The sequence below is a fragment of the Kitasatospora sp. NPDC003701 genome, from assembly GCF_053587085.1.
Map to the genome: position 1 here is coordinate 1 of NZ_JBSFNM010000014.1, position 115,343 is coordinate 115,343.

At 73.0% G+C, this 115,343-nt stretch carries 91 protein-coding genes and 1 pseudogene (1 of these 92 running past the window's edge); 53 read left to right on the top strand and 39 right to left on the bottom strand.

Annotated elements, in window-relative coordinates:
• The 3 genes from ACWDRR_RS15570 to ACWDRR_RS15580 form a co-directional block, all read left to right on the top strand.
• A partial coding sequence (locus ACWDRR_RS15570) for a PhoH family protein (protein ID WP_449772705.1) occupies nucleotides 1-210 on the top strand: 210 nt, incomplete at its 5' end.
• 169 nt (nucleotides 211-379) lie between these two features.
• On the top strand, nucleotides 380-793 hold the full coding sequence (locus ACWDRR_RS15575) for a hypothetical protein (RefSeq protein WP_449772706.1): 414 nt from the start codon (nucleotides 380-382) through the stop codon (nucleotides 791-793).
• A 192-nt stretch (nucleotides 794-985) separates the two neighbouring features.
• Nucleotides 986-1,591, top strand: a complete 606-nt coding sequence (locus tag ACWDRR_RS15580; protein WP_449772707.1) for a transglutaminase-like domain-containing protein — start codon at nucleotides 986-988, stop codon at nucleotides 1,589-1,591.
• Between the two features lie 101 nt (nucleotides 1,592-1,692).
• Here ACWDRR_RS15580 and ACWDRR_RS15585 read toward each other — a convergent pair whose 3' ends face one another.
• On the bottom strand, nucleotides 1,693-3,690 hold the full coding sequence (locus ACWDRR_RS15585; RefSeq protein ID WP_449772708.1) for a family 20 glycosylhydrolase: 1,998 nt from the start codon (nucleotides 3,688-3,690) through the stop codon (nucleotides 1,693-1,695).
• Nucleotides 3,691-4,146: 456 nt separating this feature from the next.
• Nucleotides 4,147-5,214, bottom strand: a complete 1,068-nt coding sequence (locus tag ACWDRR_RS15590; RefSeq protein ID WP_449772709.1) for an LPXTG cell wall anchor domain-containing protein — start codon at nucleotides 5,212-5,214, stop codon at nucleotides 4,147-4,149.
• A 297-nt stretch (nucleotides 5,215-5,511) separates the two neighbouring features.
• Between ACWDRR_RS15590 and ACWDRR_RS15595 the strand changes: the two genes are divergently transcribed.
• The 5 genes from ACWDRR_RS15595 to ACWDRR_RS15615 all read left to right on the top strand — a co-directional run bounded on the left by ACWDRR_RS15595 (nucleotide 5,512) and on the right by ACWDRR_RS15615 (nucleotide 9,461).
• Complete coding sequence (locus ACWDRR_RS15595) at nucleotides 5,512-6,030, top strand: hypothetical protein (RefSeq protein WP_449772710.1); 519 nt, start codon at nucleotides 5,512-5,514, stop codon at nucleotides 6,028-6,030.
• A gap of 33 nt (nucleotides 6,031-6,063) precedes the next feature.
• Nucleotides 6,064-7,377 carry a NucA/NucB deoxyribonuclease domain-containing protein gene (locus ACWDRR_RS15600; protein WP_449772711.1) on the top strand — a complete coding sequence of 438 codons (1,314 nt, stop codon included), beginning with the start codon at nucleotides 6,064-6,066 and terminating at the stop codon, nucleotides 7,375-7,377.
• 17 nt (nucleotides 7,378-7,394) lie between these two features.
• Nucleotides 7,395-7,868 carry a hypothetical protein gene (locus ACWDRR_RS15605; RefSeq protein WP_449772712.1) on the top strand — a complete coding sequence of 158 codons (474 nt, stop codon included), beginning with the start codon at nucleotides 7,395-7,397 and terminating at the stop codon, nucleotides 7,866-7,868.
• A 168-nt stretch (nucleotides 7,869-8,036) separates the two neighbouring features.
• Nucleotides 8,037-8,738, top strand: a complete 702-nt coding sequence (locus tag ACWDRR_RS15610) for a 2-phosphosulfolactate phosphatase (RefSeq protein ID WP_449772713.1) — start codon at nucleotides 8,037-8,039, stop codon at nucleotides 8,736-8,738.
• Between the two features lie 201 nt (nucleotides 8,739-8,939).
• Nucleotides 8,940-9,461: an ATP-binding protein gene (locus ACWDRR_RS15615; RefSeq protein ID WP_449772714.1), complete on the top strand. Its 522-nt coding sequence runs from the start codon at nucleotides 8,940-8,942 to the stop codon at nucleotides 9,459-9,461.
• Nucleotides 9,462-9,532: 71 nt separating this feature from the next.
• On the opposite strand, the gene ACWDRR_RS15620 is transcribed toward ACWDRR_RS15615, so the two are convergent.
• Together ACWDRR_RS15620 and ACWDRR_RS15625 are read right to left on the bottom strand one after the other, a co-directional pair.
• Entirely contained in the window at nucleotides 9,533-10,045 is a 513-nt protein-coding gene (locus tag ACWDRR_RS15620) for a GNAT family N-acetyltransferase (protein ID WP_449772715.1), read from the bottom strand.
• 216 nt (nucleotides 10,046-10,261) lie between these two features.
• On the bottom strand, nucleotides 10,262-10,663 hold the full coding sequence (locus ACWDRR_RS15625; RefSeq protein WP_449772716.1) for a RidA family protein: 402 nt from the start codon (nucleotides 10,661-10,663) through the stop codon (nucleotides 10,262-10,264).
• Nucleotides 10,664-10,761: 98 nt separating this feature from the next.
• Here ACWDRR_RS15625 and ACWDRR_RS15630 point away from each other — a divergent pair, with 98 nt between their 5' ends.
• From ACWDRR_RS15630 to ACWDRR_RS15640, 3 genes are all read left to right on the top strand, one after another.
• On the top strand, nucleotides 10,762-11,733 hold the full coding sequence (locus ACWDRR_RS15630; protein ID WP_449772717.1) for a helix-turn-helix transcriptional regulator: 972 nt from the start codon (nucleotides 10,762-10,764) through the stop codon (nucleotides 11,731-11,733).
• 208 nt (nucleotides 11,734-11,941) lie between these two features.
• Nucleotides 11,942-12,103, top strand: a complete 162-nt coding sequence (locus ACWDRR_RS15635; protein ID WP_449772718.1) for a hypothetical protein — start codon at nucleotides 11,942-11,944, stop codon at nucleotides 12,101-12,103.
• A gap of 165 nt (nucleotides 12,104-12,268) precedes the next feature.
• Complete coding sequence (locus tag ACWDRR_RS15640) at nucleotides 12,269-12,700, top strand: helix-turn-helix domain-containing protein (protein WP_449772719.1); 432 nt, start codon at nucleotides 12,269-12,271, stop codon at nucleotides 12,698-12,700.
• A 96-nt stretch (nucleotides 12,701-12,796) separates the two neighbouring features.
• Here ACWDRR_RS15640 and ACWDRR_RS15645 read toward each other — a convergent pair whose 3' ends face one another.
• From ACWDRR_RS15645 to ACWDRR_RS15665, 5 genes and pseudogenes are all read right to left on the bottom strand, one after another.
• On the bottom strand, nucleotides 12,797-13,399 hold the full coding sequence (locus ACWDRR_RS15645) for a ClpP family protease (protein ID WP_449772720.1): 603 nt from the start codon (nucleotides 13,397-13,399) through the stop codon (nucleotides 12,797-12,799).
• 1 nt (nucleotide 13,400) lies between these two features.
• A complete protein-coding gene (locus ACWDRR_RS15650; protein WP_449772721.1) occupies nucleotides 13,401-14,039 on the bottom strand; it encodes an ATP-dependent Clp protease proteolytic subunit in 639 nt (212 codons plus the stop codon).
• A gap of 173 nt (nucleotides 14,040-14,212) precedes the next feature.
• On the bottom strand, nucleotides 14,213-15,160 hold the full coding sequence (locus tag ACWDRR_RS15655) for a hypothetical protein (protein ID WP_449772722.1): 948 nt from the start codon (nucleotides 15,158-15,160) through the stop codon (nucleotides 14,213-14,215).
• Between the two features lie 124 nt (nucleotides 15,161-15,284).
• The gene (locus tag ACWDRR_RS15660) at nucleotides 15,285-16,127 is read right to left on the bottom strand and encodes a hypothetical protein (RefSeq protein ID WP_449772723.1); all 843 of its coding nucleotides are present in this window, start codon (nucleotides 16,125-16,127) and stop codon (nucleotides 15,285-15,287) included.
• Between the two features lie 230 nt (nucleotides 16,128-16,357).
• Nucleotides 16,358-16,705, bottom strand: a pseudogene (locus ACWDRR_RS15665) (LysR substrate-binding domain-containing protein); the annotation flags it as partial.
• Nucleotides 16,706-16,981: 276 nt separating this feature from the next.
• On the opposite strand from ACWDRR_RS15665, the gene ACWDRR_RS15670 reads away from it, so the two are divergent.
• The 3 genes from ACWDRR_RS15670 (at nucleotide 16,982) to ACWDRR_RS15680 (ending at nucleotide 20,843) form a co-directional block, all read left to right on the top strand.
• Nucleotides 16,982-18,499, top strand: coding sequence for an alkaline phosphatase family protein (locus ACWDRR_RS15670; protein WP_449772724.1), 1,518 nt, complete (start codon nucleotides 16,982-16,984; stop codon nucleotides 18,497-18,499).
• A gap of 167 nt (nucleotides 18,500-18,666) precedes the next feature.
• Nucleotides 18,667-19,287, top strand: coding sequence for an L-threonylcarbamoyladenylate synthase (locus tag ACWDRR_RS15675; RefSeq protein WP_449772725.1), 621 nt, complete (start codon nucleotides 18,667-18,669; stop codon nucleotides 19,285-19,287).
• Nucleotides 19,288-19,673: 386 nt separating this feature from the next.
• The gene (locus ACWDRR_RS15680) at nucleotides 19,674-20,843 is read left to right on the top strand and encodes an outer membrane protein assembly factor BamB family protein (protein ID WP_449772726.1); all 1,170 of its coding nucleotides are present in this window, start codon (nucleotides 19,674-19,676) and stop codon (nucleotides 20,841-20,843) included.
• Nucleotides 20,844-21,115: 272 nt separating this feature from the next.
• Here the strand turns inward: ACWDRR_RS15680 and ACWDRR_RS15685 are convergent, their stop codons facing one another.
• From ACWDRR_RS15685 to ACWDRR_RS15695, 3 genes are all read right to left on the bottom strand, one after another.
• The gene (locus tag ACWDRR_RS15685; protein ID WP_449772727.1) at nucleotides 21,116-22,462 is read right to left on the bottom strand and encodes a HAMP domain-containing sensor histidine kinase; all 1,347 of its coding nucleotides are present in this window, start codon (nucleotides 22,460-22,462) and stop codon (nucleotides 21,116-21,118) included.
• The gene (locus ACWDRR_RS15690; RefSeq protein ID WP_449772728.1) at nucleotides 22,462-23,166 is read right to left on the bottom strand and encodes a response regulator transcription factor; all 705 of its coding nucleotides are present in this window, start codon (nucleotides 23,164-23,166) and stop codon (nucleotides 22,462-22,464) included. The genes ACWDRR_RS15685 and ACWDRR_RS15690 overlap by 1 nt, the downstream gene beginning before the upstream one ends.
• A 106-nt stretch (nucleotides 23,167-23,272) precedes the next feature.
• Nucleotides 23,273-24,841 (bottom strand): alpha/beta fold hydrolase, encoded by a 1,569-nt coding sequence (locus ACWDRR_RS15695; protein WP_449772729.1) that lies wholly within the window; start codon nucleotides 24,839-24,841, stop codon nucleotides 23,273-23,275.
• 292 nt (nucleotides 24,842-25,133) lie between these two features.
• Between ACWDRR_RS15695 and ACWDRR_RS15700 the strand changes: the two genes are divergently transcribed.
• Nucleotides 25,134-26,237: an NADH:flavin oxidoreductase/NADH oxidase gene (locus ACWDRR_RS15700; protein ID WP_449772730.1), complete on the top strand. Its 1,104-nt coding sequence runs from the start codon at nucleotides 25,134-25,136 to the stop codon at nucleotides 26,235-26,237.
• Between the two features lie 109 nt (nucleotides 26,238-26,346).
• Here ACWDRR_RS15700 and ACWDRR_RS15705 read toward each other — a convergent pair whose 3' ends face one another.
• From ACWDRR_RS15705 to ACWDRR_RS15725, 5 genes are all read right to left on the bottom strand, one after another.
• Nucleotides 26,347-27,132 (bottom strand): IclR family transcriptional regulator, encoded by a 786-nt coding sequence (locus tag ACWDRR_RS15705; protein WP_449772731.1) that lies wholly within the window; start codon nucleotides 27,130-27,132, stop codon nucleotides 26,347-26,349.
• 144 nt (nucleotides 27,133-27,276) lie between these two features.
• On the bottom strand, nucleotides 27,277-29,595 hold the full coding sequence (locus ACWDRR_RS15710; RefSeq protein WP_449772855.1) for an FAD-dependent oxidoreductase: 2,319 nt from the start codon (nucleotides 29,593-29,595) through the stop codon (nucleotides 27,277-27,279).
• Nucleotides 29,592-30,881, bottom strand: a complete 1,290-nt coding sequence (locus tag ACWDRR_RS15715; RefSeq protein WP_449772732.1) for an ABC transporter substrate-binding protein — start codon at nucleotides 30,879-30,881, stop codon at nucleotides 29,592-29,594. The genes ACWDRR_RS15710 and ACWDRR_RS15715 overlap by 4 nt, the downstream gene beginning before the upstream one ends.
• 39 nt (nucleotides 30,882-30,920) lie before the next feature.
• The gene (locus ACWDRR_RS15720; protein ID WP_449772733.1) at nucleotides 30,921-31,727 is read right to left on the bottom strand and encodes a carbohydrate ABC transporter permease; all 807 of its coding nucleotides are present in this window, start codon (nucleotides 31,725-31,727) and stop codon (nucleotides 30,921-30,923) included.
• 119 nt (nucleotides 31,728-31,846) lie between these two features.
• A complete protein-coding gene (locus tag ACWDRR_RS15725; RefSeq protein ID WP_449772734.1) occupies nucleotides 31,847-32,755 on the bottom strand; it encodes a carbohydrate ABC transporter permease in 909 nt (302 codons plus the stop codon).
• A 757-nt stretch (nucleotides 32,756-33,512) separates the two neighbouring features.
• Between ACWDRR_RS15725 and ACWDRR_RS15730 the strand changes: the two genes are divergently transcribed.
• The 3 genes from ACWDRR_RS15730 (at nucleotide 33,513) to ACWDRR_RS15740 (ending at nucleotide 36,304) form a co-directional block, all read left to right on the top strand.
• A complete protein-coding gene (locus ACWDRR_RS15730) occupies nucleotides 33,513-34,697 on the top strand; it encodes a family 16 glycosylhydrolase (protein ID WP_449772735.1) in 1,185 nt (394 codons plus the stop codon).
• 172 nt (nucleotides 34,698-34,869) lie between these two features.
• Nucleotides 34,870-35,259 (top strand): hypothetical protein, encoded by a 390-nt coding sequence (locus tag ACWDRR_RS15735; RefSeq protein WP_449772736.1) that lies wholly within the window; start codon nucleotides 34,870-34,872, stop codon nucleotides 35,257-35,259.
• Nucleotides 35,260-35,407: 148 nt separating this feature from the next.
• Entirely contained in the window at nucleotides 35,408-36,304 is an 897-nt protein-coding gene (locus ACWDRR_RS15740) for an alpha/beta fold hydrolase (protein ID WP_449772737.1), read from the top strand.
• Nucleotides 36,305-36,404: 100 nt separating this feature from the next.
• On the opposite strand, the gene ACWDRR_RS15745 is transcribed toward ACWDRR_RS15740, so the two are convergent.
• The 3 genes from ACWDRR_RS15745 to ACWDRR_RS15755 form a co-directional block, all read right to left on the bottom strand.
• On the bottom strand, nucleotides 36,405-37,880 hold the full coding sequence (locus ACWDRR_RS15745; protein ID WP_449772738.1) for a hypothetical protein: 1,476 nt from the start codon (nucleotides 37,878-37,880) through the stop codon (nucleotides 36,405-36,407).
• 293 nt (nucleotides 37,881-38,173) lie between these two features.
• The gene (locus ACWDRR_RS15750; RefSeq protein ID WP_449772739.1) at nucleotides 38,174-38,986 is read right to left on the bottom strand and encodes a DUF4253 domain-containing protein; all 813 of its coding nucleotides are present in this window, start codon (nucleotides 38,984-38,986) and stop codon (nucleotides 38,174-38,176) included.
• A gap of 113 nt (nucleotides 38,987-39,099) precedes the next feature.
• Entirely contained in the window at nucleotides 39,100-39,537 is a 438-nt protein-coding gene (locus ACWDRR_RS15755) for a PPOX class F420-dependent oxidoreductase (RefSeq protein ID WP_449772740.1), read from the bottom strand.
• A 241-nt stretch (nucleotides 39,538-39,778) separates the two neighbouring features.
• Here ACWDRR_RS15755 and ACWDRR_RS15760 point away from each other — a divergent pair, with 241 nt between their 5' ends.
• Nucleotides 39,779-40,093 carry a hypothetical protein gene (locus ACWDRR_RS15760; RefSeq protein ID WP_449772741.1) on the top strand — a complete coding sequence of 105 codons (315 nt, stop codon included), beginning with the start codon at nucleotides 39,779-39,781 and terminating at the stop codon, nucleotides 40,091-40,093.
• A gap of 74 nt (nucleotides 40,094-40,167) precedes the next feature.
• Here ACWDRR_RS15760 and ACWDRR_RS15765 read toward each other — a convergent pair whose 3' ends face one another.
• From ACWDRR_RS15765 to sigJ, 4 genes are all read right to left on the bottom strand, one after another.
• Nucleotides 40,168-40,833 carry a maleylpyruvate isomerase N-terminal domain-containing protein gene (locus ACWDRR_RS15765; protein WP_449772742.1) on the bottom strand — a complete coding sequence of 222 codons (666 nt, stop codon included), beginning with the start codon at nucleotides 40,831-40,833 and terminating at the stop codon, nucleotides 40,168-40,170.
• A 60-nt stretch (nucleotides 40,834-40,893) separates the two neighbouring features.
• A complete protein-coding gene (locus tag ACWDRR_RS15770; RefSeq protein WP_449772743.1) occupies nucleotides 40,894-42,723 on the bottom strand; it encodes a methyltransferase in 1,830 nt (609 codons plus the stop codon).
• Nucleotides 42,724-42,894: 171 nt separating this feature from the next.
• Nucleotides 42,895-44,106 carry a 4-hydroxybenzoate 3-monooxygenase gene (locus tag ACWDRR_RS15775; RefSeq protein ID WP_449772744.1) on the bottom strand — a complete coding sequence of 404 codons (1,212 nt, stop codon included), beginning with the start codon at nucleotides 44,104-44,106 and terminating at the stop codon, nucleotides 42,895-42,897.
• A 172-nt stretch (nucleotides 44,107-44,278) separates the two neighbouring features.
• Nucleotides 44,279-45,205: an RNA polymerase sigma factor SigJ gene (sigJ, locus tag ACWDRR_RS15780; protein WP_449772745.1), complete on the bottom strand. Its 927-nt coding sequence runs from the start codon at nucleotides 45,203-45,205 to the stop codon at nucleotides 44,279-44,281.
• Between the two features lie 97 nt (nucleotides 45,206-45,302).
• Between sigJ and ACWDRR_RS15785 the strand changes: the two genes are divergently transcribed.
• Nucleotides 45,303-45,677 carry a hypothetical protein gene (locus ACWDRR_RS15785; RefSeq protein ID WP_449772746.1) on the top strand — a complete coding sequence of 125 codons (375 nt, stop codon included), beginning with the start codon at nucleotides 45,303-45,305 and terminating at the stop codon, nucleotides 45,675-45,677.
• 207 nt (nucleotides 45,678-45,884) lie between these two features.
• Here the strand turns inward: ACWDRR_RS15785 and ACWDRR_RS15790 are convergent, their stop codons facing one another.
• Both ACWDRR_RS15790 and ACWDRR_RS15795 read right to left on the bottom strand, forming a co-directional pair.
• Nucleotides 45,885-46,304: a hypothetical protein gene (locus ACWDRR_RS15790; protein ID WP_449772747.1), complete on the bottom strand. Its 420-nt coding sequence runs from the start codon at nucleotides 46,302-46,304 to the stop codon at nucleotides 45,885-45,887.
• A 449-nt stretch (nucleotides 46,305-46,753) separates the two neighbouring features.
• Nucleotides 46,754-47,548, bottom strand: a complete 795-nt coding sequence (locus ACWDRR_RS15795; RefSeq protein WP_449772748.1) for a helix-turn-helix transcriptional regulator — start codon at nucleotides 47,546-47,548, stop codon at nucleotides 46,754-46,756.
• A 152-nt stretch (nucleotides 47,549-47,700) separates the two neighbouring features.
• Between ACWDRR_RS15795 and ACWDRR_RS15800 the strand changes: the two genes are divergently transcribed.
• A complete protein-coding gene (locus ACWDRR_RS15800) occupies nucleotides 47,701-48,438 on the top strand; it encodes an SDR family oxidoreductase (protein ID WP_449772749.1) in 738 nt (245 codons plus the stop codon).
• A gap of 149 nt (nucleotides 48,439-48,587) precedes the next feature.
• Here the strand turns inward: ACWDRR_RS15800 and ACWDRR_RS15805 are convergent, their stop codons facing one another.
• Both ACWDRR_RS15805 and ACWDRR_RS15810 read right to left on the bottom strand, forming a co-directional pair.
• A complete protein-coding gene (locus tag ACWDRR_RS15805; RefSeq protein WP_449772750.1) occupies nucleotides 48,588-48,911 on the bottom strand; it encodes a hypothetical protein in 324 nt (107 codons plus the stop codon).
• A 206-nt stretch (nucleotides 48,912-49,117) separates the two neighbouring features.
• On the bottom strand, nucleotides 49,118-49,813 hold the full coding sequence (locus tag ACWDRR_RS15810; protein ID WP_449772751.1) for an alpha/beta hydrolase: 696 nt from the start codon (nucleotides 49,811-49,813) through the stop codon (nucleotides 49,118-49,120).
• Between the two features lie 218 nt (nucleotides 49,814-50,031).
• On the opposite strand from ACWDRR_RS15810, the gene ACWDRR_RS15815 reads away from it, so the two are divergent.
• On the top strand, nucleotides 50,032-51,300 hold the full coding sequence (locus tag ACWDRR_RS15815) for a hypothetical protein (RefSeq protein ID WP_449772752.1): 1,269 nt from the start codon (nucleotides 50,032-50,034) through the stop codon (nucleotides 51,298-51,300).
• A gap of 25 nt (nucleotides 51,301-51,325) precedes the next feature.
• Here ACWDRR_RS15815 and ACWDRR_RS15820 read toward each other — a convergent pair whose 3' ends face one another.
• The 6 genes from ACWDRR_RS15820 to ACWDRR_RS15845 all read right to left on the bottom strand — a co-directional run bounded on the left by ACWDRR_RS15820 (nucleotide 51,326) and on the right by ACWDRR_RS15845 (nucleotide 56,003).
• The gene (locus ACWDRR_RS15820; protein WP_449772753.1) at nucleotides 51,326-52,300 is read right to left on the bottom strand and encodes an ArsR/SmtB family transcription factor; all 975 of its coding nucleotides are present in this window, start codon (nucleotides 52,298-52,300) and stop codon (nucleotides 51,326-51,328) included.
• Between the two features lie 62 nt (nucleotides 52,301-52,362).
• Entirely contained in the window at nucleotides 52,363-52,578 is a 216-nt protein-coding gene (locus ACWDRR_RS15825; protein ID WP_449772754.1) for an MbtH family protein, read from the bottom strand.
• Entirely contained in the window at nucleotides 52,575-53,495 is a 921-nt protein-coding gene (locus ACWDRR_RS15830; RefSeq protein WP_449772755.1) for a chlorinating enzyme, read from the bottom strand. The genes ACWDRR_RS15825 and ACWDRR_RS15830 overlap by 4 nt, the downstream gene beginning before the upstream one ends.
• An 18-nt stretch (nucleotides 53,496-53,513) precedes the next feature.
• Complete coding sequence (locus tag ACWDRR_RS15835; RefSeq protein WP_449772756.1) at nucleotides 53,514-53,783, bottom strand: hypothetical protein; 270 nt, start codon at nucleotides 53,781-53,783, stop codon at nucleotides 53,514-53,516.
• A 28-nt stretch (nucleotides 53,784-53,811) separates the two neighbouring features.
• Nucleotides 53,812-55,737: a B12-binding domain-containing radical SAM protein gene (locus ACWDRR_RS15840; RefSeq protein WP_449772757.1), complete on the bottom strand. Its 1,926-nt coding sequence runs from the start codon at nucleotides 55,735-55,737 to the stop codon at nucleotides 53,812-53,814.
• A complete protein-coding gene (locus ACWDRR_RS15845; protein ID WP_449772758.1) occupies nucleotides 55,734-56,003 on the bottom strand; it encodes a phosphopantetheine-binding protein in 270 nt (89 codons plus the stop codon). The genes ACWDRR_RS15840 and ACWDRR_RS15845 overlap by 4 nt, the downstream gene beginning before the upstream one ends.
• A gap of 177 nt (nucleotides 56,004-56,180) precedes the next feature.
• Between ACWDRR_RS15845 and ACWDRR_RS15850 the strand changes: the two genes are divergently transcribed.
• Nucleotides 56,181-57,401, top strand: a complete 1,221-nt coding sequence (locus tag ACWDRR_RS15850; RefSeq protein ID WP_449772759.1) for an MFS transporter — start codon at nucleotides 56,181-56,183, stop codon at nucleotides 57,399-57,401.
• Between the two features lie 112 nt (nucleotides 57,402-57,513).
• On the opposite strand, the gene ACWDRR_RS15855 is transcribed toward ACWDRR_RS15850, so the two are convergent.
• Nucleotides 57,514-58,413, bottom strand: coding sequence for a phytanoyl-CoA dioxygenase family protein (locus ACWDRR_RS15855; protein WP_449772856.1), 900 nt, complete (start codon nucleotides 58,411-58,413; stop codon nucleotides 57,514-57,516).
• Nucleotides 58,414-59,012: 599 nt separating this feature from the next.
• Between ACWDRR_RS15855 and ACWDRR_RS15860 the strand changes: the two genes are divergently transcribed.
• From ACWDRR_RS15860 to ACWDRR_RS15915, 12 genes are all read left to right on the top strand, one after another.
• Nucleotides 59,013-62,174, top strand: a complete 3,162-nt coding sequence (locus ACWDRR_RS15860) for a non-ribosomal peptide synthetase (protein ID WP_449772760.1) — start codon at nucleotides 59,013-59,015, stop codon at nucleotides 62,172-62,174.
• A 281-nt stretch (nucleotides 62,175-62,455) separates the two neighbouring features.
• Nucleotides 62,456-63,619, top strand: coding sequence for a cytochrome P450 (locus tag ACWDRR_RS15865; RefSeq protein WP_449772761.1), 1,164 nt, complete (start codon nucleotides 62,456-62,458; stop codon nucleotides 63,617-63,619).
• A gap of 67 nt (nucleotides 63,620-63,686) precedes the next feature.
• Nucleotides 63,687-64,919 carry a hypothetical protein gene (locus ACWDRR_RS15870; RefSeq protein ID WP_449772762.1) on the top strand — a complete coding sequence of 411 codons (1,233 nt, stop codon included), beginning with the start codon at nucleotides 63,687-63,689 and terminating at the stop codon, nucleotides 64,917-64,919.
• A gap of 37 nt (nucleotides 64,920-64,956) precedes the next feature.
• Entirely contained in the window at nucleotides 64,957-66,228 is a 1,272-nt protein-coding gene (locus tag ACWDRR_RS15875) for an LLM class flavin-dependent oxidoreductase (protein WP_449772763.1), read from the top strand.
• Nucleotides 66,221-67,948: an alpha/beta fold hydrolase gene (locus tag ACWDRR_RS15880; protein ID WP_449772764.1), complete on the top strand. Its 1,728-nt coding sequence runs from the start codon at nucleotides 66,221-66,223 to the stop codon at nucleotides 67,946-67,948. Before ACWDRR_RS15875 ends, ACWDRR_RS15880 begins: the two co-directional genes overlap by 8 nt.
• A 29-nt stretch (nucleotides 67,949-67,977) precedes the next feature.
• Nucleotides 67,978-69,297, top strand: coding sequence for an amino acid adenylation domain-containing protein (locus ACWDRR_RS15885; protein ID WP_449772765.1), 1,320 nt, complete (start codon nucleotides 67,978-67,980; stop codon nucleotides 69,295-69,297).
• A gap of 522 nt (nucleotides 69,298-69,819) precedes the next feature.
• Nucleotides 69,820-81,906, top strand: coding sequence for an amino acid adenylation domain-containing protein (locus tag ACWDRR_RS15890; protein WP_449772766.1), 12,087 nt, complete (start codon nucleotides 69,820-69,822; stop codon nucleotides 81,904-81,906).
• A gap of 122 nt (nucleotides 81,907-82,028) precedes the next feature.
• Entirely contained in the window at nucleotides 82,029-83,339 is a 1,311-nt protein-coding gene (locus ACWDRR_RS15895; RefSeq protein WP_449772767.1) for a hypothetical protein, read from the top strand.
• Nucleotides 83,340-83,350: 11 nt separating this feature from the next.
• Nucleotides 83,351-84,775 (top strand): MFS transporter, encoded by a 1,425-nt coding sequence (locus ACWDRR_RS15900; protein ID WP_449772768.1) that lies wholly within the window; start codon nucleotides 83,351-83,353, stop codon nucleotides 84,773-84,775.
• A 52-nt stretch (nucleotides 84,776-84,827) separates the two neighbouring features.
• Nucleotides 84,828-86,036 carry an acetyl-CoA C-acetyltransferase gene (locus ACWDRR_RS15905; RefSeq protein ID WP_449772769.1) on the top strand — a complete coding sequence of 403 codons (1,209 nt, stop codon included), beginning with the start codon at nucleotides 84,828-84,830 and terminating at the stop codon, nucleotides 86,034-86,036.
• Nucleotides 86,033-86,884 (top strand): SCO6745 family protein, encoded by an 852-nt coding sequence (locus ACWDRR_RS15910; RefSeq protein ID WP_449772770.1) that lies wholly within the window; start codon nucleotides 86,033-86,035, stop codon nucleotides 86,882-86,884. The genes ACWDRR_RS15905 and ACWDRR_RS15910 overlap by 4 nt, the downstream gene beginning before the upstream one ends.
• A 604-nt stretch (nucleotides 86,885-87,488) precedes the next feature.
• Nucleotides 87,489-89,213, top strand: a complete 1,725-nt coding sequence (locus ACWDRR_RS15915) for an eCIS core domain-containing protein (RefSeq protein ID WP_449772771.1) — start codon at nucleotides 87,489-87,491, stop codon at nucleotides 89,211-89,213.
• Between the two features lie 343 nt (nucleotides 89,214-89,556).
• Here ACWDRR_RS15915 and ACWDRR_RS15920 read toward each other — a convergent pair whose 3' ends face one another.
• On the bottom strand, nucleotides 89,557-90,927 hold the full coding sequence (locus ACWDRR_RS15920) for a COG1470 family protein (protein WP_449772772.1): 1,371 nt from the start codon (nucleotides 90,925-90,927) through the stop codon (nucleotides 89,557-89,559).
• A 168-nt stretch (nucleotides 90,928-91,095) separates the two neighbouring features.
• On the opposite strand from ACWDRR_RS15920, the gene ACWDRR_RS15925 reads away from it, so the two are divergent.
• From ACWDRR_RS15925 to ACWDRR_RS16005, 17 genes are all read left to right on the top strand, one after another.
• Nucleotides 91,096-91,863 (top strand): LuxR C-terminal-related transcriptional regulator, encoded by a 768-nt coding sequence (locus ACWDRR_RS15925; protein ID WP_449772773.1) that lies wholly within the window; start codon nucleotides 91,096-91,098, stop codon nucleotides 91,861-91,863.
• Between the two features lie 140 nt (nucleotides 91,864-92,003).
• Entirely contained in the window at nucleotides 92,004-95,279 is a 3,276-nt protein-coding gene (locus ACWDRR_RS15930; protein ID WP_449772774.1) for a hypothetical protein, read from the top strand.
• On the top strand, nucleotides 95,276-95,980 hold the full coding sequence (locus tag ACWDRR_RS15935; RefSeq protein WP_449772775.1) for a DUF4255 domain-containing protein: 705 nt from the start codon (nucleotides 95,276-95,278) through the stop codon (nucleotides 95,978-95,980). The genes ACWDRR_RS15930 and ACWDRR_RS15935 overlap by 4 nt, the downstream gene beginning before the upstream one ends.
• On the top strand, nucleotides 95,977-98,091 hold the full coding sequence (locus tag ACWDRR_RS15940; RefSeq protein WP_449772776.1) for an AAA family ATPase: 2,115 nt from the start codon (nucleotides 95,977-95,979) through the stop codon (nucleotides 98,089-98,091). The genes ACWDRR_RS15935 and ACWDRR_RS15940 overlap by 4 nt, the downstream gene beginning before the upstream one ends.
• Nucleotides 98,092-98,364: 273 nt before the next feature.
• The gene (locus ACWDRR_RS15945) at nucleotides 98,365-99,924 is read left to right on the top strand and encodes a phage tail sheath family protein (RefSeq protein WP_449772777.1); all 1,560 of its coding nucleotides are present in this window, start codon (nucleotides 98,365-98,367) and stop codon (nucleotides 99,922-99,924) included.
• A gap of 62 nt (nucleotides 99,925-99,986) precedes the next feature.
• The gene (locus ACWDRR_RS15950) at nucleotides 99,987-100,427 is read left to right on the top strand and encodes a phage tail protein (RefSeq protein WP_449772778.1); all 441 of its coding nucleotides are present in this window, start codon (nucleotides 99,987-99,989) and stop codon (nucleotides 100,425-100,427) included.
• The gene (locus ACWDRR_RS15955; RefSeq protein ID WP_045943038.1) at nucleotides 100,424-100,918 is read left to right on the top strand and encodes a zinc-ribbon domain-containing protein; all 495 of its coding nucleotides are present in this window, start codon (nucleotides 100,424-100,426) and stop codon (nucleotides 100,916-100,918) included. The genes ACWDRR_RS15950 and ACWDRR_RS15955 overlap by 4 nt, the downstream gene beginning before the upstream one ends.
• Nucleotides 100,915-101,073, top strand: a complete 159-nt coding sequence (locus ACWDRR_RS15960; RefSeq protein WP_449772779.1) for a DUF6760 family protein — start codon at nucleotides 100,915-100,917, stop codon at nucleotides 101,071-101,073. Before ACWDRR_RS15955 ends, ACWDRR_RS15960 begins: the two co-directional genes overlap by 4 nt.
• A 2,320-nt stretch (nucleotides 101,074-103,393) precedes the next feature.
• Nucleotides 103,394-104,242 carry a hypothetical protein gene (locus tag ACWDRR_RS15965; RefSeq protein WP_449772780.1) on the top strand — a complete coding sequence of 283 codons (849 nt, stop codon included), beginning with the start codon at nucleotides 103,394-103,396 and terminating at the stop codon, nucleotides 104,240-104,242.
• Nucleotides 104,243-104,276: 34 nt separating this feature from the next.
• The gene (locus ACWDRR_RS15970) at nucleotides 104,277-104,702 is read left to right on the top strand and encodes a phage tail protein (protein WP_449772781.1); all 426 of its coding nucleotides are present in this window, start codon (nucleotides 104,277-104,279) and stop codon (nucleotides 104,700-104,702) included.
• 77 nt (nucleotides 104,703-104,779) lie between these two features.
• The gene (locus tag ACWDRR_RS15975) at nucleotides 104,780-105,601 is read left to right on the top strand and encodes a CIS tube protein (RefSeq protein ID WP_449772782.1); all 822 of its coding nucleotides are present in this window, start codon (nucleotides 104,780-104,782) and stop codon (nucleotides 105,599-105,601) included.
• Entirely contained in the window at nucleotides 105,598-107,415 is a 1,818-nt protein-coding gene (locus ACWDRR_RS15980; RefSeq protein ID WP_449772783.1) for a VgrG-related protein, read from the top strand. The genes ACWDRR_RS15975 and ACWDRR_RS15980 overlap by 4 nt, the downstream gene beginning before the upstream one ends.
• A 51-nt stretch (nucleotides 107,416-107,466) precedes the next feature.
• Nucleotides 107,467-107,784 (top strand): PAAR domain-containing protein, encoded by a 318-nt coding sequence (locus ACWDRR_RS15985; protein ID WP_449772784.1) that lies wholly within the window; start codon nucleotides 107,467-107,469, stop codon nucleotides 107,782-107,784.
• On the top strand, nucleotides 107,784-108,206 hold the full coding sequence (locus tag ACWDRR_RS15990) for a GPW/gp25 family protein (RefSeq protein WP_030307173.1): 423 nt from the start codon (nucleotides 107,784-107,786) through the stop codon (nucleotides 108,204-108,206). Before ACWDRR_RS15985 ends, ACWDRR_RS15990 begins: the two co-directional genes overlap by 1 nt.
• A complete protein-coding gene (locus ACWDRR_RS15995; protein WP_449772785.1) occupies nucleotides 108,206-110,167 on the top strand; it encodes a putative baseplate assembly protein in 1,962 nt (653 codons plus the stop codon). Before ACWDRR_RS15990 ends, ACWDRR_RS15995 begins: the two co-directional genes overlap by 1 nt.
• Nucleotides 110,164-110,745, top strand: coding sequence for a phage tail protein (locus ACWDRR_RS16000; RefSeq protein ID WP_449772786.1), 582 nt, complete (start codon nucleotides 110,164-110,166; stop codon nucleotides 110,743-110,745). The genes ACWDRR_RS15995 and ACWDRR_RS16000 overlap by 4 nt, the downstream gene beginning before the upstream one ends.
• 284 nt (nucleotides 110,746-111,029) lie before the next feature.
• Entirely contained in the window at nucleotides 111,030-111,794 is a 765-nt protein-coding gene (locus ACWDRR_RS16005; protein ID WP_449772787.1) for a zinc ribbon domain-containing protein, read from the top strand.
• Nucleotides 111,795-111,906: 112 nt separating this feature from the next.
• Here the strand turns inward: ACWDRR_RS16005 and ACWDRR_RS16010 are convergent, their stop codons facing one another.
• From ACWDRR_RS16010 to ACWDRR_RS16020, 3 genes are all read right to left on the bottom strand, one after another.
• The gene (locus tag ACWDRR_RS16010) at nucleotides 111,907-112,233 is read right to left on the bottom strand and encodes an excalibur calcium-binding domain-containing protein (RefSeq protein WP_449772788.1); all 327 of its coding nucleotides are present in this window, start codon (nucleotides 112,231-112,233) and stop codon (nucleotides 111,907-111,909) included.
• A 79-nt stretch (nucleotides 112,234-112,312) separates the two neighbouring features.
• Nucleotides 112,313-113,914 carry a prepilin-type N-terminal cleavage/methylation domain-containing protein gene (locus tag ACWDRR_RS16015; RefSeq protein ID WP_449772789.1) on the bottom strand — a complete coding sequence of 534 codons (1,602 nt, stop codon included), beginning with the start codon at nucleotides 113,912-113,914 and terminating at the stop codon, nucleotides 112,313-112,315.
• 68 nt (nucleotides 113,915-113,982) lie between these two features.
• On the bottom strand, nucleotides 113,983-114,615 hold the full coding sequence (locus ACWDRR_RS16020; protein ID WP_449772790.1) for a hypothetical protein: 633 nt from the start codon (nucleotides 114,613-114,615) through the stop codon (nucleotides 113,983-113,985).
• A gap of 298 nt (nucleotides 114,616-114,913) precedes the next feature.
• On the opposite strand from ACWDRR_RS16020, the gene ACWDRR_RS16025 reads away from it, so the two are divergent.
• Nucleotides 114,914-115,343 carry the 5' portion of a molybdate ABC transporter substrate-binding protein gene (locus tag ACWDRR_RS16025; RefSeq protein ID WP_449772791.1) on the top strand. It continues 800 nt past the right edge of the window, so only the first 430 of its 1,230 coding nucleotides appear in the window; it begins with the start codon at nucleotides 114,914-114,916; its stop codon lies off the right edge, out of view.

The window sequence follows — 115,343 nt, forward strand, 5'->3', positions numbered from 1 at the left end:
CTCTCCCGGATCGGCCAGGGCTCGCGGGTGGTGCTGACCCACGACGTCGCGCAGCGGGACAACCTGCGGGTCGGCCGCTACGACGGCGTGGTCGCCGTAGTGGAGAAGCTGAAGGGGCATCCGCTGTTCGCCCACATCACCCTCACCCGCTCCGAGCGCTCCCCGATCGCCGCGCTCGTCACGGAGCTGCTGGAGGGCCTGGAGATCTGACGGCAGGGCCCCCGCCGCCCCGGCCGGGGTCCCTGCCCTCGGCCGAGCGTCCGGCCAGCCGGCACCAACCCGTCCTCTCCTCCGTCTCCAACCCTTCGAGCACCTCACTCAGCCGCACTGCTCGGCTCCTCCCCGGTACCGGGCACCTCCTCGAACGTGGAGCCAGTCCATGCGCGCACCCGACATCTCCCCCGTGCCGAGGCCCGCCGCCTATCTGTGCAGTCCCCCGCAGAACCCGACAGCTGCCAGGGACCGCGAGGCACTGACACGCTTCGCCGCCCGCCTGGGCCTGCCCGCCCCGGTGTTCTACCTCGACCGCGCCCGCCCGTCCTCCTGGGGCCACCGGGCCCGCCCCCGGTTCGAGGAACTCGTCCTCGCCGTGATCGACGGCACGCACCGGCTCCTGCTGATACCGGGCCCCTGGGTCCTCTCCAGCGACGAATACCGCGTCCGCCTGTCGATCCGAGTCCTCACCGCCGCCGGATGCACCCGGATCCTGATGCCACCACGACACGCCACCCCCACGGGGTGGGACCAGCCGCCGGCATCCGGCGACCGTCCCCCGCCCGTACCGTCCCGGTAACACCCGCTCCCCCGACCGGCCCCCGTTCGCGAAGCGACCCAGGGCCCCACCTCATGGTGAGCCGTCACGGGCCGCCAGGAGTGGCGGATGTCGGCGGACAGGCGGCACCGGCGGAACGGGTTCGGGCCTGCCGAGTCGCCCACATGCTGGAATTCCCCGCCCGCCGCCGACCCGCCCGGCGACCATGGCGCCATGACAGCCTTGAACGTCTCCCCGCTCGGCCCGCTGACGCCCGACACCGACGACCTCTCCGCCTATCTCGCCGCCGACGAGGTGATCGACCACGGCCACCCCGAGATCCGGGCCCTCGCAGCCCGGCTGCGCGGCCCCGACCCCGTGGCCACCGCGCGGGCCGCGTTCGCGTACGTGCTCGACGAGATCGACCACTCGGCCGACGTGGGTGTGTGGAGCGCCGCGTACCGGGCCTCGGAGGTGCTGGCGACCCGCAACGGCATCTGCCACGCCAAGTCGCACCTGCTGGCGGCGCTGCTGCGGGCCGAAGGCATCCCGACCGGGCTGTGCTACCAGAAGCTCGAGGTGCTGCACGGCCTGAACGCCGTGTACTGGGCGCAGACCGGGCAGTGGGTCCGGCTCGACGCACGGGGCAACAGGAACGGCGCCGACGCGCGGTTCACCACCGAGCCGGCCGAGGAGCGGACCGCCTGGACCAACGACCCCGCTCGGGGCGACCTGCACTACCCGACGGTCTACGCCGCCCCGCCCGCCGCGCTGCTCGCCGGACTCGCCGAGGCCCGCCAGGACGTGGCCGGCTTCGGGTACCTGCCCCCGGCACTCTGACCGTACGGTCCCGCCGACACCCGCAGCGCGGCCCGGGCTTGCCGGGCGGCGGGCGGGCGGCACAGGCCGTCCCGACCGCCCGCCGCCGATGGCCGGTGTGATCAGCCGCGCGCCGGGGCGGTGCCGGCGGCCGGGCGAGCCTCCGCCCCGCCGCTCGCGGTGGGCGTGCGGGCGCCACCCGGCTGGTCCCCGTACACCTCGAACTCGTACAGCGAGTAACCCCAGGCCGTCCCGCGCGCGGTGCCGTAGATCCGGATGTAGCGGCCGGAGCCGCTCAAACCGGTGAGGTCCTGGACTCCGCCGGTGCCGGCGGTGGCGGAGTGGACGGTGCGCCAGGTGACGCCGTCGTCGGAGAGCTGGATCCGGAAGGCCTTGCCGTACGCCGCCTCCCAGCGCAGCACGACGCGGTTGACCGTCCGCGTCGAGCCGAGGTCGACCTGCAGCCACTGCGGGTCGGCGTAGGCGCTCGACCAGCGGGTGGTGCCGTCGCCGTCGGTGGCGAGGGCGACGGGGAAGTCGGCGGTCTCGGTGCTGGAGGCGGTGGTCGGCCGGTTGCGGGCCAGGTTGCCGGGCTGGGCGGCGCCGGGCCAGGCGGGGTTGTGGCCGACGGCGGTGGCGATCGGGGTGAAGGACGCGTAGGAGGCCGTCAACCTGGGCGATCCCCAGGTCTGTTGGGCGAGTCCGCGGAGCGGGTACATGATGCCGGCGGCGATCTGGTCCTCGGTCTCGGCGTTGGGGTTGTCGCACCAGACGTGGAGCAGTGAGCCGGGGTTCTTCGTCGGGTCGGTGAGGGTCCGGCCGCCCTGGAAGAGGTCGGGCGTCCAGGTCTCGTACATCCACCTGGTGTCGGGCTTGGCACCGCCGAGCACGTAGTAGGTCGGGGTCCAGGACTCGTTGGCGACGGTGTGTCCGGCGGCGGCCAACTGCTGGGGCGTGAGGCCGTAGTCGTACCAGTACTCGACCACGATGTCGGCGTTGGGAGCGATGGTGCCGTCACCGGCCTTGATGCCGTCGTTCCACATCCGGGTGGTCTTGCCGCCCGCCCGCACCAGCGCGTCGGACCAGTTGACGAAGCCGTAGTAGGTGTCCTTGGCGGTGGCGTTCGCGCCGTAGTGGGCGCGGGCGTAGGCCAGCAGCTGCGGATAGCGGCTGTAGTCGTCGACGTACTCGTCCGCGCCGATGTGCCAGTAGGGGGCGGGGAACAGCGGCAGGTACTCGTCGACCAGGTCCTTGATCAGCGTGTAGGCCCCGGGCAGTGAGAGGTCGATGAAGCCGGGGTCGACCGTGCCGGAGCTGTTCCTCAGCGCGAGTTCGGGGTGGGCGGCCAGGATCGGGTTCATGTGCCCGGGGGTGTCGATCTCGGGGACGATGGTGACGTGGTACTTCCGCCCGAGGGCGACGAGGTCGGCGATGTCCTGCTTGGAGTAGTGGTCGGCGGAGACGATCTCCGGGTGGGTGGAACTCTCCAGGCGGAAGCCGAAGGTGTCCGACAGGTGGAAGTGGAAGTAGTTGAGCTTGAGGTAGGCCAGTTCCTTGATGTGCTGCTTCACCCAGGCGACGGTGAAGTACTTCCGGCCCTGGTCGATCATCAGCCCGCGTTCGGCCTTGGCCGGCCAGTCGAGCGCCGTCCCGGCCGGTACGGTGGCGGACTGGTGGAGCAGTTGGAGGACCGTCCGGGTGCCGTAGAACGCGCCGGCCGCGGTGCCGGCCCGGACGGTGATCGCCGCTGCGACGGTCAGCCGGTAGCCCTCGGCGGGCAGCGCGTCGTCGCCCAGGCTGAGCGCGATGTCTCCCGCACCGGCGGTGCCGGTGGTCACCGGGACGCTGTGGCCTTCCAGTTGGCCGAGGTCCTCGGCGAACGTGGCCGCCTCGTCGGCGAGTTGGGCGCTGGAGGCGGGGTCGAGGACGATCCGGCTCCCCGTGGTGAAGGTGTACGAGCCGCTGCCGGCCGTCCACTGGCGCAGCGCGGGTACGGTCCGCGGCGGTCCGGCGACGGCGGCACTGTCGGCAACACTCTCGGCGGTGCTGACGGCGGCACCGTCGGCGGCCGGTAAGCCGGGCAGTACGAGGGCTGCCGCGGTGCACACGGCTACGGTCAACAGCCTGAGCAGTCTCATCGGGACTCCAAGGGGCAGGCGGGGGAAGACCTGGGGCGAGGAGGATCGCGGGCACCGGGCCGCCAGGAGCGGGTCGGCCGGGGTGCAGACCCCGGTCCCGGGCGGCCCCATCGCCGGCGGGCTGCCGGGCGAGACGGTCGTCGACGCTGACGTCCCGGGCCCTGGCACACGGGGAGGGCGCGGTGAGGAGCGGCACCAGTGCAACGCAAAGTCCGTAGTGGAGTCAATAGTTGACGATAACTCGGCTGAATTGAGCAGAATTGGACGGGCTGGCGCAACATCTCGGGGCGGAAGTGCCACGTGGGGCGGCCGGCGGGGCGGGCCACGGCGACGGGCCCCGGCCGCCGCAGTGCCTCGCTGCGAGCAGCGCGCGTCCGGAACGGCGACGTCCCGCCCGCGCGGGTGCGCGGGCGGGACGCGACGTGTCGGGCCGGTGGCTCAGCCGCGGGCGTTCCTGCGGCGGCGGGCGACGAGCACGGCCGCGCCACCGAGGGCGACGGCGGCGGCGCCGGAGACGGCGAGCGGCACGGCGCCGGAGCTGCCGGTCTCGGCGAGGCCGCGCCCGGTGGCGGCCGTGGCGCCGGTGCCGCGGTCACCTGCCGGCACGACCCCGCCGGTGGCGGCCGACGTCGCGGTCGGCGACGCGGACGGCGACGTCGAGGCGGTCGGGGAGGCGGTCGGGGAGGCGCTCGCGGCGGGCGGGACGCTCGCCGAGGGGGTGACGGTCGGCTCGTCGCGGAAGGTGACGCGGCTGGTGGACGATCCGGTCAGCCGGTTGCAGGTGTACTTCACGTTCGTGGGGCCGACCCCGTACGGGAGCACCTCGGAGGCGCCGGAGACGGAGAGGCTGTAGCCCCCGGCCTTCGCCGCCGGGTCGGCGGAGATCCGGAGCACCACGGTGAACATCTCGTGCGACGGGACCGCGTGGTGACCGAGGGACACCGCCCCGGTGGCGGCGTCCGGCGTGGCCGGGGCCCAGACGGTGTCGCCCTGGAACCTCACCTCGGTCCTGGGCGGGACGGCCCCCGTCGCGCTCTTGATCACGGCGGTGATCCGGAAGTCGGTGAGCGTCGTCGAGCTGCTGTTGTAGAAGGAGACGGCCATGTCCCGGGTGGTTCCGTCGGTGTCGAGGGTGACGGCGTGGACCGGCATGGCCTCCTCGCGCACGTACATGCAGCCCTGGGGCAGGGTCGGGGTGGCCGTCGGGGTGCCGGTGGCAGTCGGGGTACCGGTGGCCGACGGGGTCACCGTCGCACTCGGCCCGTCGGTCGGTGCCGCGGACGGCGCCGCGGTCGCCGAGGTGGTCGCCGAGGGCGTGGCGGTGACGGTGGCGGACGGGGTGTCCGTCGCCTCGGCGGACGGCGTGGTGGCGGCCGGCGTCGACGCGGCCGCCGAGGGACTCGGGGCGCCGGCGTCGGCGAAGGCGCCGGTGGTCCCGGAGACCATCGCGCTCGCGGCGAGCACGGACAGGGCGGCGGCGGCCGCCAGGCGGGAGGTGGTGCGCACGATCACGGCTCCGGCTGTGAGAAGCGATGGGGACGAAGGTCTGCTGAGAGGACGTGCGGACGAGGCGAACGGTTGTACGCACCCGCCACCCGATCCCCGGATCCCCCGAGCAGCCGTCAGCCGCCAGCCGCCAGCCGTGTGCATCGGACCCCGCAGGTGCTTCCGGGCCGCGGCAGGCCGACAGACGCAGGTGGGCCCGGCGGGGGATCCACTCGGACGACAGCGTGTGCTCGGTCGATGACTACGTGTCACGCTCAGTGGGTAGTCCACGAACAGTCGATGGTGAGGAGAAACCGGATGAACAGCACGACCCCGCGCACGGGGCTCCGACTCGCGGCCGCCGCCCTGACGGTCGCCGCCGTGGCCACCTCCGCACCCGCCGCCGCCGCGAGGACCGGCCAGGCCGCCACGGCATGCGCCCCCTCGACCACCTACCACCTGCAGTCGCTGAACGTCTACGGCGACTGGGAGCGCGCCGCCGAGGTGGACACCTCGCTCAACGCGTGCGCCTTCACCCCCGCCAACGAGTGGACCTTCGACGTCGTCCAGGCCGCCCCGAACCGCGGCTACGGCCTCGCCGGCTGGAAGATCCGCGCCTGGTTCCAGAACCAGGACCAGACGCCCGACTACCGCACCGTCGTCCTCAAGATCCGCGTCGACCACTGCTACGCCAACGGCAAGTGCGCCAACGACCTCGCCGCGTTCGACGTGAAGCACCGGCTCTTCCGCGACGGCTACACCCGACAGGTCATCACCGACACCTCCACCGACGTGGTCGGCGACGCCCACGGCTGGCGCATCGACCCCCACTCCTGAGCCCGGACTCCAGAACCAGGAATCGAGGCAACGATGCGTTCAGGCCGCCACACCCCCGGCCGCCGGACCCGGCCGCGCGGCGCGGTGACCGCCGTGACCGCCGTCGTCACGGCACTGCTGACGCTGGCCACCGCCACGGCCGCCGCCCCCGCCCGCGCGGCCGGCGACGGCGACGCCTCCGGGCGCCGGGACTACGTCCTGCTGGCCCCGGCCCACGTCCCGCTGACCGAACCCGGCCACGAGCAGCCCCTCGACCAGCTCGTCGAAGGCATCCGCGCCATGGAGCCCGGGCCCCACGAGAACCACGCCCCCCGCGCCACCAGGCGCTCGGGCCAGGACGAGCTGCCCGCCTACGAGTGCCGGGAACAGGACGCGGCCTTCCACGACGAGGGCTACGGCAAATCACGGTTCGTCACCTGCCAGGCCTTCCACCTCCACCCCACCCACGTCACCTGCTGGTGGATCTTCTGCTCCGTCACCGGCAGCGCGGACGCCGAGATGACCGACATCCAGTACGGCCACAACGCCCGCCGCGAGGTCGACGTCGTCCAGGTCCTCGACAACTGGCGCCTCGAGGGCGACATCGCCGAGGTGCCGCTCAGCCTCAATGTCACCTGCACCGCCCGGCCCGGCTTCGGCCCCTGCGTCGTCGACAGCGGCTTCGGCGGCCCCTATGTCCAGCCCATCGGACTGTGGGCCGCGGAGGGCTCCATCACCAGCCGCTACTACTCCTTCCGGCAGGAGGCCGCCGGCGGTCTCGGCACCGCCCTCATCAGCTACGCCGACCTCGCCGCACACGTCTCGGTCATCGGCGAGGGCGCGGCCAACCCCTACGACGGCCCCAACAGCGGGATCCGCTGCGACTCCGCCCCCTACCTCGTCACCACCGCGGCCGGCGAGGGCTGCGTCTTCCCCTGGGTCACCGAGACCCTGCACATCAACCGCGCCGACTACCCCGAGTCCGCCGACCACATCATCACCGCCCAGTACCACCCCGACCAGACCGTCCCCGACGCCCCGAACAAGCAGATCCCCGGCGCCCCGGGCGCCGCGCCGCTGCACCGCGTCGCCGACCAGGCCGCCATCGACGCCCACCGCGCCGTCGCCGTCGCCGCCTGCCTGGTGTACTTCCCCGACTACGCCCGCGAGGGCCTGGACTGCGACGAGTACCCCTTCGCCTCCACCCTCGAGGGCGCCGACGACAACCTCAAGAACTACAGCGTCGAACCCATCCACGACTGGGACAACCGCGGCGCCGGAGGCAGGCTCAGCGGCTTCTACCAGAACCGGCGCATCCTCGGCAGCGACTTCACCAACGACCCCTTCCACGTCCAGATCGACCCCTGACCCGCCCGGTGGAGCCCATGACCGGCCGACCCCCCGCCGCCGCACCGGTCGCCGAACTGGCCACCGAAGTGCGCGCCGAGCACCACCTCTTCCACCTCGTCGACACCGCCGCACCGCCCAGCGGCGACCCCGACGACCGACCGCCCACCCCACGCCCCGACCAGCTCGCCACCACCGCGCCCGGCACCGGCACCGTCACCTTCAACAGCGCGCTGTCCGACCACTACCCCCACGTCACCCTCCAGCACTGGTCCGCACCGCCGCCCCCTCCCCCGCCCGACCGCTGGCCCCGCCGCGCCCGACTCACCGTCGACCTCGAAGGCGGCCGCCTCACCCTCGCCTCCGGCGTCTCCCACCTCCCGGCCGACGCGGCCCTGCGCCTCCCACCCGGCCGCTACACCCTCACCGCCCACCGCAGCACTCCGCTCCCCACCCGGGAACCGCTCCCCCACCGGGCCGAGCACTGGCTGCTGCGGCTGTGGCCCCGCTGACACCCGCGGCGACCCGTGTGCGAACGGCCCGCGTGGTGCCGGGGCAGACGGCTCGACGCGGACCGCTTTCGCTCCTCGGGCAGCCCGCGTACCACATGCCGAGACCATCCAGGTGACCTGCGTCACTCCCCGGGCGCTTCGGGCCGGACATGCACGATCATGATCCGAATGGACGCCCGTTTCCTCGGTATCGCCGATCTGACCGAAGCCCCGTCCGTGGCGGTCGTCGTCGACGTCATGCGCGCCTTCACCGTGGCCGCCTGGGCCTTCGCCCAGGGGGCGGAACAGATCGTCCTCGCCGAGTCGTTGGACGACGCGCGGGCGCTCAAGGCCGACCACCCGGACTGGGTGGCGCTCAAGGACGGCCCGCCCGCACCCGGGTTCGACCTGGTCAACTCGCCGGGCCTGCTGCGGTCCACGGACCTCGGTGGACGGACCGTCGTGCAGAAGACCACGGCGGGGACGGTCGGCGCCCTCGCGGTCAAGGACGCGTCGCTGGTGCTCTGCGCCGGCTTCGTGGTGGCGGAGGCCACGGCCCGGCTCCTGCGGGACCGGACGAGTGACAGTGTCACGTTCGTGGTCACCGGCGAGGACGGTCGGGCCGATGAGGATCTGGCGTGCGCCCAGTACATCGCCCGGAGAGCCACCGGGGCCGGTACGGATCCTGCCGGATTCCTCCGCCGCGCTGCCGAGTCGCGCGCCGCCACGGAGCTGGCGGAGGGCGTGCGCCAGGGAGTCCATCCCGACGACATCGCGCTCTGCCTGGAGCTCGACCGGTTCCCCTTCGCCATGGTGGCGGCCCTGGAAGACTCGCTCATGGTCCTGCGCCCGTGCACCGTGCCGGCGTCGACCGAGGACACCTCGCTCTGACAAGCCGCGAGCCGGCACCCGGCCGGGTGGGCGGCATCAGCCGCACGCGCCGTGAGGCCCGGGCCGCCGGCGAGCGGTGAGCAGGATCCACCTCATGGGCGGCCGTGCCGGTGAGCCCGGCCCCCGTCCGGAACCGGGCTGACCGTACCGGATTTCCGCTCTGCCAGGTCCCGCGTCTCGGTCGGCGCTAGCGTTGGCCCCATGATCGTATGGCTCAACGGCACCCACGGCGCGGGCAAGACGACGACCAGTGCGCTCGTGCAGCAACTGATCCCGGATTCACGGGTGTTCGACGCCGAGAAGGTCGGCGAGACGCTCATGGACATCACACCGGGGCTGCCCGAGACGGACAACTTCCAGCACTGGCCGCCGTGGCGGCCGCTCGTGGTCGAGACCGCCCGCCGCGTACTCGACTACACCGGCGGCACCCTGGTGGTGCCCATGACCGTCCTGGTCGAGGAGTACTGGCGCGAGATCAGCACAGGCCTCGCCCAATACGCGATTCCGGTACGGCACTTCGTCCTCCACGCCGACCAGGACACACTGCGCGGGCGCATCGAAGGGGACACTCTTCTCGGCCCTTCCCCCTTCCGTCTCAAGTACCTCGGACCCTACGCCGAGGCGGCCCGCACATGGCTGCACCGCGAGGCCGAGGTCGTCGACACCACCCACCTCACGCCCGCCCGAGCCGCCCTGCAGATCGCGGAGGCCGTCAGGAGTTGAGCTCCGCCCGAGCTCGACGAGCTGGAGCGGCGCGGTTCGACCGGACATCGCCGGCGGGAATCCGCAGTTCGTCATCGTGCGGGCCGGAGGAGGGTGAACTGCTCCATCTCGGTGCCGTAGTAGCGGTCGGTCAGCCCGCGGCCGGCCATCCCCAACCGGCGGCAGACCGCCGTCGAGGGGTCGTTGCCCGGCCGGACGACCGCGTGGATCTCCTCCAGCCCGCTCGCGAACCCGGCCGCCAGCAGTGCGCGGGCCGCCTCGGTGGCGAAGCCCCTGCCCCAGCTGTCGGGGTGGAAGTGCCAACCCACCTCCACCGCGCCGCCCCCGTCCGGGATCGGCACCAGGATCACCGTCCCGGCCACCACCTCGGTGTCCCGCTGCTCCACCGCCCAGCACCCGAGCGGCGGTGTCCCCGAGCGGTCCCGGAACCGTCCGATCATGGCGTCCGCCGCCGCTTCGTCCGCCAGCGCCTTCGGCGCCGCACCGAGCCACCGGGCGACCTCCCAGCGGGAGTAGAGGTCCAGCGCACGGTCGCGGTCGGCGTGCCGCCACTGCCGCAGGGTCAGGCGCTCTGTCTCGTACACGGTGATCTCCCGGGATGAGGATGGGCGTACCTGCCGGTGATCCTCCTCCTCGCAGGCCGCGAGAGCCATGGGGTCCCCGTCACGCGGGCTCCCCTCCCCCGGTACCGCGAAGACGCAGGTACCGACGGAACCCGTCGCCGCCTCGGGGGCGAGCCGTGTGCGCTCGCCCCCGAGGCGATCCCCCGCCCGAGCGACAGGACCGACGGGGGCGGCGCATCAGGGCCGGGCCGCGAGCGCCTCCACCTCGAACAGCACATCGGGCGTGGCCAGGCTCGCGACACCGATCAGCGTCTGCGCCGGCGGCTTCGCACCCCAACCCTCCTGCACGGCGCCGGCGATCGGGCCGAGCTTGCTGACGTCGTGGTCCACCACGTACGTCCTGAGCTGGACGACGTGGCCGAGGTCGAGCCCGTGGGCGGCAAGGGCGACACCGATGTTGTGGAACGTCCGCTTCACCTGCTCGGCGAAATCGGTCGAGACCACCGCGCCGTCCGGGCCCGATCCGTACTGACCCGCGACGAGGACCAGTTCCGTCCCCGCGGGGACGGTGACGGTGTGGCTGTAGCCGAACGGGACCGGGTCGTGCAAGCCGTCCGGATTGACGATGACGTGTGCCATGCGAGTCACCTCTGGTGTGTGGTGGGGCCGTTGTCGTGCTGGTGAGCCTTTCAGCGAATCACGACATCGTGTGTCGTGTATTCCGGTAGCGTTTTCGCGTGCGCGCTGATCGATTGGTCTCCCTGGTGCTGCTGCTGCGACAGCACGGTCGGGTGTCCGCGACGACACTGGCCCGCGAGCTGGAGGTGTCCACCCGCACCGTGCTGCGCGACATCGACGCGCTGTCCGCGGCCGGTGTCCCGGTCTACGCCGAACGCGGTCGGCACGGCGGCTTCGCGCTGCTGCCCGGGTTCCGGACGGAGCTCACCGGGCTGAACCACGACGAGGCACTCGCTCTGCTGGTAGCCGGATCGCGGCGCGGCGCGCAGGCGTTCGGCCTCGGCTCGGCCCTCGCTTCGGCCATGCTCAAGGTGGTTGACGCGTTGCCCGAGAGCCACCGGGCCACGGCGGCCGGCGCGGCCCGGCGATTGCTCGTCGACCCGGAGACCGATCTCCTCTCGCGCCGGCTGGTCGCCGAGGACGTACCCGACACCGTGGTGGCCGAGGTCCGGCGCGCGGTGTTCGCCGGGCACAAGCTGCGCATCCGCTACGCGGCTGTGGACCGGACGCCGACGTGGCGCACGGTGGACCCGATCGGCCTGGTCACCGTGCGCGACCAGGGCTACCTGCTGGCCACGAGGTCCGGCGCGGACCGCACCTACCGGCTGTCCCGGATCCTGGCCGCCGAGGAGCTCGCCGAACCGGCACAGCGACCGGACCACGTCGACCTGGACCAGGCCTGGAAGGAACGCAGCGCGCGGTTTCGGACCGGTGGCGACCAAGTCACCGTGCTGGTACGGGTGAACCCGACGCGGCGGGAGGAGCTGGTGGGCACCGCGTTGGCCGTCCGGGCCGAGGACGTCGACGCGGACGGTTGGCTGCGGCTGGAGCTGAGCTTCCAGGACCCGCGACACGCCGAATGGGCGCTGTGGCAGCTCGCCACGGGCGCGGAGGCCCTGGCCCCGCAGTGGTTGCGCGACTCCCTGCACAACCGCGCCGCCGCGATCGCCACCTGCTACGGAACGTCCTGAGTCTCCGGCTCCGGTGCGGTTCGACGCCTCGCGAAGCCGGGAGCCAACTCGCCCCTTCTCCTTCGATCAGCAGGCGATTGTCTGAACAGACCGTAAAATACAAGGCTCTGACGCACATTTGGGTATAGAGTCTGAAGCACAGAGGGTGGTCTGAAGGGGCCGGCATCACGAAGATGCCGGCGGATCACCCATGGACAGGGGGATCATCATGACCTACCACCTCGAGGTAGCGCGGGCGACGATCGACAACCGTCTGCGGGAAGCCGAGAACCACCGCCTCATGCGCGCGCTGCGGCTCAAGAAGCGCGCCGAGCGCACCACCCGGCGCGCCCACCGGGCCCTGACGGGCCTGGCCGGCCCGACCGTATGAGCACACCCCGCAGCGGGCCGTCACCGAAGCGCCGGTGACGGCCCGCCTGCTTTCCTGCGGCGGTGCGCCGGCCTTCGCGCAGCCAGCCACACCACCGGCAATCGCTTCACCCAGAGCAGAACGCCGCTCCCTTCCCCTCGCGCCCCGGATCCCTAGGCTGAAGGGGTGAGCACTCATGCAGCCAAGGAAGCCCGCGTCATCCCCCTGCGCCCGAAGACCGCGTCGTCCGGTCCCGCCGGGCCGGCCCGCGCCCCGCAGCGACCGGCGGGCGCCCCGCCGGCACCCGCGCCGAGGGAGCCGCTGTGGCGCAACCTCGTCGGCGACGTGCTGCGGCGCGAGCGGCTCGCCCAGGAACGCACCCTGAAGGACGTCGCGGAGGCGGCCCGGATCTCGATGCCGTACCTGTCGGAGCTGGAGCGCGGGCGCAAGGAGGCCTCCTCCGAGGTGCTCGCGGCCGCCGCCCGGGCCCTCGGGCTCGGCCTCCCCGACCTGCTCTCGCTCGCCCAGGACGAGCTGACCCGGTACGCCCACGGCCGGGTGAGCCGCAGCCGCACGTCGCCCACCGCGCAGTACGACGGTCTCTGCCTCGTCGCCTGACCTCCGGAAGGGCATCCGCACCGCCGGCCGGTGCGACGGGGGCGCGCCACCGTCGCACCGGCCGGTCGGCCGGCCCTCGCTCTGGGCCGCGCCGGGTCAGACGAACGCGAGCCGTCGGCTCAGCACCTCGTCGGCGAGCCCGTAGGCGACCGCCTCCTCGGCGGTGAGCACCTTGTCCCGGTCCATGTCCGCGCGCAGCGTCGCCACGTCGTGACCCGTGTGCCGCGACAGGATCTCCTCCACCTCCGAGCGGATGCGCACCATCTCCTTGGCCGCGAGGCTGAGGTCGGAGACCGTCCCCTGCCGGCCGCCGCTGGCCGGCTGGCCGAGCAGCACCCGCGCGTGCTGGAGCACGAACCGTCGCCCGGCGTCCCCGCCGGCCAGCAGCACCGCCGCCGTCGACGCCGCCTGACCGACGCAGAAGGTGGAGATCGGTGCCTGCACGAAGGTCATCGTGTCGTAGATCGCCATCAGTGAAGTGAACGATCCGCCGGGCGAGTTGAGATAGATCGAGATCTCGCGCTCCGGGTTCTCCGACTCCAGGTGCAGGAGTTGGGCGATGACCACGTTGGCGACCCCGTCGTCGATCTCGGTGCCGAGGAAGATGATCCGCTCGTTCAGCAGCCGGCTGAAGACGTCGTAGGACCGCTCGCCCTGCGCGGTCCGCTCGATGACGTAGGGAACCGTGTACGACCCCATGTCACAACCCCATCCGTCGGCGCGACGAGGCCGGACGGATGTCGGCGACCGACTCCACCACCCGGTCCACGATCCCGTACTCCTTGGCCTGCTCGGCCGTGAACCAGCGGTCGCGGTCGCCGTCCCGGGCGATCGTCTCCTCGCTCTGCCCGGTGTGCTCGGCGGTGATCCGCTCGATGGACTTCTTGGTGAACTGGAGGTTCTCCGCCTGGATCTCGATGTCCGAGGCGGTGCCGCCGATGCCCGCCGAGGGCTGGTGCATCATGATCCGCGCGTTCGGCAGCGCGAACCGCTTGCCCGGCGCCCCCACGGTGAGCAGGAACTGGCCCATGCTGGCGGCGAATCCCATCGCCAGCGTCGAGACCTCGTTCGGGATGAGCCGCATGGTGTCGTAGATGGCCAGACCCGCGGTGACCGACCCGCCGGGGCTGTTGATGTACAGGCCGATGTCGGTGCGCGGGTCCTCCGCCGACAGCAGCAGCAGCTGCGCGCACACCCGGTTGGCCGACACGTCGTCGACCTGCGTGCCGAGGAGCACGATCCGCTGGGCGAGCAGCTGCGCCGCGAGGTGGTCGTCGAAGCGGCTGGGCGGTGTGTCGCCCTCCGCCGCGCGGGGCGGGAGCGTGGTGAATGGAGTCATCTGGTCTCCTGGTCGAGGCGGGATGCCGTCGACTCCACTCTTGACCGCGGGAGGCCCCCGCAGGCGGTTTCTCTGCCCGCCGCAGATTCGCCACGGGCAGAGACGCCGGCTCGCCCCGGCCCGGCCGGGGGGTGGCAGGACGGCGAGGGGGCGAGCGGGGGCGGGTCGGACCGTCAGCGCCCCAGCGCGTTACGGACCGTCAGTCCGTGGTGGCGGCGCAGTCGACGCATCTCCCACCAGGCCAGGGCCGTGACGGTGACGGGGGCGCCGAGGATGAAGACCGCCCGGGCGCCCGCCGGGACCTGGGGGTAGGCGCCGGTGGTCACGTCCAGGAGCGCCATCTCCCACACCAGGACACCGGCGAGGATCGGCGGCACCACCTCGTGGATGTCGGCGGTGCGGAAGACGTGCACCAGCGACAGGCCGATGCCGTAGAGGGCGAACCCGATCGACCACAGGCACAGCACGCCGATGGCGATCGTTCCCGGGAGCCCGACGGCGTCCCGGAGCCCCGCCAGCTCCGGCGCCATCGCGAGCGCCGCGGTGCCCATGGAGGCCATGATGGCCACGACCGCGCCGAGCGGGCGCAGCGCCCGCCGCAGGTAGACGCGCCGCAACCCGCCCCGCGCGGCCGCCACGAAGGCGCCGACCACCACCGGGAAGGTGCAGACCAGCACCAGGACGCTGGTCCAGCTCTGGTCGAGGCGTTCGTCGGCCACGGCCTTGACGTCGTCGGCGCTGACGACGGCCTTGTAGGTGACCGTCAGGCCCACCCAGGCGACGAGCCCCAGCACGGTCCGCCACAGTTGGAGCTTGCGGACCGCCGGATCGTCCACGACGCCGGGCCGCGACGGGCGGAAGGTCCGCTGGGCGGCGTAGAACGGATTGCGGATGCCGCGCAGGATCTTCCGCCCCCGCGAGGGCTCGACCGGCGGCGGAACCGGCGGGTAGGGCGACGCGTACGGGTAGCCCTGCGGCGGGACCGGCTGCGCGAACGGATACCCCGCCGGCGGGGCGTACGGGGATCCCGCCGGCGGGACCGGGGAGCCCTGAGCGGGCCACCCCGCCGGGGGCCCGCCGCCCGCCGGACCCCCGTACCCGCCCCCGCCGTATCCGCTCACGCCACGCACCCCCGCCGTCCTGCCCTGTCGATGCGACGCATCGTAGTCGGCCGCGCGCCAGGGGCCCGGACCGAAGGGCTCGTGCCCCTGGGCGCACGCCCGGCCCCGAGCCGACGGCGGTCGGTCAGGCCTTGCGGATGGAGTACGCGACGCCGCTGCCGGCGCAGCTGCTGCTGCTGGACGAGCCCGTGACGACCCAGCCCGCCGGAATCGGGGAGAAGGAGCACACGGTCGCGTAGTTCTGGTTGGCGACGTTGCCGATGGTGTAGGCGACACCGGTGCCGGCGCAACCGCTGCTGCTGTACGAACTCGTCACCACCCACCCCGCCGGAATCGGCGACATCGAACACACCGTGGCGTAGTTCTGGTTGGCGACATTGCCGATGGAGTACGCAACACCCGTACCCGCACAACCGCTGCTGCTGTACGAACTCGTCACCACCCACCCCGCCGGAATCGGCGACATCGAACACACCGTCGCGAAGGTCTGATTGGCGACATTGCCGATGGAGTACGCAACACCCGTACCCGCACAACCGCTGCTGCTGTACGAACTCGTCACCACCCACCCCGCCGGAATCGGCGACATCGAACACACCGTCGCGAAGGTCTGATTGGCGACGTTACCGATGGAGTACGCAACACCCGTACCCGCACAACCACTGCTGCTGTACGAACTCGTCACCACCCACCCCGCCGGAATCGGCGACATCGAACACACCGTCGCGAAGGTCTGCCCGCTCGAATCGGCGATGGTGTAGGCGACGCCGGTGCCGGGGCAGCCGCTGCTGCGGTACGAGCTCGTAATGACCCAGCCTGCCGGGATGGGGAAGTTGGAGCAGACGGTCGCGCTGCCGGCGAGCCGCTGCGGGGTCGCCTGTGCCTGCGCGGTTGCGGCGGTCAGCATGCCCAGCAGCAGCAACACGACCGTCACCAGGTTCGGGACGTTCTTCCGTATGGTCTTCAATTCCAGCCTCAATCCTCTCGATGCTCCACACCTGCGGTGGTGCAGCTGAGATGAACCATTCGCCCACTGCCTGTTCATCTCAGCTGAGATGGTGTCAGAGTTGTTCCAGGGAAACCAGAGTGCTGCGGATCACGTCCAAGGTCCCGCTGTCACCGCAGAAGGGTGGAGCTGCTCCCCGCGGTCCCGTCCCCCCTCACCCCTCGGGTGTCGTCGGTCGTGCGGATGGGCCGTCAGGAAAGGTGGCAGGGCGCCGTGGGAACGGTGGCGAGTGCCTGGGCGCGCAGCACGGCTGCCACACGGGTGACGGACTCCGCCGGCGGCTGGGGAAGGCGGGCCAGCAGCAGGCGCCGCCGTTCCCGGGGCCCACCGCGGACGGGCAGGACGCGCACCCCGGGCGGTGCGACGGAAGCGAGCGTGGCCGGCACCGTGGTCAGTCCGCAACCGGCGGCGACGAGCTGGAGCCTGGCCAGCCAGTCGCGCGCGGTGAGGACGATCTCGGGCCGCTCGTCCAGACCCGGCCACACACCCATCAGCCGGTCCGTCGATCGATGGCCGGCAGGCGGGCGAAACGTCCAACGAACCCGTGCGATCCGGGGGTTCGCGGCGGCCCGACCGCGTCGCGTCCGCCGCGGAGGGATCCCGGGCGCGCGCACGGGCGGTCCGCGGCGGCGGTCGGATGCCGGGCCGCGCTTTGATCACGGATTGATAACCGGTCTGGACTGAACTTCGGCGGCTGTTCACTTACCGGCTCTCTCACGGTGACGGTCCGATCGCCACGGCGCACCAGGCTCCTGCCGGTGCCGCCGACCGGCCGGCACCGTCCGCGTCCCGAGTTCCACGCCCGAGGAGCCCCCGTGCGCATCACCCCCGTCACCCGGACCGCCCTGGCCGCAGCCGCCGCCGCGGCCCTGCTGCCGCTCACCGCCCTGCCGGCCGCCGCCACCACCGGCCCGTACAAGGGCCTGCCGAACGGCACCAAGTCGGCCAAGACCCTGGTCATCGGCATCGACGGCACCCGCTACGACAAGCTGCTCGCCGCCGACGCGCCCAACCTCAAGGCGCTGATGAGCGGCGGCATGACCGCCACCAGCAACCTGTACGCGAACCCGCTGGCGCCGACCCTGTCCGGCCCCGGCTGGTCGAGCATCGCCACCGGCGTCTGGCCGGACAAGCACGGCGTGAAGGACAACACCTTCGCCGGCTCGCACTTCGACGCCTACCCGGACCTCGACACCCGCCTGGAGACCGCCGCCCCCGCCGCCTCCACCCTGGTCGTCGCGTCCTGGAACCCGATCGCGGACACCGTCTTCAACGGCCGCGCCGACCTGCGGATCACCGAGGGCGACAACGACGCGAAGGCCGCTTCGGACGCGTCCGACTACCTGGCGAACGGCAATCCCGACACCACCTTCCTGCACTTCGACGGGGTCGACGAGGCCGGTCACAGCTACGGCGGCGCCAGCAGCCAGTACCTGGCGGCCATCCACTCGGTGGACACCCTGGTCGGCCAGGTCGTCCAGGCCGTCAAGTCGCGTCCGACCTACGGTTCGGAGGACTGGCTGATCCTGGTGACCACCGACCACGGCCACACCGACGCGGGCGGCCACGGCGGCAACTCGGCCGTCGAGCGGCAGACCTTCGTGATCGCCGACGGCGCCGGCCACACCCCCGGCTCCACCCGGCAGGACGTCAAGATCGTGGACATCGCACCGACCGTCCTGGAGCACGAGGGCGTGGCGATCGACCCGGCCTGGCAGCTGGACGGCCGGCCGATCGACACCATCACGCCGGACGCCTTCGACAGCCTGCGTCCGAGCCTGCAGGCCCGGACGGACGAGACCGGCATCCCGGCCGGGGTGAAGGGCTGGACGCACACCCCGCCCAGCGGCTGGAGCATCGACAACTCGGCCATGCCGACCGGGGGCGTCACCGAGTGGCGCGGGTGGGCCTTCGCCACCGACGAGTTCTGGACGGCCGCCCAGCTGAACCAGTCCCGGGAGACGAACGTCCGGGCCCGCAACGTCTTCGCCGTCGCGGACTCCGACGAGTGGGACGACAAGTCGCACGGCACCGGCCAGTTCGACTCCACCCTGATCAGCCCGCGCTACTCCGTCGCCGGCGCCACCCGGGCCACCGTCTCGTTCGCCACGAACTACAAGATCGACGGCCCCCAGACCGGCGACCTGTACGTGGTCTTCGACTCCGGCACTCCGCAGCTGGTCAAGTCCTACCGCGCCGACCTGAACGGCTTCGAGAAGCTGACCGTGACCGTTCCGGCCGGGGCCTCCACCGCCCAGCTGCGCTTCCGCTACACCGGCACCAACAGCGCCTTCTGGACGGTCGACCAGGTCGCCCTCACCACCGGTTCCTGACCCTCCACCGGATCCGCTCCCCCCGCTGCCCGGGCGCCCTGCGCGACCCGCCCGGGCAGCACCCGGCCCGCTCGGTCCCGCCTCCACCCGGGCCCGGGCGAGGACGCGAACGGCGTGCGCAGCGGGCCGACCCCGGGTCGGCCGGGTGGATCCCGTAGGGTCGGCCAATGGCGAAGTACTTCGACGTTCACCCGCAGACCCCCCAGGCCCGCACCATCGGCACCGTGGCGGACAGCCTCCGCTCCGGCGCCCTCATCGCGTACCCGACCGACTCCTGTTTCGCCCTGGGCTGCCGTATGGGCAACCACGAGGGCCTCGAACGAATCCGCTCGATCCGGCGTCTCGACGACCGCCACCACTTCACCCTGATGTGCGAGAACTTCGCGCAGCTGGGGCAGTTCGTCCACGTCGACAACGCCGTCTTCCGCGCCGTCAAGGCGGCGACCCCGGGCAGCTACACCTTCATCCTCCCCGCCACCAAGGAGGTCCCGCGCCGTCTGATGCACCCGAAGAAGAAGACGGTGGGCGTCAGGATCCCCGATCACGTCGTCACGCAGGCCCTGCTCGCCGAACTCGGCGAGCCGCTCGTCTCCAGCACCCTGCTCCTGCCCGGCGAGGAGGAGCCGTTGACCCAGGGCTGGGAGATCAAGGAGCGGCTCGACCACGTGCTGGACGCCGTGGTGGATTCCGGCGACTGCGGTACGACCCCGACGACGGTCGTCGACTTCTCCAGCGGCGCGGCGGAGATCGTCCGGTACGGGGCCGGTGACCCCACGCGCTTCGAGTGACGGCACGGTCCGGCTGAGAAGGCCGTCGGGGTCGGGGCCGCCGGGGCCGGTGTCGGCGGCCGCGCCCACGACACCTGCGGGTCGGGGCAGCGCCGTGCCCGGGCCGTGCGCGCCCCGGCACCGGTGACCGTGCCCGTCCGGGCACACGCGATCCGTCCCGGTTGCCCGAACGACTGCGCGAGAAGGCTCGTCGACGCCTACCCGCTGGACGGCGCCCGTCCCGCGCGGGACGTCGTCCGCGGTGCGTGACGCGGCCTCCACGGGCGCGGCGGGGCGGGTCGGACGCGGTCACGGCGCCGCCGCGGATCCCGCGCCGGCCCCGCCCTCGCGCGCCACCCGGCCGCGCACGGGGGAACCGCAGGTCGGCGCACGAAGTCGTGTCCGGTGTGAACACAGACGAACCGCAGAACCGACCCGTCCGGCACCGCCTCAGCCGCAGGCGGCTGCTGCTCGGCGTCGCGGGAGGCGCGGGCGCCCTCGTGACCGCCACCGGAGCCGCGTGGTGGGTGCGACGGGACAGCGTCCGCGGCCCCCGGATCTGGAGCACCACGGCCCCGGGCGGGCGGGTCGTCCTTGCCGCCGGCCCCCAGGAGAGCCTCTACCTCTCGGGGTACGACGGCAAGGTGAGCGCCCTCGACCCGCGCACCGGTGCTGTTCGCTGGAGCAGGACGGCCGACACACCCGACGCCGCCGACGGCTACGGCGGATGGCCGCTGGCCGCGGCGGACGACGTGGTGTGCGTGACCGCCCCGACCCGCCTGCAGGTCCTCACCGCGGCGACCGGGCAGGTGCGCTGGGAGCTGCCCGTGCCCGACTGGCGCGACTTCGCGTGGCAACCGGCCCCCGCCGTCGGCGGCGGCATCGTCCTCGCGACCGATGGGACCCGCCTCCACGGCCACGACGCCGCCGGCGGCGATCTGCGCTGGAGCAGTCCGCCGACCGTCTCGGGGGCTCCGGTCGTCGCCGGCGACAGCGTGTACGTTCCCGGCCGGTCGACGGGGCTCCTCGCGTTCGACGCCCGCAGCGGCGAACAGCGCTGGGAGCAGAGCGCCGTCCGCACGGTGCAGGTCCACGGCCGCCCCACCGTCCACCGGGGCGTCCTCCACCTCGCGGACCACGACGCGGCACTGGCGAACCCGGCCGTCCTCGCCCTGGAGCCGACGACCGGCCGGGTGCTCTGGCGGCGCTCGCAGTCCCACTCGCTGACCTGCCCGCCGTCGGTGGCCGACGGGGTGGTCTGCCTGCTCAGCGGGAACCTGCTCACCGCCCTGGACGCGGACAGCGGTGAGACCCGCTGGACGGCCACCACCGCCGCCGGCCTCGGCCGCGGTGAGAGCTCCATGACCGCCGCCGACGGCACCGCGTACGTCGGGACGAACGACGACTGCCTGTACGCCTACGACCTCGCGACCGGGCGGCTCCGCTGGCAGGACGAGCCGGACCACCGCACACCCGACACCGCGTACACCCGCGTCTCGCTCGCCGCCACCGGCACGACCGTCTACCGCGGCAGCCGCACCGGTGTCCACGCCCTCGGCAGCCTCCCGACCGTCTGAGACCGCAGGTCCTAGGGCCTGTCTTCAAACTCCCGTCGTCCGCCCGGAGGGCGGGCGGTGCGGCGTTGGGGTGCGTGCATCGCAAGGCGGAGGATGGAGCCACTGCGGTGGGGGCACCTCCCGGCCGGAGGCTGGGGGCCATTGGCGACTGACGACAACGCGGCGTGGGGGTACCTCCCGGCCGAAGGCTGGGGGCGTGCGTGCCCTGGGGGCACCTCCCGGCCGAAGGCTGGGGGAGCGTCGCACCGCAGGCGGGAGTTTGAAGACAGGCCCTAGGCCCCGCGCGGGGCGGGCGGCAGGTGGAAGCCCACCTCGGCACCGCCCCCGGGGGCCTCGGCGGCGAAGACCTCTCCCCCGTCAGCGGTGACCAGGTCGTGGACGATGGCCAGGCCGAGCCCGGAGCCGGGCGTCGACTGGGTACCGGCGGCCCGGTGGAAGCGCTCGAAGACGGTCTGCCGCTCGGCGGGGGCGATACCGGGCCCGCGGTCGCGCACGGCCAGCCGGCCGCCGCCGACGAGGATCTCCACCGGGGTGGCGTCCGGGCTGAACTTGACCGCGTTGCCGACCAGGTTGTCCACGCAGCGCAGCACGGCACGCGGCCGGGCCAGCACCGGTACCGGGCGCTCGACGGTCACGGTGATCTCGCGCCCGGTGCGGCGACGGAAGCGTGCGGCGCTCTCCTCCGCGACCGCGGGCAGGTCGACGGCCTCCGGGTCCTCCCCCGTCTGCCGGTCGGTGGCCAGTTCGACGAGCTCGCGGACGAGCTCGTCCAGGGCGACGGTCTCCGTGACCAGGGTCGCCAGGACCTGTTCCTCGTCCTTCGGGTCGAGCCGGCCGCGGGCCCGCTGCAGGAGCTCGGCGCTGCCGCGCACCGAGGTCAGCGGGGTGCGCAGCTCGTGGCTGGCGTCCTGGACGAGGCGCTGCTGTTGTTCCCGGGAGCGGCGCAGGGCGCCGACCATCGCCTCGAAGGCCCGGGTGAGCCGGCCGACCTCGTCGCGTCCGGCGGCGGGCAGCGGGGTGGCCAGGTCGCGGGTGGTGGTGATGTGCTCGGCGGCGCGGGCCAGCCGGCGCACCGGGCGCAGGATCCGGCCGAGGACGAGCCAGCTGAGCAGCGCCGACACGACGGCGGCCGCCGTACTGGTCCAGGCGATCCGCCGCAGGAACGCGTCGTCGACCTGCTCGGCCCCGGCATAGGTCTGACCGACCATCACCGCTCCCCCGCCGCCCGGGCGGGCCTTGGTGAGGATGCCGTACGGGGTACCGGCGACGGTGACGTCCTCCTGGTGGGCGCCCTGCCCGGTACGGGCCACCTCCAGCGCCCGGGGCGACACCGGCAGGGCCGGGCTCGGCGGCGGGGCGAGCCCGGTGGGCGGGACGAGCGGGGTGAGCTGCTGGACGGTGCCGTCGGGAAGCAGCAGCTGCTCGACCGTGTCGGGCCGGGCGGCCGGGTGGCGGGCGGTGTCGAGGGCGGCGATCACCGTGTCGGCCCGGTCGTCGAGACCGCGGTCGAGCTGCTCGGCGACCAGGTCGCTGACGCCGCGGTAGGCGGAGGTGACGGGCACGGCGATCGCCAGCAGCACCGCGGCGATCACGAGGAGGCCGATCCTGGTGCGCAGCATCAGGCGGACCGCACGGTGTAGCCGACGTTGCGCACGGTGTGGATCAGCCGGGGCAGGCCGCCCTCCTCGCTCTTGCGGCGCAGGTAGCCGATGTAGACGTCGAGGGAGCGTGAGTCGGTGTCGAAGTCGAATCCCCAGATGCGCTCGTAGATCTGGTGGCGGGTCAGCACGGTGCCCTGGTTGCGCAGGAGGAGTTCGAGCAGGTCGAACTCGGTCTTGGTGAGGTCGAGCGGGTGCGGCCCGCGGTGGGCCTGCCGGGCGGCGGTGTCCAGGGTGAGGTCGTCGAGGGCGAGGACGGTCCGGTCCTCGCCGCCCGGCTGGACGGTGCGGCGCAGCAGGGCGCGTATCCGGGCGAGCAGTTCCTCGGTGGCGAAGGGCTTGGCGAGGTAGTCGTCGGCGCCGGCGTCGAGTCCGGCGACGCGGTCGCCGAGTTGGTGACGGGCGGTGAGGACCAGAACGGGCAGGCGGTCGCCGCGCCGGCGCAGCATCCGGCACAGGGCGAGGCCGTCGAGCCGGGGCATGACCACGTCCACCACGGCGAGGTCGGGGCGCTGCCGGTCGAGGAGTTCGAGGGCCTCCTGCCCGTCGGCGCTGGTGAGCACCCGGTACCCCTCGAAGCGCAGGAGCTGGTCGAGGGTGTTGCGGACGCCGGGGTCGTCCTCGACGACCAGGACGGTGCGCCCGGTGGCGATCGGATCTGTCATGGTGTCATCTTCGCTGGTGGTGGGCGTGGTCGTGCCGGGCGGGGGTGTTCGGGCCCGCGGGGGTGTTCGGGCCCGCGGGGGCCGGCCGGGTGGGCCGGCGGCCGGGTCAGCGGGTGGTCGGGGTGACGGCGATCGGCGGGACGGCGGCCAGGCAGGAGGTGTCGCCGGTCTCGCCCGTGCGGATGAAGTGGGTGGCGACGGTGAGCGCGCAGCCGGTGGAGTCCATCTCCGGGATGTGGCCGGTGTTGGGCACGGAGACGAAGGTGCTGTGGCGGAACTGGGCTGCGGCCAGGCGGGAGTTGGCGGCCGGGGTGTTGGTGTCGAGGTCGCCGGAGAGCACCAGGACGGGGACGTCGGGCAGGTCGAGGTCGAGCTTCTGGGGCTGGGCGGTGCCCCGGCGCGGCCAGGTCAGGCAGGAGTCGGCGCCGTCGGTCTGCCCCTCGGTGTAGCCCTTCACGCTGAACGCGCCGAAGTCGGCCGGGTCCGCGGCGGCCAGGGCGCGCTGGTACTGGCGGCGGCGCTGCGCCAGGGGGGCGTCGTGGTCCCAGGCGCGGTTGTAGTCGTTGCAGGTGACGGCCAGGTAGGAGGCCTGGTCCTCGGTGGAGGCGTGCTCGGTGTCGGCCCGGACCAGCTCGGTGAGCGGTCCGTCGTCGCCGGCGGCGGCGCGGTGCAGGGCCGCGGGGAGGTCGCCGAGCAGGGTCGGGGCGGTCGGGTCGATGCCGATGCCGCGGCTGGCGGGCTCGTAGAGGAGGTCGGCGAGCTTGTCCTCGGTGAACACGTAGCCGCGCCGGGCGCCGGCCACCGTGACGTCCAGGGTGATCGGGCGGGTGCGCAGCCGGGCGGCGACGGTGGCGAGGTCCCGGACTGCGGTGTCGGGGTCGCAGGCGCCGCTCCGCTCGCAGATCCGGCGCAGGGTCAGGGAGATCTGCTGGGCGCCGGGGCGGGCCAGCGGGTCGAAGGCGAGCGGGTAGGCGCCGGAGAGCACCATCGACTCGACGCGCCCGGGGTGCCGGTCGGCGTAGACCGGCATCAGGTAGGTGCCGTACGAGAGGCCGTACAGGACGAGCTTGGGGGCGCCCAGGCGGGCACGGGCCGCGTCGATGTCGTCGGCGGTGGCGGCGCTGGTGTAGCCGCGGGCGCGCGGTCCCAGCTCCTCGGCGCAACGGGCGACGGCCTTGTGCTGGCCGGCGCGCGGGGCCAGCTTGAAGTCCGCGTCGGAGACCCCGCACGGCACCCGGCCCGAGAAGCCGGTGCCGCGCGGGTCCAGCAGGAGCAGGTCGTGGTCGTCGAGGACGTCCTCCAGGGCCTCGGTGAGCTGCCCGGTGCGGCTGATGGCGGTCTCGCCGGGGCCGCCCGGGTTGAGCGCGATGGTGCCCGCGGCCGGACCGGGCCGGGTGTGGCGGACCACGGCGTAGGCCACGTCGACGGTGCCCAGGCGCGGTTCGCCGTCCACCAGGGGGCGGCGCATGGTGGCGCAGTCGACGCGGTGCCCGGGGGCCGTGGGGCACCAGGCGGGCTTGGCCGGGGCGGCGGTCGCGGTGGGCGTGGTCGCCATCGGGAGCACCGTGGCCAGCACGGCGAGCGCGCCCGCGGCCAGGGCGGTACGGCGGCCCCGGGCGGTGGTCGTCGCGGTGGCAGTCGCGGTCGTCGTCGTGGTGGCCTGGTCGGTCGTCATCGGTGTGCCTTCCGTGCGCTCTCGCGCCGCCGTGCCCTCCCGCGTTCTGCGGTCGGTGCGAGAACGACACTGCACGGCGCGGGTCAGCCGTTCGGCAGAGCGACGGCAAAGGCGTGTAAGAACGTGTCCGTGAACGTCGGGTGCCGCTCGGCATGGGCACGGGCATCCCGGCGGCGAGCGGGCGGCGGTTGCATTTGTGGCGCGCGTGCAACTATTGTTTCGGCATAGATTGCTGCTGCAATCACCTGCGGTCCGCCTCCTCTCCGCCCGCCGATCCGACCGGGAGTCCGCCATGAGCACCACCCTCTTCGCTCCATTCACCCTGCGGTCGCTGACCGTGCCCAACCGGGTCTGGATGCCGCCGATGTGCCAGTACAGCGCCGCACCGGACGGCGCGGAGGCGGGTGTCCCGACGGACTGGCACTTCTCCCACCTGGCTGCGCGTGCGGCCGGCGGCACCGGGCTGATCATCACCGAGGCCACCGCCGTCAGCCCCGAGGGGCGCATCTCCCCCTACGACCTCGGCCTGTGGAACGACACCCAGACCGAGGCCTTCCGCCGGATCACCGCGTTCCTCACGGCGCACGGCACCGTCCCGGCCATCCAGCTCGCCCACGCCGGGCGCAAGGCGTCCACCGAGCGCACCTGGGTCGACCGCGGTCGCGCCCTCGCCCCGGAGGAGACCCACGGCTGGCGGCCCGTCGCGCCCGGCGCCGTCCCCTTCGAAGCGGGCCGGGTCGCCCCGGAGGAGCTCACCGCGGAGCAGATCGGCGAGATCGTCCGGCAGTTCGCGGACGCCGCCCGGCGCGCGCTCGACGCCGGCTTCCGGGTCGTCGAGATCCACGGCGCCCACGGCTACCTGATCCACGAGTTCCTCTCCCCCCACACCAACCGCCGCACCGACGCCTACGGCGGCTCCTTCGAGCGCCGGATCCGCTTCGCCCTGGAGGTCGTCGACGCCGTCCGCGCGGTGTGGCCCGAGGAACTGCCGATCTTCTTCCGGGTCTCCGCCACCGACTGGCTCGCCGAGAATCCCGAGGACGAGCGCGAAGGCTGGACCTCGGAGGACACCGTCCGGCTGGCGAAGGAGCTGCACGCCCACGGCGTGGACCTGCTCGACGTCTCCACCGGCGGTCTCGTGCCGGACGCCCGGATCGAGGCCGGCCCGGGCTTCCAGGTGCCGTTCGCCGAGGCGGTGCGCAACGCGACCGGCATGCCCGTGGCGGCCGTCGGCCTGATCACCGACCCCGCCCAGGCCCAGCGGATCCTCGCCGACGGCAGGGCCGACGCCGTCCTGCTCGGCCGCGAGCTGCTGCGCAACCCGTACTGGGCCCGCCACGCCGCCGCCGCGCTCGGCGGCGAGACCGCCTCCCCGGTCCAGTACCACCGGGCTTAGGCGCGAGGCCGGTGGTACTGGTGTCGGCGCCCCCTCGGTCGTGGTGCGGCACCGGGGCTGCCGGTGCGGCCACTCCCGCGACCCGGGCCTTCGGCCGGCCGGCCGCCGGTCAGACGGCGCCGAGGGCCTGACTGATCGCGTCGGCGGCTTCCACCACCTGGCGGACGAGGGAGTGCCTGGTGGTGGACGCCGGTGTGTCCGGGTCCTCCCGCAGCAGGGAGGCGGGGCCCCAGAGCGAGATCGCGGCGGCCACGGTGCCGTGCGCGTCGAGTACGGGCGCGGCGATCGACGCCCGCCCCAGGGCCCGCTCCTGGATCTCGGTGGCGTAGCCGTTGCGTCGGACGGCGTCGATCTCCGCGTCGAGGTCGGCGTGCGAGGTGAGGGTGTACTCGGTCTGGGCGTCGAGGGTGGAACCGAGGAGTTCCTGTCGTTCGGCCGCCGAGGTCTGGGACAGCAGGCACTTGCCGATCGCGGTGGCGTGCAGCGGCACGGTCTGGCCGGCCTGGGTGTAGGCCTTGGGCGCGCGGGGGCCCTCGAAGTTGCAGAGGAACATCAGCGCGCTGCCGCGACGGACGCCGACGTTGGCGCCCAGCCCCGTGTTCGCCGCCAGTTCCTGCAGGACCATGCGCGAGGCGCGGTGCACCGGGTGCCGGTTGGCGGCGACCGCGGCCAGGGGGAGGGTCCCGAGCCCGAGCCGGTACAGGCCGCTCGCCGGGTCGCGTTCGACCAGGTCGAGCTGTTCGAGGGTCGCCAGCAGCCGTGAGGTGGTGGAGGGCCCGAGCCCGGTGCTCGCGGAGACGTCCGACACGCGGCGGTCGGGGTTCCCCTCCCCGAGCGCCCGCAGTACCGCGACGGCGCGTTCCACACTCTGGTTGGTGCCCTGTTCCGGCGGCATGACTGAGGCCCCATCTCTGCATCTCGATTGCGCTGGGTGGAACAGACTAGCGAGTTCGAGCTGTCGGGGACACACCCCGGGTGTTCGGCGGGCGGTGACGACCGGCCTCGGGGTGGGACAGCCCCCCGACCGGTCGCCCGGCGGCTAGCCGTAGGCGCGCAGGGCCACGATCCGGGCCTCGGCCGCCCCGTTGGTGGCCTCCACCGTGACCCGCAGGGCGTTGGCCTTCCGCGGGGTGAAGTCGTGCACCCGGTGGCGGCGGCGGTTGCCCCCGACGTCGACCAGGGTCTGCCACCTTCCGTCGTGGAGGGTCTCCACCCGGTAGTCCCGTACCAGCTCGGGCATGGTCTCGAACGGGGTGCGGTGTCGGTGGAGGTTGTTGAGGGTTTCGTCCACGTCGTCGTCGAAGACCAGCTGTACGCGGCCGAGGGTGACGGGTGCGTCCCAGTCCAGGCGCAGCCATTCGCCCTGTGCACCGCTCTGTGCCTGCCACATCTGCGGTCCGCCGTAGGGGCGCTGGTACCCGCCGACGGCCTTGGCCGGGGCGTAGGCGAGGGTCTCGGCGCCGAGCCGGAAGCAGAGGCACTTGCGGCGCAGGCCCCGGGCCGGCCAGTCGGCGACCGGCTGGCCGCCGTCCTCGGGGATGTCGTGGTCCACGCCGTGTTCGCCGGCCAGTTTCCGGGAGAGGACCAGGACGCCGGTGCGGCGGGTGTGCGCGAGGTGGAGTGCGGCCCGGTCGTTGGCGCGGACGACCACCACCGCGTTGCCCGGGGCGGCCGGGTCCCACTGGAGCCCGGTGTCGATCCACTGCTGCTCGCCCCGGGGGACGGCCACGGTCCGGGCCAGCAGGAGGCCGGCGGGGACGGCGTTCTCGGGGCGGCCGGTGTCCCGGAGTTCGATGTGCAGGTCGGTGGCCGTGTCGGCGTCGACGAGGAGTTCCAGGCCGTCCAGCCGTGGGTCCACCGGCAGGACCAGTGCGAGGTCCCGGTCGAGGGGAAGGCGCTCGGTCGGCACGTCCGGGGAGGGTTCCACGGCCAGCCGGTTCAGCGTGCTGGAGGCGCTGACGCGTGCCGAGCGGGCCAGGTCGTGGGGGTCGTCGTTGCGTACGCCGATCACGGAGGCGTCCTGGCGCAGGAGCGTCTGCTGGAGTTCGCGCCGGCCGGCGAGTCGGCGGGGGGTGAGGCCGTCGCGCACGCACAGGGCGGCGCCGGTGCCCGCGGCTTCGCCGAGGGTGGCGCAGGTGGCCATGACGCGGGTGGAGCCGAAGGCGAGGTGGGTGGCGGAGATGTTGCGTCCGGCGAAGAGCAGGTTCGCGACGTTGCGGGAGTAGAGGCTGCGGAAGGGGATGTGGTAGATCCCGTCCGAGTAGTGCTGGACGGCGCCGGGGCTCCGGGCGTACATGCCTTCGGCCGGGTGGAGGTCGACCGACCAGCCGCCGAAGGCGACCCGGTCCTCGAAGGGCTCCTGCGCCATGATCTCGGTCTGGGTGAGGACGTGGTCGCCGAGGAAGCGGCGGTACTCGCGTTTTCCGGGGACGGCTCCCACCCATTCCAGGGTGAGGTTCTGCGCGTCGAACTTCCCGGAGTTCTTGATGTGGTGCCAGATGCCGTGGATGGCGGCCCAGAGTTCGTCGCGGATGCGCTCGTTGTCGTGGACGGTGTCGAGTTCGCCGCCCCATTCGATCCACCAGTAGTCGCACCCGTTGTCGCCGGTGCGGATCAGCCGGTGCTCGGGGATGGAGGTCGTGAGGATGTCCTTCGCGAACGACGGGGGGACGAACTTCACCGGGCGGCCGGCGTCCTTGGTGTAGAAGAGGATCGTGGAGCCGAGGAGTGCGCGGTCCGGCTCGGCGGGGGCCCACTGCTCGCCGTATTCGGCCTGCGACTCCCGGCCGATGCGGTGGTCGGCGCCGGCCAGCGCGCCGACCAGGCCGTCGCCCGTGCAGTCCAGGAACATCGTGGACCGGAAGGTGGTGAGCAGTTCGGAGCCCATCGTCCAGCCGGTCACCGAGGTGATGCGGCGCTCGTGGGGCGGGCCGTCCGCGGCCGCCTCGCGCACGTCGGTGTTGAGGAACAGCCGGATGTCGTCCTCCGCGAGGACGGCGTCCAGGACCACCTGGTCCCAGTAGTAGGGGTTCCCCTCCGGGTTGCGGAACTGGTTCTCGGTGTAGAGCTCGCCCATGATGCCGCTCTCGCGTGCCCAGCGGTGCGTGCCGTGCGCGGTCGCGCCGCACACCCAGACCCGCACCTCGCTGCTGGAGTTCCCGCCGAGGACGGGGCGGTTGTGGACCAGGGTGACGGTGCGACCGAGGCGTGCCGCCGCTATCGCGGCACAGACACCGGCGAGACCACCGCCTACGACCGTGATGTCGCTCCGGACGGTGTCTTCGCGCATGGCTGTCCTTCTTCGGTGAGCGTGGATGTCGGCCGGGGTTCCGGAACCTGCCCGATCGGGCCGGGTCAGCCCTTGATGAGCGTGCGGACCTGGTCGCCGGCCTTCTGCATGGCGTCCTTGGGGGTGGCCTGGCCGACGAGGACGGCCTGCACCTGCTGGGCGACGGCGTCGATGATCTGGGCGTTCTTGGCGTAGGACCAGAACGGCCCGGGGGTGGCGGTGCTGGTGATCTTCGCGGTCCACGCGCTGGTGAAGGCGTCCGAGGTGACCTTGGGGTCCGCGAGGCCGGCCTTGGTGGTCGGCGGGAGCCCGAGCTTGGCGAAGTAGTCGGTGACGGTGCCCTGGTCCGAGGAGGTGTGCAGGGCGAACCGCGTCGCCGCGTCGGAGCCGGGGCCCTGGGTGACGACGAGGACGTGGCCCCAGAGGAGCGCCTGCGGGGTGTCACCCGCCTTGAGGACCGGGCGGGAGAAGGGCGCCATGGCGGCGGCGAGGGCGTCCTTGTCCTGAGCCGTGGCCAGGGTGGCGGCCTTGCCGACGATGGCGTCGTCGTAGAAGCCGACGGTGCCGCGGCCGAAGAGCGCGCGGGCGTCGGCCCGGCCGACGTCCGGCGCGATCAGCTTGGCGTCGTAGAGCTTCTTGTACCAGGTGACGGCGTCGATGGAGGCGTCGTCGCCGATCGACACGGTGCCGCTGTCCTTGATGACCGGGCAGCCGAAGGTCTTCATCCAGGGAAAGAGGTCCTGCATCTGGGCGACCTTGGTGGAGGCCGCGTACGGCGTCACGCCGGGCAGTTCCTTGAGCGCGCGCAACGCGTCCTCGAACGCCGCGATCGTGGTCGGTTGCTGTCTTGCCCCGGCTTTCTCCAGCAGGGCCCGGTTGCCGATCAGGCCGATGGCACCGGTGGTCCAGGGCAGACCGAACTGGACGCCCGTGTACTGGCCGCTCTTGAGGCCGGCCTCGGTGTACCCGCCGCGGGAGGCGACGGAGGTGAGGTCGACGAGCTTGCCCGTCTGGGCGATGGCGGCGAGCCAGGCGATGTCGAGCTGGACGGCGCCGGTGACCTGGCCGCCGTTCAGCTTCAGGGTGAGCTGCTGCAGGTACTCGTTGAAGGGGATCGCGGTGGTGGTGATCTTCGACTGGTTGCTGCTCTCCCAGTTGGTGACGATCTGCTGGATCTGGGCCTTGCTGGTCGCCTCGTTGAGGGACCAGGAGGTGAAGCCGAAGTCCTTCGACTGCTTGTCACCGCCGGTCGGGCTGCTGCCCGAGGGTGCGCAGGCGGCCAGGCCGGCGGCCGCGAGGGTTCCGAAGCCGAACAGCTTGAGGGCGTCGCGGCGGTTCATCGAGGGCGAGGACATGGGAGCTCTCCTGGGTCTGGAGGGAGTGGGAGGGGGAGGTCAGCTCTTGACGGCGCCGGCGGTGAGGCCGCCGACGAGGAAGCGCTGGAGGAAGACGAAGGCGGCGACGACGGGCAGCGAGACGACCAGGGAGGCGGCCATCAGGGCGGGCCAGGCGGTCTGGAACTCGCCGGTGTAGGTGTTCACCAGCCCGGGCGGCAGCGTCATGGTGGCGTTGTCGGAGAGGGTGAGCGCGAAGATGAGGTCGTTCCAGCCGCGCACGAACGCGAAGAGCCCGGCGGCGATCATGCCCGGGGCGGCGAGCGGGGCCACCACGGTGTGCAGGGTTCGCCAGTGGGAGGCGCCGTCGATGGAGGCGGCTTCCAGCAGTGCGTCGGGGATGGTGTCGAAGATGCCCTTGAGCATCCAGACGCACAGCGGCATGGTGAACGTCGTGAACGAGAGGATCAGTGCGGTGTAGCTGCCCAGCAGGCCGAACCGGCGGAACACCGCGTAGAGCGTGATCAGCAGCAGGGCCTGCGGGAACATCTGCGAGGCGAGGACGAAGTTCATCAGCGAGGTACGCCCGCGGTAGCGGAACTTGGCGAACGAGTAGCCCATGTAGGTCGAGACGACGACGCTCAACACCGCGGTGAGGCCGGCGACGATGACGCTGTTGACCATGTAGTGCAGGAGCGCGCTGTTCCCGGCCAGGGCCCGGAAGTTCTCGAAGGTGAGGTGCTCCGGTACGAACGAGGGCGGAAAGCGGAAGACCTGGTCGGCGGGGCTGAGGGCGGTTGCCAGCATCCAGTAGAGGGGCAGCATCCCGAACAGTCCGATCACCGCCACCGCCGTCCAGGCGGCCACGGAGGAGCGGACGCGGTCCGGGCGGCGGTGCGCTCGCGTCCTGGATGCTCCGCCGCGCTCAGCGGGTGCCGGCCGGACCGTGTCGGCGGCCGGCTCAGCGACCGGTTGTGTCGTCATGGTCAGTCGGCCTCTCGCTGGGAGAGCCGCAGGTAGACCGCGACCAGGCCCAGGAGCAGGAGCATCCACAGCCCGCCGAGCGCGGTGGCGTGCCCGAGGTCGAAGCCCCGGAACGCGTCGTCGTAGACCGCGACGGCGAAGGTCCGGGTGGCGTTCGCGGGTCCACCACCGGTGAGGACGTAGATGGTGTCGAAGTGCTGGAAGTTCCAGATGAACTCCAGCAGGAGGGTGATCGCCGCGATGGACCTGATGCCCGGCCAGGTGACCGCGAAGAAGCGGCGGATCGCGCCGGCTCCGTCGACGGAGGCCGCCTCGTGCAGTTCGGGGGGCAGGGTCTGCAGGCCGGCCAGCAGCATCACCATGATCCAGGGGAAGCTCGTCCAGGTCTTGGTGACGATCACCGCGATCATGGCGGTCGCCGGCTCACCGAGCCAGTTGACGGATTCGCCGATGAGGCCGGTCCTGAGCAGGGCGCCGTTGAGGACACCGTAGTTGGCGTTGAAGATCCACATCCAGAGGAAGGACACGACGACGCCCGGGATCACCCAGGGGAAGAGGAACAGTCCCCGCAGGAACCCGCCCCCTCTGATCCCCGAGTTGAGCGCGAGGGCGAGGGCGAGCCCGATCACGAAGGGCGCCAGCGTGGCGCCCGCGGTGAACACCAGCGTGTGCCGGAGGATCGGCCAGAACCCCTCGCCCAGGATGTCCGCGTAGTTGCCCAGGCCGACGAAGGTGCGTCCGGGAAGCCGCAGGTCCTGCTGGAAGAAGCCGGTGACCAGCGAGGACAGCAGCGGATAGAGGACGATCGCGGCGAAGAGCGCGAGACCCGGCAGGGTCAGCAGGACGGCGAAGGTCCCCTGGGACAGCGTGCGTCGATGCTCGTGAACACCGGCGGACCCGGCAGATGTCATGACTGGCTCCTCGGAGAGTGGGTGGTGGGCCCGAGCCCGAACGGAGCGGCGAGGCCCCGGAACGGGCGCCGGCCAACCCTCTGTCGCCGCCGGCGCCCGCCACGGGGTGGCACCCCACCCGAGCGGCACCACCCTGATGCAACGTGCGAAGGTTCGTTGCACTATGTGGAATCGTTTCCCGCATATTGCAGTGGTGTCAACCCCCGTGCACCCTGCCCGGCGAATTCTGGACGAACGCATCACTGGCGGCTCCGCGGGGCCGGCACCCCCCGGACGCACGGCAGCGACGCCGTCCGGGAGCAGGGGCCGCGAGGCCCGCTCCGCCGCCGTGGAACGCGCCGGCGGCCGGACCGGGAGCCGGATTTCCTCCAGTAGGCGCCCGCCGCACCGGCCGCACAAGCTCGTTTAGATCACGGCACAGCCGGTCGCAGCGGGTCACAGCCGGTCGCAGCGGGGAGCGCAACCCTGTGCCCTCGTGCCGCCGCCCGCGGGACACCGGTGCCCCCACCGGCCTCCCGTCGCCACGACCGGCCACCGTCGGGGCGTCGCCTCCGCCACCCGGCACGGAGGCGACGGCCGTACCCCGAGCGCGAGCCGTCACGGCGAGGGCACGCCCACACGGCGCCCCGGAAATTATGTTGCGCATATGCCTTGCGCTATGTGCATTCCCGGCCCAACTATTGCGGCCACGCCTCCTACGGCTCCCCCACAACACCGCCTCGCGGCACTCCCGCAGCGGCGGCGAAGGAGATTTGAAATGTCCCCGTCACGCACCCGTACGGCTCGCCGTCCGTTCGTCCCCATCGCCGTCCTCGCGACGCTCACCATCGCGGTCCCCGTGATCGCGAACCCCTCGACCGCAGCCGCCACCGTGACCACGGCCGCCGGCCCCGGGTACACCCTCGTCTTCAGCGACGACTTCAACGGCACCGCCGTCGACACGGCCAAGTGGAACTACCGCACCGACAGCAAGGAGCTGAGCACTCAGCTGCCGGCGAACGTCACCGTCGGCGCTGGATCCATGGCGATCAACCTCAAGAAGCAGCAGGTGGGCACCGTCGCCTACACCGGCGGCGGGCTCATCACCAAGAAGGCCTTCCGCTACGGCTACTACGAGACGCGTGCCAAGCTGCCCGCCGCGGACGGCTGGCACAGCTCCTTCTGGGCCCAGGCCGGCGACGGCACCACCACCGCTCCCGCGAACCGCCGCACGGAGATCGACGCCGTGGAGGTGGACTCGAACACGTCCGGGCTCAACAACCAGGGCATCTGGGCCTGGAAGGAAGCGGACAGGAACGTCAGCCGCTGGGCCCCCTCGTTCGGCTTCGACTCGGCGGCCGGCTGGCACACCTACGGCTTCGACTGGAGCGAGAGCGCCGTCAAGTTCTACGTCGACGGCCAACTCGTCAAGACCGCCCCCTACAGCCCCGACCGGGGCAACCACAACGACGTCAACATCTGGCTCACCTCGATCGCCAACAGGCCCGTCGACGAGAGCGCACTGCCGGACAAGGCGCAGTACGACTACGTCCGCTTCTACCAGAAGGACTACTACGTCGACAACGACACCTCGGCCGCCTACGGCTACTCCGAGTCGGGCACCTGGTCCCAGAGCACCGAGCGCGGCTACACCGTCGAGAACACCTCCCGCTCCACCAAGACCAAGGGAGCCACCGCGACCTGGCGGCCCAAGCTCGGTGAGAACGGCCAGTACGACGTCTACGCCTACATCGTCGGCACCGGCAACGACCCGGCCGCCCGGTACGACATCGTGCACCAGGGCGTGACGACCACCAAGACCGTGGACACGCGGGTCGCACGCGGATGGATCTCCCTCGGCCGCTACACCTGTGACCCCTCCAGCACCCAGGTCAAGGTCACCGCCTCCGGCACCGGGGAGACCCACGCCGACGCCGTCAAGTTCGTCCGCGCCACCGGCTGACACACCCGCCCAGGAGCCGAAAGACTCCTGGGCCAACCGCTCCCCGGAACGGAACGGCAGAAGTCCTGCCCGTGATGCACGACATGAGGGCACTTCCCAGCGGTGCGGGCGTCACATCCGGCCTTCGGGCCACCTCGCGGTCCGCCCACTCCTTCGTCCCAGAGGAGCCCCCGTGTTCCCCCAGCCCGCGGTCTATCTGCGCTGCTACCCCGGCGATCCGTCCGGCATGGACTGCCACCGCAGGGCCATGGAACGGCTCGCCCTGCGGCACAACCTGCCGGAGCCGTACGTGTACATCGACAACGGACGCAGGCACCGTGACGGCCTGCCCCAACTGGAACTGCTCGAACGCGGCATCGCGAACGGCTGGATCCATCTGCTCCTGATCCCGGGCCCCTTCGTCTTCGCGCTCGACGACCGGCAGGCCGCCGCCACCGTCGACCGGCTGCGCCGGCTCGGCTGCCGCCTGATCGAGATCCTGCCCAGCTGGTCCTACCGATACGACGCGCCGGTCGGGAACCGCGCGACAACCGCCCGACCACTGCTGAACCTCAACACGTGATCTCGGATCACCGAGGAACCCGACGGCCGCCGTCTCGGGGCGCGGCAGCGGAGTGACACCCGGGGCCGGACGCGGCGGTGACCGAAGCCCGGTGCCTTCCGCCGTAGTGTCGTCGTGACGTGCACCTACGGCAGAAGGGGTGGGCCCGATGCCGGTCGACCACCGCAGGCTCAGGGTCAACGGCGTGGAACTGAACGCCGAACTCCTCGGCGACCCCTCCGATCCCGCCGTGCTGCTGATCCACGGCGCGGGCCACTGCCTGCTCAACTGGACCGACGGCTTCGTCGAGCGGCTCGCGGCCGGCGGCCGGTACGTCGTTCGCTACGACAGCCGCGACGCGGGCAGGTCGACGACCTACCCGGTGGGGGCGCCGCCCTACGGTCTGCGCGACCTGGCCGATGACGCCGCCGCCCTGATCGGCGCGCTGGGGCCGGATCCGGCGCACGTCGTCGGGATGTCGCAGGGCGCCGCGGTCGGACAGCTCCTGGCGATCCACCACCCCGACCGGGTCGCCACCCTGACCCTCGCCTCCGCCACGCCCGGCGGCCCCGGACACGACCAGGCCGACCTCCCGCCGGTGTCGGACCGGCTGGCGTCCTTCTTCGCGCAGGAACAAGACGAGGTCGACTGGTCGGACCGCGACGCGGCCGTCCACGCGCTCGTCGAGGGCGAGCGCCCCTTCGCGGCCGCCTCGCGCCCCTTCGACGAGGACGGCGTCCGACGGCTGGCGGTCCGCGTCGTCGACCACGCGGACAGCATCGCCGCGCAGTCCACCAATCCCTACCTGCTCGACGCCGGCCCGCCCTGGAGGCACCGGCTGGGCGGGATCACCGCTGCGACGCTGGTGCTCCACGGCACCGAGGACCCGCTGTTCCCCGTCGAGCACGCCCGTGCCCTGGCCGCCGAGATCCCCGGCGCCCGTTTCACCGCCCTGGAGCGGACCGGGCACGAGGTCTTCCCCCGCGAGCAGTGGGACACCGTGGTCCCGGCGATCCTCGCCCACACCGCCCCGCCCCGGGAGGGACCCATCCCGACCGCACGGTAGCGGCGCCGCCGCGGGCGGCACGCGAACCGGCCCGGCTCCTGGGAGCGGAGCCGGGCCGGTGCTTCGGATCGGGGCCGGTTGCCGGCGCAGCCGGCCGGGGTCAGGAGACGAGCTTGATGACCGCCTCGGCAGCGGCCTTGCCCGCCGCGGACACGATCGCCTTCACCAGGTCGCCGAGAGCACCCGTGACGCCGGCCGCGAGGGTGTCGGTCGCGTCCAGGTCGGCCTTGAAGGTGCCGTGCAGGATGCCGTCCCACTTCTCGGTGATCTGCGGGTTGTTGCCGACGAAGGTGAAGTCGTCGTTGCGGTCCGGCGTCCCGAAGGGCAGGCCGGCGACGGTGCCCTCGGTGTGACCGGAGTGCTGGAAGGTGAACACCGTCCCGTCCGGCGTCATCACGGCGGCGCTGATCGTGTAGTCGATGTTGTCGAAGCCGCTGTCGTGCGCGTGGGTGCTGAACGAGAAGAAGCCGTCCTGGCGCATCACGACGTGCGCCGAGCCTCCGATGGCGATGTCGGTGGTGACGTCCTGGTCGAAGTTCTTGCTCGACGTGTCGTACCAGAAGTGGTCCTGGACGGAGGCGTCGCCGCCGACGAACCAGAGCTCCATGCTGCCGGCGATCCGGGAGACGGCCGCGATGCCGCTGGTGACGGAGGCGCTGCCGGCGGGGGCGAGCTCGAAGCCCTGCCACGTGCTGCCCTCGTACCAGTACCGGTCCTGCACCGAACCGTTGGGCCCGACGAACCAGACCTCCATGCTCCCGGGGATCCGGGAGACCGCGGCGACGCCGGTGTGGGTGGCGGCGCTGCCGGGGGGCGAGAGCTCGAAGGCCTGCCAGGGGCTGCCGTCGTACCAGTAGCGGTCCTGGACCGAGCCGTTGGGCCCCACGAAGAAGACCTCCATGCTCCCGGGGATCCGGGAGACCGCCGCGATGCCGGTGGTGCTGGACGCACTGCCCGGAGGCGAGAGTTCGAAGGCCTGCCAGGCGCTGCCCTCGTACCAGTACCGGTCCTGCACCGAACCGTTCCCGCCGACGAAGAAGACCTCCATGCTCCCGGGGATCCGCGAGACCGCCGCGATCCCCCCGATGGTCGAGGCGGTTCCGGGGGGCGAGAGCTCGAAGCCCTGCCACGTGCTGCCCTCGTACCAGTACCGGTCCTGCACCGAACCGTTGGCCCCCACGAAGAAGACCTCCATGCTCCCGGGAATGCGCGAGACCGCCGCGATGCCGCCGGTGACCGCGGCGCTGCCGGCGGGGGCGAGCTCGAAGCCCTGCCACGTACTGCCCTCGTACCAGTAACGGTCCTGCACCGAACCGTTGGCCCCCACGAAGAAGACCTCCATGCTCCCGGGGATCCGGGAGACGGCCGCGATGCCGCCGTTGGCGGAGGCGCTGCCGGGCGGCGCGAGCTGGTAGCTCCGCCACGGCGACCCGTCGTACCAGTAGGCCCCCTGGACCGAGCCGTCCGAGGCGACCCACCAGACCTCCATGCTTCCGTCGATCCGGGAGACCGCGGCGACCCGGCTCGACAGCGACGCGCCGCCGGCCGACGCGAGGGTGAAATGGTTCCAACTCATCGGGGACCTCCGGTGGTTCTCGGTCGGACCACGCGGGCCGGGAAGGGCCCCGGCCCGGTTCGCGGGGAGCACCGTCCGGTTCCCCCGGACCCGGTGCTCAACGCGTGCTCCCACGGTAGGAAGTCACCGGACCGTCAGCATGAGGCCGTGGTCCCGCGTATGTCCCGGGACCGGTGCACCAGTCGGGCGCGCCCCGCCGTGGGACCGGAGTGCCGGGGAGGACGGCGGCCGCGCCTCCCGCGGACGTCGGGCCGGTGGTCCCCGGCGTGCCCGGTGCCGAGAGGGCGAAGCGGTCAGTCCCACCAGAACGACCACTGGTGGGAGCCCACCAGCTGTTCGGCGTACGCGGCGAGGGTGCCGGTGCCCTGGAAGACGAGGTCCGGGCAGAGGGCGATGTGCTCGGCGGCCAACGGCAGGGCCTCGGCCGGGGTGGCGGGCGGCACGGGGACGCTCAATCGCAGGGTGTCGAAGCCCACTTCGACCACCTGGGCGCCGAAGCGGCGCTCCCAGTCGGCGAGCACGGCGGCGATCTTCGCGGTGTCCTGCTCATGGTTGACCGGACCGCCCCACCCGCACACCGCCAGCGCCTCGGCGCCACCGCCCGCCCTCACCAGGCCGAGACGGAACTCCCGGACGGACTGCAACACGTCGGCCAGCCCCCGGGCTTCGACGCCGGCCGTGCCGTCGGGCACGGAGGCGGCAGGGGCGGTACCGGGCCAGGTCAGGCCGTAGGGCGCCAGGGCCTCGGCGCGGTCGGCCTCGTCCCCGTACTCCTCCTCGGCGTCGCCGTCGCCCTCCCACCAGCGCCGCAGCAGAGCGGCCGGGTCGTACAGGTCGGGCTCGGAGGCCTGGCTCGGGTAGAGCTCGCCGGACAGCCAGGGGCGGAAGTCGGGGCCGTCGTCGAGCGAGCCGAGCAGCAGCGGCCACAGCCCGGTCTCCGGGTGCGCGCGGTGCAGGTGCGCCCAGAGCCCGGCCGTGGTGGGAGCGTCACTGATCCACAGCAGCGGCTCCGGCCCGTTCCCCTCCTCACCGGCGACCAGACGTCCGGGTGGCAGGGCGACGGGCAGGGCGGCCAGGGCGCGGGCGAGGTCCAGAGGCTGGGTCATACGAGCACCCTAGGGGCGGCGTCCGACAACGGACGGCGCCGGCCGGCGGCACACCACGGCCGGGCCCGGAACGGGACGGAGGCCGGACCGGAACGGAGGCCGGACGGCCGGGTTCAGTCGGTGAACCGGGCGGCTGCCGGCAGCGGTTCGACCCCGACGACGCGGCGGATCCGGGTGGGCTCGATGAAGACGGCGATCCGCCGCTCGCCCGGGATCCGCCAACCGTACTGTTCGACGCCGAGGTACTTCTGTGCGAGGCGGTCCATCTGCCGGTCGGCCTGCTCGCCGGTCACGAACTCCACGGCCCGGCCGTGGATCTGGATGCGGTCGAAGGGATCGGCCGGGTCGGCGTGCGAGAGGCAGACGCGGGGGTCGTGGCGCAGGTTCCGCTCCTTGGTCCGGCCGACGGCGGTGTTGAAGAACACCCGGTCGCCCTCCAGATCGATCCACATCGGGGTGACGTGCGGGGCACCGTCCGCCCCGGTGGTCGCCACGAACCAGATCCGCGGTTCCCGCACCCGCGCCCGGATCTCCTCTGTCCAGCCGCCCATCGGCCCTCTCCCGCTTCGGTTTCCGTGGCAGCGCTCGCGATTGCGCACCGCTCGCGGCCGCCTGACGTGGCGCCAGCGTAGTGAAGCGGTCGGGACAGGGGAAGGACCGGAGCCGCCCGTCGCGCGGCGGAGTTCCGCCCGCACCCGGTCCGGCGGAACCGGCCGGGGCGGGTGCCGCGTCGACAGGTACGAGGGCGCGCCGGTCGGCGGCCGTGCGAGGGACGGGAGGTTCGGACCGGTCATGGGAGTCGTGATCCTGCTTCTTGTGCTCGCCGGCGGGGCCGGCCTGGTCCTGTCCGGCGTCGACAAGCTGAACACCGCGGTGCCCACCTGCTACGGCCGGCCGATGGTGCCGGGCGACGTCTGCCACCCCAAGGTCACCGGCTCGTTCTCCGAGGGGATGCCCGAACCGCACGACACCACCTACCAGGAGCAGTTGGACAGCCTGACCAGCGGAGGCTGGACGTCGATCGGGCTGGGCGTGGTGCTCATGCTGCTCGCGCTGGTGATCGGGATCGGCTGGGCGGCCACCGCCGGACGCGACCGGCGGCCGTGAACCGCACCGGCCGTGAACCGCACCGGCCGAGGAGACCCCGGACCGGCCGGCGGGCCCGCTGACCCCTGCCCCGCTCAGCCGAGGATCAGCGGCAGCTTCGTCCCGAGTACCCCGAGTGCCCCGAGCTCCTCCCGCTCGGCCCGGGTCGCGACCCGCCGCCCGGTGCCGACCAGCAGCGCGTCGGCGTCCGGGAACGACGCGGGGAACGCGCCCCCGGCGATCCGCTCCAGCAACTGCCGGGCCGCGGCCAGTCCCCCGGCGGGCGGGCCCGGCACGTGCGGCAGGTGGGCGACCAGGTCGAGGTGGTGCAGCGTCCACTCCAACACGTACGCGTCCAGGTAGTCGCCCGCGGTCAGCACCTGGTCCTGGGTGGCCACCCGCAGGCGCGGATCCGCGAGTTCGGCGGCGCGCCCCGCCGCCGAACCGACGTCGTCCAGGTGGAAACGCAGCAGCGCCGGGTCCCCGTACGCGGCGGCCAGCCGTACGGTCAGCGCGTCCAACGGGTCCTGCCCGTCCGGTGGTTCGGCAGCCACCTGCCAGTACGACGCCGCGTCCCGGGTCGGCTCCTCCTGCGACGGGGTCACCAGGGTGATCAGCACGTCCTGGGCGTCGATCACCAGATGGCAGACCAGGTCCCGCACCAGCCACCCGGCGCACCCCGACGGCTCGGCGAAGTCCTCCTCCGCGAGCCCGTCCACCGCCGACCGCAGCGCCGCCCACGACCGTCCGAAGAGTTCCACGCCCGCAAGCTACCACCGCCCGCGCCCGGGTCGGGGGAACGCACCTCGCGGCCGGTCCGGCTACCGGGCTGTCGCTCCCGCCGCTGCCGGGACCCGGCCCTCCGACCGGGCGGGCGCCGGTACCGCGGCCTTGCGCGCGTGCAGGACGGTGCCGCCGAGCGGCAGCGGCGAGCCGCCCACGAGTTCGAGGCCGGCGTCGGCCAGGAGCCGGGCGAAGTGGTCGGCGCGGCGTTCGCGGCCGCCGGTGTTGCACATCATGTGGAGGTCCCACGCGGTGGCGAGCGAGGCCGAACCGTCGGCGGGCAGCACCCGCTCGACGATGAGCAGGTCGGCGCGGGCGGGCATCGCGCGGGCCACGTGGCGCAGGATGTCCCGGCAGCGCTCGTCGCTCCAGTCGTGCAGCACCCGGGAGAGCAGGTAGACGTCCCCGTCCGGCGGCACGTCCGCGAAGTCGCCGGTGAGGTACGTGCAGCGCCCGCCGCAGCCCGCCGCGTCCAGCAGCCCGCGGGCGGCCGCGACGGCGTGCGGGCGTTCGAGCAGGACGCCGCGCAGGCGCGGGTGCGCGGCCAGGATCCGTCCGAGCAGCTCCCCGTTCCCGCCGGCGATGTCGACGACGGTGCCGGGAACGGGCGCCCGGCCGGCGGCCGCGAGGGCCGGATGCGCGGGAACCGGCTCGAACATCCGGGTGCTCGCGGCCATCGACCGGTCGAACAGCTCCGCCAGTTCGGGGTCGCGGGCGAAGTGGTCGAAGTGGTTCTCGCCGAAGAGGTGGTCGAAGGCGGCCTGTCCGGTCCGCACGGTGTGCCCGAGTTCCGCGAAGGAGTGGTAGAACGGGCCGCCGTACATCAGTGCCAGCGGCCGCATCGAGCCCGCGGCGTCCGTCCTCAGGAGCGCCCCGATCCCGGTGAGCCGGAAGCCGTCCGGGTGCTGCTCCACGACGTTCAGCATCACGAGGTAGCGCAGGAGGGTCGCGAGGCTCTGCGGGTGGGCGCCGACCCGCTGTGCCAGCGCCTCGACACCGGTCCCCGTGCGGGTGTCCAGGGCGTCGGCCACCCCCAGGCGGGCGAACACCGCGAGGGCCTGGGTCGTCCAGGCGCCGGTGAGCAGGTGCAGGAGCGTTTCGGCTTGGCGGTGCGGCTCGGCGGGCCGGTGCGGGTGGTGCTGCCCCTGGTCCTCGTCCGGCCTTGCGGGGTGCGCGCCCGGTGCGGTCGGGTGCTCGCCCAGGTGTGCGGCCAGGACGTCCGGGTGGGCGCCCGCCACATGGAGCTCCAGCCGCCGGTAGCCGGTCCGCGCCTGGGCGGGAGTGGTGAAGTAGAGGGCGGTGCCGTCCTCGTGCGGGTTGTAGCCCCCGCCGTCGGGGCTCGCGCCGTGCCGGGCGAGGAGCGCGCACAGGCCGTCCAGGACGAGCGGGTCGGCGGACCCCACCTCGAAGGCGAGGTGTGCCTCGCACTGCGCGGCCCGCTCGTGCGCGGCGAGCGCGGCCAGGTCGGAGCCGGGCGGGACGGTCAGTGCGAACACCTCGACCACCCGGGGCTCGCCGCGCGGACCCCGTAGCGGCGGCCGCAGGATGGCGACGTCCAGGCCCGCCACGTCGCGCCCGTGCCGCCGCGCCAGCCGCTCGCGGACCACGGTGCTGGGCGTCGGCGGCGTGTCGGTGGCCAGGCCGCAGGCGGCCAGCTGGTCGTACAGTGCGTCCTCGTCCGGCGGGAAGACCAGCACGGCGGCGTGCGCGAAGTGGCAGTGGTCCGCCAGGGCCCTCAGCAGCGGTCCGTGGAGGCCGGGCAGCAGGAGCTGGAGCAGGGTGGTGCCGTCCTGTTCCCGGACCAGGGCGGCCGCCGCGAGGAGGCGGGTGGCGTCGTCGGCGTCCGGGGGCGTCGTGGTGATCGGCATGGTGCGGTTCCTTGCTCGGGTGTTCGGGAGTGCGGGAGTTCGGGTGTTCGGGAGTCCGGCGGGTTTGGAGGGCCGGCGGGGTCGGGGAGGGCCGGGGGTCCGGCGGGTGACGGCCCGCGGGACGGAGCCGGGCAGGACGGAGCGGGGACGGAGCGGGGACGGAGCGGGGGCTCAGACGCCGGTGTAGTTCTCGGCGAACCAGTCCTGGTGGGTGCGCGAGGTGCGCAACGATTCGAGGCGCGAACGCCGCATGGATTCGTGGAAGAACGATTCGCCTGACGGCGCGGACGGCTCGCGGTGCAGCAGCCGGATCATCCAGTGCGAGAACTCCTGCGCCCGCCAGATGTGGGACAGGGCCTGCTCCGAGTAGCGGTCCAGGGCCTCGGGTTCGCCGTGCGCGAGGTCGGCGATCAGGGCGTGGGCGAGCAGTTCCGCCTCCAGGACCGCGAGGTTGGCCCCCTTCGCGGCGGACGGGCTGATCAGGCTCGCGGCGTCCCCCGCCAGGAGGAGTGAGCCGTGGCGCAGCGGTTCGACGACATCGGACTCGAAGTCGACGACCCCGCGCCGGAGGATCCGGCCGCGGTTCAGCGGTCCGTGCTCGGCGGCGTACATCCGCGTGTCGAGTTCGTCCCAGATGTCCTGGTCCGACCGGGCTCCGGCCGCGGTGCCGCGCTCGCACTGCAGGTAGTAGCGCGTGACCTCCGGGGTGCGGGCCATGTGTCCGGCGAAGCCGCGGTCGTGGACCGCGTAGCCCACGGCGTCCAGGCTCGGCCGGGCCTGGGCGAGCAGGCCGAGCCACGAGATCCCGTGGTCCCGGCGGTGGCGCACGGCGCCGGGCGGCAGGGACCGCCGGGCCGCACCGTGCCGGCCGTCGCAGCCGGCCACGTACCTGGCCCGCCAGTGGCCGGGGCGGCCGTCCGCCTCCCGCACGGTCACGGACGGCCCAGTGGTGTCCGCGTCGTGCACGGCCAGGGCCTCGGTCTCGAAGTGGACCCGTCCGCCCGCCTCCAGGTAGTGCGTCAGCAGGTCGGTGACCAGGTCCTGCTGGGGGTAGACGGTGTGCCGCTCGCCCCGGCCGGGGCTGCCGTAGTCCAGGCGGAAGCGGCCTTCGGCGGTGCGGAACTCGCAGGCGCCGTGCTGCCGGCCGCGCCGGTGCAACCCGTCGGCCAGGCCGTGGCGGTCCAGGATCCGGACGGTGTTGGCCACCAGGAAGCCGGCGCGCGCCCTGGTCCGGACATGGGTGCGGTCGGCGCGCTCCAGGACCACGCAGTCGATCCCGTCGCGGTGGAGCAGGTTCGCGAGGAGGAGCCCCGCGGGGCCGGCGCCGAGGATCACCACCTCGGCCGACTGGGTTGCTGGTTCGGTACTCTGACTGTTCGTCACAAGAAGTGGATCATAATCACCGATATCCGCCTGATCCGACGCCAGTCACCCGAATTGCCCAATAGGATGACCATCGGTTCCATGGTCGTCGACATCGACGGACGGTGGCCGGCACCTCCGAGCACACCGTGCGGGCCGGGGCGTGCGGCCCGGGCCCCCGGGGGCGGGCCGGTCAGCCCTCCCGCACCCAGGGCCGCAGCTTCTCCGGGTTGCGGACCGCCCAGATCCGGGTGACGCGGCCGTCGGAGACGTCGAAGGCGGCCACGGTCAGGACGACGCCGGCGCGGTGGGCGACCAGACCCGGCACGCCGTTGACCGTCCGCTCCAGGAGTTCGAGCCCCGGGGCCTTGTCCGCGATCGCGACCATGTACTGGGCGATGCGCGCGCCACCCTCGACCGGGCGCAGGACGGTGCCGACCATGCCGCCGCCGTCGGCGGTCATCACGGCCGCCGGATCGAGGAGCGCGACCAGCGCCGCGATGTTCCTGGTCCGCCAGGCCTCCTTGACCTGCCGCACCACCTCGCCCTGACCGGTCGCCGCGATCGCGGTGCGCCCGGCGCTCACCCGGCGCCGGGCCGAGGCGGCCAACTGCTTGCAGGCGGCGGGTGTGCGGTCGAGGACGTCGGCGATCTCGGTGAACGGGTAGCGGAAGACGTCGTGCAGGACGAACGCCACCCGCTCGGCGGGCGTCATCGACTCCAGGACGACGAGGAAGGCCATGGACACCGACTCGTCCAGGACGACCTGGTCGGCGGGGTCCGCGACGCCGGCGATCCCGGCTCCGCCCACGTGGTCCCACTCGGCGCGATCGGGCAGCGGCTCGGGCAGCCACGCGCCGACGTAGCGTTCGCGGCGGGCCCGCGCCGAACCGAGCACGTCCAGGCAGATCCGGCTGGTGACCGTCGTCAGCCAGGCACCGGGCGAGAGGATTTCCTCCTGCCGGCTCCGGGGAAGCCGGTACCAGCGCGCGTAGGCGTCCTGCACGGCGTCCTCGGCCTCGGTCACCGAGCCGAGCAGCCGGTAGGCGACGTTGATCAGTTGTCGCCGCTCGCCGGCCGTCCCGTCCGTTTCCACGCCGGCCCCCGCGGTCCCCGTCATGCGCCCGCCCCCTCGCCTTACCTTTCGCAGGCCCGCGTCGTCGGGCTGGTGAGACCTTATCGATCTACTGCCCGAGGGCGGACAAGGGGACTACCACATGGCCACTCAGGTGACGACGACGGTGAACGCCCGGCGCGGCCCCTCGTTCCTGCAAGTCGCGGTCGGCCTGCAGACGTTGACCATCTTCCTCCAGGCGGTCTCCGCCGGGCTGCTGCTGACCGCCTCCTACGGCGAGACGCTGCACAGCGTCGGGGCCCGGGTGATGTACGGGGCGTCGATGCTGTACGTGCTCGCGGCGGTGCTGGCCTGGAAGCCGGGCGGCGGCTCGCCCCGGTCCATCTGGTACGCGTCGGGCTTCCTCGTCCTCGCGTCGGTCCAGGTCGTGCTCGGCGTCGCGCACGTCCCGTCGGTCCATCTCCCCCTGGGGGTCGCGATGTTCGGCCTGAGCGTGCTGGCCCTGGCCCGGCGCTGAGGCGGGGGTCGGCCGGTCCGGCCGGGGCGGACCTCGCCCTGCCCGTCGTCCGCGATCCTCGGGGTCGCGGACGACGGGCAGGTGGGCGCAGCGCGGGGATCCTCTCGTCCGAGGGGGCCGCAGCGGCCCCGCCCTCGGCGCGGCAGGACTCCTGCGCGGGTGAGCAGGCGGCGGAGAACGGCCGGGTCCGCGCCGGGCGGAGAGGTGCTACGAGATCTGGGTCCACGCGCTCCAGCTGCCGTCCGCGCCGTGGCGCCGGGCCCACAGGCGGTTGTCCGTGCCCCTCGCGGCGATCTCGAACTGGCCGCCGCCCATGTCGGTGGCGGTGATGCCGACGCCACCGGTCTTGTAGCCGCCCAGCGAGGTCCAGCCGCTCTTCTTGCCGGAAGCGCTGCTCGAACGCGTCCACACGGCGTGGTCGGTGCCGATCACGAACACCATCCGGCGACCGTCCCGGTAGGCGTACTCCGCCATGCCGGGCTGGCCGTACTCGGCGCCGCAGAGGTACTCGCCACCCCAGGTGGGGCTGGTGCAGTGCATCGGCTCCGCCGACGCCTCGGCGGGCGCTGCCGTCAACGCGACACCGGCGAGAACGGTGGCGACCACCGCCGTCTTGATCTTCTTCACGAGCACTCCCTCAGTCGGTGCGAACCGGGTCCGCCTGTCCACCAGGCGCCCTTCAGTCGAAGTGACGGATGCTCGGACCCATTGGGTTCACCGGGAGTCCGCGGTGCTCGCGTCCGCGGAAGCCGAACGGCGTTCCGTCGTACGGGCCCGGCCTGCCGGTCGGCGGTTCAGGTGATCCGCCGGCGTCCGCGCGAGACCGGGGCCGGCGCACCGTCAGCGCGGCCGCAGCCGCCAACCTCCGGGTGCTGCGGGCCCGCGACGGCCCGATCGTCAGCAGCAGGGACTTCCACGACCACCTGGCCCTCGTCGTGGCCGGCGGCGGCCTTCCGGAGCTGGTGGCGGCGCTGGACGGGAAGTGACACGAGTGCGCGGCCGCCCCTTGAGGGTCCCGTTGATCGACACGACGGCGCGGGACAAGCCGCGAGAGCGGTGACCCGTCCGAAGCCCGGTCAGCCGGTCTCCGGTTCGGAGTAGATCACCAGTGTCTGTTCCGGCTGTTCGGCCAGGTGAAAGGCGGTGTAGGCGAACTCGACCACCCCGCGCCCCGGGAGGCGCAGTCGCTTCCGTCCGCCGTGCCGGGCCTGCACGTCGTACTGCGGCCACCAGGCACGGACGTCAGGGCTGCCCGCGTCCAGATCCTCGACCAGCCGGGTGAACCGGGGGTCGCCCGGGTGGCGTCCGGCCAGTGTCCTGAGCCGCGCGAGCAGGCCGCGTGCCTCGATCTCCCAGTCGACCAGGACGTCCCGGGCGGCGGGTTCGAGGAACACCCAGCGGGCGAAGTTCGCCGGCCGGTTCGCCGGTGCGGTGAGGTGCGGGAACAGCTCGTCGGCCGCCCGGTTGCAGCTGAGCACGTCGTAGTTGCCGCCGATGATGTAGGCCGGACACGGCTGGAGCAGGAGCGGGACGGCGGCCACCTCGGCGGCGAGCGGCTCGGGTTCCTCGGTTACGGCCACCGCCGCGTGGCCGGCGAGCTGGAAGAGATGACCGCGCTCGTACCGGTCGAGCCGCAGCGCCGTGGCAAGGGCGTCGAGCACCTGGTCCGAGACGCGGATGTCCCGGCCCTGCTCGAGGTACGTGTACCAGGTGGCGCTGATCCCGGCGAGCAGCGCGAGTTCCTCCCGCCGCAGACCCGGGGTACGCCGCCTGCCCGTGTGTGGGAGTCCGGCCTGGTCGGGGGTGATCCGCTCGCGGCGGCTGCGGAGGAAGGCGGCGAGCTCACGGCGCTGATCCGGCTGCGTCTTCATGGTGGATGGTACCTCTGGTTCCAGCATAAGTACGTTCTGGATACCAGGCTGAGGACGGCACAGACTGGATTCCGAGCGGGAGGTCGCAGCGCTCACCGATGACCTCGGCAGGTCACCGGTCACCGGACATTCGGAAGGAAGAGGCGGACATCATGACGGGAATCGACGGCAAGGTCGTGGCGATCACGGGAGCCGGAAGCGGCATCGGCGAGGCGACCGCGCTGCTGCTTGCCGAGCGGGGCGCGCGGCTCGTCCTGGGGGCGCGCCGGTCCGAGCGCCTCGCGGACCTGGTGGCACGGATCGAGCACGCGGGTGGCACGGCCGTGCACATCCGCACGGACGTGACGCGGCGGGACGATCTGCACGCCCTGGTCACCCTGGCCGGCGAGCGATTCGGCCGGCTCGACGTGCTGGTCAGCAACGCCGGGGTCGGCACGATCTCGCCTCTGGACGACCTGCGGGTCGACGAGTGGAACGAGATGGTCGACGTCAACGTCAAGGGCCTGCTGCACGGGATCGGCGCCGCCCTGCCGGTCTTCCGGGCCCAGGGCGAGGGGCACTTCGTCACCGTCGCCTCCACGGCCGCGTATCGCATCGTGCCGACCATGGCGGTCTACGCCGGAACGAAGTTCGCCGTCCGCGCGATCTGCGAAGGCCTGCGCCAGGAGGCCGGTGACTCTCTGCGGGTGACCACCGTCTCGCCCGGCGCCGTCGGGACGGAATTCGCCGAGGCATCGACGAATCCGCGGGTCCGAGCGGAGATCATGGAGATGCGGGACCGGATCGCGATCCCGCCGGAGGCGATCGCCCGAGCCATCGCGTTCGCCGTCGAGCAGCCTGCCACCGTCGACGTGAACGAGATCGTCGTGAGGCCCACCGCCCAGGGCTGACCCCGCCCCGAGGTCTTGTGGCGAGGTCCACCGCGCTCCGGGCCAGGGCAGTTACCGGTGGGACGGGCCGCTGCTCCCGGACACCGAGTCGGCCGTGACATCACGGGTGACGCCGACGGGGCGGTGGGCCGGTTCGCGCCGCGGCCCGACTACTGCGACGCCCGCACGGCCGCCCCCGCAGAGCCGACAGGCAGGTCGACGACGACCTCCTCGCCCTCCCAGCGGCCGTCGTCCGAGATCGCAAGGCCGATCAGTGCCAGATCACCGGCCTGGTCCCGCAGCTCGTACTGCTCATGGGTCTCCTCACCGATCTCACCCAGCTCGTCCCGCTCCCAGGCGGCCACCGCCGCCTCGGCCACGGCCCTGGGCAGTCGCACCGTGACACGGCCGACCTGGGCGTCGACATGCTCCCCTATCGCTGCCAGCACCTTCGAGTCTTCCCGGTACCGGACGTACTGCTCTTCATCCACCACAGGGGCGAGGCTACTCGGACTGCTGGATCGGTCTCGACCGAATTGACCCGGCGAACCTGTCCCGCAGTCAGCGGCGGTCCTCAGGACCGAGGAGCCTCAGGGATCGTTCGCGTCGGGGTGACGGTCTCGTGGGCGCCGCTCGGCGCTGCTCCGCGCTTCTCCTGAGCCGGCTCAAGCACCGCGGCATCGGCGGTCCGGACCTGCCGTCACAGGCTCAGCAGCAGGTCCCGGACCGCCGCAGGCCGGGACAGGAACGGGTGGTGACCGGCGTCGAGTTCGACGACGCTGCCCGCCCGGCGCGCGAACTCGCGCTGCAGCCGCGGCGGGGTGCCCCGGTCCTGGGCGCAGACGAGGTACGTCGAGGGCACCTGCTGCCATGCGGCCGCCCCGACCGGCTGCCCGGTCACCTGCACGCTCTGCCGGGCGAGGTGGTCCGCCGCCTGCGTCTGGACCTCGGGGGCGCAGTCCTGAAGGAACGTGTCCACGAGCAGCTCGGGGCGGACCCCGAAGGTGCCCGCCTCGGGGTCGACGTCGAGGAACGGGGCGGGACCGTCACTCCCGAAGTCCGACAGGCTCTGCCCGACCTCGGGCAGGTAGCTGGAGACCAGCAGCACGTGGCGCACCGACCCGATTCCCGCAGCGGCTTCCGCGGTGACGACGCCGCCGTAGCTGTGGGCGACCACGACGGTCGGCTCGTCGCCGGCCTCCAGCACCTGCCGCACCGAGGCGACGTCCTCGGGCAGCCCGGGACCGCCGACGCCACCGGGCGGGCCGGCCTCGCCACAGCTCGGCAGCGCCGGGGCCACGCTCGACACGCCCCGCTCCCGCAACAGCTCGGCGGTACGGTGCCACCACCACGACCCGTCCCGCACACACGCCCCGTGCACGAACACGACTCTCATCGCCACCTCCACGTCGGCCCCGACTGCTCGCCACCCCATGGTCGCCGAACGCGCCGCTCCCCGCCCCCTCCTCCTGGAGGCCACCCCGGTCGGCCCCCGAGAACGCGGTGGCACGGGAGTGGTCATGGGCTCCGGGACGGGAGTCCCGTCCGGGGCTGCCCCGTCTGCCGCCGGGCCCGCGCGACGGCCCGACGCCGCCGGCTGGGAGAATCTCCGGCATGACCACCCCGCTCCGCGTCCTCCACGTCCTGGGCGACCGCCCGTTCGCCGAGGTCGGTCAGCCCGTCCTCGCCGTGCCCGACGAGTCGCGCGGCCTGCTCGCCGTCGCGGGCGAGCGCGGGTTCGCCGGAACGGCGACAGTCGGGGTGTACCGCACGGGGGACCTCGCCTGCCGGGCCGTGCTCCGGACGCGGTTCCCGGTGCACACGCTGGCCTTCCACCCCACGGCGCCCCTGCTCGCCGTCGGCACCGGGGAGTACGACGGCGGCTACTTCTTCGAGGGCGAGCTGCTCCTGCTCGACTGGGAAGCGGGCACCACCACCTCCCTCATCGAGCATGACTTCGGCCGCCAGGTCCTCGGACTGAGCTGGCTCGACGGGCAGGCCCTGCGCGTGCTGATGGCACCGCCCGACGACTGGAAGGACCGGAAGGCACACACCGAGGGCCACGTCGCCGTCGTGCGGCGGCCCGACTGGCACGCCGCCGCACCCCGTTCGCTCACCGCTGCCGAGCTGGCGGGCCCCCGGGTGCCCGCCCCGCGTCCCGACGGAAGGGACGGGGCGCAGCGGGCGCTCTCCGCGCTGAGCCCGGACTGGGAGCCCCGCCGGCACGTCCTCGCCGTCGACGAGCTGCCGGACGGCGCGGTCCTGGCCACCCTCCACCGGGACGAGGACGACCCGGAGCAGCCCGTCGTACGCACCGCCCTCGCCGACGGCCTGCTGATCCAGCACCGGACCACGGCGTATGTCGACCTGCACGAGCGCCTGCGGATCCGGCGCGGCAGCCGGGACTACGTCAACGAGGTCGCGCGGAAACAGCACTGGCTCTCGGTGCGCTCGCCCGAGGGGCCGGCCGCCCAGCCCCGGTTCCCGTTCTCCTGGGAGCCCGGGGAGACGCACTTCCCCGGCCCGGGCGCGGAGACCGACGACGGCGACCTGGTGCACGCCGGCACCGTCTACCACGGCCACGGGCTGCAGCCCGGCGGTTCCTTCGTCGTACGCCGCGCGGCCACCGACGGCGCGCCCCGCTGGGTCTTCCGGACCGACCACGTCGCCACCGACCTCGACACCGGACCGGACACCGCGTACCTCGCCTACCGCAACGGCGAGCTCCTGGCCCTCGACCTCCACGACGGCACCCTCCACCGGCGCCACCGACTGACCGTCGCCGGTGTCCCCGCCGTCCCGACGGCGCTCACCGCCACCGGGCCCGGCCGCCTGCTCGTCGGCACCGCCGACGGCCGCGTCCTGGACTGCGCGATCGGGTAAGGCCCGTTCCGGCCGGGGAGAACGGCTATCCGGCCCTGCCGTCGGCCGTGACGAGGCGGGCGAGTTCGTCCCCGACCGAGGTGAGCTCGTAGTACACCGCCCGACCGCTTCTCCGGGTCGTCACGACCCCGGCGTCGCGCAGCGCCGCCAGGTGGGCGGACACCGTACCGAGCGAGACACCGAGCACGACCGCCAGTTGGGACGGTGTCGCCGACATCCGCAACTCGGCGACGATACTGGCCCGCCCCCGGCCGAGCAGGCGGGCCACCCCGCCGTCCGTCTGCGCGTCCTCGGCCATGGCACCCTTGGCCGGGTACACGAACGCGATCTGTGAGGGCGATTCGCAGGTCCACTGTCCGGACCGCCCGGTATGCGGAACGAAGACGAGGCCGTCGCTCCCGATGTGGCGGTCGGCGTAGTTCTGGGTGGAGAACCGGATCGCGTCGTGACCGACCCATTGGACGCCGGGCGCCATGCCCTCCAGCGCGCGCCGCCAGCCGCTGACGGCGATCACGCCCGCGCGGTGGCGGATGTCGCGTTCCATCACGGCCCGGCGCCGCTGCCAGTCCGGCTCCACGAACTGCGTCCACAGGTCGGCGAACACGCGGGCGGTGCGCTCGGTGATCCCGTCGGCCTCCGCCCAGGCGATCCCGTCGCTGGCCCAGGCGAACCGCTGCGCCTCGGCGAGCATGGCGCGCGCCGCCGGGTCGTCGATCGCGCGCATCGCCGCCAGTTCGTCGGCGAGGCTGCCGGTCAGCCCGCCCTGGGGCGGGATGGCCACGAAGTCGGGCAGGTACTTGGTGGCCGTCACCAGCCGCAGCAGACCGCCGACGAACGAGGACGCGCCCAGCCAGCGGCCGAACGCCTCGACGCGCGGGCCGACGACCCGCCGCTCCAGCGCCTGCCGCAGCAGGGTGATCTCGCTCAGCGTCTCGGCGAGCGGCGACACGGCGAACCTGCTCGCCTGCAGTGCGTCCGGCCCGAAGCGTAAGAGGGTCACGAGATCACAGTTTATGACGCCCCCGCGATCAACGGAACCGGTGATCGCACACCCGCCTCCGCTCACCCGCCCTGGCCCGAGGCCTCCCGTACGCTCCTGGGCCGCAGGTCGGTCCAGTGCTCGTCGACGTGGTCGAGGCAGCGCCCCCGGTCCGCGTCGGCGAGCGCGACGGACCACCCGGCGGGCACCTTCACGGACGCCGGCCAGAGCGAGTACTGCAGTTCGCCGTTGACGAGCACGTGGAAGGTCTCGTCCTCGTGGTCGAACGGGCTGGTCATCGCGGCACCTCGGCGATCCTGTTGTGCCGGTAGGTGTCCTCGCCGCTCACCAGCACGGCCGACCACTTCTCTAGGGAGATCGCGCCGCCGTACTCCTCGATGTGGTCCGTGTCCGGGTAGATGCGCACCTTCGTCGGGACGTACCGGCAGGCGAAGCCCATCCGGTAGCTGTCCTTGGTGCCGTTCGGCAGCGAGGCGTGCATCAGCGTCGACCAGAAGATGACGCTCTGCCCCTTCTTCATCACCAGGGGGACGGCGTCCTCCTCGCTCGGCTGCCAGTCCGGGTCGACCTGGAGCTGCCGGTAGTCGTATCCGAAGAACCCTCGCCGGACGCCGTTCTTGACCTCGGAGTTGACGCGTTTCGTGTCGTACTCCATGTGCCGGGTCTCGTCGTAGTTCCGCTCGTGCTGGGTGCCGGGGATGATCTGCAGGCAGCCGTTGTCGAGGGTCGCGTCCGTGAAGGCGGTCCACACCGTGAGCGTGCCGGCGCCGAACTCGGTCTCGGACTCTCCGGGCCACAGCAGTTGCGGCTTGCCGCTGGCGTTGGCGAACGTGTCGGCCTGGTGCCAGTCGGTGCCCTCGTCCCCGGGGTACTTGGGGAAGAACTCGGTGCGCCAGCACAGGATGTCGGGGCCGAGGATGGAGGCCACCCGGTCCACGATCCTACGGTTCAGCACGTGCCGGGCCAGCACCTCGATGTCGAGGTGGCGGTCGTAGTTGACGATGTTCGCCGCCTCGGCTCCCGCGTCGGGATACGCGGCCCGCGACCGGTCCAGCGACTGGCGCTGGACCGTCCGCCACATCCGGTCCATCTCGTCCGGGTCGTAGACGGTCACCGGCCCGAGATAGCCGTTCCGGTGGAACGACGCCAACTCATCGGGTGTCAGCGCGAATTCGGTATGCTCGGAGCTTCTCATGTCCGTCCTCCCCGTCGCCTACTGCTTCTGTGCCGCCTGCATCTTCATCACGGACACGGTGAGCGGCTCCGTGTAGGTCGCCTCCATGTCGAGGACCACGCCGTACGTCGCGCCGAGGAACCGGTTCAGTTTCGAGAACAGCAGCGAGTAGCCGCCGATGTCGAGGAAGTTGTCCGAGGCCGTGATCCCGCTGTCGCCGAGTTCGCTCCGCAGCCAGTCGACGAGCGCCTCCTCGACTTCCGCCGGGTTCGCCGCGCCGGCCGTGCCGTCTTCCGCCGGGTTCCGCATGGGTGCTCCGTCCTGTCGCTGCAACTCGTCACGTCCTGGGGTTCTGGTCGGTCCTGGTACGGCTCAGGGTCGGAAGCACCTCACGGAACCTCAGGACGATCCCCTGGCAGTAGTTCGCGTTGTGCTCCAGGCTGCGGCGCGCCATGTACGGCACCTTCTGCCGGCCTCGGTGGTCGATCCGCACGACCGTCCGCCCGGTACCCGCATCGTCCCCCTCGGCGAGCGCCTCCCCGTCTTCGAACAACGCGGCGAGCGCGGGGTGTCGGGGCAGGGCCAGCTCGACCGCGTAGTCGTCGACGGCCTCCGGCTCGACCTCGCGGAATCCGACGGAAGGCAGGCGAAACGGCTCCCGGTAGACGTACGGCCGGACCAGCAGGTCCAGCTCGAACGCCGCCCGGGCGACCGGATCGGCCCACCACTCCTGCTCCCTGACGAAGTCGAAGAGCAGCCGGTCGAACTCCTCGCGGTGGGAGCTGAGGATCATATGGGCGGTGATACCGGTGTTCATCAGGTCGTAGTTCGCGAGATTCTCGATCGACCGGGAGAAGAAGCGGCAGATGTCGCCATCGCCTGCCTTGAGGTAGTCGGCGAACGAGGCGAAGAGGTCCCCGTAGGACACCACGCCCTGCTGGTCGAGGTATTTCGAGACCAGGAGCAGACCGCGCATGTTATACAGGCAGTGAATCGCGTAGTAGAGCCAGAATCCGTCCCGGCATTCCTCACGTGACACCCAGTTCGTGGCCACCACCACGTCGGCCTCGGCCACCTCGCTGGGCGCGGGTTCGACCTGGAGCCCGAATTCCTCCTGCCGGGAGAACATCGGAGTGTTGTTGAGGAGCAGCTGCGGGTAGATGATCAGGGTGTCCGCATCGGAGCGGCACAGTTTCGTGACGCCCTCCTTGAACGTTGCGTAGGATTCCCCCGGAAGCGGCCAGATCAGTTCGATGTACGAGCTGATCCCCTTGCTGCGCAGCGTCTGCTGCAGACTGATGTACGTCTCCTGCCGGATGTTCTTGCGGTCGACCAGTCTGAGGGTTTCGTCGTTCAGGCTCTGCAGCGATATCGGCTGGGTGGCCATGAGCCCGCCGCGCACGAAGATCTCCGTGATCTCGGCCATGCGGGCCGGCTTGTTCTTGGCCGCCGCCATGTTCACCATCATCGGGAATCCGGTCAGTTTCTTGCGTTCCACCAGGTATTCGCTCAGCTCGACGTCCCGGGGGGCGAGGCCCCAGTTGGCGTCGGCGATGAAGATTCCGGCGAACCCGTGATCGGTGATCCAGTCGAGTTCGGCCTTGAGGCGCTCGACCTCGAACTTGTGCACCTTGTCGTTGGTGGCGGCGCCCCAGTAGCAGAAGCTGCAGCGGAACGGGCAGCCCCGGTTGGTCTCCATGATCGCGAAGCTGTACTCGCTCTCGGTGAAGACGCCGGTGAGGAAGGGCGAAGGGATCTCGGTGAGGCTGTTGATCCGGGGAGCCGGCTCCGTCGTCACCAGCTCGCCGCCCGCCCAGAACGACAGGCCGGGGACGAGGCTCAGGTCGGCCTGGTCCTGCGCGAGCTGGGCGAGCAGCCCGTGGACGGTCACCTCGCCTTCCCCGTTGCAGATGTAGACGTTGTCCACGGGTTCGGGCAGATAGCGGCGCGCGTTCTTCATCACCTGCGGGCCGCCGAGCAGGAGGTGGGCGTCGGGGCGCCGTGCCGTCAGTTCACGTTGCAGCCACCGCACCAGCTTCGCGTTCCAGAGGTAGCACCCGATCGCGTAGACGTCCGCTTCTCTGGAGATCAGTTCCTTCAGAATGCGCTCACGATCCGAGGCGGCCGGGAACGAGGCGATTTCGAAGCGGTAGGCGGCCCTGATCTCCGGGTCGTTCTGCGCGTACGCCTGCATGTAGCCCGCGGCGAGCGGAAGCATGTTCTCGTACGTGGGCAGATCGACGAACACGACCGACTTCATCATGGGACCTTTCGTTCGACGCGGCTCGGTCCGTGCTCCGTCTCCCTGCGGGATTCGTCGATCCACTGGGCCAGCTCGGAGAGCACCGGGCGCTCGATGAGGTCCCGAAGCGTGATCTCGATGTGCCAGGCCCGCCGAATGTGGCCGACGACCCTGGAGAGCAATAACGAATCGCCGCCGATGGCGAAGAAGTCACTCTCGCGCCCCACGTCTGATGTTCTCAGCGTGGTGCACCAGATGTCCGCCAGCTTGGCCTCGGTCGGGTTCAACGTATTCCATTCCGCCGGAAGTTGATGACGCCTTCACGTGCCCCGTTGATCAGGGTCCATGGTCTTCTGCACCCTGTCAAGAACATTGGTGAGCCCCATGTGACGGGCTTCGGGCCGTTGTTGCGACCGTCGTCGCAAGGATTCACCTGACCCGGCGGGGGGCGGGATATTGGCGGCGTGACAGATACCGTGAGTACAGCCCCCACCCCGACCAAGCACCTTCTGAAAAGCCGGTTCGGCTGGTTCTTCGCCGGTCGGACCGTCGACCTGGCCGGCTCCTCGATGACCACCGTCGCGCTCGCCCTCTCCGTGCTCCAGGCCTCCGGCCGAGCGGCCGATCTGGGCATCGTCCTGGCCGCCAACATGATCCCCACCCTCGCGCTCCTGCTCCTGGGCGGCACGGTGGCCGACCGGGTGAGCCGGCGGACCGTGCTCATCGTGTCCAACCTGTGCACCGCCGCCGTGATGGCCACGATGGCCGTCCTGCTGCTCTCGTCCCGCTACCACCTCGCGGTGTTCGTCGGCCTCGCCCTCGTCGGCGGCGTCGTGAACGCGTTCTCGCAGCCCGCGCTGCGCGGGATCGTGCCCGAACTCGTCGAGCGGCAGGACCTCCAGCGCGCCAACGCGCTCCTGGCCAGCAGCCAGAACACCGTGCGCATCCTCGGCCCCATGCTCGCCAGCATCCTGGTGGCCACCGTCGGTGGCGGGTGGGCCCTCGCCGCCGACGCGGCCTCCTACCTCCTGGCCGCCGCGGCCTTCACCCGCATCCCCGGAACGAGCCGGCCGCCCGCGGCGCGCGGGCCGCTCTGGCGCGACCTGCTCGACGGCTGGGCCACCTTCCGCTCGATGCGCTGGGTGGTCGTCATGACCGTCTCCTTCGCCCTCGTCAACGCCGCCAACGTCGGTCCGTGGAACGTGCTCGGGGCGCAGGTGGTGCTGGACCACGACGGCGCCGTCGGCTGGGGCACCGTACAGACCGTGCGCGCGATCGGGCTGCTGGTGATGAGCATCGTCGCCGTCAAGCTCGTCCTGCGCCGGCCGCTGCGTGACGGCGCGGTCTGGGGGACCCTGTCGGCCCTGCCGCTGCTGGCGGTCGGGGCGACCGGGAACGTGTGGGTCGTGTCCGCAGCCGCCTTCGTCGGCGGACTCGGCCTCACCGTGGCCTCCATCGGCTGGGAGACCACGCTCCAAGCCGCCGTCCCCGAGGAGTCGTTGTCACGGGTCGCGGCCTACGACGAGCTGTTCTCGTACGTGGCGATCCCGCTCTCCCAACTCGCCGTGGGACCGCTCGCCGCCGCGTACGGGGCGCAGGAGGTCATCGTCGCCTGCGGGGTCGCCTACGTCGTCGTCAGCCTGCTGCCCCTGCTGAACCGGGAGATCCGCACCATGCGGGCCTGAGCCGGCGCGATGCCGGCCGTTCCCCGGCCGCCTTCCTGCGCACCCGGGTTCACCCCGCGGGAGGGCGGCCGGCTCCGTCCGGTGCGCCCGCACGCCCTTCGGTGCGCGCGGTTCAGCGCTTGACGGTGCCCTCCTCCAGCCGATCGATCATCCGGTAGGTGGCGTCGAGCGGGGACTCCGCGTCCGGGGCGTCACCGGCGTGGTGGACGTTGCGCTCCGCGATCTCCTGGTCCCACGTCTCCATTCCCGCGAACGGAATCGTTTCTCCCGGGACATAGGAGGGATAGGGCCGGTAGCTGTTGATTCCGGCGACGGGCTCGCCACGCACCAGGAGGGGATTGAGATAGAGGCCATCGCTGGTGATCCGGGTGGTCGCCGGAATGTATCCGATGTCCAGTCCGCAGCGGCGCGCGGGCGAGGTGTTCGGGTCCGAACAGTGCAGGATGTTCGGATGGTGGATCTCGACGTCGCCCGGATTGAGTTCGATGTCGACGACACCGTTGCGCTCCGACCACTCCCGGACCAGTTCCTCCTCGGAGACCGAGAACAACATGTTCGGTGAGTCCACCCGGCGAACGGGGGGGTGGAGCGGCAGCCGATGGCTGCCGGGGATCACCCGCAGGCAGCCGTTCTCCCTCGTGCACCGGTCGACGGCGACCCACACGGTGAGCGCCCGCATCGGATCGAGGTTCCAGTACGAACCGTCCTGGTGCCACAGCACCGGCTGACCGTCGTAGGGCGGCTTGCAGATGTAGTGCGCCGTGAAGCACGCGACGTCCGGGCCGAGGAAGAGTTCGGCGATGTCCACCAACCGGGGGTCGGAGACGAGACGGACCCAGAAGGCGTCGTTGCGGATCAGCGGGTGGTGGAGGTGCTCCGGCCGGAGGTCCGGATAGCGACCGGTGAGCCATTCGACATGGGCCTTCACCTCCCCCAGCAAATCCGGCGGAATGACGTCGCGGACAATACTGAAGCCCTGTTGCTCGTACTCTGCGAGGACTCTCTCCTGCACGTTCAACGAAACTCCCTATTCGCGACCTCCGTGACCGCGCCAGTCTCGCACCGAGCCAGGGAGCGTACAAGCGCCCGGACGGCCCGGGTTTGCAGACGGAGCGAATCCGGGGCTTCCGCCGCGGGGAGGGGTCCCGGCGAAGCGGGGGTGCGGTGGAGGGTCGCCGAAGAAGCCGTTGAGCAGGCCGGTCCGGGAAATCGATCTTCCTCGACCAGGTGGGGGCCGGAGAACACCGCACGGCAGCGGCCAGGGGGGCGGCACCGCGGACCCGGCTGTCGGCAACCGACGAATCCCGACCGGTGCGGGGGCCGGGCGACATCCATGTGCAGAGGACCTTGACGAGTTCCTGACCGGCAGTCACTGTGGTGAGCGTGTGGGACAGCAAGGCGGGCGTGACTGCCGGGACGATCCGGAGCCCGAGCAGAGCCGCCGGCGCCGGACCCGAGGGGTGTCCCCGCCGTGTTCGCCCGACCGAGATCTTTCGTTGGACCCTCGAACCGATCGGCACCGTGCGCCACCCTCCTCCAGCGGCCGATCCGTCCGGAGGCGACGCGCGCAGCCGCTGACGACGCCCCGGACGCACCGACAAGGGAGCAGTCTTGAACGACATCGCGCCGACGGCCGAACCGGACCTGTTACGGTCCGTGAGCCGGCCGGTCCCGCTGCCGGCCTCCCCCGGCCAGTTCCGCCTCTGGTTCCTCGAGCAGCTGCGGGGGACCGCCTCGACGCACACCGTGCCGATCGTCGCCCGTCTCCACGGCGCAGTGGACCGGACCGCGCTCGAGGCCGCCCTGACCGATGTCGTCCTGCGCCACGAGAGCCTGCGCACGGTGATCGACCAGGTGGCCGGGCTTCCCGTCCAGCACGTACTCCCGGACGCCCGCCCCGCCTTCGAGGCCCGCACCGTCGCACCGTCCGACCTGGAGCGGGAGCTCGCGGTCGCCGCGGCTCACACCTTCGACCCCGCGACGGAGTCTCCCGTACGCGCCACCCTGTTCGAGGCCACCGCGCAGGAGCACGTCCTGCTGCTTCTGCTGCACCGCACAGCCTGTGACGGTGCGTCGGTCGGCCCGCTCGGCCGTGATCTCGCGAAGGCCTACGCGGCGCGGTGCCGCGGCGCCGCCCCCGCGTGGGCGGCGCCGCCCGCGCAGCACGCGGACCATCTGCTCCGGCAGCAGCGGCGCCTCGGCGACCCGGCGGACCCGAGCAGCCTCGCGGCACGGCAACTCTCCTTCTGGCGAACCGCGTTGTCGGACCTGGGCGGCGAACTCGCGTTGCCCTTCGACCACCCGCGCCCGACCGCGCCGAGTGGCGACGAGGACTCGGTCCGGTTCACGGTCTCCCCCGAGGAGCACGCGCGGCTGGCCGAGCTGTCGCACCGCACCGGGACGACGATGCTCATGATCGTCCACACCGCGCTGGCCGTGCTCCTCGGCCGGCTGACCGGCGAACTGGACCTGCCGATCGGCACCCTCGCCTCGGAGCGCGGCGACGAAGTGCCGGACGACGTCATCGGGTTCCTGACCAACACCGTCGTGCTGCGCACCGATCTCTCGGGGAACCCCACCCTCACGGAGTTGCTCCGCCGGGTCCGCGAGACCGACCTCGCCGCCTTCGCCCACCAGGACGTGCCGTTCGACGAGGTCCTGAAGGCCGTCAACCCGCCACGAGTCCCGGGCCGGAGCCCGCTCTGCCAGGTGCTCGTGACGGCCGAGGCGGAGGAGTTCGAGTGGCCACTGCCCGGACTGCGCGCGGCGGCACGCGTGCACGGCTGCGGACCGTCCGGGTTCGACCTGCACCTGAACTTCGACGCCCGGCACGGACCGGACCGGACCCCGACCGGCATCGTCGGCGAACTCCGGTTCGCCACCGACCTGTTCGACCGGACGACGATCGAGGCGATCACCGCGCGGCTGGTCCGCGTGCTCACCGCGATGGCCACGGACGCCACCCGGGCGATCGGTGAGGTCGACATCCTCTCCGCGACCGAGCGCTCCGACGTCCTGACCCGCTGGAACGACACCGCACGGGAGGTGGACCGGAGCACGCTGCCCGAGTTGCTGGAGGCGCGGGTCGCGGCGACGCCGGACGCGGTCGCGGTGCGCTGCGGCGACGCCGTCCTGACCTACGGCGAGCTGAACGCCCGGGCGAACCGGACGGCCCGCTACCTGGCTGGCCGGGGCATCGGACCGGAGTCGGTCGTCGCGCTGTCGATGGCCCGGTCGGTGGACCTGATGGTAGCGGTGTGGGGCGTGTTGAAGGCCGGCGCGGCCTACTGTCCCGTCGACCCGGAGTACCCGCCCGAGCGGGTGGCGTTCATGCTGGAGGACAGCGGCCCCCAGCTCGTACTGACCGGGCCGGTGGACGACCACGACCTGGCGGACACGAACCCGACGGACGCGGACCGGGTCGGCCCGCTGTCGCCGGCCCACCCCTGCTACCTGATCTACACCTCGGGGTCGACCGGGCTGCCGAAAGCCGTGGTGATGCCCGGTTCCGCCCTGGTGAACCTCATCAGGTGGTACGAGCGGATCTCGGCGCCGTCGGACGGCCCGTCCCCCCACCGGATCGCCAACTTCTCGTCGATCAGCTTCGACGTGGCACTGGTCGAGGTCCTGATCGCCACCGTGCGCGGCGGATGCGTCGAACTCCCGGACGAGGAGACCCGCCGGGACCTGGACAAGCTGGTGACGTGGCTGGAGAAGAGCGAGGTCGACGAGATCTTCGTGCCCAATCTCGTCCTCTCCGCGATCATCGACATCAGCCAGGCCGACGGCACCGCACTGCCCCGGTTGCGGCACGTGATCCAGGGCGGAGAGAGCCTGGGGCTGACCGCCGAGCTGGCGCAGTTCCACCGCGCCGTCCCGGGCCGCCACCTGGCGAACTACTACGGGCCGACCGAGACGCACGTGGCGACGGCATTCGCCCTGCCCGACGATCCCGACGCCTGGCCGGCCGAGCCGCCGATCGGCGGGCCGATCGACAACATGCGGACCTACGTGCTCGACCGGTGGCTCCAGCCGGTGCCGCCGGGCGTCGCCGGCGAGCTGTTCATCGCAGGGGTGCAGCTGGGCCGCGGCTACCGGAACCGGCCGGGCCTCACCGCGGGCCGCTACGTCGCCGATCCCTTCGGTCCGCCGGGCACCCGGATGTACCGGACCGGGGACGTGGTGCGCTGGCGCGCCGACGGGCAGCTCGTCTTCATCGGGCGGGTGGACGACCAGCTGAAGCTGCGGGGCTACCGGGTCGAGCTGGGCGAGATCGAGGCGGTGCTGCGCCGCCACCACGAGGTGGCCCAGGTCGCCGTGCTCGCGGTCGACAAGCACACCCCGTCCATGCGCCTGGTCGCCTACGTCGTGCCCGCGACCGCGACGCTGACGCCGGCCGTCCTGCGCCAGTACGCGGCCGAGTCGTTGCCGCGCCACATGCTGCCCGCGGGATTCCGGCTGGTCGAGGCCCTGCCGTTGACCCCCAACGGCAAGCTCGACCGGAAGGCGCTGCCGACGCTGGCCCAGGAGTCCACCGCCCAACCGCCGTCCGAAGGGGCGGAGCAGACCGTCTGCGACGTGTTCGCCGACGTGTCGGGGGTTCCGGTTGTCGACGTCAACCAGAACTTCTTCGCCCTGGGCGGCCATTCGCTCGGCATGGTCCGGGTGGCGCACGACCTCCACCGGCGGCTCGGTGTGGACCTGCCGCTCCGCGTCGTGTTCGAGCACCCGACACCTGCCGGCCTCGCGCACCTGCTCACCGAGAGGGGGTGAACCCCATGTCCTACAACCACTGACACCCTGCCGACCCGTGCGACCGCCCGCTCACCGAAGGGAGGTGAACCCCATGTCCTACAACCACTGAGCCGCGGCGGAGGACCGGCGATCCACGCCAGACCTCCACTGAGCCACGGCGGAGGACCGGTGATCCACGCCAGACCTCCGAGTCAGGCGCTCCTGTAGTGAGAGCACGGATTTCGTGACAGATACCGGACGCACGCCGCTGAACAGGGGCGGCGTGCGTCCTCCACCGCGATGATCGAAGGCGGAGCCCGGTGACCACCATCCCCATGTACGATCCGCTCTCTCCGGAAATGATCAGCGACCCCTACCCGGCCTACGCCAGGATGCTCGAGGAGCGGCCCATCCACTGGCATCCGGTCATGCGCGCCTGGGTGGTCGTCCGGCACGCCGACTGCGTGCGCGTGCTCCGCGAGCACGCCACCTTCGCACGGGACCCCGGCCGCACCGGGGAGGAGATCCCGGACTTCCGCCAGAACGTGCAGATGATGGACCCGCCGGAACAGACGCCGCTGCGCCAACTGCTGGTGGGCGCGATGCGCTCCCAGGACAAGGACCAGCTGTTCCAGGAGGCGGTCGCCTTCCTGCGCGGCAGGCTGACCGCCCAGGAGCCGGGCGAGCCCTTCGACTGGATGGCGACGCTGGCGGCGCCCTTCGCCCTGCACATGTCCGCGGCCCTCCTCGGCGTTCCCGAACCGGACGACGAGGCCTACGCGGAGATCTCGCACGGCATCGCCCTGCGGATGGACGCGGGCCTGGCGCCCGAGAACATCCCGCAGGGGGACGCCGCCCGCAAGCGCCTGAACGAACTCGGCGAGAGCTGGTTCCCGCGTCCCGAGGGGGACGACGGCCTCATCGCGAACCTCATCCGGCGGGCGGACAAGGAGTTCGCCGGCAGTCACTACATCCGCAACTCTGCCGCGATGATGTTCAACGCGAGCTACGGGACGATCTTCGCCATGGTCGGCAACGCGGCGCACCTGCTGGCGACCGTCCCCGGGCTCCTGCCGGAGCTGTCGGTTCCGTCCCACGTGGCCACCGGCGTCGACGAGTTGATCCGGTACGACGGGCCGGCGCAGGGCACGAGCCGAACCGCGGTCACGGAGACCGAGATCCAGGGCACGCGCATCGCGGCGGGCGACTCCGTGGTGACGCTGCTCGCCGCCGCCAATCGCGACCCCCTCGTCTTCAAGGACCCGCAGGACATCAAGCTGGACCGCCGCCCCAACCCGCACCTGGGCTTCGGTTCGGGGCCACACGCCTGCTTCGGCTCCGAGTTCGGCAAGCTGAGCATCACCGCGATGATCCACGCGCTGCGGGACGAGGGTCTGCGGCCGTGCCTCGCGGCGGAGCCCACCCGCCGCACCACCGCCACCGTGCGGAGCCTGGACGTGCTCCCGGTGCGCCTCTCGCGATGAGCGGAGGCAGGGCAGGAGCACGAGCTGGGGCAGGAACATCCGCCGAGCCGAAGGGATCTGGTACAAGGTGAACATCGTTCTTCTGGGTGCGGAGCAGGAAGCGATCGAGGATCTGACGGGCCTCGGCCACACCGTCACGGTGCTGTACGTGGCGCACGACCGCGCGGTGATGGAGACCTGCCGGGACCTGATCGCGCACCGCGCGTTCCTCCCCTCCTTCGACAAGCCGGAACTCGCCTGGGCCGCCCTCACCCACCTCGGCATCGCCGATCAGGTCGACGTCGTCGTCTCCGGCCACGAGTTCGCGGTCACCACGGCCGCCTTCCTGAACGACGTCCTCGGGTGCCGCAAACCGATGGACGCCGGGGTCGCGCTCGCCGGCCGCGACAAGCCGCTGCAGAAGACCCTCTGGCAGCGGCACGGCGTGCCGACGGCGCGGTTCAGGGTGTTCACCGAGAAGCCGGCCACGGCGGCCGAACTGCGGGACGGGCTCGGCGATCTGACGGCTCCTTACATCGTCAAGCCGACGGCGGACGGCGGCACCCACCTCGTCTTCCGCGCGGAGACGGCCGAGGAGCTGTTCGACCTGCTGGCCTCCACACCGGAACTCGAGGCGTTCATGGTGGAGGAGTGGCAGTCGGGCGACGAATGGCATTTCGACGGCGTCGTCGTGGACGGGGTCATCGAGGCCTTCATGGTGTCCCGCGACGTGAACCCGTGCATCGAGGCGAAGTCCGGGAACCCGTTCCGCTCGATCGCCCTCCCGCCCAAGGACTACCCGGAGCTCTACGCGGAGGCCCGCGCCTTCGCCGAACGGTGCCGTTCGGCCCTCGGGGGCCGCAACACCACATTCCACCTCGAAGTGTTCGGCGGCCCCGGCCGGTTCGTCGCCGGTGAGCTCGGCTGGCGCCCGGCCGGCGGCCTGGTCAGCATCAGCGCGCAGCACACCATCGGCGTCAGCCTTTGGGCGGCACACGCCCGCGTCCACATCGACGCGTTCGTGCCGCCGCCCGCGTGGGAACCCGGCGGTGTCATCGGCTTCGTGTGCCTGCCCGTCAAGTCCGGCTTCCGCAACGGGGTGACACAGGCCGACCTGGAGACCCTGCCCGGAGTCCGGCACATCCGCATGAAGGCCCCTGTGGGCCAGGTCATGAAGGAGCTGAACACCTCCTCGATCGCCGTCGCCTGGGCCCTCATCGAGGGGGACGACGCCGAGCACTGCGAGAAGCGCATGGACGAGGCGATCCGGCTGGTGGCCGAGATGCACGAGGCGAAGAGCACGCCCTGGCGCCCGTCATGACGACCACCCTTGCGACGAGCTGAAAGTGTCAGGCGCCTTGAGCATTCACCTCAACCTGTTCATGCTGCTGCCCGGGCACCACGACTCCGCGTGGCTGCATCCCGGCTGTGACTCGTCCCGTGTCACCGACATCGGCTACTACCTCGAACTCGCGCAGTGCGCGGAACGAGGGCTGCTGGACTCCGTGTTCATCGCCGACGCGCTCTGGCACAAACCACGCAGCAACTACTGCGGCGGCCTGGAACCGCTCACGGTGCTGAGCGGCCTCGCCCTCGGCACCGAGCACATCGGGCTGATCGCGACCGCGTCGACCTCGTACTACGAGCCGTTCCACCTCGCCCGGATGTTCGCCTCGCTCGACCACATCTCGGGCGGGCGGGCCGGCTGGAACATCGTCGTGTCCAACAGCCCCAACGAGGCCCGGAACTTCAACCGGTCGGCCATGCTCTCCCACCAGCGGCGCTACGACCGCGCCGAGGAGTTCCTGACCGTCGCCCACCGGCTCTGGGAGTCGTGGGACGAGGACGCCGTCATCCGCGACCGCGCCAGCGGGCACTACACCGACCCCGACCGGATCCACCTCATCGACCACCGGGGCGAGTACTTCCAGGTCCGCGGGCCGCTCAACATCCAGCGCAGCCCCCAGTCCCGCCCGTTCATGGTCCAGGCCGGCGCCTCGGAGGCGGGCCGGTCCTTCGCCGCCCGCCACGCCGACGCGGTGTTCACCGTGCAGGAGGACATCCGCGACGCCGCACGGTTCCGCACCGAGATGCGCTCGCGCGCCGCCACGAACGGACGCACCGTCAAGGTACTGCCGGGGCTGATCCCGATCGTCGGCTCGACCCAGGCCGAGGCCGACGGGAAGCGGCGCCGGCTCATCGGCCTGCAAGCCGTCGACTACGCCCTGGAACACATCTCGATGATGCTGAACACGGACCTCACCGACTGTCCCGTCGACGCGCCCTTCCCCGTGGAGCGGCTGCCCCCGGCGGACAGCATCCAGGGCAACCGCACCACCTACGAGCTGATCACGGGGATGGCCCGGCGCGAGGGCACCACCGTCGGGGACATCATCGCGCACCAGGGTTTCGGGCGCGGCCACCTGGTGGTCGCGGGCACCCCGGAGCGGATCGCGGACGTCATCGGCTCCTGGGTCGAGGAGGGAGCGGCGGACGGGTTCAACATCATGCCCGCGGTGTTCCCGGCCGACCTCACCGACTTCGTGGACGAGGTCGTGCCGCTCCTGCAGAAGCGCGGGCTGTTCCGCCGGGAGTACGGCGAGAAACTGCTGAGGCGCCGCTATGGGTGAGCACATCGAACGGGAGCACATCGAACCGGAGACCATCGAACGGGAGACCACGGCGGACGTGACGGCGAGGCTGCGGGCCCACCTCGCCTCCGCCCTGCCACCCGAGGCCGTCCCGGCGCGGTTCGTGTTCGTGGACACGCTGCCGGTGCTTCCCAACGGCAAGACGGACCGGGCCGCGCTCGAACGGCTCGCCGCCGAACCGGCACCCGCCCCGGACCGGCCGGCTGCCGACGCCCCACCCGAGGACGATCTCGCCTTCCTGCTGCGCCTGTTCACCTCCGGGCTGGCCCAGGCCCGCATCGATCCCGACGAGGACCTGGCCCTGCTGGGGGTCACGTCCCTGCTCCTGACCAAGGCCTGCGCGGCCTGGACGGACCGCACGGGCCGGGCCGTCGACGGTGCGCGGCTGCGCCGCAGTCCGACGGTCCGCAACATCCTCGCCTTCTCCTCGCCGGCCGGCGGGGCCCCGGAGCACGGCGAGGTCGTGGTCGAGGAGCACCGCTTCGACGTCCCGGTCGACCACGACGACCCGGCCGGCCCGTCGATCGAGGTCTTCGCACAGACCGTGGTGCGCCGTTCGGCGGCGGACCGCCACCTCCCGTACCTGCTCTTCCTCCAGGGCGGCCCCGGCGGGCAGTGCACCGATCCGCGCAACCGCGTCCCCGCCTGGCTGGACGCCGCCCTGGACCGGTACCGGGTGGTGCTCCTCGATCAACGCGGCGGCGGCCGCAGCTCGCCGGTGACCGCCGACACCATCGCGGGCCTGTCGCCGGCCGCCGCCCTGGACCGGCTTCGCTGCTACCGCGCGGACTCCATCGTCAAGGACGCGGAGTTCCTGCGCGAGCACGTCCTGCGGATTCCCGACTGGACGCTGTTCGGGGAGAGTTACGGCGGTTCGATCGCCCTGACCTACCTGTCCCGTTTCCCGGACCGCATCGACCGGGTGTTCGTCTCGAGCGGGCTCCTGGGGCCGGTCACCACAGCCGAGGACCTGCTGAGCGACACGCTGGTGATGAGCCGGAGGAAGAACGCCGAGTACTACCGCAGGTATCCCGAGGACGCCGAGACCATCGACCGGATCGTCGAGCACCTCGACGGGCACGAGGTCCTGCTGCCGACGGGAGAGCGGCTGTCGCCCGAGCGTTTCCGCTTCCTCGGCCTGAAGTTCGGCTTCGCGAACGGAATGGCGGCGGTCCACGACCTCGTCCGGTCCGCCTGGGACGGCGACGGGCTCGCCGACGGTTTCCTGAAAGCGGTGGCGGCGGCGACGTACCTGGTCGACTCACCCCTGTTCTACCTCCAGGAGTACACGTACGGGCGGCCGGGTTGTGCCACCGGGTGGGCGGCGGACCGGCTCTACGCCCGGGAGCCCGCGTTCGCCTCCCGCGCCCGCCCGTTCCACTTCTACGGCGAGGTGTTCTTCCCCTGGATGTTCCGTCAGTACGCCGCGCTCGCACCGTTCGCCGAGGTGGCCGAGGCGCTCGCCCGGTACACCGGATGGACCAGCCTCTACGACCTCGAACAGTTGGAGCGGAACACCGTGCCCGTCCACGCCGTCGCAGCCGCCGGTGACCTCTACTTCCCGGCGGCGCAGCAGGTCCGCACGGCGCAGCGGATCGGCTCCTGCTGGCTGCTCCTGTCCGCGGACTACAGCCATGAGGGGCTGATGAACGACCGGGAGGGCGTCGCCCGGCTGCTCGCGTTCGGAGCGGCACGGTGACGCGCTCGCTGTTCCGTCGGGTCAGGGCGGTGGCACTGGACCATCCGACGCGAACCGCCGTCTCCGACCGGGCGGCCACCCGCACCTTCGCGGAGCTGGCGGTGGCGGCCGAGTCCCTGGGCCGCCGGCTCGTGGCCCGGGGCGCCGGGCCGGGTGACCGGGTCGGCGTGCTGGTGGAGCGGGGCGTCGACCTGGTGGTGGCCCTGCTCGGTGTGTCCGCCGCCGGGGCCGCGTACGTCCCCCTCGATCCGGACTATCCGGTCGAGCGGCTGCGGGCCGTCGTCGAGGACGCCGACCTCGCGATGCTCGTCACCGACGGCAGCGGGCCCCGGTTCGACGTGCCCGCCGTCCCCGTCACGTCCCGCGCGGCCCGGCCGGACCTCGCCGAGACCGCCCTGCCCTCCCCCTCCCCCGAGGACCCGGCGTACGTCGTCTTCACCTCCGGCTCCACCGGCCGGCCCAAGGGCGTCGTGGTCACCCACGCCAACCTGGCCGCGCTGTTCGACGCGCTCGACGCGGCCTACGGCAGCCCGTTCGACGACTCCTTCCTCGCCGTGACGAGCGTCGCCTTCGACATCGCCGTCATGGAACTGCTCTGGCCGCTCATCCGCGGCGGAGCCACCGTCGTGGGCCCCGCCCGGATGATCGACCGCCTCGACCCGCGCGGCGACGACAGCCTGCCCCGCCTCGTGGAGCGCTTCCGGCCCACCCTGTTCCAGGGCACTCCCTCGCTCCTCTCGGCGATCGCGTCCCACGAGGAGGCCCTCCTGTCGCTGCGGCACCTGCGCAGGCTCCACGTCGGCGGCGAGGTGTTCCCGGTGGGGCTCGCCCGGCGTCTGGTGACCGCCCTCCCGGGCGTGCGGATCCACAACATGTACGGCCCGACGGAGGCGACGGTCTGGTCCGCCGCGCACGAGGTGACACCGGAGGACACGCGCTCCACCGCTGTCCCCATCGGGCGGCCGTTGGACCACGCGTCCGTCCGCCTCGTCGACGACGACGGCCGTACGGTGGCCCCGGGTGAGGTCGGCGAACTGTGGGTCGGCGGCCCGTGCGTCGCCGCGGGCTACTTCCGGCTGCCGGACCGCACCGGGGAACGGTTCGTCGAGGAGGCCGGCGGGGTGCCGCGCCGGTGGTACCGGACCGGCGACCGGGCGCGGCTCCGACCGGACGGTGCGCTGGAGTTCGTCGGCCGGTTCGACCGGCAGGTCAAGATCTCCGGCGTCCGGATCGAACTCGACGAGATCGAGTCGGTGCTGTCCGCCTCGCCGGACGTACGGGCGGCCGCCGTGGTCGTACGGAAGGGAGCGGACGGGGAGCAGCAGCTGATCGCCTACGTCCAGGCCTGACCGGGCCCGGCTGCTCCCCGAGTCCTTCGACGAGGTCCCCGACGCCATCACCCGGCCCAACCTCCCCCTGGACGTCATGCTCGACGTCTCCTACCTCCCCCTGGTCGAATCCGCCCACCGCGCCGGAGGCACGGCGCCGCCGGCGGACCACCGCCCGCAGAGTCGAACGGACCATCGGCGAAGCACGGGCCGGCCGCCTGCACGAGGCTCTGACCTGCACGGGAAGACCTCGACGAAACCAGGGGTTTGACAGTCCACGCCCGGGGGGAGCGTGACACGGTCGCCGAGAAGAGCGACCTCTCCCGTTGCCGATGGTCGGTCGCGGCCCGAGGGATTCCCGGGGCCGTGGATCTTCGAACGGTCTTGTTAACTGATGTTACGTCAGCTGACAGGTCCTTAACAGCCCTGTGAACTGATGTTCTTGACGGGCGTCAAGTAGTGGCACATCATGACGACGCGTCGCCGATGTTGATCGCTCTGAAACTCCGCGACGGGGGAACTGGAACTGAAGGGGGAACAGTGATGCGGACTCTGAACGTGGTGCTGATCGGCAAGGGCGGTGTCCTCGCCCGCAGCGGTGAGGCGCTGCTGTCGGCAGGGCACCGGATCCGGGCGGTGGTGACCGGCGACGCCGTGGCCCGTGCCTGGGCCGTCAGATCGGGGATCAGCCACCACGATCTCGCTGACGCGCTGCTCGACCCGGCCCGACTGTCGTGCGACCTGCTTCTCAGCATCGGGAACGACGCCCTGATCCCCGAGGCACTGCTGGCATGCGCGCAGGGGGCGAGTGTCAACTACCACTACGGTCCGCTGCCCGAGTACGCCGGCCTGAACGCACCCTCCTGGGCCGTCGCCAACCGTGAGAGCGACTACGCCATCACGTGGCACCGGATCGGCGAGCTGGTCGACGGCGGCGACATCCTCAAGCGAATACCGGTGCCGGTCGAGCCCGACGAGACCGCGCTGTCGCTGGGCGTGAAGTGCGACGAGGCGGCCGTCGCGAGCGTGGCCGAACTGGTCGGCGACATCGCCGAAGGCCGTGCGGCCGCCGTCCCCCAGGACCTGGCCGCGCGTCGCTACTTCTCCCGGCACACGCAGTTCCCCGCCGAGGGCCTGATCGACTGGGCCCGCGAGGCCGAGGACATCGTCGCCATGGTCCGGGCGACCGACCACGGGCTGTTCGGCTGCCCGCTCGTGTGGCCCAAGGCGAACGTCAACGGACGCATTCTCGCCGTCCGCGAGGCCCGCGTCGGCGTGGCGTCCCCCGGTGCCGCCCCCGGCGAGGTGCTGACCTGCGACGCGGACGGCCTGAACGTGGCCACGGCCACCGGTGCCGTCCACCTGATCCGGCTGAGCACGCTGGAGGGCGAGCCGGTCGACGCGGACAGCCTCCGGACGGAGAACGCGGTCCGGACCGGCCTGATCCTCCTGGCTCCGGGCGACGCGCTCCGGGACGGCATCACCGAGACCGGCACCCGGGCGTCGAAGACCGCCGCCCACTGGCGCGAGCGCCTCGGCTCCGACGCCCACCCGTTCCGCCTGCCCTTCACCCCGCCGGCCTCCGGCACCGAGCAGGACACCGCTCCCGTCGTCGCGCGCTGCGCCGCTCCCGGTGGAGTGGCCGCCCTGGCCGGCCTGGTGAGCACGTACCTGAGCCGGGCGACCGGGACGAACGACGTCACTCTCGCCGTCGCCGCGCCCCGCGACGGGATCGACCCCGGCTACCGGGACCTGTTCGCCGCCTGGCTGCCGCTGCGCGCCACGGTCGACCCCGACCGGACGATCGCCGACAACCTCCGGGCGGTCGCCGAGGAGTTCCGTCTCGGGCAGGAGAAGGGCTGGCTGCGCCGTGACCTGATCGGACGGGACGAGGCGCTGCGCCGGCTGTGGGACGCCGGCGGCCTGACGCCCGACGTGATGATCTCGTGGGCCGACGCGGCGGAGCCCGCGGACGGCCGGCGCCCGGCGCTGAACCTGGTCGTCCGACCCGACGGCGAGACGGTCGAGTTCCACTTCGACGCCCGGCGTCTGGCCCGCGGCGACGTCGCCCGCCTCGCCGAGCAGATCGGCGGCTGGTGCGACCGCGTACCCGGGCTGGCCGACGAGACCCTGGCGTCCGTCGACATCCTCTCGGCGTCGGAGCGCGCGTCGTTGACCGACGCCTTCAACGCCACCGACGACGACACCGTCCTCGGCCACCGCCTGCACACGCTCTTCGAGCAGGCCGCCGAGCGCCACGCCGACAACGTCGCACTGATCTGCGCCGACACGCGGCTGACCTACGTCGAGCTGAACAGCCGGGCGAACCGTGTCGCGCACACGCTGATCGAGCGCGGCATCGGCCGCGGCGACCTGGTCGGCATCGGGCTGGACCGCTCGCCCGACGTCGTCGTGGCCGTGCTGGCGGTGCTGAAGACGGGTGCCGCCTATGTGCCGGTCGACCCGGCGTTCCCGGCGGAGCGCATCCGCCAGGTGATCGACGACGCCGACCCCCGGATCCTCCTCACCCCGGCCGCGGTACCCGCCAACCTCGCCGAGTGGTCGGCGCGCTGTCTGAGCATCACCGACGCCGCCGCCGAGCGTGCCGACGCCGACGCCACCGATCCGGGCGTCGAGGTCCGGGCCGACGACCTCGCCTACGTCATCTACACCTCCGGCTCGTCCGGCACGCCCAAGGGCGTGGAGATCAGCCATGGCGCGCTGTGCAACCTGCTGGAGTCCATGCGCCGGGAACCCGGCTGCGCCGAGACCGACCGGCTGCTGGCGGTCACCACCATCTCCTTCGACATCGCGGTCCTGGAGCTGTTCCTGCCGCTGCTCAGCGGGGCCGCCACGGTCATCGCCCAGGCCCACGAGACGGTCGACGCGAACGCGCTGATCGGCCTGCTGGAGCGGCACGGGATCACGATGATGCAGGGCACGCCGGCGACCTGGCAGCTGCTGCTGGACGCGGGCTGGCAGGGCGACCCGCGCCTGGGCAAGATCCTCTGCGGCGGCGAGGCCCTGCCGCGCGCACTGGCCGACCGCCTGCTCGGCTGCGCCGACGCCGTCTGGAACATGTACGGGCCGACCGAGACCACCGTCTGGTCCAGCGTCTGGCGGGTGGAGCCGGAGGGTGACGTCGTCGTCGGCCGCCCGGTGGCCAACACCCGGCTCTACGTCCTGGACGAGAACCTCTCGCCGGTGCCGCCCGGCTTCCCCGGGGAACTGTGCATCGGCGGCGCCGGCGTGGCGCAGGGGTACCACGACGCCCCCGAGCAGACCCGGGCCCGCTTCGTCCCCGACCCGTTCCGCGCCGGCGGCACCCTGTACCGCACCGGTGACCTGGCCCGGTTCGTCGCGCCCGGCGCGCTGCGCGTGCTCGGCCGCAACGACAGCCAGCTGAAGCTCCGCGGCTACCGCATCGAACTGGGCGACATCGAGGCGACGGTGACCGCCCACGACGACATCGCCCGCGCGGTCGTCGTCGGCCGCGACGAGCAGCTGGTCGCCTACTGCGTCCGCGAGACCGCCGCGCCCACCGAGGCCGCCCACGACGAGGAGGTGCAGCGCGCCGCGCTGGCCGAGTGGGCCGGCGCCTGGGACCGCGCCTACGAGTCCGACGCCGACGACGCCGCCTTCAACCTGGCCGGGTGGCGCAACAGCTACGACGGCCTGCCGTTCTCCGCGGCCGAGATGCGTGACTGGCAGCGCGGTTCGGTCGACCGCATCCTGTCCTACGCGCCCGAGCGCGTGTTCGAGGTCGGCTTCGGCACCGGCCTGATGATGTTCGCCGTCGCGCCGCACTGCACCGCGTACCACGCGGTGGACGCCTCGGCCCAGGCCGTCGAGGTCACCCGGGACCACCTGCGGTCGCTGCCGAACGTCACGACCGAGCACCGCCCGGCGCACGACCTGCCGGCCGTGGCCGCCGGCTCCTTCGACACCGTGATCGTCAACTCGGTGGCCCAGTACTTCCCGAGCGTCGACTACCTGACCTCGGTGCTGGAGTGGGCGACCACCGCGGTGACGGACGGGCGGGTGTTCCTCGGTGACATCCGCGACCTGTCGCTGCTGCGCCTGTTCCACGCCGACGTGATCCAGTTCCGCCACGACGACCTCGCACCCGAGGAGGTCGCCGACCGCGTCGAGCGCGCGGTGCGGGCCGAGCGCGAACTGGTCGTCGCGCCGGACTACTTCGCCGACCTCCCGGCCCTGTTCCCGCAGATCACCCGCGTCGACGTCATGCTGCGCGACGGCCGGCACGTCAACGAGATGACCCGCTACCGCTACGACGTGACGATCCACATCGGCGGCGGCCCGCAGGCGCAGGCCGCCGGCACCGAGCACGACTGGCGGACCGGGTCGCTGGAGCTCGCGGCCGTGCCCGCACTGCTCGCCGGCCTCGACGGCGGGCCGCTGCGCCTGACCGACGTGCCCAACGGCCGGCTCGCCGAGGTGCCCGACCGCGTCGGGGCCCTCGGCGAGGCGACGGAACCGTACGCCCTCCCGGTGGACCCCCGCGACCTCGCCGAGGCCGCCCGGGCGGCCGGGCTCGAATGCGCGCTGCTCCCCAGCCGCTCCGGCGACAAGTGGACGTTCGACGCGGTGTTCTGGCAGCCGGGCCTGACCCCGGACCTGAGCCTGCGCCCGGCCGCCGCCACCACCGACCGCGCCGCGCTGGCCCGGTACGCGAACGTGCCCGCGGCGGGCGAGCCGGCCAAGAAGGCGGTGGGCCACCTCCTCCGCCCCTGGCTGGCCGAGCGGCTGCCCGCGTACATGGTGCCGACGTTCTTCGTCGAGCTCGACGAGTTCCCGCTCACCCCCAACGGCAAGATCGACCGCAACGCCCTGCCGAGCCCGGTCATCGACGCCGGAGCCATCGCCAAGCCCGCCAACGAGCTGGAGCGGGACATCGTCGCGATCTGGTCGGACGTCCTGGGCCACGACCGCATCGGCGTCAACCAGAACTTCTTCGAGATCGGCGGCGACTCGCTGCGCGTGGTCCGGGTCCAGACCCGGCTGGAGAAGGTGCTGGGACGGCCGATCTCCTCGGCCAAGCTCTTCGAGCACTTCACCGTCAAGGCCCTGGCGGCGCACCTCACCGGCGTCCGGACCGGCCCGACGCAGATCGCGCCGAGCCGCCGGGCGGAGGACGAGCCGATCGCCATCATCGGCATGGCCTGCCGGCTTCCCGGCGACGTGAGCAGCCCGGACGAGTTGTGGGACCTGCTGGAGCGCGGGGCCGACGGCATCAGCGAGGTGCCCGCCGACCGGTGGGACGCCGACGCGATCTACGACCCCGACCCGGACGTGCGCGGCAAGTCGGTGACACGCCGCGGGGGCTTCCTCGCCACGCCGATCGACATGTTCGACGCGTCGTTCTTCGGCATCGCACCGCGCGAGGCGCACGCGATGGACCCGCTCCAGCGGCTGATGCTGGAGACGACCTGGGAGGCGTTCGAGCGCGCGGGCTACACGCTCGACCAGCTGCGCGGAAGCCAGACCGCCACGTACGTCGGCGTCGGCAAGAACTCCTCGTACCACGAGTACGGCATCACCACCGGCGGTTCCATAGCCGACCTGGACGGTTACGTGGGGACGGGCTCCGCGCTCGCGACCGCGTCCGGCCGGATCTCCCACGTGTTCGGCCTCGAAGGCCCGACCATCACGATCGACACGGCCTGTTCGTCGTCCCTGGTGACCACGCACCTCGCCGCCAACGCGCTGCGTGACGGCGAGTGCGACCTGGCCGTCTCCGGCGGCGCGACCATCCTGCTCACGTCCAACATGAACGTCGAGTTCAGCCGGCTGCGCGGGATGTCGCCCGACGGGCTGTGCCGGTCGTTCTCCGCCGACAACGACGGGACCGGATGGAGCGAGGGCGTCGCCGTCGTCATCCTGAAGCGGCTCTCCGACGCGCAGCGCGACGGCGACACCATCCACGCCGTCCTGCGCGGCACCGCCGTCAACCACGACGGCCACGCGGCGAGCCTGACCACGCCCAGCGGACCCGCCCAGCAGAAGGTCATCCGCACCGCCCTCGGCGCGTCCGGGCTGCAGCCGAAGGACATCGACTACCTGGAGGCCCACGGCACCGCCACCCGCCTCGGCGACCCCATCGAGGGCACCGCCCTCGGCGAGGTCTTCGGCGGCAGCCACCCCGACGAACCGCTGTGGGTCGGCTCGGTCAAGTCGAACCTCAGCCACACCCAGGCGGCCGCCGGCCTGGCCGGTGTGATGAAGGTCGTCCTGTCCATGCGGCACAACGTGATCCCGCGCACCCTGCACGTCTCCGAGGCCACCCCGGACGTGGACTGGGCGGGCGCCAACATGGCCCTGGCCCGGGAACCGCAGCCGTGGCTGCCGAAGGACCGGCCGCGCCGCGCCGGCGTCAGCTCGTTCGGCATCGGCGGCACCAACGCGCACGTCATCGTGGAGGAACCGCCGGCCCCCGTCCCGTCGGACAAGCCCGCGGCGCAGCAGCCGTCGACGCTGCCGATCGTGGTGTCCGGCTCCACCGACGCCGCCCTGCGCGCGCAGGCCGAGGCGCTGCACCAGTACGTGGGCATGAACATCCAGGACCGGCTGCTCGACCTGGCGCATTCGCTGGCCACCACCCGCAGCCACTTCCGCAAGCGGCTCGTGGTGCTGGCGAAGGACCGGTCCGAACTGCTGGACAAGCTCGGTTCCTTCGCCCGCAGCGGGGAGACCCCGCCCGGCGCCGCACGGACCGGCGACAGTGCCCCGGAGCAGAGCCTGGCCCTGCTGTTCACCGGGCAGGGCAGTCAGCGGGTCGGCATGGGACGGGACCTGTACGAGAGCCAGCCGGCGTTCCGCGACGCGCTCGACGAGATCGTCGCCCACTTCACCGAACTGGACCGTCCGCTGCTCGACGTCATGTGGGCCGAGAAGGGGACGGCCGACGCCGCGCTGCTCGACCGGACCGACTTCACCCAGCCGGCGCTCTTCGCGCTGGAGGTGGCGCTGTGGCGGCTGTGGGAGAGCTGGGGCGTGCGGCCGCAGCTGCTCCTGGGCCACAGCATCGGTGAACTCGCCGCCGCGCACGTGGCCGGCGTCTTCGACCTGGCCGACGCGGCCCGTCTGGTGGCCGCCCGGGGCCGGCTGATGCAGGCGCTGCCCAGCGGCGGCGCGATGGCCTCCATCGAGGCCGGCGCCGCCGAGACCGAGGCCGCGGTGCGGGAGCTGGAGCTGACCGGCAAGGTCGATCTGGCAGGCCTCAACACCCCGACCCAGACGGTCGTCTCCGGTGACGGCGACGCCGTGCGGGCCCTGGTGGCGCACTTCGCCGGCCAGGAGCGCCGGGTCAAGGAACTGACGGTGTCGCACGCGTTCCACTCCCACCACATGGACGCCATGCTGGCCGGCTTCCAGGCGGTCGCCGAGACCGTGACGTACCGTCCCCCGACGATCCCGCTGGTCAGCAGTCTCACCGGAGCCCTGGCCGCGCCGGGCGAGTTCGAGCAGGCCTCCTACTGGGTGCGCCAGGTGCGCCGCGCGGTGCGCTTCAGCGACGGCATCGCCGCCCTGCACCGCGAGGGCGTCACCACCTTCCTGGAGCTCGGTCCGCAGCCGGTGCTCTCGGGCATGGGCGTGGCGACCCTGGCCGAGGAGACCGACCTCGCCTGGCTGCCGTCGCAGGCCGCGGGCAAGGACGGGTCCGCCGTCGCCCTGGGCAGCCTCGGCGAGCTGCACGTGCGGGGTGTGCCGGTCGACTGGCGGGGCTGGTTCGGGCCGGCCGGCGGTGAGCGGGTCGCCCTGCCCACCTACGCCTTCCAGCGCGAGCGCTTCTGGTTCGAGCCGACGGCGCAGCGCTCGGTCGGCGCCGGTCTGGACGACACCGCGCACCCGCTGCTGGGCGGCGCGGTACGGATCGCCGGCACCGAGACGGCCGTGTTCACGACCGTGGTGGCACCGGAGGAGCCGGCCTGGGTGCAGGACCACCAGATCATGGGCACCGTCCTGATGCCGGGCACCGCGTACATCGAGGCGATGCGCTCGGCCGCCGACGCCACCGCGCCCGGCGAATGGGACGTGGCCGACGTCGACTTCCTGTACCCGATGGTGTTCGCCGGCGGCGCGCCCGCCCGCCTGCAGGTCGTGGTGGGTGAGGAGTCCGAGGGATCCCGGCCGGTCCAGGTGTACAGCGCGCCGGACCGCAAGGACGGCGAGTGGCTGCTGCACGCCGAGGGCCGGATCGTGCCCGCGAAGCCCGTCACGGCGGGCTCCGTGGTGCTGCCGCCGCCGGGTGCCGAGCGGCTGGACATCTCCGCGCTCTACGACGAACTGGACGACATCGGCTACGAGTTCGGCCCGGTGTTCCGGGGCATCCAGGAGGCGTGGCAGGCCGACGGGGTGGTCTGGGCCCGGGCGGCGCTGCCCGAGGAGGCCGCGCACACCGCCCGCTCCTACGTCCTGCACCCGGCCCTGCTGGACTCGGCGATGCAGTCGCAGCTCTTCAGCATGCGGATGAACAACGCGAACCCCGAGGACGTGCTCGTGCCGTTCGAGGCCGAGCGCCTGTCGATCCGGGAGAAGGGCCTGGCGGAGGTGTGGGTCCGGGTCGCCGAGTTCGACTTGGGCGACGGCGAGTTCCACGCGTCCCTGGACCTCTTCGACTCCGCCGGCGAGAACGTCGGCCGGCTGGAGCGGATGCACGCCCGACGGGTCGACCGCGCGGTGCTGCGAAGGCTCGCCGCGCAGGGCGTCGACCGGCTCCGGTTCGAGGTGAACTGGCGGCCGACCGACACCGAGAAGGCGGAGATCGGCGGCTCCTGGGGCCTGCTGTCGCCCGGCGGCGAGGTGCCGTGGGCGGCGGAGGTGAAGCGGGCGCTGAGCCGGGCCGGTGTCCAGGCGTTCAAGGTGCGCTCGCTGGAGGAGGCCGACGAGCTCGACGGCGTCATCTGCCTGTGGGACGCCGGCAAGGACACCCTGGCCGGGGCGCACACGCTGTCCGCCGCGGCGCTCGGCCAGCTGCAGACCGCGGCCGAGAGCGGGTTCGTGCCGCCGCTGGTGTGGCTGACCCGCCGGGGCGTGGGCGTCAACGCCGACGACATGGCCACCGGGCTCGGCGCGGGACCGCTGTGGGGCCTGATGCGCACCGCGCGCAGCGAGCACCCCGACCTCGCGCTGCGCCTGCTCGACCTCGGCGACGAGGACGCCGATCTGGCCGCGCTCGCCCCGGCGCTGATGCTCTCCGACGAACCGGAGTGCGTGCTGCGGCACGGCGAGGTGCTCGTCCCGCATCTCGAACGGGTCGGCGCCTCGGGTGAGCTGACCCTGCCCCCGGAGGGCGGTTGGCAGCTGGAGATCGCCGCCAAGGGCCGGCTGGACCAGCCGCTGTCGGTGCGCAAGGTGACCCCGAAGCCGCTGGCGGCGGGCATGATCAGGGCCGATGTGAAGGCCGCCGGGGTGAACTTCCTGGACGTGCTCAACGCGCTCGGCATGGTCGAGCTCCCGGTGTTCGGCATGGAGTTCTCCGGCGTGGTCACCGAGGTCGGTGCCGGTGTCAAGTACGTCCAGGTGGGTGACCGGGTGCTGGGCCTCGGCCAGGGCTCGTTCGCCGCGGAGGTCGTCACCGACGCGCGCTGGGTGGTCCGCGTCCCGGAGAACCTCACCTTCGAGGAGGCCGCGACCGTCCCGATGGCGTTCCTGTCGGCGTGGTTCGGCCTGCACGACCTGGGCGCGCTGAAGCCGGGCGAGCGGGTGCTGGTCCACTCCGCGGCCGGCGGCGTCGGCATGGCGGCCGTCCAGCTGGCACGACTGCACGGCGCCGAGGTGTACGGCACCGCCAGCGAGCCGAAGTGGGCGGCGCTGCGCGAGATGGGGCTGGACGACGACCACATCGCGTCCTCCCGCGACCTGGGCTTCGTCGAGTCGTTCGGCCGCACCGCGCCCGGACGCGGCTTCGACGTCGTACTGAACTCGCTCGCCGACGAGTTCATCGACACGAGCCTCGGCATGCTGGGCGAGGGCGGACGCTTCCTGGAGCTCGGCAAGATCGACCTGCGGGAGCAGTCGTGGGTGGACGAGAACCACCCCGGCGTGAAGTACCGGGTCTACCACCTGCTGGAGGCCAATCCGGACCAGATGCAGGCGATGCTCGGGTCGCTGGCCGAACTGTTCGCGGCGGGCAAGCTCACGCCGCTGCCGCTGCGCTCCTTCCCGATGACGGCCACGTCCGACGCGCTGCGCTTCATGGCGCAGGCCCGGCACGTGGGCAAGGTGGTGCTGACGCCCACCGAGCAGAAGGAGTTCATCCAGCCGGGCGGTTCGGTGCTGATCACCGGCGGCGTCGGGGGTCTGGGCGGGCAGGTCGCCACCTGGCTGGCGCAGACCCACGGGGTGCGCGACCTCGTGCTCACCTCGCGGCGCGGGCCGGACGCCCCCGGCGCGGAGGCGCTGGTGGCCGCGCTGGCGGAGCTGGGCGCCACCGCCACGGTGGTGGCCGCCGACTCCGGCGACGCGGAGAGCGTGGCCTCGGTGCTGGCCCTGTTCGACGCCGACCGCCCGCTGCGCGGTGTGGTCCACGCGGCCGGTGTGCTCGACGACGGCGCGCTGTCGGCGCTGACGCCCGAGCGGCTGGACACGGTGTTCTCGCCGAAGGTGGACGGGGCCTGGCACCTGCACCGGCTGACGCAGGACGTCGAGCTGGACTTCTTCCTGCTCTTCTCCTCGATCTCGGACATCCTGGGGGCGCCGGGCCAGGGCAACTACGCGGCGGCCAACGCCTTCCTGGACTCGCTCGCGTACCTGCGCCGGGCCCAGGGCCTGCCGGCCACCTCGGTGGCCTGGGGGCCGTGGGAGGGCGAGGGCATGGCCTCGACGCTCAGCGAGCGGGACCGGGCCCGGATCAGCCGGACCGGCATGGACGCGCTCGCTCCGCAGGACGGCCTGGAGCTGCTGGAGGAGACGGTGCGCAGCGGTCGCCCGCTGACCGTCGCGGCCGCGCTGGACCTCGCCGCGCTCCAGACCTACTACGAGGGCCAGGGCGGCGTGCCGTCGCTGATGCGCTCGCTGCTGAGCACCCAGGGCAGCAGCGCCGCCCGCAGCAAGGGCGACGGCGGCGCGGGTCTGCGCAAGCTGCTCGGCCAGACCGCTCCGGCGGAGCAGGAGGCGGTCGTGCTGGACATGGTCCGCGAGGGCGTGGCCAGGACGCTGGGCTTCGCCTCGATGAACGACGTGGACCCCGGTCTGCCGCTGCAGGACCTCGGCATCGACTCGCTGACCGCCGTCCTGATGCGCAACCAGCTCGCGGACATGACCGGCCTGGCGCTGCCGGCGAAGATCGCACTCGATCGTCCGAACCTGAAGTCGCTGGCCCAGTTCCTGCTGGAGAAGCTGGTGGAGCGCGGCCTGGACGCGCCGTCGGAGGCGGCCGTCTCCGACGCCGAGGACACCGCGAGTGCGGCGGCCCCGGACGACGCGGCCGGTCCCGACCTGACGGCGGTGCGCAAGGGCTACCTGGACCCGACGCTGCGGTTCGACAACTGCCGGGGCGAGCTGGGCCGTCCGGAGTCCGTGTTCCTCACCGGGGCCACCGGCTTCGTCGGCGCCTTCCTGCTGCGCGAGCTGCTGGCCGCCGGCGTCGCCACGCACTGCCTGGTGCGGGCCGAGGACCAGGAGAGCGCCACGGAGCGGCTGACCGGTGTGCTGTCGAGCTACGGCATGTGGCAGGACGACTTCGCGTCGCTGCTGCACCCGGTGATGGGCGACCTGTCCCAGGCCCGGTTCGGGCTGACGGAGGAGGCGTTCGGCCGGCTCGCCGACGAGGTCGACGCGGTGTGCCACTCCGGCGCCCTGGTGGACTGGGTGCGGCCGCTGAGCGAGTACATCGGCCCGAACGTGGTCGGTGTGCACGAGGCCCTGCGGCTGGCGTCGACGGGCCGTGGCAAGTCGCTGCACGTCATGTCGACCTTCGGGACGCTGCCGCGCTACCTCGGGTACGAGGTCACGCCGGACGAGTTCGAGTACGGCTACGTCACCTCCAAGTGGATGGCGGAGCAGATGGTGACCGCGGCCCGCTGGCGCGGTGCCAAGGCCTCGGTCTACCGGCTGCCGTTCGTGGGGCCGTCCGCCACGACGGGCCACTTCCGGCTCGACCGCGGCGACTTCCTGCACAACCTGGTCGCCGGCAGCATGGCCCTGGGCTGCTTCCCGAGCACGGGCGCCAGTCTCGCGGCGGTCCTGCCGGTCGACCACCTGGCCCGGACCATCACCGGGATCATGCTCGACGAGCGGGACCGGATCGGCCGGGACTACGACTTCGTCAACGCGGGGGCGCCGAGCTTCGACCGCTTCTTCGAGATGGTCGGCGCGGCGGCGGGCTCCGGTGAGCTGGTGCCGTTCGACGAGTGGAAGCAGCGGGCCCTGGCCTTCGCGGTGGCGGACACCAAGAGCCCGCTGGCCCGGATCGCGGCCCTGGTGGACGGGCTGACGCCGGACAACCTGACGCTCACGTTCGGGGCCGGCCTGGCCGGCGAGCACGTGCTGGGCGGCGAGGACCACCCCGCGGCGCCGTTCGACGAGCGGTTCGTCGAGCGGTACGTCCACCGCATCATCGCCGCCGACGAGGCGGACGCCAGGAAGCAGGGCCCCGTCGGGGCGTGACGACTGCGGGCACCGGTGGAGCCGCCCCTGCGCGGGGCGGCTCCACCGGTCCCGGAGCGGTAGCCACCGGCCCCTGGGCCACACCCTCAGCGACACCCGGATCGACAGGAGAGTGGAACGGCATGAGTGCAGCATCCGAGCAGGAACCCGCCATGACGGGCACGTACCAGCCCAGCGGGACGTTCCTGCACACGTCCGCCGGCGCGCACGCCGAGAAGTTGATGCCGGTTCTGGACAAGTACCCGGTGGACGCGAGGGAGGTGGAGACGCGGCTGCCGCCGACGCGCGTGCTCAATCCCAGCTGCTTCTACCCGGACACCACCCCCACCGTCGTCGAGCAGATGAACCTCGACGACGGCCTCGCCGACAACCTGGCCCGGCAGCTGCGGTGCCAGGCCGCCATCCAGGAGAGCTTCGCCGAGGCGTCGATCGGCAGCTACTTCCCGCTGTCGACGATGTTCGAGAACTGCGTGCTGTTCATACCGTCGGCCAAGCGCTTCTACGACCTCAACCAGGAGATCGTCCACAAGCACTTCCCCGAGGTCGAGACCGCGGTGGTCAACGCCTTCGTGGTGACCGCGAACAAGCGCTCCTACGGCACCCACTCGGCCAGCGGCATCGCGCTGCAGATCCCGTCGCTGGTGAAGAAGCGGCTCGGTTTCCCGACCGAGTACCGCAGCTTCCACACCGCGGTGACGCCGACCCCGCTCGACCGGCAGCCCTTCGTGATCTTCGAAGAGGCCGAGGTCGAGGCGCCGAACCTGCAGTTCGCGTACGAGAAGATCATGGAATACGGCGTCGACAAGGAGGAGAAGGCCGCCGTCGACAAGGCCCTCTACCTGTTCCTGGAGGGCAAGCTCTCCGAGATCGACCTGCCGACCGTGCGCGACTTCCTGATGGCCAAGTACTGGGAGAAGCGGTACGCCGACACGCCCTCTCCCGGCTACTACTGCGACTCGCGGGTCGGTGACGCGCTGGTCTTCGACAACTACCGGGCCCACGGCGACGGCACGCTGCCCGGTTCGCCGAAGGACCGGCTGACGATCGACTTCCGCTGCTTCAACAAGGTGCACTACCCGGCGGGCATGTCCAGCGGCCTCGACTTCATCGTCGACCCGAACGAACGCGACTACCAGATCACCCGCAAGCGGGACTCCCTCGACTTCCTGCTGACCACGCTGGGGTACGAGGACATCGACGAGTTCCTGCACCTGGTGTTCGGCACCCGGCACAACGAACACATCAACCCCTTCGGGCTGATGACCGACCTCCAGTTCGGTGTGTACAACAAGTCCGAGTACCACCTGCTGGACCAGAACCTCGACGCCCACTACGAGCGCGTGGAGCGGCTGTACGACCAGATCGAACGGGACGGCGAGTACGTCCTGCCCGAACGCGCGAAGCAGCGCCTCCAGGCACTCGCGCAGCAGTAGGGGGACCCAGCATGTCCGACAACACGATGGTCGCGCGCGCCGAGACGGCGTCGCGCGGCCTCCTCGCCGTCCTGCTGACGGGGGTGTTCATCGCGATCCTCGACGTCGCCATCGCCAACGTGGCGGCGCCGAGCATCGGCACCGACCTGAACGCCAACGGCGCCGAGCTGCAGCTCGTCGTCGCCGGCTACATCGTCAGCTACGCCGTCCTGCTGATCACCGGAGCGCGGCTCGGCGACCTCGCCGGCCGCCGGAGGACGTTCCTCACCGGGGCCGCCGTCTTCACGGCGGCCTCGCTCGCCTGCGGCCTGGCGTGGTCGGCGGTGGCACTGATCGTCTTCCGGTTCGTGCAGGGAGCCGGGGCCGCGTTGATGGTGCCGCAGGTGCTCAGCCTCATCCAGCTGAACTTCGCGGGCACCGCCCGGGCCAAGGCGCTCAGCGCCTACGCCACGGTGATCGCCGGCGGCGCGATCGTCGGCCAGATCGCCGGTGGTGTGCTGGTCAGCGCCGACATCTTCGGCACCGACTGGCGGCCGGTGTTCCTGGTCAACGTGCCCGTCGGTCTGGTGCTGCTGATCGCCGGAGCGCGCACGCTGCCGAAGGACGCCGGCAACCCGTCCCGCAAGCTCGACCTGCCGGGCCTGGCCACGCTGTCCCTCGCGGTGATCGCGCTGGTGCTGCCGCTGGTCCTCGGGCGCGAGCTGGACTGGCCCGCGTGGACGTGGGTGAGCCTGGCGCTGAGCGTGGTCTTCGCGCTGGCCTTCGTGTCGGTCGAGAACCGGGCGAGCCGGACCGGCGGTTCACCGCTGGTCCACGGTGCGCTGCTGCGCGCGCCCGGCATGGTGGCGGGCGCGCTGGCGCTGCTCGCCGCGACCGCGAACTACGGCGCCATCCTCTTCCTGATCGCGTTCTTCGTGCAGACCGGCCTGGGCCACGGCGCGCTGGCCGCCGGGCTGGTGTTCCTGCCCAGTGCGTGCGCCTTCGGCTTCGCCAGCATGAACTGGCGCAAACTGCCCGCCCGATGGCACCGACTGCTGCCCACGGCGGGCCTGTCGCTCACCATGCTGGCGCTGATCGGTCTCGCCCTCGCCATGGATTCCGGTCACATTTCCGTCTGGATGGAGATCTGCATCCTGCTCTTCGGCCTCGGCATGGGCTCGGCGTTCAGCCCGCTGTTCACCATCGCGCTCTGGAAGGTGCCGCCGGCCAACGCGGCGGACGCCAGCGGCGTGCTGACCACGGTGATGCAGCTCGGCCAGGTCATCGGCGTCGCGGTCTTCGGCTCGGTGCTGCTGAACCTCATGCACGCTCCGTCCGACGCGCCGCACGCCGGCTTCGTCACCGCGCTCGTGATGGCCGCCACGGGGGTGGTCGGAGCCCTGATCGCGCTGCGCCTGCCCCACGCGAACAACACTCCTGGGGGGTCGACCAGCTGACCGTCAGGTCCAATAATTCAGTAGGAATCAGTCGTCGTTGCATGGGAGAAACATGTCAGGCTCTGTCATCGTCGGTGGAGTGCGCACGCCGATGGGCCGACTGCTGGGCTCGCTGAAGGACTTATCCGGGGTTGACCTCGGCGGCCTGGCGATCAGGGCGGCGCTCGAGCGCGTGGGCCTCGCGCCGGAGGCCGTGCAGTACGTGATCATGGGTCAGGCGCTGCAGGCCGGCCAGGGGCAGATCCCGTCGCGCCAGGCCGCGGTCAAGGCCGGCATCCCGATGAGCGTGCCGTCCCTGACCGTCAACAAGGTGTGCCTGTCGGGTCTGGACGCGATCGCCCTGGCCGACCAGCAGATCCGCCTGGGCGAGTTCGACATCGTGGTCGCGGGCGGCATGGAGTCGATGACCAATGCCCCGCACGTTCTGCCCGGCTCCCGCTCCGGCACCAAGTACGGGCCGGTCGAGATGCTGGACGTGACGGCGCACGACGGTCTCACCGACCCCTTCGACCAGGTCCTCATGGGTGCGCTGACCGACCAGCACAGCGCGAAGGCCGGCATCTCCCGCGAGGACCAGGACGCGTTCTCCGCGCGCTCGCACCGGCGCGCCGCCGCCGCGATCAGCAGCGGCCGCTTCGCCGAGGAGATCGTGCCGGTCGAGGTCCCGCAGCGCAAGGGCGATCCGGTCGTGGTCGACACCGACGAGGGCGTGCGGCCGGACACCACGGCCGAGGCACTGGCGAAGCTCCGCCCCGCGTTCGGCGCGGACGGCACCATCACCGCCGGTTCGGCCTCGCAGATCTCCGACGGCGCGTGCGCCGTTGTCGTGATGAGCAAGGCCAAGGCCGAGGAGCTCGGCCTCGAGTGGCTGGCCGAGATCGGCGCCCACGGCAACGTGGCCGGTCCGGACAACTCCCTGCTGGCGCAGCCGTCCAACGCGATCAAGCATGCGCTGGGCAAGGAGAACCTGTCGGTCGACGACCTGGACCTCATCGAGATCAACGAGGCGTTCGCGGCGGTCGGCCTGCACTCCGCGCGCGAACTCGGGCTCGGTGACGAGGACATCGAGGCGAAGGTCAACGTCAACGGCGGCGCGCTCGCCCTGGGGCACCCGCTCGGCATGTCCGGCGCCCGCCTCGCGCTCACGCTCGCGCTCGAACTCAGGCGCCGCGGTGGCGGCGTCGGTGCCGCCGCGCTGTGCGGTGGCGGCGGCCAGGGTTCCGCCCTGATCCTCCGCGTCCCGGAAGCGGTGGACGCATGAGCGAGCACCCGGCGCGGCGGCTCTGGCACAGCCTGGAGGTGCTCTACCAGCCGGCGCTGTCGGTGGCTCACACCCGGGCCGTCGGGGCGGAACTCGGCCTCCGGGGATTCTGGATGACCTTGATCGCCTTCCGCTCGGCGCCGCTCGGCGCGGTGGACGCCGCGACGGTGGTCGCCGCGTTCGGCGGCTACGCGCCGGAGATGGTGGGCAAGGCCATCCCCGCCGCGTGGGCGCTGGTGCCTCCGGCGACGTGCGTCGAGCGCCGGAACGCCCTTGCGGGCGAGCTGCTCCGGGAGGCCGGCGTCACCGACGAGATCGCCGGGCCACTGGTCGCGCGGCTGGCCGGGCTGCCGTCGGCGCTCGAGACGACCGGACGCCCGCTCGGTGCCGCCAACGCCGCTCTCCCGCTCCCGGACGACCCGGTCGCGGCACTGTGGCAACTCGCCAGCACGGTACGGGAACATCGCTTCGACGGGCACATGGCCGCCTGGGTCACCGCCGGCGTCACCGGGCTCCAGTCCCATCACATGCTCGTCGCGGAGCTCGGTCAGCACGAGATGATGCGCGAGCTGCGGGGCTGGACACCGGAGGAGTGGTCCGGGGCGGCCGAAACGCTGGTCGCCCGCGGCCTGCTGGACGCCGATTCCGGTGCCCTCACCAGCGCGGGCCGGGAACTGCGCGACAAGGTGGAGCAGCAGACGGACGAGCTGGCCTGGTCGGGGGGCCTGTCCGTGCTGGGCGAGGAGGGCGTGGACACGATCTGCGCGGAGCTCGCCCCGCTGGCGAGTTCGGTCCGCGACTCCGGCCTGGCGCCCCTGTTCACCCTGCTCGTAGGCAGCGAGGCCTGAGGCCCGTTCCGGCCACGCCGTCCGCTCGTGCCGGTGGGGCGGGTACGTCCTCCGCCGCGGTGCCCGAACCGTGGATCGATCGCGACGCGGGGTGATCCCCCCTCGCCTTCATGGCATGTCCATGAAGGCGAGGGGGGATCAGTCATGCTGCCTCGATCCTGTCGGCGATCGCGCCGTACGACGCGGCCCTGCTCTCGCCGCGGCACCTGCGCGTGCCCCGCACCGCACGGATGCGACCTCCTGCGCCCCGGCGGCCGTACAGGCCCCGCGCGAGCCGGGAGGAACTGCGCGGGAGCATCCCCTCCTGGCCTTCCGCCGGGGCCGCCGGCGGCAACACGTCCCCCCTCGACCGCACCCGCCACCGCCGGTACGCCCGAGCCACCGCTGCGGCAACCCGTGCACCGAGATCACCCGGGTCGGGCAGGAGCCCGGCCCCGGGGGTGCACTTTCGGGAATGGGAGCGGCAGGTGCCGGCGGTGTAGGGAGAAGAGGGCAAGGCAGCGGCAGGCGACCGGGAGGACCAGTGCGCGCGAGGGCGGACGATCGCAGGGGGAACGGCGGCGAGCGGGTCGGCGGAGGTGACCGCAAGGCCCGGGAGGCGCGGGTGGGCGGGCCCGTGACGGGGGCGATGTCCCCGGAGCAGGCTCGTGAGCTGCAGCGGAGCCTCGGCAACGCGGTCGTGGCCCGGATGGCGCGGGGCGGGCGCGGAGAACAGGACTCGGACCCCGTCCAGCGGTCCGGTGTGCACGAGGTGCTGCGGGGGGCCGGGCGGCCGCTCCAGGGGCAGGTGCGCGAGGAGATGGAGAGCCGGCTCGGGGCGGACTTCTCGGATGTGCGGCTGCACACCGGCGCGGCCGCCCAGCGGTCCGCCGCCGAGATCGGTGCGCGGGCCTACACGTCCGGCAGGGACGTCGTCATCGGGCACGGGGGCGGCGACCGGCACACCCTCGCACACGAGCTGACCCATGTGATCCAGCAGCGGAAGGGGACCGTCGCCGGTACCGACCGGGGGGACGGCCTGCGGGTCAGCGATCCCGGTGACTCCTTCGAGCGCGAGGCCGAGGCCAACGCCCGACGGGTGATGGCGCGGCCGGCCGGCCGGCCGGAGGCGGTCCAGCGGGCGGAGCCGGGCCACGCCGCGGGGGCCGCCGAGCCCGCCGTGCAGCGGAAGCTGGGGTTCGAGACGGAGATCGACATGCCCGTCGAGAACGCCAGGGGCGAGAAGTACGAGGGCGACACCGACCTGGCCGAGAGCACCGCGGGCGACTTCAAGCTGGTCTCCGACTCGCGGTCGTTGAACGACGGCGCCGCCTACTCGAACCTGGAGTTCGTGACCGGGGCGGTCGCGGTCGTCGGCACCGGCAGCGAGTCCGGGCCGGCCGCCCTCGAACAGCTGGTCGACGAGATCAGGGCGGTGCGCGAGGCGTTCTACCGGCAGACCGGGAAGACCCCGCTGGCGGGCATGGGCCTGGAGCTGGCGATCCTGCCCGCGGGGCAGGACGCCCGGATCGCCCCGGACCTCGACTTCCCGGACTACGCCGGCGCCCCGGGCATGGGCGACGGGCTGTTCGTCCACTACTCGGTCGGCGTGCCGCTGGCCGGGATGCCGATGTTCTTCGACCACCTCCGGGAGGCCGCCCCCCAGGCCCCGGGGGCGCCGCTCCCCCGCGCCCGGTTCCGGCTCTCGCAGTCGAAGACGTTCGCCGAGCAGGTCGTGGCCCGGTACGAGCAGGGTCAGGGGTCGGCGCGCAAGCGCAAGCGGCTGGAGACGGACGCCCTGGACGGCTACAGCCAGCTGTTCTTCATGCAGGTCGCGGCCATGGCCGACTACCTCGCGCAGGACCAGGACCAGGGCCAGATCAAGAACCTGACGGTCGTGCTGTCCCGCTCGCAGCTCACGGACGTCCGCGCGCTCCTCGACCCCGGGTTCCAGGACTTCCTGTCGGCCGACAGCGAGGCGATCGTCGACCTGCTCGCACAGTTCCAGGAGGATCCCGGCGACGGCAGCGCGAACCTGGAGTTCCGCGACGAGGCCACCCGGGAGATCGACGGCCTCCCGGTGTCCCTCCTCTCCTTCGCCGAGTCGACGCTGAAGGGCGTCCCCCAGATCCCTCAGCAGAGCGTCTTCGGCGGCATGAACCAGATCGCCCCGCACGAGGAGGAGGGCGCCATGATGGTCCCCTTCGAGATCCGGACCATGGGCTCCCTGATGAAGACCTGGGACGAGCTCAAGGCCGAGCTGCGGGACCTCGCGGCCTGGGCGGAGGAGGCGTACCGGCACGACCGGTCGCTGGCCGGCGACTCGGCCCGCACCCGCACCGGTTCGTGACGCGCACCGGTTCGTGACGCGCACCGGCATCCGACGAGGGCCGGCCCGTGACGCGGGCCGGCCCTCGGTGCTCGCCGACACTCCCGGGACGGCCGCTGTCCTGCCCCGTCGGCGTCCGAACGGTCGGGCGGGCGCCGGGAGGGATCGGATTCAGCCGTATTTGAATGACCGTCAGGTAAACATTCGAACGCAGGGCCGGAGCTGCCCAGGGCCGCCGGAATGAGAATGTACAGTCACGAGCAGGGTGCCTTCCCGGCCTCCGAACCGTCGGTTTTCAGCCGGGACGACACAGGCTCCCCTTTGCTCACGGGACAACCTGACAGACGATGCGTGTGACATCAGTTCACCTGAGGTCGCTCAACACACCGCTCACGTTGAGGACCTCGTGGCACTCCTGGGCCTGCACGCCGGTGGCCGGAGTGCCCGGCTTCGCACAGGTCACCTGGACCGTCACGGTCTGGTTCTCAGTGATCCTGATGGGGGTGACCCAGTGGTAGTCCTGGTTACGGAACGTCTCCAGCGCGATCGTCGTGATCTTGCGATCGCCGAAACCGATCGTCACGACGCCCTCGTCGCCCTGGAAGTTGGCGACGACGATGTCCGTGATACCGAACGTCTTGCCCACGGGCACGACGTAGGTGCCGACCTTGGTCTCCCCGCCGGCCGTCGTCAGGTCGACGGTGGCCGAACTCTGCTGCCCGCCCCCCGATCCGGTCCGGGTGTCGCCGCCCGTTCCGGTGCCCGTTCCCGTGTCGGTACCGCCCGCGCCCACCCCGGGCGGGGTGCTCCCGGCCCCGGAGCCCGGCTGCCCGGGGCCCGCCGCCGGGGTCCGGCCGCCGGCCGCCGCCGCGGTGGGGGTCGACTGCTGCTGGACCGCCTGGTCGGCGGCCTCCCTCGCGGTGCTGCGCACGGCGGGACGCACCAGCAGGAACCAGGCCAGCAGCAGCGCGAGGAGCGCCGCCAGGACCGCCAGCAGCCAGGTCGGGAAGACCGGTATCTGGACGAACTCGGCCTCCGGCCGCGGTCGCTCCCGGTCGTCCTCACCGGCGTCGTCGGCCCTGGCCCCGGCCTTCCCCCCGGTCTCCGCCACCGTCTCCGCCACGGTGACGGTGAACGGCCAAGTGGCCGGCTTCCCGAACCACACGGGCTTCCCGGCGCGGACCCGCAGCGCCACCTCCGCCGACTCGCCCGGCTCCAGCTTCGGAGCCGCGGGGCGGAGGTCGAACTTCAGGTCCTCACCGGGCTGGGCCGGGGTGAATCCCACCTGGACGGGGCGGTTGCCCTCGTTGTGGACGGCGAGGCGGTAGCGTCCGCGCAGCCAGCCGCGGCGGCGCTTGGGAGCGCTCTCGGCCCGCAGCTGCCGGAATCCCTCGACCCGCACGGTGGTCTCGGGGACCTTGACCGCCTCGGGGTGCTCGGCGGGCAGGACCCGTACGGCCAGGGGCACCTCACCCGCCCGCACCCGCGGCGAACGCGGGGGCGCCAGGCGGATGGTCACCGTTTCCGAGGTGCCGGGGTAGAGGGAGACGCGGTCGGGCTCGACGGTCGTCCAGGCGGCGCAGTCACCGACGACTTCCAGGCGGTACGCCTCGACGATGTCGCCGTCGTTGCGAACGGTCAGGCTGGTGGTCGCGGTACCGCCCGGCGTCACCGTCACCGACGGGATGTCGAGGCCGGGCGCGCCGGGGCTGGGAGTGGCTGCTGGGGTCGTCACGCCGCGACGCTACGCCGCTCCCCCGCCCGCCTCCACGGACGCGGGGGCAAGGCCCCGGGCAGCCGCGATGCCCCCCGCGAACTCCTCCCAACTCCCCCGCCCAGACGCTTTGTTGCCTTTGGATCCCGCAGTACTCCCCTCATACGCATCACGGAACAGGTACGCCTCATGCTCCACACCGACCTCATCGGCACCGTCCACCCGTCCGGCACCGGCGCCACGCGGCCGACCGTCCCGCCCCAGGGCCGCGCCCCGGCCCACAGCCCGGCCCACGCCCGGGCCGCGCACGACGCGGCGGCCGGCGAGCCCGGCGGACGGATCACCGTGGCCGTGTACGCCTCGGACCCGGTCCTGCACGTCGGGATCGTCCAACAGCTGCGCCAGCGGCCCGAGGTGGAACTGGTCGACGACGCCGACGCACACGGGGCGCGGGTCTCGCTCGTCGCCGTGGACAGCGTGGACGACGAGACGACCGCCCTGCTGTACCGGCTGCGCCACAACTCCGCCACCCGCACCGGGCTCGTGGTCGGCACCTTCGACTCGGGTGACGCCTTGCAGCGCGCCATCGAGTGCGGGGTCACCGCGGTGCTGCGGCGCGCGGAGGCCGACCAGGACCGGTTGCTGCGGCTGGTCCTGGCGATGGCGAACGGCGAGGGCGTCCTGCCCGGCGACCTGCTCGCGAAGCTCCTCGACCACGTCGGCGGCCTGCAGCGGTCGGCCCTCGACCCGCACGCCGTCTCCCTGTCCACGCTGACCCCGCGCGAGGCGGACATGCTGCGCCTGGTGTCGGAGGGCCTGGACACCGCGGAGATCGCGCGCAACACCTCGTACTCCGAACGGACCGTCAAGAACGTCCTGCACGAGGTCATCACCCGGCTCCAGTTGCGCAACCGCTCCCACGCCGTCGGCTACGCGCTGCGCAACGGGCTGATCTGACCGGACCGGCACCGGCTGCCCGAAAGCGCAGCCGGTGCTTCCCCCGGCCCCGGCCCCGGGGCCCTGCCGCCCCGCGACCGCGGGACGGCAGGGTGGCACGTCGGACATGGATGCTGGACCGGACTGTGAGGTGGACCGTGATGGGCACGGGTGGCTCCGGCCGTCGGCGACACCGCTTGGGCAGGGCCGGTGCGGCGCTGCTGCTGCTGGCGCCCCTGCTCGCGGTGACGGCGGCCGCCGGCCCGGGCGGCTCCGGGGACCGGCCCCCCGCGGCCGGCACCGGAGACCGGGCCGCGGCGGCCGATGCCGGGGAGAGCCGGATCGCGTACGCCGGTACCCGCCACCGGAGCCTCGGCCGGGTGGCGACGGACACGACGAGCCCCCCGTTGTTCGGCGAGGGCCCGGCGCACTTCGACGTCCAGCCCGCCGCCCTGGGCGACCGGCTGGTCTTCGCGAGCCGCCGCGACGAGCCGGCCCCGCAGGTCTACCTGCGCTCCGCCGACGGCTCGGTGCACCGCCTGACCAGCGGTCTGGACGTGGCGAACCCGCGACTGACGCCGGACGGCCGGTCGGTCGTCTTCGACGCGGCCCGGCCCGCCGGGACCGGCGGCACCCAGCGCGACCTGTGGCTGGTGCGCACCGACGGCACCGGCCTCACCCGGCTGACCGACACCCCCGCGAACGAGGAGCACCCCACGGTCTCGCCCGACGGCGCGCGGCTGGCGTACTCCTCCGACGCCGACCGGGCCGCCGGCCGGCAGGTCTACGTCCGGCCGCTGCGGGGCGGGCCCGCCACCCGGGTCTCCGACCCCGCCGACGGCGCGGGCACCGAGCCGGTGTGGAACCCGGTGGACGGGCCGGCGACCCGGGACCGGATCGCGTACACCGCCACCGGACCGGACGGGCCCCGGCTGCGGTGGACCGACGGGCGCACCGGCGGGCCGCTGCTGGCGGGCCCGCGGGCACAGTGGCGCACGCACGGGGCAGCCTGGCTGCCCGACGGGAACGACCTGCTCTTCCTCAGCCCCGACCGGACCTGTAGCTGTGAGGGCGACTGGGACCACGTCTTCCGGGTGAAAGCGCTCTCGGAGGACGAACCGAAGGTGGTGCTCAGCGAGGACCGCGAGGTCGGACCGGCCACCTGGCTCGGCCCGCTCCAGGGCGGTGGCGCGGTCGTCGAACGCGTCTCGGCGGACGGCCCGCACGTGGTGACCCTGCAGGACGTCCGGCCGGACGGCTCCGACCCCCGTGACCTCAACCGGACCGTCCTCAAGGAGGACCCGGCGGCCGACACCGAGACCGATCCGACGAAGGACCCGCTGTTCCGGCCCGCCGCCGGGTACGACCCGTGGACCGAGCGCCAGAACTACACGCCCGACGGCCGCCGGATCGTGGTGACCCGCTTCGAGGACGCGCCGGCCGGACCGGATCTGCCGGCCGGGCGGATCGAACGGATCTGGATCGCGGACGCCGACGGCTCCGGCCCGACGGCGCTCCCGCTGGCGGGCCGCGGGCCCAGGGACTGGGACACCGATCCGACCTTCTCCCCGGACGGCCGGTACCTGGCCTTCACCCGGACCTCCCCCGGCGGGGTCGGCGGGGCCTCCGGTCCCGGGCGGATCCTGATCGCGGACGCCGCCACCGGCGCGCTCCGGGGCGGGATCGTCCCGCCCGCGGGGCAGCCCCAGGGCGGCGACGCCCAGCCCACCTGGTCCTCCGACGGCTCGACCCTGGCGTTCACCCGCAACCAGGTGATCAACGGCGGCGGGGGCAACAAGCACGTGTGGACCGTGCCCGTGGACCACCTGGACCGGCAGCGCGACCTGAGTGCCGCCCACTGCCCCGGCGCCTGCGAGGTCGTCGACGACAGCCCGGCGTTCTCACCGGACGGCGCCACCATCGCCTTCAACCGCAAGAACGGCGCCGGCCGGGTCGACGAGCGCAACGGGATCCTGCTGGTCGCCGCGGCGGGCGGCGGCTGCCGGGTGCTGCTGCCGGACGCGGCCCGCGACCGGCCGGGGGCCTGCGGCCGGGAGCTGCCCGACACCACCACCACCGGGCCCTTCCAGCCCCGCGACGCCGCCTGGAGCTCCGACGGCAGGACGCTGGTGATCAGCTCCCGGGCCGCCCTGGCCGCCAACAGCCCGGAGAAGCTGTCCCTGGTGGACGCGGTCTCCGGGGCCCGCACCCCGCTCACCGCCGGGCTGCCGGGCCGCCAGAAGGAACCGGGCGTCCAGCAGTCCGTGGACCTCGCGGTCCAGGCGCCCGGTACGGCCGCACCGCTCACCGTCGGCGACTCCGGGACCGTCCGGGTGGACGTCGTCAACCACGGCCCGGCCGCCTCGCCCGGGACCAGGCTGACCGTCGCGCCCCCGGCCGGGGTGACCGTCACGGGCCTCGCCGCGCCCGGCGCCACCTGTGACGCGGCGGCGCTGGTCTGCGCCCTGGGCGTGGTGCGCCCGGGCGCCACCGTGCCGGTCACGGTCACCGTCACCGGGGTCGAGCCCGGCGACCAGCCCCTGGACTGGTCGGTCACCGGTGCCGTCCTCGACCCCCGTCCCAGCGACAACACCGGCCGGACCGTGGTGCCGGTGCGCCCGGCGACCCCGCCGACGCCCGGTCCCACCCCGACGGCGACCCCGACCCCGACCCCGACACCGACGGCGGATCCGCCGTCGACCCCGGCACCGCCGCCGGCCCCGGCACCCGCCCCCGCTCCGCCGGCCCCGTCGCCGGTCGGCACGCCCCCGCCGCTGCCGCCCGCGCCGCCGGCCGGCCCCGGGCTGAGCCTCACGGCGCAGCCGAACCCCGGCTACGTGGGTGGTCGCGTGGTCCTCACCTACACCGTTCGCAACGGCCGCGAAGGGCTGGCCACCGGCCTGCGGCTGCGCGTCGGCCTGCCCGCGGGCGTGCCCCACGACGGGCCGCCGCCGGGCTGCGACCGGGACTGGGTGTGCGCGCTGCCCGACCTCGCCCCGGGCGCGCGGACCGTCGTCCAGGTCGTCCTCAGCCCCGATCAGGCCCTCACCGGCCTGGTGACCGGCTCCCTGACCACCACCGGCACGGACGCCGACCCCGGGGACAACGAAGCCCGTCAGCAGCTGCGGATCCTCCAGCCGCGCATCGTCGCGGTCCCGCCGATCGGCAAGCCCGGTTTCGTCACCTCGGTACGCGGTGAGGACTTCCCGCCCGGCGCGCCGGTGCGGTTCACCTGGCAGCCGGGCATCACGGCCGCGGCGGCGCCGACCGTCCCCGGGCCGGACGGCCGGTTCATCGGCCAGCTGCTGATCCTCGCCAAGGATCGGACCGGCCCCCGGGTCATCATCGCGAACGGCCCCGGCTTCTCCCCGGTGCGGACCGACTTCCTGGTGGTCAGCGGCACGGTCCAGCCGCCCAACGAGATGATCCGCCGATGATCCACGAGGTCGACGAGGGGCTGCGCCGGCTGCTCGCGGAGTCCGGCCTGGACGCGTCGGGCGTCGACGTGGTGTTCGACGCGCCGACCCGCGACTGGGCGGCCCGCCGCAGCGCCCCGACGGTGTGCGTGTTCCTCTACGACGTCCGCGAGGACCACACCCGGCGCGCCAGCGGCGCGGGCGAGGTGTACGACGCGGACGGCTTCCTCGCCGCGCGCCGCGCCCCGGCCCGCTGGTTCGAGCTGACGTACCTCGTCACCGCGTGGGCGAGCCGGCCGCAGGACGAACACCGGCTGCTCTCCCAGGTGCTGAGGTGTCTGGTGTCCACCGACGCGCTGCCCCCGCGCCTGCTCACCGGGTCGCTCGCCGAACTCGGCCTCATCGTGGGCCTGGACGGCGGCGGCACCGGGCTCGACGCGCCCGCCGCCTCCGACGTGTGGTCGGCGCTGGGCGGCGAGCTGAAGCCGTCGCTGGGGCTGCGGGTGAGGGCGCCGCTGGCCGGGGCCACCACCGCGGTCGCCCCGCCGGTCACCGAGGGCCTCGTGGTCCGCGCCGCGGCCCGGGCCGCACCGGAGGAGCCGGGGGCCGCGCGGCGCCTGCGCTACACGGAGATGGCCGAGCACGGTCCGGAGGGCTTCGGCGGCTCCCGGGAGCGGGGGCCGGCCCCCGCCCGCCGCCGACGCGGGGAGCGGCAGCCGTGACGCGGACCCTGGAACCCGCAGCCGCGACGACGACCCCGGCCCCGGTCCCGTATCTGTGGACGCGGCTGCGGGTCGTCGAGGAGCGGGTGCGCGAGGCCGTCGCGATCCGGCGCGCGCTCGATCCCGATCCGGACGACCCGTACCGCGGCCAGTTCCTCACCCCCGAGGCGGTCGCCCGCGTCCTGGACGAGGGACACCGGCCCGCTCCGCCCGCCCTGCCCGGTCCGGACGCGCCGCCGCCCGGCTCGCCGCTGGCCGTGCTCGCCACCCGCTTCGCCCTGGCCCCCCTGGACCTGGACCTGCTGCTGGTGGCCCTGGCCCCGGACCTCGACACCCGCTTCGAGCGGCTCTACGGCTACCTCAACGACGACCTGACGCGCCGCCGGCCCACCGTCGGACTCGCCCTCGAACTGTGCGGGCACCGCGGGACGGCGGCGGCCCGGTTCCGGCTGGCTCCCTCCGCGCCGCTCGTCGCGGGCGGTCTGTTGGAGGTCACCGAGCCCGAACGGCCGCCGCTGTCCCGGGTGCTGACCGTCCCGGACCGGGTCACCGCGCACCTGCTGGGCGACACCGCGCCCGACCCGCTGCTGACCGGTGTGCTCCGCCGTCCGGCCGGTGATCCGGCCGTCGACCCGGCCGAGCTGCGCCGGGCCGCCGCCGCGGCCGGGAGCGGCACCGGCCACGTCCACCTGCGCAGCCGGGGCGGCGATCCCGAGGGGCTGGCCGTCGCCGCGCTGCAGGCGGGCGGGCTGCCGCCGCTGGCCCTGGATCCGGCGGCGCTGTCCCACGACCCCCGGGGCGTGCCGGGCGTCGCCCGGGCCGTCGCACGCGAGGCCCGGCTGCTGGGCGCGGGCGTCGTCCTGGGGCCGCTGGAGGAGCTGCCCGACCGGCCCGACGAGCGGGCCAGGGTCCTGCGCACGCTGTGCGAGGCCCTGCGCGGCCTCCCCTTCCTCACCCACGGGAGCGGCGGCTGGGAACCCGCCTGGGCGGCCGACACCCCCGTCACCCTGACGGTGGCGGCCCCCGCCCCCGACCGGCAGGTCGCGCGCTGGCGGCACGCCCTGGAGCGGGCCGGCGAGCAGCACGGCGCGAGGGGCGACGAGGGCGACGGCGAGGACGGGGCCGAGGCGCTCGCCCGGTCCGTCGCCGCGCACCGCCTGGACGCCGGGCAGCTGCGCAGGGCCGCCGGCACCGCGGTGCGCACGGCCGCGCTCGACGGCCGGCCGGTCTCCCCCGACGACCTGCGCACGGCCGTCCGGGCCCAGAACGGCGCGGGGCTCGCCCGCCTCGCCCGCCGGGTCGAACCGGCGGTGGGCTGGGACGACCTGGTGCTCCCCGCCCCCACCCACCGCAGCCTGCGGGAGCTCGCGGTGCGCGCCCGCCACCGCGAACAGGTGCTCGGGCAGTGGGGCATGCGGCCCGGCGGCGGGCGCGGGCGCGGGGTGATCGCGCTGTTCGCGGGTTCGTCCGGTACCGGCAAGACGATGTCGGCCGAGGTGGTGGCCGCCGACCTGGGCATGGACCTGTACGTGGTGGACCTCTCCACGGTGGTCGACAAGTACGTCGGCGAGACCGAGAAGAACCTGGAGCGGATCTTCACCGAGGCCTCCGCCGTCAACGCGGTGCTGCTGTTCGACGAGGCGGACGCGATCTTCGGCAAGCGTTCGGAGGTCAGGGACGCCCACGACCGGCACGCCAACATGGAGTCGGCGTACCTGCTCCAGCGGATGGAGTCCTTCGACGGCATCGCCGTCCTGACCACCAACCTGCGCGCCAACCTGGACGAGGCCTTCACCCGCCGCCTGGACGTGATCGCGGACTTCCCGGTGCCCGACGCCGACCAGCGCCTCGCCCTGTGGGACCGCTGCCTGGGCGACCGGGTGCCCCGGGGCGACGACCTCGACCTCCGGTTCTGCGCGGACCGGTTCGACCTGGCCGGCGGCTCCATCCGGGCCTGCGCGGTGACCGCCGCGTACCTCGCCGCCGAGTCGGGCGGACCGCTGACGATGGCCCAGACGGTGACGGCGGTCGCGCAGGAGTACCGCAAGCTCGGCCGGCTGGTACTGGAGGGCGAGTTCGGACCGTACGTGGCCCAGGTCACGCGGGTCTGAGCCGGCGCGGCCGGCGGACCGGCGCGGAGGGTCGTCGCGGCGGGCGGGTCGTCGCGGCGGTCCGGGGAGGGCCGGGGAGGGCAGCGCCGTTGCCCCCGGGCAGGTCCCCCGGTCCCTCCCGCCGGCGACGGCCCGCCGGAAAGGCTGGGGGCGGGGCGCGACGGCGCGCGACGCGGGTCCGTCCACGGCGTTCCGCCGTCCGCCGTCCCCAGAGCCCGGCCGGAGATCCACCGACGACCGTCCACCGAAGACCGGTGACACGAAGGAGCGAGCATGCCGACGTACCTCACCCCGGGGGTCTACGTGGAGGAGGTGCAGTCCGGTGCCCGCCCGATCGAAGGGGTCGGCACCGCCGTCGCCGCGTTCGTCGGGTTCGCCCGGACCGGACCGTTCCACGAGCCGACGCTCGTCACCAGCTGGGACCAGTACTCCCAGCGCTTCGGCGGGTTCACCGAGGACGCCTACCTGCCCCACGCGGTCTACGGGTACTTCGCCAACGGCGGCGGCGCCGCGTACGTCGTCCGGGTCGGCGGCTCCGACCGGGACAGCTCCGCGCCCGCCGCCGCCGCGGGCCCCGAGCAGCGCGCGGCCGAACCCGTCGAGCTCGGCGGGTTCCTGCTCGCGGCCCGGCCCGGCGTCACCGGCGTCTCGGTGGAGATCGCCGACGCGGACGGCGAGAACCCGCCCGAGGACCGCTTCAGGCTGCTGGTCCACCGCGACGGGGCGGTGGTCGAGAGCTTCGAGGCGTCGGCCCGCCGGAACGTCAAGGGCTACCTCGTCACCCAGGCCCGCGGCTCGGCGCTGATCGAGGTCACCGAGCAGCGCGGCACCGCCCAGGGCCGGCCCGCGAACCAGATCGCGGCCCTGCCCGACGCCCCCGCCGCCGTGCCCGCCCCGGCCGCCGGCCAGGGCGCGGCGGCCCGGCTCGACCCGGCCGAGTACGTCGGCGACGCGGCGGCCCGCACCGGGCTCGGCGGCCTGGAGACCATCGACGAGATCACCATGGTCGCGGTGCCCGACCTGATGGGCTCCCACCAGCGCGGTGACATCGACGCCGAGGGCGTGCGCACCGTCCAGCTCGCCGTGATCTCGCACTGCGAGCAGATGGGCGACCGGGTCGCCGTCCTGGACAGCCCGCCCGGCCTCTCCGCGCAGCAGGTGCGGACCTGGCGCAACGACGAGGCGGGCTACGACTCCCGCTACGCCACCCTCTACTACCCGTGGATCCGGGTCTTCGACCCGGCCGCCGGGCGCAACACCACCGTCCCGCCGAGCGGCCACATCGCCGGCGTGTGGGCCCGCAGCGACGCCGAGCGCGGGGTGCACAAGGCGCCCGCCAACGAGGTGATCCGCGGCGCGGTCGACCTGGAACTGCGCCTGAGCAAGGGCGAGCAGGACCTGCTCAACCCGATCGGGGTGAACTGCGTCCGGGCCTTCCCCGGCCGGGGCATCCGGATCTGGGGCGCCCGCACCCTCTCCTCCGATCCGGCCTGGCGCTACCTGAACGTGCGCCGCCTCTTCAACTACCTGGAGGAGTCCATCCTCCTGGGCACCCAGTGGGTGGTCTTCGAGCCGAACGACGACCGGCTCTGGTCGAGCATCCGGCGCAACGTCACCGCGTTCCTCACCGAGGAGTGGCGGGGCGGCGCGCTGTTCGGGCGGACGGCCGCGGAGGCGTTCTACGTCAAGTGCGACCGGGACAACAACCCGCAGGAATCGATCGACCAGGGCCGCGTGATCTGCGAGATCGGCGTGGCGCCGGTCAAGCCGGCCGAGTTCGTGGTGTTCCGGCTGGCGCAGTTCTCCGACAGCACCAGCCTCATCGACGAGTGACCCGCAGGTCCGGCGGTCCCGGGACCACCGGGACGAGCAGCAAGGAAAGGTGACAGACAGTCATGGCAGAGGGCGATGCTCTTTCCACCCATATCTTCGGCGTGCAGCTCGGTGGCTACCTGGTCGAGTCGATCCAGGAGATCAGCGGCCTGACCGTCGAGGAGGAGGTGGTCGAGGTCCGGCAGGTCAGCAAGGACGGCAAGCAGATCATCCGCAAGCAGCCCGGCGCCCGCCAGGCCGGCGAGGTCACGATCACCCGGGGACTCGACAAGAGCAGCGAGTTCACCACGTGGATCAAGGAGACCCTGAACAACGGGGCCGTCGACACCGCTCGGCAGAACCTCACCATCGAGATCAAGGACTCCACGGGCGAGACCGTCCGGCGCATCCAGCTGATGAACGGCTGGGCCTCCAAATGGGAGGGCCCCTCCCTCAAGGCCGGCGAGTCCGCCGCGGCCACCGAGTCCGTGACCATCGTGTTCGAGGAGATCGTCGTCGAATGAGGCGACGCACCGTGACGGCGGGCAGCCTGGAGGAGATCCTCCAGGCCACGGCGCCCGCCCCGGCACCGGCACCGCCGACGGCACCCTCCGCCGGCGCTCCGGCACGGCGCGAGGAGCACGCGCTGCGCACCGAGTTCGAGTTCGAACTGCCGCGCGGGTACGTGGACGAGGCGGGCACCCTGCACCGGCACGGCTCGATGCGCCTGGCCACCGCCCGCGACGAGCTGCGGCCCCAGATCGACCTGCGGGTCAAGGAGAACCCGGCGTACCTGAGCGTGGTGCTGCTCAGCCAGGTCATCACCCGGCTCGGCACCGTCACCGACGTGCACGCCGGTGTCGTGGAGCGGATGTACGCGACCGACGTCGCGTTCCTCCAGGACTTCTACCGGCGCGTCAACAGCGAGGGCCACACCCGCGCGGCGGTCACCTGCCCGCACTGCGAGGGCGGCTTCGAGGTCGACCTCTCCGGTGGGCGCCTGGGGGAATCGTGACGTACGCGCTCCCCCGGCTCAGGGAGGAGATCGCGTACATCGCCTACCACTTCCACTGGCAACGCGACGAGATCCTCGACCTGACCCATGACGAACGCCGGCAGTGGGTCAGCGAGATCGCTCAGATCAACTCCCGTATGAATGAAGGAGGTTGAGCAGATGGCATGGCGGGACAGGGTGCGCCGGCGCGCCGCCGTGCCGGACGCCGGCCCCGCGGGGGGCGCGGGTGCGGGCGCGGCGGGTACGGCGGGCACGGGCGCGGCGGGTACGGCGGGTGCGGTCCGGGAGGCCACCGCCGACCGGGGCCCGGGCGTGCCTGCGGACTGGGACGGCGGCTGGCGCCGCACCGCGCCACCCCTCCTCACCGTGTCCCGGGCGCCGATGGGCGTCAGTGACGGACTCGCCTTCCGGGACGGGCTGGCCGCCTGGCGCGATCCGTCCTTCGACACCGGCCTCGCCCACGCCCTGCTGCCGACCGCCCCGACCGGCCTCGTCCACGGCATCACCCGCCCCGCCACCGCGCACCCCACCCACAGCGGCGGCGGCCCGCTGCTGCTCAGGGCGCTGCGCCCGTTCGACCCGGACACCGCTCCGGGGGCGGGGACGGGGGCGGACACCGCGCCGGGGGCGGGGGCACCGCAGCCGGAGGCGCCTCCCGCATCGGGCGCGCAGGCCACCGGCCGGCCGCGGCCGGGTGGGTCGGGTGCGCGCGTGCCGGGTACGCGTGCTTCGGCGAAGGGCGCTCCGGTGTCCGCACAGGCCGCGCCCGTGGTCAGGGCCGGCACCGGCCGCTCGCGGGCCGACGAGGCCGGCGAGCGGCCGGGACGGTCCGGCGGCGGGCGGGAGACACCCTCGGGGGCCGGGGCGGCGGTCAGTACGCCCGGCACCCGTGGCCGCCCGCCCGCGCAGTCCGCGGCGGTTCTCGGCGCGGACGCGCTCAGCTCGGACGCCGCTCCCGTCGTCCAGCGGGCCGAAGCGACCGCCGCAGCGACCGCCGCAGGCCCAACCGCGGCCCCGGCCAGGGGCGGCCGTACGCCGGCGCCCGCACGGCTCCCGCTGGTCCGCCGCATCGCGGTGGTCCCCGGCACCTCCGGCGAGGGCGCTCCCGGGGCGGCCCCCGCCGGCCGGCCCGTGCAGCGGACCGCCACCGGACCCGGGTCCCTCCCCGCCGCCACCGGCCGCCGACCGGACCGGGAGGCGCCCGCCGCCACCGGCACCCGTCCCGGCCACCCCGGCGAAGGGGCTCCGACGGACCGCGCCGAAGCGACGCACGCCGTGGTGCGGACGCGCCCTGTCGGCCGGTCACTGACCGCCGCCCGGGTGCCCGCCACACCCAGGCGCCGGGTGCCCGCCGTGCGCCCCGCCGTCCCCCCGGTACACAGCGGCGGCCCCTCCCCCGACGCACCCCTACAGCGGGCCGCCGACCAGGCGCCCCCTCTCGGCACCCCGCCGACCGAAGTCCCGGCGCCCGCCACACCCTCGGACGCGGTCGGCCCCGCCCCCGCCCCCGCTCCGGCACCGGCCATGCCCGTCGTCCAGCGGCAGGCGGAGACCCTCCCCGGCCGGCCCGGCACACCCGCGCGGGGCGCGGACGCGGCTCCCGTGCAACGCGCGGCCGACCGTCCTGCCCCGGGCGCTTCGGTGTCCGAACCCTCGCCTCCCACCGGGCCCTTGGCAACGGAAGCCGCCACCCCCGCACCAGCCACGCCCCCGCTCCGGCGCCGGGCGGAGACCGCAGCCGACACCCCCGTGCAACGCGCCGCCGATCACCCCACCCTCGGCGCACCGACGACCGAACTCCCCACCACACCAACGCCCTTGGGAGCAGAGCCCACCCCTCCCACACCAGCCATGCCGATCCTCCAGCACCCCACGGAGACCGCAGCCGACACCCCCGTGCAACGCGCGACCGGTCGGCCGACCCTCGGCGCACCGACGACCGAACTCCCCACCACACCAACGCCCTTGGGCGCAGAGCCCACCCCTCCCACACCAGCCATGCCGATCGTCCAGCACCCCACGGAGACCCCAGCCGACACCCCCGTGCAACGCGCGGCCGGCCGGCCGACCCTCGGTCCGCCGCTGGCCGAACTCCCCGCCACCGCAGCACCCTTGGGTACCGGCGCGGCTGTCCGGGCGCGGGCCGGTGAACCCCCCTTCGCGGCCGCGCCCTCGGGGCCGGCCCTGCCGGTCGTGCAGCGGCAGCCGGAGGCTCCGGCTGCCGAGGGCGGCCCCGGGCGGCCCGCGCGACGTCCGCGCGCCGGGTTGGGGGCCCCGCTGCCCGCGATGCCACCGACCGCCAACCACCCCGCGGCCCCGTCCACCGTCCAGCGCATGCCCGTACCCGGGCCCGTGCGGGGAGCGGGACAGCACCCCGCAGCCCCGGCCCCGTCACCGGCTCCCCCGTCACCAGCTCCCCCGTCACCAGCTGCCCCGTCCCCGGCCACCGCGGCCCGGCACGGCGGTCGCGCAGGAGTGCCCGCGCCACCCGCAGGGGCCCGGACGAGCGGGGCCGTCCCGCTCGTCCTCGCCGGTCGGGCCGGGGCCCCGGGCCGGGCACCGGCCGCTCCGCAGCGCAGCGTCCAGCTGCTCGCCGCGCGGCCCCTGGCCCTCGGCAGCGGCCCGGACATGGGGAGCGCGACGGCCCCCGTCACCGCCGCCCGCGCGGTGAGCCGCCCCGTGGTCGCGGCACGCTGGACCGCCCCGCCCTCCACCGCCGCGCCGCAGGGCGTCCAGCGGGCGGCCGGCTCCCCCGGCCCGCAGCCGGTGTCCGCGTCCGGCCCCCTTCGCCCGTCCGAACCCCTTCGCGGACCCGAAGCCCTCCGGACCGCCGGCCCCGGGCGCCCGTCCGGTCCGCTGCCCGTGACCGCCCCGCACGCGCCACCGCTGGTGGTCCAGCCCTCCCGGGCCAAGTCCTCGGCGGGGCCCGTACCCGTGGTGCCGCTGGTGCGGTCCAGGACGCCGGACCCCGGCGGCACGCCGGGAGTCCCTCCGGTGGCGCCCCCGACCCCGCCCCCGTTCCCCGTGCAACGCGACACCGGCAGCAGCCGGGGCACCGTCCCGGCCACCACCACCGCCACCGCCGCGCGCACCACCACCCCGGCCACCACCACCGCCACCGCCCCGCGCACCACCGCCCCGGACCAGCGGGTCACCGCCTCCGACCGGACCGGCGGAGGTCCGCGTGACGCCGGAGCACAGGGCGGCGACCTCGACCTGGACGACCTGGCACGCCGCCTGCTCGACCCGGTCGCCCGCCTGCTGCGCGCCGAGCTGCGGCGCGGCCGGGACCGCGCGGGCAGGACCTTCGACGGCCGCCGCTGAGCACCCGCACGAACGAGAAACGGACGACGGACCGATGACGGACAACATCTTCGCGACCAGCGTGTTCTTCCGGCTGGCGATCGGCGGCAACGACCTGGGCGCCTTCCACACCTGCTCCGGCATGGGCGCCGAGGTCGAGATGGAGAGCTACGCCGAGGGCGGCAACAACGGCTTCACCTGGCAGCTCCCGGGTCGCGTGACCTGGTCGAACATCACCTTCACCCGGCCGGTCACCGCCGACACGGTGAAGATCGGCCGCTGGCTGGACGAGACGCTGCGGCGGGTCGAACCGAAGGACGGCGAGATCGTGGCCCTGCGGCCCGATCTGAGCCGGATCATCAGCTGGCAGGTCTTCGGGATCGTCCCGGTCCGCTGGCAGGGTCCGTCCTTCGACCCCGCCAACTCCGCGGCCGCGGTGGAGACCCTGGAGATCGCCCACGCGGGACTGCTCCCCGCCTGACATCCGCAGGAGCATCCGTCCCGCCACCGCCCCGTCCGACGACCCGCCGTACTCCCGCTCCGGAAGGAAGCCACGCCATGGCCTTCTCGGCACGCGCCAGCCGCGCCAGGGCCCAGCTCACCCTGAAAGAGCCCCCGGCCTCGGTCGGGGCCAAGCCCGGCGGGACGATCGCCCGGCTCGACCTCCAGTTCAACCCCTCGACCCTGCACCTGGGCAAGACCACCGAGTGGCGACGGTCCCCGTCCCGGATGGCGGGGCAGTCGGCGCTGCCCGAGTTCGTGGGCAGCGGCCCGCGCACCCTGAGCCTGGAGGTCTTCCTGGACGCCACCGCCACCCACGACGACTCGGTGGAGCAGGCGGTCGAGAAGCTGATGAAGGCGTGCGTGCCGACCCCGGCCAGTCTCGGCCGCAAGAAGCCGGCGAGCCCCTGGGTGCGCTTCGAGTGGGGCAGCGCGCGAACCACCTCGTTCGACGGGGTGCTGTCGAACCTGTCGGTCTCGTACACGCTCTTCGACGTGGACGGCACGCCGTTGCGGGCGACCTGCTCGCTGTCCATCGAGGAGGCGAGCGTCGAACCGCCCGGCCAGAACCCGACGTCGGGCGCGCGCACCGCGCGCAGCACGCACACCCTGGTGGCGGGCGACAGCCTGGCGATGCTGGCCTGGCGCGAGTACGGCGACGCGACGGCCTGGCGGGTCATCGCGGAGGCGAACGGCATCGACGACCCGATGGCGCTCGCCCCGGGCACCGAGTTGGTGGTGCCGGCCCTGCGGGACGACGACCACACCCGGGCGACCGGCGACGGGCACGCCTTCGACAACGGACGCGACGACGGACTCGACGACGGACGAAGCAGCGGCAACGGGTTCGGCAACGGCAGCGGCGAGGGGGAACGGTGAGCGGGTTCGATTCCGGGGGCAGGTCCTTCGCGGCCGACCCGATCGTGGAGGCCCCCGGCGAGCTGCCGCAGGTCTGGGCGGCGCAGCTGGTCAGCTGCGTGGTCGACGAGAGCGTGAGCCTGCCGGACGCCGCCGTGCTCACCTACCGCGACCCCGACCACGAGTTCCTGCGCGCCACCGGCATCACCATCGGCTCCCCGCTGCGCGTGTCGGTGACGACGGCGAAGGGGCAGGCACGGGAGCGGCTGTTCGACGGGGAGGTCACGGCCCTGGAGATCGACCGGGACGGCACCGGGTCGTTCACCGTCGTCCGCGCCTACTCCAAGGCCCACCGGCTCCAGCGCGGCCGCAAGGTCGTCGCGTACCGGAACATGACGGCCGCGGACATCGTCCGCAAGGTGGCTGCGGGCGCCGGCCTGGCCGTCGGGAGGGTGGAGGCCGCGCCGGTGACGTACCGGCAGCTGTCCCAGGCGAACGTCTCCGACTGGGACTTCCTGCAGTTCCTCGCGGGCGAGAGCGGTGCGCGGGTGCGCGTCGACGACAAGGGGCTGCTCCAGTTCACCAGGCCTGCGAAGGCGTCCGGGGCGCCCTCCCCCTCGACGTCGGCCGTGCTCGACCCGATGGTCCTGGAGTACGGGCGCAACCTGCTGGCGCTGCGGGCCGCGCTGTCGGCCGCCGACGGCGCCTCGAAGGTGCGGGTGCGCGGCTGGGACGTCGCCACGAAGCGGCCGTTGGTCGCCGAGCAGCCGTCCGTGGTCAGCGACACCGTGGTGCCGGGGCTCGCTCCCGGGTCGGCCGCCCGGTTCGGGGCGTCGGCCGTGGCCGTCACCGACACCCCCTACCGGACGCAGGCGGAGACGGCGGCGGTCGCCCGCGCGGCGGCGGCCCGGGTGAGCGCCGGCTTCGGCGACCTGGAGGCGGTGGCCGAGGGCAATCCGCTGCTGCGGGCGGGCAAACCGGTGGCGCTGGGCAACGTGGGGCCGGCGTTCTCCGGCCGGTACACGGCAACGGCCGTGCAGCACGTGCTGGAGCCGCACGGCGGCTACCGCACCACCGTGTGGGTCGGCGCCGGCCCGGACCGCTCCCTGCCCGGTCTGATGACCGGCGCCGACGCGCCGGGGCGCGGCCCGCGCATCCCCGGCCTGGCGATCGGCGTGGTGACGGACGTGCGCGAGCCGAACGGCTCCGAACGCGGCGCGGTGCGCCTGACGTTCCCCTGGCTGGACGACACGTACGTCACCGACTGGGTGCGCACCGTCCAGTGGGGCGGCAAGGGCGGTGGCGGCGTGGTGAGCCCCGAGGTCAACGACGAGGTGCTGGTCGGGTTCGAGCAGGGCCTGCTGGACAGTCCGTACGTGATCGGCGGGCTCTACAACGGGGTCGACAAGCCTCCGCCGCACGAGGTGCCGCTGGTCGACGCGACCAGCGGCAAGGTCAACCGCCGTTCGGTGGCCTCCCGTTCGGGCCACCGCGTGGAGCTGCTGGACGCGCCGGCGCCGGGCCCCTCCGGGCTGCGGCTGGTGACCGGGGACGAGCGGCTGGAGGTCCGCCTGGACGACCGCCTGAACCGGATCGAGCTCACCGTGTACGCGGGACGGAACCGTCCGCTGACCTCCGTCCTGCTGGACCGGGACGGCATCACGCTCGACGCCCGGCAGGGCACCGTGAAGGTGACCGGCCGGCAGGTGGACATCGACGGCACGGCCGGGGTCAGCATCGGCGGCCGGTCGGTCCAGGTGTCCGGGACGGCGGACGTCTCCGTCGACGGCGGCCTGCTCGCCGTCCTCAAGGCCCGCCTCGTCCGGATCAACTGACTCGACGTCATCGCCCGTCCCACTCTCCCCCTTCTCCCCGAGGAGCCCCCGATGCCAGCCGCAGCCCGTACCGGTGACCCCACCAACCACGGTGGCCGGATCGCCACCCCGCCGCCCGGCACCGCCGCGCGGGTGGCGACGGTGCTGATCGGCGGGCGGCCCGCCGCCGTGGTGGGCAGCCTGCACGTCTGCCCGGTACCGCCGCACGCGGCCCTGGGGCCGGGGAACGTGCTGCTGCCCAACCCGGCCGCGGTCACCGGGGGTGCGGTGCTGATCGGCGGACTGCCCGCCGCGCGGGCCCGCGACCAGGCGGCGTGCGGTGCGGCGGTCCTGACCGGTGCGCCCGACGTGCTGATCGGCGGCCTGTGATGGGCGACCGGTTCATCGGACGCGGCTGGGCGTTCCCGCTGCGGGTCGGGCCGACCGGCGGGATCGCCATGGTCGAGCGTGAGCGGGAACTGGAGGAGGCCATCCGCCTCGTGCTGGGCACCGCGCCCGGCGAGCGACCGATGCGGCCCGACTTCGGCTGCGGCATCCACGAGTACGTCTTCGCCCCCGGCGACGGCGTCACCGCCGGGCGGATCGCCCAGCAGGTGCGCGAGGCGCTGGAGCGCTGGGAGCCGCGGATCGCGGTGGACGAGGTCGTCGTGGCCTTCGACGCGGTGGAGACGGCCACCCTCTACATCGACGTGCGCTACACGGTGCGCACCACCAACGACCGGCGCAACCTGGTCTTCCCCTTCTACACGATCCCCTCCGAGGAGGGGACCGAGGAAACGGTCGCGGACTGATGGCCCTGCCCTCCCCCAACCTGGACGACCGACGGTTCCAGCAGCTCGTCGACGAGGCGAAGCGGTACGTGCAGCAGCGCGCCCCGGAGTGGACCGACCACAACGTCTCCGACCCGGGCGTCACCCTGATCGAGACGTTCGCCTACCTCGTGGACCAGCTGCTGTACCGGCTGAACCGGGTCCCGGACAAGAACTACCTGGCCTTCCTGGACCTGTTGGGCATCCGGCTGTACCCGCCGTCGGCGGCCGTCGCCGAGGTCGACTTCTGGCTGTCGGCCCCCCAGCCGGACACGGTGACGCTGCCCGCGGGCACCGAGGTGACGACCGCGGCCGGCGAGACCGAGGCGGCCGTGGTCTTCGCCACCACCGACGACCTGCGCATCGTGCCGAGCGAGCTGACCCGGCTGGTCACCGCGCCGCGCACCGGTGAGCAGACCGACCGGACGGGTGCGCTGGCCGAGGGCCGGGACATCCCGTGCTTCCAGGCCGCGCCCGAGCCCGGCGACGCGCTGCTGTTCGGCCTGCCGACGGCGGTGCCGAGCTGCGTGGTCGCGGTCCGCCTCGACAGCCGCGTCGAGGGCGTCGGCGTCGACCCGCGCCAGCCCCCGCTGGTGTGGGAGGCGTGGGACGGCGGCCGGTGGCAGCGCTGCGAGACCGGCTCCGACAGTACCGGCGGGTTGAACCGGCCCGGTGAGGTCATCGTGTACGTTCCGGCCGGGCACACGGCGTCGCTGGTCAGCGGGACCCGGGCGGGCTGGCTGCGCTGCCGGGTCACCGAGGCGGAGCCGGGGCAGCCGTTCTACTCGGAGTCGCCGACGGTGCGCGAGGCCGCCGTCTTCACCGTCGGCGGCACGACGGTCGTGGAGCACGCCGAGCGGGTGACCGACGTACCGCTCGGGGTGTCGGAGGGGGTGGCGGGGCAGTCCTTCCGGCTCGGCCGCCCGCCCGTGCTGCTCGACGGGGAACCCCCGGTGGTGGAGGTGTCCTCGCCGGACGGGTGGCAGCGCTGGGAGGTGGTGGAGCACTTCGGGCGCTCGGGGCCGGCCGACCGGCACGTCCGGGTGGACGCCACCACCGGCGAGTTCGCGTTCCCACCGGTGCTGCGCGAGGCCGACGGCACCCTGCGTCCGTGCGGGGCCGTCCCGGCCAAGGGCGCCCGGATCCGCGTGGCCCGCTACCGCACCGGCGGCGGCCCGGCGGGCAACGTCTCCCGCGGCGCGGTCTCCGTCCTGCGCAGCTCCGTCCCGTACGTCGCCCGGGTCGTCAACCGGGAGGCGGCGCGCGGCGGTGTCGCCGGGGAGACCATCGACAACGCCAAGCTGCGGGCACCGGAGACGCTGCGCATGCAGGAGCGCGCGGTGACCGCCGAGGACTACGAGATCATCGCCCGGCAGGCGGCACCCTCCGTGCGCCGGGTCCGCTGCCTGCCCGACCGGGACGCGGGCGCGGGCGCGGTACGGGTCCTGGTGGTGCCGGACGCGGTGGCCGACGAGGGCGGCCGGCTGCGCTTCGAGCAGCTGATCCCGTCCGACCAGGTCCTCGCCAGGATCACCACGGCCCTCGACGAGCGGCGCCTGATCGGCACCCGGCTCCTCGTCGAGCCGCCGTTCTACCAGGGCGTCACCGTCGTCGCCCGGCTCTCGGCACCGGCCGGGGACGCCGACCGGGTGCGCGACGCGGCGCTCGACGCGCTCTACCGGCACCTCGACCCCTTGCGCGGCGGACCCGACGGAACGGGCCGGCCGTTCGGGCGGCCCGTGCAGTACGGGGAGCTGTTCGGCGTGCTGCAACGCGCCGTCGGGGAGGTGGTGGTGGAGGAGATCCGGCTGTTCGCCGCCGACCCGGTCACGGGCCGGCGCGGCGCCCCGGTCGACCGGATCGACGTCGGCGCGGGCGCGCTGGTCTTCTCCTACCAGCACCAGGTGGTCGTGACCGCGCGCGAGCCGGAGGCGCGCGGATGAGCCGGGCCGCCGTCCCGGGCCTGCCCAGCCGGCACCCGATCGGCGAGCAGCTGCCCGCGCTGTACGCCGACGACGACTTCGCGCAGCGGTTCACGGCGGGGCTGGACACGGTACTGGCCCCGGTGTTCACCACCCTCGACAACCTGCCCTCGTACTTCGATCCGCGACTGGCCCCGGACGACTTCCTGGCCTGGCTGGCCACCTGGGTGGGCGGCGCCGACGACCCGCGCTGGCCGCTGGCGCTGCGCCGCGAGGCGGTGGCCCGCGCGGTGGAACTGCACAGGTGGAGCGGCACCCGGCGCGGCCTGGTCGAGGCCCTGCGCCTGGTGCTGGGCGTGTCCGCCGAGATCACCGGGGACGGCGGGGCCGCCTGGTCGAGCACGGCCGGTGCCGCGCTGCCGCCCGCCCCGGCCGACACGGTGGTCGTCCGGGTGTGGCCGCAACACGGCGGAGCGGTGGACGCGGCGCACGAGGTGGACGCGGACCGGGTCCGCGCGCTGGTCCGGCGCCTGTGCCCGGTCCACACGGACTGCCGGGTGGAGGTCCTCCCGGGACCGCCCACGAGTGAGGAGGGGTGACGGTGATGCGCGAGTGTCCCGTGTGCGGGGCGTCCAACGGCCCGACGGACGGCTTCTGCGGCAACTGCGGCTCGTACCTGGACTGGTCGGACACCCCGGCCACCCCGGCTGCCGACCCGCCGGCGGAAGCCGCCGCACCCAGGCCCGCCGACCCCTCACCTCCCCCCGTCCCCCGTTCCCCCGACCCCTCGCCACCCTCCGACCCACCTCACCCTGCCGAGCCCTCGCGGCCCTCGCGGCCCTCGCGACCCTCCGACCCGCCTCCCCCCGACGCACCGCAGCCCGTGCGACCGGCGAAGGCCGTCGCACCACGTCCGGTCGTCCGGCCGGTCCCGGTGGACGACGCCGCCGCCGGGACGCCCTGTCCCTCCTGCGGCACGCCCAACCCGCCCGACCGCCGCTTCTGCCGCCGCTGCGCGACCCCGCTCACCCCCGGGACGGCCCCACCGCCGCTCCCCTGGTGGCGGACGATCTGGCCGCTGCGCCGCCGCACCCGGGCCGGTTCGGGCCGGACAACGCGCTTCCTGGTGATCCTGGCCGTGGTGCTGGCCCTGTGCGCGGGCGGCTTCCTGCTGCTGCCGGCCGGCCGGAACCTGATCGAGGACACCCGGGACAAGCTGGGCAAGAGCAAGCCGGTGACGCCGGTCCGCGTGGAGGCGAGTGCCGAGGTACCCGGCCGGCCGGCCGGCAACGCCACGGACGGGCTCAGCAACCGCTACTGGGGCGCACCGGGCCCCGGCGCCTCGATCACCTGCACCTTCGCCAAACCCTTCCGCCTGGTGGCCGTGATCGTCACCAACGGCGCCTCGACCTCACCCGAGGACTACGCCCGCGAGGGCCGGGCACTGCGGATCGACCTGGAGGTGACGTCCTCGGACGGCCGGAAGACCGTCAAGAAGCTGACCCTGACCGACAAGCCCGGCCCGCAGACCTTCTCCACCGGCATCAGCGACGCCACCACCGTCCGCCTGACCCTCGACGCCCCCGCAGGCCTGGACGGCGACCGCCATCTCGCCCTGGCCGAGCTGGAGTTCTTCCAACGGAGCTGAGTCCCCGCGGGCGCCTGCCCACGGGGACTCACCGGGATGTCCCTGTGATGCCGACACCGCTCGTGGTTCGGGGTGCGGAAGGTGGCACTCGCTCCTGACGCCTCCGCTCCTGCTACGCCGGCGGCGGCTTGACCGGCTCGATGATCGGCTCGATGATCGGCGCGCCGTCCAGGTCGGTCAGGAAGTCGCGGTGGACCGGCTTCCTGTCCTTGGGGCCGGGGAGGTCCGGGCACGCGATGCCGTCGCCGTCCCGGTCGAGTGCGTTCGGGTCGAGTGCGTCCGCTCGCAGCACGGCTTGCGCGTCGGCCTGGGACTTCAGGGCGTCGCAGTCGACCACATGCCCCTGGTGCACGTACGGAGCGACGTCGAAGGTGTGCTCCGGGGGCCCGTTGCCGCCGCCGCACGCGGTCAGTGCGATCGCCGCGATCACACCGGCCACCGCGACGGAGGTACGACGAGCCGGTCCTGGCCGGTGCCTCGGACCCCGGTGGGTGTTGCGTGGCTGCTCCGGCATCGTCCTAGGCCGATCCCGTCCGGAACACCGCGACCGTTCCCTTTTCCGGATCGGCCGCGTAGACCTTCGCCGTGGTGTTGTTCGTGGCGAACACCCCGAACTCACGGGGCGTGCCGAGCGGAGCCTGCGCCAGCAGCGTGCCGCCGTCGGTGATCCCGAGGCCGCCCGCCCCGCCGTCGCCGCGCTGCTGCGCGAGGAAGATCCGGTTGTAGTTCTTCAGTACGGCGATCTTGTGCGCCGGGTTCCCCTGGGCGCCGGACATGGCGCAGACGAAGGCCTGCCCCGTGACCGTCGTCCCGACGATCCGGTCGATGCGGCCCCCGCTGGCGCCGCACGTCGCTCCGCCCGTTCCACCCGTTCCGCCTGCCGAGTGGACGTAGACCGAACCGGCCGCCGGGTTGTAGACCACGGCGGTGGGCGCGAAGGTCGATCCCGCCAGGTCGTTGATCGGCGTCGAACTGCCGTCGGCGGGGTTGATGACGATCGTCGTCGCGACGGGCACCCACTTGCCCGAGGGATTCGCCGGGTTCGGGACGCACCTCCTCGCGAGGAGGTAGACGAGGTTGCGGTTGGGGTCGACGGCGACGCTGCCACGGGCGCTGCCGCCGTAGAGGACGTCCCCGGCGTTGGCGACGGTGCAGGTCGCCCTCGTCGGGAACCGTGCGACGAGGGTGGCGGCACGGGTCTGCGAGGAGATCCCGAAGAGGCCGATGCCGGCGGCATCGCTCTCGCCGGTGCCGAGGTTCCCCTTGGCGAGGTACACGGCGTGGTGCACGGGGTCGAAGGAGAAGTCCGTGCCGACGCTCCCGGTCACGACTCCCGCGACCGGGAGGGGGATCGGGGTCGCCGACGCGCCGCCGGCCGGGATGTAGGCGACCGCCGAGTTGCCGATGGTGCCGCCAGCCACGTAGACGTCGCCGTTCTCGGGGGAGACGGCCAGGGCCGCGACGGTCGCGGTGAAGCCGCTGACGCGGGTCACCAGGTTGGCGTTGGCCGTGTCGATGACCGCGACGCCGCCCGTGCCCCCGACGTAGACCCGGCCCGTGCCGGGGTCGACCGCGATGCGGGTCGGGCTCGTCACGGCGCCGGACAGGCTGATCGGCGGACCGATCGGGGTGTCGGTCCTGCCGTCGATCACGGTCACGTCGTTGCTCGCGGTGGCCACGACGTACACGCGGTTCGCCTTCTCGTCGACCGCGAGGTCGGCCGGATTCGTGCCCGCCGGGATCGCGTCCGCTCCACTCTCCGTCGGCGTGGAGGCGTCGTGCAGCGCGAACGACGACTTCTCGCCCTTACCGCACTTGTTCTCCTCGCCGACCACCAGCACGTTGTAGACCGGATCGCCGGCCATCAACCCGTCGGCCCTCAGGTCGTCGACCGTCCCGTACCGCCCGTACTTGGCGCAGTAGGACTCCTCCGCCGTCCGGAGCGTGGCCGCGTCCGCGGCGACCGCGCTCTTGCGGCCCTTGTCGCCGATGCCCCGGACGGAGAACACCACGATGGCGGCGAGGACGCCGAGGATCACGATGACCACGAGCAACTCGATGAGCGTGAAGCCGTCCTGGCCTCTGGCGCGCCAGGAGGGCGGGCGGCGGTCCGATGTCATAGCGGTCGGGGCTTCCTTCGATCGATGGGTCACGTTCGGCCCGAGCGCACGCACGGGCGCTTGCCGTGTCACGGAGTCCCCCGTCGCACGGGCTTGACGTCCTTCGGTCCCGGCAGGTCCGGGCACGCGATGCCGTTCCCGTCGTCGTCGAGGCGGTTGGGATCGGCCGGCGCGAACCGCAGGACGGCCTGCGCGTCCGCCTGGGCGGCGAAGTCCGCGCAGTCGTAGGCGTCATTGCCGTAGCGCAGGAAGTAGCGGGCGTCGAAGGGCCGTTCCGCCTGCGGGCAGCGCGCGCTGCGGGGATCGCCGGGGCCGCACCCGGCCTGCCGGGAGACGACGACCGGTGTGGTGTCGCGCGGCGCCGCCAGTCCGCGGCAGGCGACGCCGCCGCCGTCGTCGAGGCGGTTCGGATCGCCGGGGTCGGCCCGCAGCACCGCCTGGGCGTCCGCCTGGCTGGCGAAGTTGACGCACTCGAAGGCGTCGCCGTGGGTGGCGTACTCCTTCGCGTCGAACTCCTTGCCGTGCGGGCAGAGCGCGGAGCGCTGGGTGCCCGGTGTGCACCACTCGGGGTCGGCCTTCCGGGCCGCGGCGGCCTGGTCCGACCCGCCGCGCGTCAGCGCCACGACGATCAGGGCCACCACGGCCGCCCCGAGAACCAGCGCGCCCCACCTGGTCGCGCGCGAGCCCGACAGTCTGCTCAACAGTGCCATTCCACGCCTCTGCCCCTCGTGCCGCCAGCCCCTTCCGTGCGCGTGGCAGCGGACCGACGACCCTCGGCCGCCGGCCCCGCTACAGGCTGGATACGTGCATTAGACCCATACCCAATTGGGTTGTCAATCATTGACTACTGGGCCGCCGCATGAGCACCATCTAGGCATGTGCGGCGTGATCACGCCGGGAAGCCTCGCAGATGCCAGGGGCTTCGGGCACTTGTCCGATCCCACCAGCGGGGTGCCCGCGCGGGAGCCGCCGCCCCACCAGATCGACGAGGAGCAGCAGATGCAACACAGGTTCAGGCGCGCTCGGCGCGCCCCGAACTCCGCCCGCACCGCGATGCGCCGGGTACGGAAGGCGTTCGCGGTGAGTGCCCTCGTGACGGCGCTGATCGCCGTCGCGTCACCGGCGGCCTTCGCCACGACGAACGCACAGGTCGCCGTCGCGAACAACATGTACCCCGCGACGAAGGACATGAAGGGGACGATCGAGTCGCTCGAGTCGTTCACGGCCTTCACGGCGAACACCGCCTCGCAGGTCGGCGGGTACTGGAACAAGCCGGCGATCGACACGTCGACGATGCGGGGGATCACCTCCGGTAGCCTGCGCCAGCAGCTGAAGAGCGCGGGCCCGTACACCACGTGCAACCCGTCGTCGTCGAACAACTGCGTCGACGGGCCGTTGCACATCGACGCGTTCCTGTCGGCGGACGCGG

Excerpts from the sequence above, each read along its gene's own strand:
- ACWDRR_RS15795 (WP_449772748.1), bottom strand. The coding sequence starts at position 47,548 with ATGAAGACGCAGCCGGATCAGCGCCGTGAGCTCGCCGCCTTCCTCCGC.
- ACWDRR_RS15930 (WP_449772774.1), top strand. The coding sequence starts at position 92,004 with ATGGGCACGGGTGGCTCCGGCCGTCGGCGACACCGCTTGGGCAGGGCC.
- ACWDRR_RS15575 (WP_449772706.1), top strand. The coding sequence starts at position 380 with ATGCGCGCACCCGACATCTCCCCCGTGCCGAGGCCCGCCGCCTATCTG.
- ACWDRR_RS15745 (WP_449772738.1), bottom strand. The coding sequence starts at position 37,880 with ATGAGTTGGAACCATTTCACCCTCGCGTCGGCCGGCGGCGCGTCGCTG.
- ACWDRR_RS15770 (WP_449772743.1), bottom strand. The coding sequence starts at position 42,723 with ATGCCGATCACCACGACGCCCCCGGACGCCGACGACGCCACCCGCCTC.
- ACWDRR_RS15605 (WP_449772712.1), top strand. The coding sequence starts at position 7,395 with ATGACCGGCCGACCCCCCGCCGCCGCACCGGTCGCCGAACTGGCCACC.
- ACWDRR_RS15650 (WP_449772721.1), bottom strand. The coding sequence starts at position 14,039 with ATGACTCCATTCACCACGCTCCCGCCCCGCGCGGCGGAGGGCGACACA.
- ACWDRR_RS15615 (WP_449772714.1), top strand. The coding sequence starts at position 8,940 with ATGATCGTATGGCTCAACGGCACCCACGGCGCGGGCAAGACGACGACC.
- ACWDRR_RS15945 (WP_449772777.1), top strand. The coding sequence starts at position 98,365 with ATGCCGACGTACCTCACCCCGGGGGTCTACGTGGAGGAGGTGCAGTCC.
- ACWDRR_RS15910 (WP_449772770.1), top strand. The coding sequence starts at position 86,033 with ATGAGCGAGCACCCGGCGCGGCGGCTCTGGCACAGCCTGGAGGTGCTC.
- ACWDRR_RS15690 (WP_449772728.1), bottom strand. The coding sequence starts at position 23,166 with ATGACAGATCCGATCGCCACCGGGCGCACCGTCCTGGTCGTCGAGGAC.
- ACWDRR_RS15905 (WP_449772769.1), top strand. The coding sequence starts at position 84,828 with ATGTCAGGCTCTGTCATCGTCGGTGGAGTGCGCACGCCGATGGGCCGA.
- ACWDRR_RS15715 (WP_449772732.1), bottom strand. The coding sequence starts at position 30,881 with ATGTCCTCGCCCTCGATGAACCGCCGCGACGCCCTCAAGCTGTTCGGC.
- ACWDRR_RS15625 (WP_449772716.1), bottom strand. The coding sequence starts at position 10,663 with ATGGCACACGTCATCGTCAATCCGGACGGCTTGCACGACCCGGTCCCG.
- ACWDRR_RS15695 (WP_449772729.1), bottom strand. The coding sequence starts at position 24,841 with ATGACGACCGACCAGGCCACCACGACGACGACCGCGACTGCCACCGCG.
- ACWDRR_RS15610 (WP_449772713.1), top strand. The coding sequence starts at position 8,037 with ATGGACGCCCGTTTCCTCGGTATCGCCGATCTGACCGAAGCCCCGTCC.
- ACWDRR_RS15785 (WP_449772746.1), top strand. The coding sequence starts at position 45,303 with ATGGCCACTCAGGTGACGACGACGGTGAACGCCCGGCGCGGCCCCTCG.
- ACWDRR_RS15730 (WP_449772735.1), top strand. The coding sequence starts at position 33,513 with ATGTCCCCGTCACGCACCCGTACGGCTCGCCGTCCGTTCGTCCCCATC.
- ACWDRR_RS15700 (WP_449772730.1), top strand. The coding sequence starts at position 25,134 with ATGAGCACCACCCTCTTCGCTCCATTCACCCTGCGGTCGCTGACCGTG.
- ACWDRR_RS15800 (WP_449772749.1), top strand. The coding sequence starts at position 47,701 with ATGACGGGAATCGACGGCAAGGTCGTGGCGATCACGGGAGCCGGAAGC.
- ACWDRR_RS15935 (WP_449772775.1), top strand. The coding sequence starts at position 95,276 with ATGATCCACGAGGTCGACGAGGGGCTGCGCCGGCTGCTCGCGGAGTCC.
- ACWDRR_RS15840 (WP_449772757.1), bottom strand. The coding sequence starts at position 55,737 with ATGATGAAGTCGGTCGTGTTCGTCGATCTGCCCACGTACGAGAACATG.
- ACWDRR_RS15990 (WP_030307173.1), top strand. The coding sequence starts at position 107,784 with ATGGGCGACCGGTTCATCGGACGCGGCTGGGCGTTCCCGCTGCGGGTC.
- ACWDRR_RS15815 (WP_449772752.1), top strand. The coding sequence starts at position 50,032 with ATGACCACCCCGCTCCGCGTCCTCCACGTCCTGGGCGACCGCCCGTTC.
- ACWDRR_RS15995 (WP_449772785.1), top strand. The coding sequence starts at position 108,206 with ATGGCCCTGCCCTCCCCCAACCTGGACGACCGACGGTTCCAGCAGCTC.
- ACWDRR_RS15645 (WP_449772720.1), bottom strand. The coding sequence starts at position 13,399 with ATGGGGTCGTACACGGTTCCCTACGTCATCGAGCGGACCGCGCAGGGC.
- ACWDRR_RS15830 (WP_449772755.1), bottom strand. The coding sequence starts at position 53,495 with ATGAGAAGCTCCGAGCATACCGAATTCGCGCTGACACCCGATGAGTTG.
- ACWDRR_RS15825 (WP_449772754.1), bottom strand. The coding sequence starts at position 52,578 with ATGACCAGCCCGTTCGACCACGAGGACGAGACCTTCCACGTGCTCGTC.
- ACWDRR_RS15760 (WP_449772741.1), top strand. The coding sequence starts at position 39,779 with ATGGGAGTCGTGATCCTGCTTCTTGTGCTCGCCGGCGGGGCCGGCCTG.
- ACWDRR_RS15835 (WP_449772756.1), bottom strand. The coding sequence starts at position 53,783 with ATGCGGAACCCGGCGGAAGACGGCACGGCCGGCGCGGCGAACCCGGCG.
- ACWDRR_RS15740 (WP_449772737.1), top strand. The coding sequence starts at position 35,408 with ATGCCGGTCGACCACCGCAGGCTCAGGGTCAACGGCGTGGAACTGAAC.
- ACWDRR_RS15955 (WP_045943038.1), top strand. The coding sequence starts at position 100,424 with ATGAGGCGACGCACCGTGACGGCGGGCAGCCTGGAGGAGATCCTCCAG.
- ACWDRR_RS15890 (WP_449772766.1), top strand. The coding sequence starts at position 69,820 with ATGCGGACTCTGAACGTGGTGCTGATCGGCAAGGGCGGTGTCCTCGCC.
- ACWDRR_RS15895 (WP_449772767.1), top strand. The coding sequence starts at position 82,029 with ATGAGTGCAGCATCCGAGCAGGAACCCGCCATGACGGGCACGTACCAG.
- ACWDRR_RS15580 (WP_449772707.1), top strand. The coding sequence starts at position 986 with ATGACAGCCTTGAACGTCTCCCCGCTCGGCCCGCTGACGCCCGACACC.
- ACWDRR_RS15705 (WP_449772731.1), bottom strand. The coding sequence starts at position 27,132 with ATGCCGCCGGAACAGGGCACCAACCAGAGTGTGGAACGCGCCGTCGCG.
- ACWDRR_RS15925 (WP_449772773.1), top strand. The coding sequence starts at position 91,096 with ATGCTCCACACCGACCTCATCGGCACCGTCCACCCGTCCGGCACCGGC.
- ACWDRR_RS16000 (WP_449772786.1), top strand. The coding sequence starts at position 110,164 with ATGAGCCGGGCCGCCGTCCCGGGCCTGCCCAGCCGGCACCCGATCGGC.
- ACWDRR_RS15675 (WP_449772725.1), top strand. The coding sequence starts at position 18,667 with ATGGCGAAGTACTTCGACGTTCACCCGCAGACCCCCCAGGCCCGCACC.
- sigJ (WP_449772745.1), bottom strand. The coding sequence starts at position 45,205 with ATGACGGGGACCGCGGGGGCCGGCGTGGAAACGGACGGGACGGCCGGC.
- ACWDRR_RS15975 (WP_449772782.1), top strand. The coding sequence starts at position 104,780 with ATGGCCTTCTCGGCACGCGCCAGCCGCGCCAGGGCCCAGCTCACCCTG.
- ACWDRR_RS15970 (WP_449772781.1), top strand. The coding sequence starts at position 104,277 with ATGACGGACAACATCTTCGCGACCAGCGTGTTCTTCCGGCTGGCGATC.
- ACWDRR_RS15900 (WP_449772768.1), top strand. The coding sequence starts at position 83,351 with ATGTCCGACAACACGATGGTCGCGCGCGCCGAGACGGCGTCGCGCGGC.
- ACWDRR_RS16015 (WP_449772789.1), bottom strand. The coding sequence starts at position 113,914 with ATGACATCGGACCGCCGCCCGCCCTCCTGGCGCGCCAGAGGCCAGGAC.
- ACWDRR_RS15750 (WP_449772739.1), bottom strand. The coding sequence starts at position 38,986 with ATGACCCAGCCTCTGGACCTCGCCCGCGCCCTGGCCGCCCTGCCCGTC.
- ACWDRR_RS15685 (WP_449772727.1), bottom strand. The coding sequence starts at position 22,462 with ATGCTGCGCACCAGGATCGGCCTCCTCGTGATCGCCGCGGTGCTGCTG.
- ACWDRR_RS15810 (WP_449772751.1), bottom strand. The coding sequence starts at position 49,813 with ATGAGAGTCGTGTTCGTGCACGGGGCGTGTGTGCGGGACGGGTCGTGG.
- ACWDRR_RS15595 (WP_449772710.1), top strand. The coding sequence starts at position 5,512 with ATGAACAGCACGACCCCGCGCACGGGGCTCCGACTCGCGGCCGCCGCC.
- ACWDRR_RS15950 (WP_449772778.1), top strand. The coding sequence starts at position 99,987 with ATGGCAGAGGGCGATGCTCTTTCCACCCATATCTTCGGCGTGCAGCTC.
- ACWDRR_RS15725 (WP_449772734.1), bottom strand. The coding sequence starts at position 32,755 with ATGACATCTGCCGGGTCCGCCGGTGTTCACGAGCATCGACGCACGCTG.
- ACWDRR_RS15600 (WP_449772711.1), top strand. The coding sequence starts at position 6,064 with ATGCGTTCAGGCCGCCACACCCCCGGCCGCCGGACCCGGCCGCGCGGC.
- ACWDRR_RS15755 (WP_449772740.1), bottom strand. The coding sequence starts at position 39,537 with ATGGGCGGCTGGACAGAGGAGATCCGGGCGCGGGTGCGGGAACCGCGG.
- ACWDRR_RS15985 (WP_449772784.1), top strand. The coding sequence starts at position 107,467 with ATGCCAGCCGCAGCCCGTACCGGTGACCCCACCAACCACGGTGGCCGG.
- ACWDRR_RS15635 (WP_449772718.1), top strand. The coding sequence starts at position 11,942 with ATGACCTACCACCTCGAGGTAGCGCGGGCGACGATCGACAACCGTCTG.
- ACWDRR_RS15880 (WP_449772764.1), top strand. The coding sequence starts at position 66,221 with ATGGGTGAGCACATCGAACGGGAGCACATCGAACCGGAGACCATCGAA.